Here is a 115343-nt window from a genome sequence, read left to right on the forward strand (position 1 = left end):
GGTCGGGAACCTCAAGCGGTTCCTGGATGCGTGCGAACGACACACGACGGGGACCAGCGGGTACGGCGGAGGCGTTGCGCGAGGCTGCCAACAGACGTCCTTCCGGGGAGCACGGATGGAATCGAACTGCGCGCACGCCAAAACGCCCCGGCGAAAATCCAGGGCGTCGGAGGGCAGCGCGAGGGAGCAGCATAACCCATATGGGAAACGAATGTCCACACCTACTAGGTATGTCAACCTCGGTGCCACCTTCAGGATGCCACAGCCGGAGCGAACGCGTCAACTCCCGTGGCCGCCCGGGCCGTACCGGGCGTCGTCCCGGGCGTCGTCCCCCGAAGAACGACGGGCGGCCCGGCGCGCGCGCCGGGCCGCCCGTGGCTTCTCTCCCTCGACGGCTACTTCCTCTTCGCCCCCGAGGACTGCCGCTTCTCACGGATCTTCATGGTGACCTCGATCGGGGACCCGGCGAAGCCGAACTCCTCGCGGATCCGCCGCTCGACGAAGCGACGGTAGGTCTCCTCCAGGAAGCCGGAGGTGAACAACACGAACTTCGGCGGCTCCGTCGACGCCTGCGTGGCGAAGAGGATCTTCGGCTGCTTGCCGCCCCGGACCGGCGGCGGCGTCGCCGCGACCAGCTCGGTGAGGAAGGCGTTGAGCCGCGCCGTGGGAACGCGGGTGGACCAGGAGTCCAGCGCCTTCTCCAGCGCCGGGACGAGCCGGTCGACATGCCAGCCCGTCAGGGCGGAGATGTTGACCCGCAGCGCCCACGGGACGCGGACGAGCTGGCGGTCGATCTCCTTCTCCAGGTAGTAGCGGCGGTCCTCGTCGACGATGTCCCACTTGTTGAACGCCACCACCATGGCCCGGCCGGACTCGATGACCAGGGAGATGATCCGCAGGTCCTGCTCGGTCAGCACCTCACCGGCGTCGATGAGCACGACCGCGACCTCCGACCGCTCCAGTGCGGCCCGGGTGCGCATGCTCGCGTAGAAGTCGGCGCCCTTCAGCTCGCGGTCGCGGCGGCGGATGCCCGCGGTGTCCACGAAGCGCCACGTCCGGCCGCCGAGCTGGATCAGCTCGTCCACCGGGTCGCGGGTGGTGCCGGCCATCGGGTCGACGAGGACGCGCTCCTCCCCCGCGAGCTTGTTCAGCAGCGAGGACTTGCCGACGTTGGGCTTGCCCACCAGGGCCACCCGGCGCGGCCCGCGCTCGGCCTCGAAGCTCTGCTTCGGCGTCTCCGGCAGCGCGTCGAGGATCACGTCGAGCAGGTCGCCGCTGGAGCGGCCGTGCAGGGCGGAGACCGGCTGCGGCTCGCCCAGGCCGAGGGACCACAGCGCGGCGGCCTCCAGCTCCATCTGCTGGTTGTCGACCTTGTTGGCGGCGAGGATGACCGGCTTGCCGGAACCGCGCAGCACGTGGCCGACGATCTCGTCGGCGTCGGTCACGCCCACGGTCGCGTCCACCACGAACAGGATCACGTCGGCCAGGTCGGCTGCGATCTGCGCCTGCTCGGCGATCCGCAACGCCATGCCGGTCGCGTCGGGGTCCCACCCGCCGGTGTCGACCACCGTGAACCTGCGTCCGCGCCAGGCGGCGTCGTAGGTGACCCGGTCGCGGGTCACACCCGGCACGTCCTCCACGACCGCCTCACGACGGCCGATGATCCTGTTGACCAGGGTGGACTTGCCCACGTTGGGACGGCCCACCACGGCCACGACCGGCTGCGGTCCCAGGTCGGGGCCCGCCTCCGGAGAGCTGTTCTCGGTGCCTGGATCGGTCAGCTCAGCGTCGATCCAGCCGCTGTCTTCACTCACGCTTTTTCCTTAATCAGACGCAGCACCCCGGCGATGACCTCTTCGAGGTTCAGCGCCGTGGTGTCGATTTCGACGGCGTCGGCCGCCTTCGCCAGCGGGTCGGTCTTCCGCGTCGAGTCCAGGGTGTCGCGCCGGGCCATCGCGGCCTTCTGCGCCTCCACCGTGGTGCCGGCGAGCTCCGCCGTACGGCGGAGCGCGCGGGCGTCCGCGCTCGCGGTCAGGTAGATCTTGACCGGGGCCTCGGGTGCCACGACCGTGCCGATGTCACGGCCCTCGACGACGATGTCGCCCGCCCCGATGATCTCACGCTGCTCGGTCACCAGCCGCCGTCGCACCTCGGGAACCGCGCTGACGGCGGAGACCGCCGCGGTGACCTCGGCCGTCCGGATGGGCCCGGCGGCGTCGGCGCCGTCGACGGCGACCGTGGGCGCGTCGGGGTCGGTGCCCATCGAGAGGACCGGCTCCGACGCCCTGGCCGCGATCGCCGCGGGGTCGGCGAGATCGACCTCCCGCTGCAGCATCCACCACGTGATCGCCCGGTACATCGCCCCGGTGTCGAGATAACGCAGCCCCAGCGCCCGCGCGACCCCGCGCGACGCACTCGACTTGCCCGACCCCGAAGGACCGTCCATGGCGACGACCAGTCCGGCCACGGCGCCTCTCCCTTACAGCCCGCTTCAGTTGTCCGTACGAGGCTACCGGCAGCGGGACCGCAACCTCGCATCGGAGACCGGGCCCACCGCCCCGTCACGGCCCCCGTCACGGTCTCCGCCGCGCCGGAGCGGGTGCCACGGCGGGCTTCCGGGCCACCGTCCCGCCCCGGTCAGGGCAGGTGCCAGCCGTGGGCGCGCAGCGCCTCCGTCAGCGCCGGCACCGCCTCCGGCTGCACGAGCAGATCCGCCGCGCCCAGCGGCAGACCGGGGGCGTGCTCCAGCCGGACGTCCTCGATGTTGACGCCCGCGTCCCTGGCCACCTGGAACAGCCGGGCCAGCTCGCCCGGCCGGTCGCCGATGATGACCTGGACGGTCGCGTAGTCGCGCGCCGGGCCGCCGTGCTTGCCGGGGATGAGGCCGGTGCCCGCGACACCGCGGCGCAGCAGTTCGGTGACCCTGCCCATGGCCTCCGGGTCTGCCGGGGCGTCCCCGGCGCCCGGAGCGCCCTGGGCGCCCTCGGCGTCCGGGCCGGCCGAGGCGCGCAGCGAGGCCGCGGCGGCGGCGAGATCGGCCGCCACCGCCTCCAGCACGTCGGCCACCGGCAGCGCGTTGCCCGACAGGATGCCCGTCCACAGGTTCGGGTCCCCGGCCGCGATGCGCGTGACGTCGCGGACGCCCTGCCCGGCGAGGCCGAGCGCGGTGGCCGGCGCCTCGGCGAGCCGGGCGGCCACCGCGGAGGCGGTCACGTGCGGGGCGTGCGAGACGACCGCGACGGCCCGGTCGTGCTCGGCCGCCTCGACCTGTACGGCCTCACCGCCGCAGAGCTTGATCAGCAGGCGCAGGGCCTCCACCGCGTCGGGCGAGGTCTTGTCCGTGGGGCACAGCGCCCAGGGGCGGCCCAGGAACAGGTCCGCGCGGGCCGCCGCGGGACCGGAGCGCTCCCGGCCCGCGAGCGGGTGCCCGGCGACGTAGGTGGCCAGGTCGCAGCCGACCTCGGCGGCCTGCCGGAGCGGGAGCGCCTTGACGCTGGCGACGTCGGTGTAGAAACGGGCCGCCCCGGCCCGCTGCAGCTCCGCGAGCTGGCCCGCCACCGCCTGCGGCGGGACCGCGATGACCGCCATGTCCACGGTCCCACCGGCCCACTCGACGCCGGCGCCCAGCTCGCGGGCCAGCCGTACGGAGGCCGGGTCGCGGTCGGCGAGGTGGACGGTGACGTCCTGCCCGCGCAGGGCGAGGGCCACCGACGTGCCGATCAGGCCGGTGCCGACGACGAGGACGTTTTCGAGGCCGCTCACGTCTGTCCTTAGGGTGCTGGGGCTCGTGGCGGGGCCGGAGCGATCCTCCGCGGTGACCGCGGCGGGACCGCCGCCCGGATCACCGCCGGAATCACCGGTCAGACCGCCGCCGGGCTCGCTGGGCTCACTGGGCGATGTCCACCCGCAGGGCGACCGCGCCGCGCAGGTAGACGTGCTGGATCTCCTGGCGCGGCCGGTCGGTCTCCACGTGGGCCATCAGCCGGACGACGCGGGGCAGCGCGCCCGGGACGTCGATCTCGGACGCGCAGATGAGCGGCACGTCGTGGAAGCCGAGCTTGCGGGCGGCCAGGGCGGGGAACTCCGCGGTCAGATCGGGGGTGGCGGTGAAGATGACGCTGATCACGTCGTCGGTGGTGAGCCTGTTGCGCTCCATCACCTCGGTGACCAGCTCGGTGACACCGGACAGGACGGACTCCCGGTCGTTTCCGTCGACCTGGATCGCCCCGCGGATCGCCCGCACCATCGCCGCTCCCCCTTCATGTGCACGCCGGACCCGCCCGAAGCGGGACGGGTCCGGTGTGCCCCGAACGCGTGTGTATCCGAGATTACAGGCCGACGGCGGCGTAGAGCTCGCCGACTTCCTTGAGGGTCAGCGCGCGGACCGTGCCCGGCTTGAGGCGGCCGAGCTTGACCGGGCCGAACTCGATGCGGGCGAGGTCGATGACCGGGTGGCCGACCTCCTCCAGCATGCGGCGCACGACGTGCTTGCGGCCCTCGTGCAGGACGATCTCCACCAGCGCCTGCTGGCCGTGCTCCTGGACCACGCCGAAGGAGTCGGCCTTGGCGATGCCGTCCTCCAGCTCGATGCCCTTCTGCAGGCGGCGGCCGAGGTCGCGCTCGATCTTGCCCGGTACCTTCGCCCAGTACTTCTTCTGCACGCCGTAGCTGGGGTGGGTGAGCCGGTTGGCCAGCTCGCCGTCGTTGGTGAGCAGGATCAGGCCCTCGGTCTCGGTGTCGAGACGGCCGACGTGGAAGAGCCGCTCGGTGCGGTCGGCGACGTAGTCGGCCAGCGAGGGACGGCCCTCGGGGTCGGCCATGGTGCTGACGACGCCGATGGGCTTGTTGATCGCGAGGTAGACCAGGTCGGGCATGGTCGGCAGGCGCTTGCCGTCCACGTGGATGACCTGCTTGGCCGGGTCGACGCGGGCGCCGAAGCGGCGGACGACCTGACCGTCGACCGTCACGCGGCCCTCGCCGATCATCTCCTCGCAGGCCCGGCGGCTGGCCACGCCCGCCTGGGCGAGGACCTTCTGCAGCCGAACTCCGCCGGGGACCTCGGTGGTGTCGCGCTCGTCGGTGTAGTCGGCGTCGTAGAAGTCGGGGTCGCGGCGCGGCTGGCGGGCGGTCTTGAACCGGTCGTTCGCGGTCCCGCCGGGCCTGCGCGCGGCAGGGGCCCCGGAGGCGCGGCCGGCCGGGCTCCGGCGCTCGCCGTACGAGCCGGACCGCGCGCCGCCGATCGTCTGGATCTCGTCCCGGCGGCCGGTCCTGCCGAATCGGCCGCGGGAGCCGCCCCGGGGGGCGTCGTCGCGGCGGGGGCCGCCGGAACGGTCGTCACGGCGGGGGGCGTCGAAGCGCTCCTCACGACCGGAACCGCCGAAGCGGTCGTCACGGCCGGAGCTGCCCCGGGGGGCGTCGTCACGGCGCGGACCGCCGAAACGGTCGCGCGAACCGCCGCGCTCGGCGCGGAAGCCCTCACGGTCGTCACGCCGGGGACCACCGAAACGGTCATCGCGGCGGGGACCGGCGGAACGGTCATCACGGCGGGGACCACCGAAGCGCTCGCCGCCGCCGGAACCGCCGAAGCGGTCGTCACGGCGGGGACCGGCGGAACGGTCGTCACGGCCGGAGCCGTACCCGCCACGCGAACCGCCGCGCTCGGCGCGGAAGCCCTCACGGTCGTCGCGCCGGGGACCACCGAAACGGTCATCGCGGCGCGGAGCGCCGGAACGGTCGTCACGGCGCGGACCACCGAAGCGGTCGTCACGGCGCGGCGCGTCGGACCGGAATCGGGGCGCGTCGGAACGGGATCCGCCACGGTCATCGCGGCGGAAGCCGCCGGAACGGTCGTCACGGCGCGGACCGCCCGAACGATCGTCACGGCGCGGACCGCCGAAACGCTCGCCACGGCCGGAGCCTCCCCGGGGGGCGTCGTCGCGGCGGGGACCGCCGAAGCGGTCGTCGCGGCCGGAGCCGTACCCGCCACGCGAACCACCGCGCTCGGCGCGGAAGCCCTCGCGGTCGTCACGCCGGGGCGCGTCGGACCGGTCGTCGCGGCGCGGGCCGCCGGAGCGGTCGTCGCGGCGCGGCGCGTCGGAGCGGAAGCCGCCCCGGGATCCGCCGCGGAACCCGCCGGCCCCGGATCCTCCCCGGGTGCCGCCGCCTCCGCGGGGGCCGCCGCCGCGCGGGGCTCCGCCGCGGCCTCGACCGCGTCCATCACCGGACGGGGTGCTACGCCTGTCGTTCACTGCTTCTGCTCCTCTAGGTTTTCCACGTCGTCGGGAAGGAACGGTGCCAGCTCGGGAAGCTCCTCGAGGTCCCGCAGGCCCATCCGTTCGAGAAAGTACGAGGTCGTTCGGTAAAGAAGTGCCTGGCTGTCGGAGTCGGTGCCGGCCTCCTCGACCAGCCCCCTCGCCACCAGCGTGCGCATCACGCCGTCGCTGTTGACGCCCCGGATCGCCGCCACCCTGGCCCGGCTGACCGGCTGGCGGTAGGCGACGACGGCCAGGGTCTCCAGCGCGGCCTGGGTGAGCCGCGCCTGCTGGCCGTCGCGGACGAACCGCTCCACGAGGGACGCGCACTCGGCCCGCGTGTAGAACCGCCAGCCGCCCGCGACCTCTCTCAGATCGAAACCCCGTCCGGCGGCGGTGTATTCCGCCGACAGCGCGCGCAAGGCGGCGGCGATCTCCGGGACGGGGCGTTCGAGCACCTGGGCCAGGGTGACCTCGGCGACCGGTTCGTCCACCACGAGCAGGATGGCCTCAAGCCCGGCTCGCAGGCCGGCCTCGGGCGCCACGTCGGTCATGAAGGCTCTTTCCCGCCGCTCTCGTCGTAGTCGTCCGCCACGGCGACATCGCCGTCGTCGCTGCCCGTCCAGGTCACGTGCAGCTCTCCCAGAGGCTCGACCTGCTCGAAGGAGACGGCCCCCTCCCGGTAGAGCTCCAGGACGGCCAGGAAACGCGCGACGACCTCGAAGGTGCCGGCGCAGTCGGAGGTGAGCGCCCGGAACGTCGCCCTGCGGATCCGCCTCAGCCGCTCGACAAGGATAACCGCCTGCTCGCGGACATTGGCGAGCGGCTGGTAGATGTGGGAGACCGACACCGAGGGCGGCGCCTTGGGGGTGAAGGCCCGCCGCGCGATCTCCGCGAGGCGCTCGGGACCGATGCCCAGCACCAGTTCGGGCAGCAGGCCCGCGAACCGCGCCTCCATGGGGACGACCCGGGGGAAGCGCAGCGCCTCCTCTGCCATCCGGCCGGAGAAGACCTTCGCGACCTCCTTGTAGGCCCGGTACTGCAGGAGGCGGGCGAACAGCAGGTCGCGAGCCTCCAGCAGGGCGAGGTCCTCCTCGTCGTCCACCTCGCCGGACGGCAGCAGCCGGGCCGCCTTCAGGTCGAGCAGGGTCGCCGCGACGAGCAGGAAGTGGCTCGTCTGGTCGAGGTCCCACTCCGGTCCCCTGGCGCGGATGTAGGAGATGAACTCGTCGGTGACCTGGCTGAGGGAGACCTCGGTGATGTCCAGCTTGTGCTTGGCGATCAGGCCGAGCAGCAGGTCGAAGGGACCCTCGAAGACCTCCAGGCGGACCCGGAAGGTGTCGGCGGCCGGCTCTGCCTGCCCGGCCGGCAGCGGCTGCTCGGTCATCCCGCCATTGTCCCGTACCCCGGCCGCGCCCATCGCCCCCGGCGCGCCACCGCGCCCGTCCACGCTCGTCACGCCGGGTCACCCCCGGCGCTCCACCGCGCCCGTCCCCCGGACGCCTCTCCCGCGGCGGGTCAGCGTTCCTGGGCGTGCTCCTCGGCGCTCCACCTGGCCAGGACCTCGCGGGCCAGCTCGCGGTAGGCGCTGGCGCCCAGTGAGGAGGAGTCGAAGCTGGTGATGGGCTCACCGGCCACCGTGGCGTCCGGGAAGCGGACCGTACGGTTGATCACGGTGTGGAATACCTTCTCGTCGAACGCCTCGACCACCCGGGCCAGCACCTCACGGCCGTGCAGGGTGCGCGCGTCGTACATGGTGGCGAGCAGGCCCTCGATGACCAGGTCCTCGTTGATGCGCTGCTGGACCTTCACGATGGTGTCCATGAGCAGCGCGACGCCTCGCAGCGCGAAGAACTCGCACTCCAGCGGGACCATGACGCCGTGCGCGCAGGCCAGCGCGTTGATCGTGAGCAGGCCCAGCGAGGGCTGGCAGTCGATCAGGCAGACGTCGTACTCGGGCAGCAGCGGCTTGATCACCCGGCCGAGCACCTGTTCGCGGGCGACCTCGGTGACGAGCTGGACCTCGGCCGCGGACAGGTCGATGTTGCTCGGCAGGAGGTCCATGCCCTCGACGCCGGTCTCCATCAGGACTTCCCTGGCGGTGATCTGCGGGTCCATCAGGAGGTTGTAGACCGTCAGGTCGAGCTGGTGGGGGTTGATGCCCAGGCCGACCGAGAGGGCGCCCTGCGGGTCGAAGTCGACCAGCAGCACCCTCAGCCCGGCCTCGGCCAGCGCCGCGCCCAGGTTGATGGTGGTGGTGGTCTTGCCGACCCCGCCCTTCTGGTTCACCATGGCCACGACGCGCGCCGGTCCGTGTACCGTGCGCGGGGGCGGATCGGGGAAGACCGGGCGGGGCCGCCCGGTGGGGCCGAGGACTCCCCCCGGGTGAGGGCTCCCCGCGGTCTTGGTGTCGCCCCAGGGATTCTCGGGGTTTCCCGGGGTCGTTCCCCGAGCAGAACCGTCGGTGGTCACAGTCACCAGTTGAACCTCCCTGACGGCCTCGAACCGGACCGTCCGGACGGACACTATGGCGTCAACACGTATGCGGCAAGGCGGCACGCCCGAACACAAGCAAGCTCAATGCCGCGCGCGGGGGCGCGCGGCGGCGTACGCCTCCCGGAGCTTGTCGACCGTGACCAGGGTATAGACCTGCGTGGTCGTCACCGAGGCGTGGCCGAGCAGCTCCTGAACCACCCTAACGTCCACACCCCCGTCCAGGAGGTGTGTTGCGAACGAATGTCGCAAGATATGGGGGGAGATTCCGGCCAGTCCCCCGCGCTCGGCGGCGGCCTGGAGCACCTCCCAGGCTCCCTGCCTGGTCAGCCTGCCGCCCCTGGCGTTGAGGAACAGCCCCTGGCCGCCCCTTCCCCGGGCGGCGATTCGAGGGCGCCCGCGGGTGAGATAGGCGCCGAGCGCCTCCCTGGCGAAGCGGCCCAGCGGCACCGCGCGGACCCGCCCGTCCTTGCCGCGCAGCCGTACCCGCTGGATCCCGGCGTCCAGGTCGACGTCGTCCACGGCGAGCCCGACGGCCTCGGAGATGCGGGCGCCGGTGCCGTACAGCAGCTCCAGCAGCGCCCGGTTGCGGATGGTGAGCGGCGCGTCCTCGGGCCCGGCGGCGGCGATGAGGCGCTCCACCTCCGCCACGCTGATCGCCTTGGGCAGCCGCCGCAGGCGGCGTGGCGGGCGCACCGCGTGCGCGGGGTCCCGCCCGGACAGGCCCTCGCGCAGCGCGAAGCGGTGCAGTCCGCGTACGGCGGAGGCGGCGCGCGCCACGGAGCTGGCGACGAGGGCCTGGTGGTCCTCGTCGCCGTCCCCGAGCGCGGTCAGGAAGGCCGTGACGTCGCCCTCGACGACCTCGCCGAGGGCGATGCGGCCGCGGTTCCTCAGATGCGCGGTGTACCGCAGGAGGTCACGGCGGTAGGAGGCCAGTGTGTTGGCGGCCAGCCCCCGCTCCACCGCGAGGTGGGCGAGGTAGCTCTCGAGGACGGCCTCCGTCTCGCTCAGGGTGTCCTCCCGTCATGCCTCCGGTGCGTCGGCGGGCCGCAGAGAGGCGAAAGCGTCCGCCGAAGCGGCGTATGCGGCGAGAATACCGGCCACGGCCTGGGAATTGTGGATCATTCCCGCCAGGGCACGCCGAACCGCTTCGGACAGGGGAATCCACACCACCGGCATGTCGGCCTCCTCGTGCCGCCGGACGAAGTCCAGCTCCCCGTCGGAGATGGGGCTGAGGTCCCTGGCGAGGAAGATCCGGGTCCGCTCGTCCGTCATCCCCGGCGAGGTGAAGGCGTCGACGAGGGTGTGCCAGGTCCGCGCGCGGTAGCCCGCCTCCTCGGCCAGCTCCCGCGCCGCCCCGGCGTGCAGCGGCTCGCCGTCGACGTCGCGCAGCCCGGCGGGCAGCTCCCACAGCAGCCGCCGGACCGGGTGGCGGTACTGGCGGATCATCAGGACCCGGTCCTCGTCGTCGAGCGCCACCACGGCCACCGACCCGGGGTGGCGGACGTAGTCACGCGCGACGACCTCGTCCTCGCCGTCCCCGTCCGGCATGACGACCCGTTCGGTCAGCGCGGTGATGACCCGCCCGGAGAAGTGCTCGGCCGAGGAGACGACCTTCCACTCCGCCGGGGCGTCGACGACCTCGGGGACCCCGGAACCGGCGGAGGCGTCCGCCCGGTCCGCCACCGGCCCGTCCGGCCCGTCCGGCTCAGAGGCGTTGGGGGCGCCGGATCCGCCGGCACGGCCCGCCCGCGGCTCGGGCGCGCTCACTTGCCCCGCCCGGTCTTCGCCGCGTCGCTCCGGGCCTCGGCGTAGGCCAGGGCGGCGGAGACGAGACCCGAGAACAGCGGGTGCGCGCGGGTCGGCCGGGAGCGGAACTCCGGGTGCGCCTGGGTGCCGATGAAGAACGGGTGGACGTCGGCGGGCAGCTCGGCGTACTCCACCAGGCGGCCGTCGGGCGACAGGCCGGAGAAGACCATGCCGATCTTCTCCAGGTCGGCGCGGTAGGAGTTGTTGACCTCGTAGCGGTGACGGTGGCGCTCTTCGGCCCTGGCCTTGCCGTACAGCCGGCGGGCGAGCGAGCCCTCGGTGAGCTTGGCGGGGTAGAGGCCCAGCCGCATGGTGCCGCCCATGTCGCGGTCGCCGGCGACGACGTCCTTCTGGTCGGCCATGGTGGAGATCACCGGGTGCGGCGTCTCGGGGTCGAACTCGGTGCTGCCGGCGTCCTCGATGCCCGCGAGGTTGCGGGCGGCCTCGATGACCATGCACTGCATGCCCAGGCAGATGCCGAGCAGCGGGACCTTGTTCTCCCGGGCGTGCCGGATCGCGCCGAGCTTGCCCTCGATGCCGCGCACGCCGAAGCCGCCGGGGATGAGCACGCCGTCCACGCCGTCGAGCTCGCGGGCGGCGCCCTCGGGGGTCTCGCAGTCGTCGCTCTTGACCCAGCGGATGTTGACGCGGGCGTCGTTGGCGAAGCCGCCGGCCCGCATCGCCTCGGTGACCGACAGGTAGGCGTCGGGCAGGTCGATGTACTTGCCGACGAGCGCGATCGTGACCTCCCTGGCCGGGTGGTGCACCCGGCGCAGGAGTTGCTCCCACTCCTTCCAGCCGACGTCGCGGAAGGGCAGGCCGAGGCGGCGGACGACGTAGGCGTCCAGGCCCTCCGTGTGCAGGACCTTGGGAATGTCGTAGATGCTCGCGGCGTCCACGGCCGAGACGACGGCGTCCTCGTCGACGTCGCACATCAGGCTGATCTTGCGCTTGATCGGGGCGGCGACCGGCCGGTCCGAGCGCAGGACGATGGCGTCGGGCTGGATGCCGATGCTGCGCAGCGCGGCCACGGAGTGCTGGGTCGGCTTGGTCTTCAGCTCGCCGCTCGGCCCGATGTACGGGAGAAGCGAGACGTGGAGGAAGAACACGTTGTCGCGGCCGACCTCGTGACGGACCTGGCGGACGGCCTCCAGGAAGGGCAGCGACTCGATGTCGCCGACGGTCCCGCCGACCTCGGTGATGACCACGTCGACGTCGGGGCCGGCCATGGACCGGATGCGGTCCTTGATCTCGTTGGTGATGTGCGGGATGACCTGGACGGTGTCTCCGAGGTACTCTCCGCGGCGCTCCTTGGCGATCACATTGGAGTACACCTGGCCGGTGGTCACGTTCGCTGAGCCGTGCAGCTCGGTGTCGAGGAAACGCTCGTAGTGGCCGACGTCGAGGTCGGTCTCGGCTCCGTCGTCGGTGACGAACACCTCACCGTGCTGGAACGGGTTCATCGTCCCGGGGTCGACGTTGAGGTAGGGGTCCAGCTTCTGCATGGTGACTCGCAGGCCACGCAGCTTGAGGAGGCGTCCGAGGCTCGACGCCGTCAGTCCCTTACCGAGACTGGAGGCGACGCCGCCGGTGACGAACAGATGCTTGGTTTGTGCGGCGCTGCGCAAGAAGTCTCCCGTGGTCGCGATAGAGCTGCAGGCACCCCCTGATAGGGGCCTACTGTCCACGGGCTCTCAGAATATCAAACGACCGTCGCGAACCGCCCCGTCACCTGCCCCTGCCCCGCATTCCCCAGGTAAACCCCTGACCGGTAACTTATGCCCTTATGTCAGTACATGGGGTGTTGAGGCGCACCCTCAGCGCTCTTGTCCACCGCGGCTGGTCCGCGCTCCGCGCCGCCGGCGAGATCACCCCGGCCGGCCCCGGCGGCTACCGGTTCCGTCGCCTGGGCGAGGGCGCCCGCCTGGCCTTCCCCCCCGGCGCGGTCTTCGGCGAGCAGTGGATCGAGATCGGCGAGGAGACCCTCGTCGGCGAGCGGGTCTCCCTCTCCGCCGGCATGGCCCCGGGAGCGGACCTCGGCCCCGACGGCATCGTGCGGATCGGCCGGCACTGCTCCATCGGCCGGGGCGGTCACATCGTCGGGCACCAGTCGATCGACATCGGCGACCACGTCTTCACCGGCCCCTACGTCTACATCACCGACCAGAACCACGTCTACGACGACCCCGAGACGCCGATCGGCCGCCAGTGGCCCCGCAACAACCCCGTGGTCATCGGCTCCGGCTCCTGGCTGGGCACCGGCGCGATCATCCTGCCGGGCACCCGGATCGGCCGGCAGTGCGTGGTCGCCGCCGGGGCCGTGGTCCGCGGCGAGTTCCCCGACCACAGCGTGATCGCCGGCGTCCCGGCCAGGGTGGTCCGCCGCCACGTCCCCGGCCACGGCTGGCTCCCGCCCCACCTCGCCGCCGACGGCTCCCCCGGAGCCGTCTCGGCTCCCGGGATCACCGTTCCGTCCGACGGCGCGGTGATCCCGGGTACGCCATGACCCCCGCACCTCCAGGGGCCTCCTCCACCGCCGCGGTGACCTCGGGTACACCGTGACCCCCGCACCTCCCGGGACTCCCTCCGCCGCCGTGGTCCGCCGGGGCGGGATCTTTGCCCCGTGATCGTTCGTTGAGGGAAGGGCGACACACGGAGGAGACACGATGCTCGCGGCATTAACCGGTCTGGGGCTTTCCACGGCGGCCGGGCTCAACGCCTACATCCCGCTGCTGGTCGTCGGCGTCCTCGCCAACCTCACCGACGAGGTACGGCTGCCGAGCGAGTTCGCCTGGCTGTCCAACGGCTGGGTGCTCGCGATCATCGGCGTGCTGCTGCTCGCCGAGATCGTGCTCGACAAGGTCCCTGCGGTCGACAGCGTCAACGACATGATCCAGACGGTCGTCCGCCCGGCCTCCGGCGGCGTGGTGTTCAGCGCCACCGAGGCGGCGGCCCGGCTCGACGGCTCGACCTGGATGAGCCACAACCCCTGGCTGAGCTGGGTGCTGGGCATCGCGATCGCGCTGGCCGTACACCTGATGAAGTCCACCGCCAGGCCGGTCGTCAACGTCTCGACCGCCGGGGTGGGCGCCCCCGTGGTCAGCACCCTGGAGGACGCCGGCTCGCTCGGCATGAGCCTGGTCGCCGTCTTCATGCCGGTCCTGGTGGTCGTCGGGGTGGTGGTCCTCGCCCTGTTCGGCTGGTGGGCGGTGCGCAAGGTACGGCGCCGCCGCGCCCTGCGCCGAAGTCCGGCCTGACACCGGCTCGCCGCTCCGCCCGGCACAAAGGGAGGAGCGGGGAGCCGGGCGGCCCGGATGACGGCCCCCGGCCGGGTCTTCCCCACGACCTCGCGGACGGTCCCGGCCTACCCGGAAGCATCGGCCCCGCCCGCCCACGGCTCCGCCCCGGCCGCACCGCCGGGGATATGCTCGAAGAATCCGTCTCGCCCCCGCCAGGAGGTGGCTCCCATCGGTACTTTCATCACCATCGTCCTGGTGATCCTGCTGTTCGTCCTTCTCGCCTCGGCGGCCGGGATCTATCTGCTGGTCAAGGTCGGCAAGAAGGCCACCAAGGAGGCCCGCAAGGTCGGCGACCGGGTCGCCACCCACGTGGCGTCGATGGGCACCGGCGAGGCCGCCGAGGCCGAGCGGATGCGCATCGACCTCCGCAGGGAGGTCTCCCTGACCCGCCAGGCCGTGGAGAGCGCCCTGCGGGACGGCTGGGGTCTGGGCGATCTCCCCCACCTGGTGGCCGAGATCGCCATGCAGGCCGACCAGCTCGACGCCCAGCTCGGCCTCTACGCCCAGCACAGACGGACGTCGGCCTACGTAGACCACGCCTCACTGAGCCTGCTGCGCGACCACCACGCCAAGCTGACCACCTCGTGCGCCCGCATCCGCGCCGACCTGCTCAACGACCAGATGACGCACTCGGCCGGATACATCGCCGACATCCAGAACCGCACCGACCTGGAGATCGAGGCCCGCCGCCAGGCCCCGATCCGCGACCCCCTGGACGAGATCGACGAGCTCCACCGGCGCGCGATGGCCGAGCGCCCCCATCCGAAGAGCCCCGCCGACGGCCACTGAGCGTGTCATCATGGACGCGTCACGCAGTCACCGGGAGCGGCGTCGGCGGACCCTGAGCGCGCCATCATGATCACCCACCGCCCGTAGACGGAATGCCCCGGGGAGGCGGCGGATGACCACGGCGCTTCCGGAGTGGCTCCACCCCGGCCCGCCCGGCGGGTGGACGGCCGACATGCTCGACCGCCTTCCCCCTGACGCGCCGAAGCACGTGGAGCTGATCGACGGGTCTCTCGTGATGCGGCCGCCGCAGACCTTGTTCCACATGCTCACGGTGACGCTGCTGGAACAGCGGCTCGTTCCGCCGGCCGATCTCGTGGTCGCCCGGGAGATGACGGTCACCCTGGGCATGCGGCAGCGCCCGGAGCCCGACGTCCTCGTCGTCAACCGGTCGGCCCTGCAGAACCTGAGCACGACCACCTTCAAGCCGGAGGACGTCCACCTCGTCGTCGAGGTGGTGTCCGCCGAGTCCATGGAGCGGGATCGCACCACCAAGCCGATCAAGTACTCCGACGCCGGGATCAGATACTTCTGGCGCGTCGAGCAGGAGGACGAGGGCGCCGTCGTCTACACCTTCGAGCTGGAGCCCTCCGTCAGAGCGTACGTGCCGACCGGCATCCACCGGGGGCGGCTGCGGACGTACGCCGGCTTCGACGTGGACATCGACCTCGACCTGAGCACGTACATGGGAGGCAAGGCTCCGTAGAAGCCGCTCCACGCCCGCCTCCGCCCGCGCGGCGTCCTGGTTCTCCCGCTCGAACGAGATGTCCGTTGGTCCACCGAAAAGGTGTCGTGCCGGATTTGGGATGATCGACCGGTGACCCCTCCCCCTACGGACGCCGGCCGGGTGCCGACACGAGAACGTGTGCGCCGCATCCTCGAAACCCCCCGCCTGCAGCGGGTCATCATTTTCGTCATCGTCCTCAACGCGGTCACCATCGGCTGCGAGACCTCCTCGGTCCTCGCCGACCGGGTCGGCGGCCTGCTGCACGTGATCGACCGGGTCACCCTGGCCGTCTTCGCCGCCGAACTCGCCGCCCGGCTGTACGCCTACCGTGAGAAGTTCTTCCGTGATCCGTGGAGCTGGTTCGACACGATCGTCGTGGCGGTCTCCTTCGCCCCCGCGTCGGCCTCCACCTCGGTGCTGCGCACACTGCGGATCGTGCGGACGCTGCGCCTGGTGTCGGCGGTGCCCAGCCTGCGAAGGATCATCGACGCCCTGATGGCGGCCGCTCCCGGCATGCTCTCGATCGTCGGCCTGATCGTCCTGCTGGTGTACGTCTCGGCGGTGCTGGCCACGCATCTGTTCCGCGACATCGCCCCGCAGTACTTCGCCGAGCTTCCCACCTCGCTGTTCACCCTGTTCCAGGTCATGACCGGCGAGGCGTGGCCCGACATCGCCTCCGAGGTGATGGAGCAGAAGCCCTGGGCGTGGGTGTTCTTCGTCGGCTACATCCCGCTGACCACGTTCGTGGTGCTGAACCTGTTCATCGCCGTCGTCGTCACCGCCATGGACGACCAGACCACCTCGGCCGAGGAGCAGCGCGTCGAGGACACGCTCGCCGTCATCGCCGGGGAGCTGGCCCGCCTGCACGCCAAGATCGATGAGCTGCAGGCGTCCGCCGGTGACCACCGTCCCAACGGGAGAGCCGCGGCGGAGCCCTCCGAGACGACCGGGCCCGGTTAGGTTCCGTTTCACGGATCACCCCGCCTGCCGCGGTCGGCCGGGCGGGGACCCGCGGAACAGACCTAGTCCAGGCGCCAGATCATGCCGTTGGTGAACGGCATCTCCTCGGACTCGGTGTGGTCCCGGCCGACCGCCCAGACCGAGGCCGATCCGGGGCGGCGGGCGAGCGCCGCCACCGAGCGCCCTCCGAGCGGGCCACGGTCGGCCTCGTACGTCCGCCATCTCCCGCCGGTGAGGCGGCCCAGGCCGTGGGGGACGGTCGTCCACAGGCCGCCCGCGCCGTCGGCGACGATGTCACGGCCGATGGAGAGCCGTTCGGGCACGACCCTGACCAGCCACCGGCCGCCGCTCCATCTCATGAGCACGGGCCGGACGCACGTCGTCTCCTCCTCTCCGCAGATCCGGTACATCGAGCCGAGCACCCACGCCTCTCCCCCGTCGCCCACCGCGAGGGCGACCACCACCGTCTCCCGCTGCCGCTCCCCGTACAGGCGAGGGATCGGCGGGCGCGGGACCGGAGTCCAGCGGCGACCGCTGCGGCGGGCGACGGCGATGTGCCCGCCCTCGTCTCCGGCGATCCACACCTGACCGGACGCGGTCGCCTGCAGGGCGCCCACGCGGAAGGGCGGCCTCTGCGAGAGCCGGCGGTCACCGTCCCAGTGGTGGATCCTGCCGGAGGTCGCCGCCCAGACCTCGTCACGGCCGGTCGCGGCGACCCCCGTGACCCCCGAGTCCAGCACGGACACCGTCCATGACGTGCCGTCCCAGCGGGCTGTGCAGACGTCGGAGCCGCCGCTCATCGTGGTGGCGCTGCAGCGGCCGAACACCCGCAGGGCGCCGTCACGGGAGGCCGCGATCCGGCCCACCTCCACCACCCGGTCGAGTTCGGGCAGCCCGTGCCAGCGCCGGCCGTCCCATCGCATCGCATAAGTCAGCGTGCGGCGCGGCCCGCAGGGGTCGCCCGTCGCGGGGAACTCGCGCTCCCCGACGGCGTACACCGTGCCGTCGGGCAGCGCCGTCACGGCGCGGTAGTCGTCGCCGTAGGGGTAGGCGTTGTAGTGCACGAGGCGCATCCCACCCCCGGAGGGGAGCGGCGGCGAGGTGGGGGGCAGCGTGGAGTCCGGGTGGAGGTGGCAGCGGTTCCCGGGGGAAGTCGCCACCGCGCCGGAAGGGGTCCACGCCGCGCCGGGAGAGGGCCCGGCCTGCGGCCCCGGGGAGGGAACCGTCGCGCCGGATCCGGGGGCGGCCGAGCATCCGGCGGACAGAGCGGATAGAGCGGACAGAGCGGCCATGGCCAGGCCCGCCAGAGCTGAGCGCACCGCTTTTCGGCCCATGCCGGGCATTCTGGCATCAAGGGTCGCGCCGCGGCCACGGGATCGTCGTCATCGGCATCGCACGCGCGGATGCCTGCCGTCATCGGCGTCGTACACGGAGGCGCCCGCCGGCCGCCCCAGGTCCCGGGGCGGCCGATCGCCGGTCTCCCGATCGTCGCCGGGCCGCCGGGTCTCCCCGGCGGCGGTCAGGAGACGCCGGCCTCGCGCATGTCGCGGACCTCGCGCTTGAGCTCCTTGATCTCGTCTCGGAGCCGGGCGGCGACCTCGAACTGCAGGTCGGCTGCGGCCTGGTGCATCTGCTCGGTGAGCGAGGCGACCAGCTCCTCCAGCTGGGCCCGGGGCATCTCCCCGGCGATGGCCTTGGCGTGCTGGCCGGCGGCCTTGGACGCGAAGCCGGGGACCGGCGCCTTGCCGCGCGACTGCTGGCGGCCGTTGCCGCCGAGGAGCTGCTCGGTGTCGGCGTCCTCGCGGTTGAGCGAGTCGAGGATGTCGGCGATCTTCTTGCGGAGCGGCTGCGGGTCGATGCCGCGGGCCTCGTTGTAGGCGACCTGCTTGGCCCGGCGGCGGTTGGTCTCCTCGATCGCCCGCTCCATGGAGGGGGTGATCCGGTCGGCGTACATGTGCACCTGGCCGGAGACGTTCCGGGCGGCACGGCCGATCGTCTGGATCAGGGAGGTCTCCGAGCGCAGGAACCCCTCCTTGTCGGCGTCGAGGATGGCCACCAGCGACACCTCGGGCAGGTCGAGGCCCTCGCGCAGGAGGTTGATGCCGACCAGCACGTCGAACTCGCCGGAGCGCAGCTCGCGGAGCAGCTCGATGCGGCGCAGGGTGTCGACCTCGCTGTGGAGGTAGCGGACCCGGATGCCGAGCTCCAGGAGATAGTCGGTGAGGTCCTCGGCCATCTTCTTGGTCAGCGTGGTGACGAGGGTCCGCTCGTCCTTCTCGGCGCGGATCCTGATCTCGTGGACGAGGTCGTCGATCTGCGACGTCGTGGGCTTGACGATCACCTCGGGGTCGACCAGGCCGGTCGGCCGGATGACCTGCTCGACCACGTCGCCGCCGGAGCGACCCAGCTCGTAGGAGCCGGGGGTGGCCGAGAGGTAGACGGTCTGGCCGATCCGCTCCAGGAACTCCTCCCACTTCAGCGGGCGGTTGTCCATCGCGGACGGCAGCCGGAAGCCGTGCTCGACGAGCGTGCGCTTGCGGGAGGCGTCGCCCTCGTACATCGCGCCGATCTGCGGGACGGTCTGGTGCGACTCGTCCAGCACGAGGAGGAAGTCCTCGGGGAAGTAGTCGAGCAGGGTGTTGGGGGCGCTGCCGGGGGCGCGGCCGTCCATGTGGCGCGAGTAGTTCTCCACGCCGGAGCAGGTGCCGATCTGGCGCAGCATCTCCAGGTCGTAGGTGGTGCGCATGCGCAGCCGCTGGGCCTCCAGGAGCTTGCCCTGGCGCTCCATCCTCTCCAGCGTCTCGGCCAGCTCGGCCTCGATGCCGTTGACGGCCTTCTCCATCCGCTCGGGGCCCGCGACGTAGTGGGAGGCGGGGAAGATGTAGACCTCGTCGTCGTCGGTGATCACCTCGCCGGTCAGCGGGTGCATCGTGGAGAGCTTCTCGATCTCGTCGCCGAACATCTCGATGCGCACGGCGAGCTCTTCGTACTTGGGGATGATCTCGATGGTGTCGCCGCGGACCCGGAAGGTGCCCCGGGTGAAGGCCAGGTCGTTGCGGGTGTACTGCATGTCGACCAGGCGGCGCAGCAGGCGGTCGCGCTCGATCTCCTGGCCCGTCTGGAGACGGACCATGCGGTCGACGTACTCCTGCGGGGTGCCCAGGCCGTAGATGCACGACACCGACGCCACCACGATCGTGTCGCGGCGGGTCAGCAGCGAGTTGGTCGCGGAGTGGCGCAGCCGCTCGACCTCGTCGTTGATCGAGGAGTCCTTCTCGATGTAGGTGTCGCTCTGCGGGACGTACGCCTCGGGCTGGTAGTAGTCGTAGTACGAGACGAAGTATTCGACCGCGTTGTTCGGCATCATCTCGCGCAGTTCGTTGGCGAACTGCGCGGCGAGCGTCTTGTTGGGCTGGATGACCAGGGTCGGCCGCTGCAGCCGCTCGATCAGCCAGGCGATCGTGGCGGTCTTGCCGGTGCCGGTGGCGCCCAGCAGGACGGTGTCCTTCTCCTCCGCCCGCACGCGCCGCTCCAGCTCGGCGATCGCTGCGGGCTGGTCGCCCGACGGGGTCATCTCGGTGACCACCTGGAAGGGCGCCACCTTGCGCTGCAAATCAGTTACCGGCCTCACTCCACCCACTGTAGGCGGGCCCACCGACATTTCCGTCCGGCCGTACGGCCGGCCTCGCTCCCCGGCGTTCTCCTCCACGGCACGGGGGGATCCCGGCGCGCGGGCGGAACGAGCGCAATCCGTCCGGCCGTACGGGCACCTTCGGCCCGCCGGGCACGTTGGGCGTAAAGAAGGTGTAAAGAAAACGTCCGGACGGGCGGGGGCGAGGGACGGGGGCGCGGGGTCGGCGGGTGGCCTCCGGGGTGGGCCGGGCGGCTTCGATCCGGTTTAATCCGGCGGCAAGCCGACGTCAAGCCCGGTGGACTTCACTTCCGGGTACGGCCTCGCCATCCGGCTTCCCCGGCTCAATGCGCCGGACAAAAGCTCGCGAAGACTGATATATCGGACTATCTAGTACGACTACCTCCCGGAGGTCAGATGTCTCGGTCACAACAGGTCATGCGGACCGCCACGGCGGCCGCCCAGGCGATAGGACAGGGAGGCGACCCACGCCAGATGGCCGGCCAGGCCGTGGGCCGGCTCGCGGGCCGGTTCACCGGCCAGGGGCCCGGCGAGCAGGGCTTCGCGCTCGACCCGTCCGACTTCGCCGCGGCCCGCGACCAGGACATCTCCACGGGGACGGTCATCGAGGCCCGCAGCGCCTCACTGACAGAGGCCGGTGAGATCCTCGGCCGGAGCTTCGCCTCGGCGGGGCCGGACGGCCGGCCGGCCCACGTGATCTCGCCGGTGGTGATCCCCAAGGGGACGACGGCGCGGGTGGTCATTCCGCTGGTGGTCCTGGCCGTCCTCGGCCTGGCCGGGCTGGTGGCCACCGGGCTGCCGGACGGCGCACGGGTGCTGTTCGGCCTGCACTACTGGCTGGTCCTGGTGCTGGCCGCCGCGTTCCTGTGGTGGCGGCGCAGCGTGGTCATGGTCCCCGAGGGCGCCAAGGCGCTGATCACCAAGTTCGGCAAGCTCGTGCAGATCGCCGAGCCGGGCCGGGTGACGCTGTTCAACCCGTGGAAGCGGGTCAGCTACATCGTCAACACCACCCGCGAGTACCCCTTCAACGCGCCCATCAGCGAGGCCCCGACGCAGCAGGGCGTCAAGGCGAGCGTCGACCTGTTCCTGCAGTTCCGCATCGAGGACCCGGCCGAGTTCATCTTCGTCCTCGGCTCGGTCAGCGGCTTCCAGGCCAAGCTGCAGAACGCCATCAGCGAGGTCACCCGCTCCCTCATCTACTCCCAGCGCGCCGAGGAGATCTACGACCTGGTCGGCGAGAGCACCCTGGGCATGCTGGACACCCTCAACCAGCAGTTCCTGCCCGCCGTACGGCTCACCGACGTGAACATCACGCACGCCGAGCCGACGAGCCAGGAATACCGGATGGACCTCGCCGCCCCCGAGATGATCAGGGTGGCCAAGGAGGCCTACACCTACGAGTACGAGCTGCAGCTGCGCAAGGAGCAGAACGAGGGCGACATCGTCAGGGAGCTCGCCGGGCTGCAGGAGCAGCTGTCGGCGATCCAGGCCGAGATCGCCGGCTACCAGGCCCGGATGGACACCGCGCTGGAGCGCGCCTCCTACCAGGCCAAGGCGCAGGCGGGCCAGCGGCTGGTGGAGGCGGAGTCCACCGCCAAGGCCAACGCGGCGCTGCTGGAGGCGCAGGCGCTGGACATCCGGGCGCTGAGCGCGGCCCAGGCGCCGGAGATCCTGGACTACCGGTTCCAGCAGGACCTGCTCGACAAGCTGGAGGCCGTGGCGGCGCACCTGCCCCGGATGGTGCAGGTGGGCGAGCGGCCCGACATCGACCTGCTGGCCCTGGCCAGGCAGCTCGTCGGCAGCCGCGAGACGCAGCTGTTCTCCGAGGAGGACATGGCGGCCATCAGGGCGCGCGTCACCGAGATCGGCAGGAGGGTCGAGGAGCGCGGCTCGGAGATCGCCGCGCTGCTGAACCCGGCCCCGGAGACCGGCGCCGGTGCGGGCGGAACGACCGGCGGAATCGGTACGGCGGGACCGACCGGCGGGACACCACAGACACCGCAGCCGGTACAGACGGCGCGGCCTGAGCAGGCGGAACCGCCGGGGCGGGCGCTCCGGGCGGCCGGGGCGCAGGACGGGCCGGCGGCCCGGGAAGGTGAGGACGTGCGATGAGCGCCGAGTTCTCCAAGATCAAGGAATCCCTGGCCTCCTGGTCGGAGATCCGCCAGCTGCTGCGCGGCGGCGAGTCCGGCCGGCTGGTCCCGGTGGTCATCCCCAAGGACCGCCGCGGTTTCGCCTGGCTGACGCTGCTGTTCGCCGCCCTCTACCTCGCCGGCACGGCGGTGCTCGCCGACGGGGTGATCTCCTTCCTGGCCGCGGTGGGCGCGGTGGTCCTGCTGCTGGTCACGCTGGTGTGGGTGTGGCGGCGGGCGATCATCGAGATCGAGGAGGGCACCACCGGCGTGCGCAGCCGCTGGGGCGCGGTCACCGGCACCCTGCCCCCGGGCCGCCACTACCTGTGGCTGCCGTGGGACCGGGTGGACGCGGTGGTGGACACCTCCACCGAGATCCCCTACTCGGCGCCGATCGTGGCCTGCCCGACCGCGGAGAACGTGCCGCTGAAGTCGATCGAGTTCTTCCTGAAGTTCCGCATCGTCGACCCGGTGGCCTTCGTCCGGACGATCGGGGCGAGCAACTTCGACCTGGTGCTGAGCAGCGCCGTACAGGACGCCATCCGTCAGCGCAGCCGCAGGGTGCACACCGAGCGCGCCTACGACCTGCGCGGGTCCGACGTCGGTGACATGCAGGAGCTGCTGACCCGTCAGCTCGGCCGGTACGGCGTGCGGATCACCGGCGCCAACATCCCCGACGTGCAGCTGCCCGACGCCTACCAGCAGCACTTGGCCACCCGCGAGAAGGTCGCCAAGGAGCTGTCGGCGTTCGAGCGGGAGTGGGAGCTCACCCGCAAGCGGCGGATCGACACGCTGCTGATGGAGATCGAGCGCGCCAAGAAGACGCGGGACGCGCGGATCGTGGAGGTGCGGGCCGCCGCCAACACCGCCCGCAAGGACGTCGCCCGCATGCTGGAGGAGCACGAGACCGAGGCGCAGCGGGTGCGCTGGGAGATCGAGGCCAAGGGGCGGGCCGAGCTCACCTCCGCCGAGAACGAGGCCCGAGGGCTGCGCAGGCTGGCCGACTCCTACCGCGACAACCGGGCCGTGCTCCAGTACGAGCTGGCCCGCCGCCGCCTCGACGTGGGGGCCAGGCTCGCCGAGAGCGCCCCGCGTCCCCTGGTGGTCCGAACCGACGGCACGTCCGGCGAGTCGTCGGCGCTGTCCACGATGCTCCTGGCCCAGCTCCTGCCGCGGCTCGGTGGCATCGGCGACGGCGGCGGCGCGAACGGAAACGGGAACGGGAACGGCGCGGACGGCCAGGCCTGGCCGTCCGGCCGGCCCGGCTGAGCCCGTCCCGGCAGGCCCGGCCCGGCCGGACCCCGCCCCGGCCCGGCCGGGATCAGCCGGGGCGTCCGGCCCCTCGCCCGTCCCGGCCATACGCCTCCCGGCCAGGCGTGTTCCCCCCGCACCCATCCCGACCACGCGCCCGAACGGGCGCTTCCCATCTCAGATCAGACACCAACCGGGGAGTCCCCATGGTTTTCCGCAAGCTGATGGCCGCGTTCGGCGCGGGCGTCGAAGTCGACACGATCCTGCAGAACTCCCACGTCCGTCCCGGTGAGGTCCTGCGCGGGCGGGTCGACTTCCGCGGCGGCGGCTCCGACCACCAGGTCGAGGGCATCTTCATCGACTTCACCGCGGTCGTCGAGGTCGAGAGCGGCGACAATGAGCACCACGCGACCTACAGCTTCCTGCGCGAGCAGGTGGCCGGGCCGTTCCAGCTCGCGGCGGGCGCGTCCCACTCGGCGCCGTTCGAGATCGCCGTCCCGTGGGAGACCCCGATCAGCGCCGTCGGCGGCCACCCGCTGCGCGGCATGCGGCTCGGCGTGGCCACCGAGCTGGCCCTGGCCGGAGCGCTCGACAAGGGCGACCTCGACCCGCTGTTCGTCAACCCGCTGCCCGCCCAGGACAACGTGCTCGGCGCGCTGAGCCGGATGGGCTTCCACTTCAAGAAGGCCGACCTGGAGCGCGGCACGCTGCGCGGCTCGCGGATGCCGTTCTTCCAGGAGATCGAGTACCACGCGGGCCACGAGTACGGCCGGCACTTCAGCGAGCTGGAGCTGACGTTCATCACCGGGCCGCACTCGATGGACGTCATCCTGGAGGCCGACAGGCGCGGCGGGTTCCTGTCGTCCGGCGGCGACACCTACGACCGGTTCACGGTCCGCCACGGCGACCATCCGGGCCAGGTGGAGCAGTCGCTGCGCGCGGGGCTGGAGGCGATGGCCCGCAGGCGCGGCTGGTTCTGACCGCCCACACCGGCTACGGCCCGAGGCTCCGGGAGGGGCGCGAGGCAGGCCGTTCCGATCGCGCGGCCCGCGTGTCCGGGATTCCGCGCCTCACCAGGTCATCGGCTCCGGTGGGGCTTTTCGATGGCGGGGCCCGTGGCGCGAACCGCTCACAGTGATCTGCCACATTCCAAAAGGTGCCGGACATTCACCAGGTGTCCGGCACCTTTCGGCAAGGAGATCCTGTGACACACCGAGATCGCTTCGAGGCGGTCTATGACGCGTACCACCCGGCGATACATCAGTACGCCGCCCGTCGTATCCGCTCCCCCGACGACACGGCCGACGTCATCTCCGAGACGTTCCTCACCGCCTGGCGGCGTATCGATGACGTTCCCGAAGGTGAGGAGGCGCCCGCGGTGGCAGGCCGGTGCCCTCGGGCTCGCGGCGGCCGCGGCCGCCGCGGTGGTCCTCCTCGGCCAGGCCGTCCCCGCCTCCTCGCCCTCTCCTGCGGTCACCGGTGTCACCGCCCTGCAGGGAACGTCGATTCTGCTGGCCGCCGCCGCCAAGGCCCAAGCCGCCCCGGAAGGGGCCTACTGGCGCCTTCGGGAGCTATACGTGGGGTCGGCGGGGCCGTACGGCGAAAGCGGCGACGCCTACCGGCTCAAAACCACCTACCTCTCGGAGGATTGGGTGGCCAAGGACGGCCGCAGATGGATGGGCCGCAGGCAGCTGGCCGCCACCCCTCTCGACACGGAGGCGTGGCGCAGGGACGGCTCGCCGGCCGAATGGGAGATGGGACCGGATGGCGGCGTCTACTCCACCTCGCCCGGCGAGGGCACGCTCACCCCGCTCAAGGGACGGCGGAAGCTCTACTGGAGTGCCCTGCCCCTGACGCTGAAGGAGATCGAGGCGCTTCCCGCGGATCCCGAGGCGCTGAAGAAGCGAGCCGCCGACGCGATCCGCAGTGATCAGGACTTCGCCGGTTCGGTGGAGGACGGCCTGCCCTCCGTCCTGGCCGAACTCCTGTATCACCTGCCCGTCTCCCCGCAGGTGCGCGGTGCCGCCTACCAGGCGCTGGCGACACTGCCCGCGGTGCGGATCGAAGGCCGGGCCACCGACCCGCAGGGGCGGCCGGGGGTCGCCGTGACCTTCCCGATCCGGGAGGGCCTGCCCTCCCGGAATAAATTGATCATCGATCCCGGCACCTCCAAGGTGCTGACCGCCGAAGACACCGGAGTGCCGCGGAAGGGTGACCGGGCCACCGTGGTGCTGGAGTCCGGCTGGACCGACGCCGAACCGTCCCCGCCCTCGACCGGCTGAGGTCCGGCCCGGTGAGGGGCGTGGGACCGGCCGGGCACCGGTCTCACGCCGACCGTCCCGGATGCGTCCGCTCTCGGCGAGGGTCGTAGGCGGTTGGGCGCCGGTCAGGCCGGAGCGGGGGCCGATGTCCGGCCGGAGCCGGGGGTTCCGCACCGTTCCGTGCCCGGAGGGCGGCGGGATACGGTCCTGCTATGACGACAGAGGCATCGGCCGCGCGGAGCGGTGAACCGGGCGAGACCGCGGAGCGGGGCGAGGACCGCGCCGTCGCGCCGCCGGATCTGGAGCACGCCCGCCGGGTCGCCGTCGACGCCGCGGGGGCGGCCGGCCGGCTGATCACCGAGGGCACCCAGGCGGCCCTCGTGGTCAATCCCAAGGGAGACGACGGCGATGTGGTCACCGACCTGGACCTGGTGTCGGAGAGGCTGCTGATCGGCCGGGTCCTTTCGGCGTTCCCCGGGCACGCGGTGATCTCAGAGGAGGCAGGCGCGCTGGGTGAGGCCGGGTCGGAGTGGACGTGGGTCATCGACCCGCTCGACGGCACCAACAACGTGGCGATCGGCCTGCCGCTGTACGCGGTGGGCCTGGCTCTGTGCCGCGGCGGGCGTCCCGAGCTGGGGGTCGTGCACGAGCCGGTGACCGGCCGTACCTGGTCGGCCGTGCGGGGCCGGGGCGCGGTCGGCCCGGCGGGCCCGCTGGCGGCTCCGCCTTACCGGCCCGGTCGTTCCGGTCCAGTGCTGGCCTGGATCCAGGGGTACGGCGTGCGCCGCGGCGACCCCGTGGCCACGGCGCTGAAGGCGGCGCTCGATCTGCGCGCCCGCCGGGTACTGCGGCTGTGGGCCCCGCTGCTCGCCTGGGCGATGCTGGCCCGGGGGGACATCGACGGCATCGTCGGCCACCGGACCGGGGTCGTCGACCTGCCGGGCGGCCTGCTGATCGCTCAGGAGGCCGGGGCGGTGGTCAGCGGCTTCGACGGCGCACCGTTCGACCGCGTTCCACTGGACGGGAGCGTATGTGACTTCGTCGCCGGGCGGGCCGGACTGCAGGAGGAACTGCTGGAGGAGGTCGGGGCCGTCCCCGGGGTCACGTCCTGACCGTCCGGAGGAAACCGGGAACGAGCCTGAACGCCGTGAGTGCCGCGGCGGCCGCGGTCCCGATCGTGGTCCGTCACCGGGGGCGGTTCGCGGGAGGCAGGCGGTTCGCGGGCGTCAGGCGGTGAGCAGGAGCGCGGCCACGGCGGCGGCCACCCCGGTCACCGCCAGTCCGGCCCCGGCCAGCACGAACGTCAGCGGTGGCACCCGCACCGCGCGGCGGCGGCACCACTCGAACCACAGCAGGGTGGCCAGCGACGCCCAGGGGGTGATCAGCGGCCCGACGTCGGCGCCGATGAGCAGGGCGAGGAGCCGGTCGCGGTCGCCCGCCGGGATGACCTTCTCCACCGCGGTGTAGGCGGGCAGGTTGTTGATCAGGTTGGCCAGCCCGCCGCCGGTGGCCGCCGCCCGGTAGGCGCCGGCGGCGTCGCCCGCCGTACCGGTCAGCGCGCCCATCAGGCCGGCCAGGCCGTACCGGCTCAGGGTGGGCACCACCAGGAACAGACCGGTGACGAAGACCAGGAGCTGCCAGGGGAACAGGGCGAAGGTGAGCTTGGAGCGGTCGCGCCAGGCGAAGGCGGCGACCATCAGCACCGCCGCGGAGAGGGAGACGAGCTGGATCGGCAGTTCCAGCAGAAGCGCGGCGATGAACAGCGCGCACACCGTGGCCGCGATGCGGAACAGCAGCGGGTCGGCGACCGGGACGGGGCCGGGCGGGACGTAGCGGTCGGCGCCGCGGCGGCCGCGCCGCCAGAAGAACACCCACAGGAAGACCATGGTGACCGCGATCGAGACGGCCTGCGGCAGCCAGAGCCGCCCGGCGAACTCCTTGGTGGACATGCCCAGGCGATCCATGGCGAGAAGGTTCGTGAGGTTCGACACCGGCAGCAGCAGGCTCGCGGTGTTGGCCAGCCAGACGGTGGTCATGGCCAGTGGCAGCGCGGCGATGCCGCTCCTGGCCGCCAGGGCGAGCATGACGGGTGTGAGCAGCACGGCGGTCGTGTCGAGGTTGAGGAACATGGTGACCAGGGCGGCGAAGGCGGTGCACAGCAGGAACAGCGCCGCGTGGTTCCCGCGCCCGGCCGCCGCCAGTCTCGCCGCGATCACGTCGAAGACCTGGGCCTCCTTGACGAGCTCGGCCATCACGATCACCGCGCCGAGGAACAGCAGGACGGGTGCGATCCGCGTCAGCTCGGCCCGGGCGTCCCCGGCGGGCAGCAGGCCGGTCAGGACGGACAGGAGGCCCAGCGCCAGCAGGCCGATCCGAATCCGGTCCAGAACACTCAGTCTCCGCAGCACGGCGGCCACGATCCACGAAGTGGGCCGAGATCACACTTCGCCCCTGGCCCGGGGGCCGGGTGAAGGCGGAATGACACCGGCTGATCACACACGGACCTGTTCTTCCCGGCCACCGGTCCCCGGCGATCGGCTCCGCTCATCTCGGACGCACGCCCCGGCCGGAGCGGGCCGACAGCTCGGCCCACACCTCTTCGGCTCTGGCCTGCAGCTCTTCCAGCGTCCCGTCGTTCGGCACGACGATGTCGGCGATCTTCAGCCGGTCCTCGCGGGTCGCCTGGGCGGCGATGCGGGCCCGCGCGTCCCGCTCGGTCATGCCACGGAGCTCCAGCAGGCGGGCGAGACGCACATCGTCGGCGGCGTCCACCACGATGACCACGTCGTACATGGGGGCGAGGCCGTTCTCCGCCAGCAGCGGGACGTCGTAGACCACGATCGCCTCCTCCGCCGCCCGGTCCTGCAGCTCGGCGACGCGCGCGCCGACCAGCGGGTGCACGATGCCGTTGAGGGCGGCCAGCCTCCCTGAGTCGGAGAAGACGATGGAGCCGAGCCTCTCCCGATCGAGGGCGCCGTCCCGGCGGAGGATCTCCGTTCCGAAGACCTCGACGATCCGGGCGAGTCCCTCCGTGCCGGGCTCGACCACCTCCCGGGCGATCCGGTCGGCGTCGATCACCACGGCGCCCAGGGCCGCCAGCCGCCGCGCCACCTCGCTCTTGCCGGATCCGATCCCACCGGTGAGTCCCACCTTCAGCATGATCCGCAGCATACGCGGTACGGCCCGCCCGCCAGGACTCCGGTCCGGCGCCTCAGAGCTCGCGGCGCATGTGGACCAGGGTCAGGTGGTCGCTCATCCGCTCCCTGCCGGTCTCGCGGTAGCCGTGGCGGCGGTAGAGCCGCAGGTTGCCCTCGGACAGGTGCCCGGTGAACAGGTCGAACGCCAGGGCGGAAGAGGCGTCGCCGTGGAGCGCGGCGAGCAGGGACCCTCCGACGCCGCGCCTCTGGACGTCGGGGGCGACCACGAGGCGGCCGACCAGGCAGGTGGTGCCGGACATCCTCCCGCGGACCGCGCCGACGATCCTGCGCTCCCGGCGGGCGACGAGGACGACACCGGTCTCGACGGCCACGCGGACCTGCTCGGCCGACTCCACCAGCGGCGGGATGAACGGATCGCCGTAGAGCTGGGCCTCGCTGACGTAGGCGGCGCGCTGCACGGTCAGGATCTCTCCGGCGTCCCCGGGCCCGGCCCGTTCGATCACGGTCACGGCCGCCACCCTACGGCACCGCGTACCGTACGGCGGGCACGGGCCTCCCCCGGTCCGGAACGGGATCAGGCGGCCGGAACGTGAAAAAGGACCCCGCCGAAGCGGGGTCCTTCCTCACATCACTCGCTCAGGGCGTGCGCCCCGCGGGACCGGTGTCAGCTCTGACCGCCGGCGAGCTTCTCGCGCAGAGCGGCGAGAGCCTCGTCGGAGGCGAGAGCGCCGGCCGCCGGAGCGGAGGAGCTGCTGCTGCTGCCGCCGCCCGAACCGGCGGACTGGGTCTCACCGGTGTAGGTCGTCGGAGCGGCCTCGGCCTCGGCGTCGGCCTTGCGAGCCTCTTCGATCTGGCGCTTGTGCGCCTCGAAGCGGTTCTGGGCCTCGGCGTACTGCCGCTCCCACTCCTCGCGCTGCTTGTCGTAGCCCTCGAGCCACTCGCCGGTCTCGGAGTCGAAGCCCTCGGGGTAGATGTAGTTGCCCTGGTCGTCGTAGGTCGCCGCCATGCCGTACAGCGTGGGGTCGAACTCGACGTCGGCGCCCATCGCGGACTCGTTCGCCTGCTTGAGCGACAGGGAGATCCGGCGACGGTCGAGGTCGATGTCGATGATCTTGACGAAGATCTCCTCGCCGACCGTGACGACCTGCTCGGGGATCTCGACGTGACGCTCGGCCAGCTCGGAGATGTGGACGAGGCCCTCGATGCCCTCCTCCACCCGGACGAACGCACCGAACGGCACCAGCTTGGTGACCCGGCCGGGAACGACCTGGCCGATCTGGTGGGTCCGGGCGAACTGCTGCCAGGGGTCCTCCTGCGTCGCCTTGAGCGACAGGGAGACCCGCTCGCGCTCCATGTCGACGTCGAGGACCTCGACGGTGACCTCCTGGCCGACCTCGACGACCTCGGAGGGGTGGTCGATGTGCTTCCAGGACAGCTCCGAGACGTGCACCAGACCGTCGACGCCGCCGAGGTCGACGAACGCACCGAAGTTGACGATCGAGGAGACGACGCCCTTGCGGACCTGACCCTTCTGCAGGGTGTTGAGGAACGTCTGGCGAACCTCGGACTGGGTCTGCTCCAGCCAGGCGCGGCGGGACAGGACCACGTTGTTGCGGTTCTTGTCGAGCTCGATGATCTTCGCCTCGAGCTCGCGACCGACATACGGCTGCAGGTCGCGGACACGGCGCATCTCGACCAGGGACGCCGGCAGGAAGCCACGGAGGCCGATGTCGAGGATGAGACCACCCTTGACGACCTCGATGACGGTGCCGGTGACGATGCCGTCCTCGTCCTTGATCTTCTCGATCGTGCCCCAGGCCCGCTCGTACTGAGCGCGCTTCTTGGACAGGATCAGACGGCCTTCCTTGTCCTCCTTCTGGAGGACGAGCGCCTCGACGTGCTCGCCAACCTCGACGACATCCGCCGGATCGACATCATGCTTGATCGAGAGCTCACGCGAGGGGATGACGCCCTCGGTCTTGTAGCCGATGTCGAGCAAAACTTCGTCTCGATCGACCTTGACGACGGTGCCCTCGACGATGTCGCCGTCGTTGAAGTACTTGATGGTCAGGTCGATCGCTGCGAGGAACTCTTCCTCGGACCCGATGTCGTTGACCGCTACCTGCGGGGTGCTCGAGGTGGCCTCAGTGCTGCTCGTCATGTGTGGAAGTGCTCCGAACGCGGACAGATGTCGATGTGGCGAACACGCAGCAGGCCTCTTATCGATCGGCCGAACTGGCGTCGGTCTGATCGAGCGCGAGCCCACTCGGTCCGAGACACGCACGAGCCCACAGCGCAGCGATCAGCATATGAGACCAGACGAGCCCGGTCAATCCGGGGGCACGACACGCCGGGGGTCAGGACCGGAAATCAGCTGATCCGGACCGTGATCGGGCTCGCTCAGTAGACGATCACCCGCCCCCTGTTCGGAGAACTGATCTTACCGCGAAGTCCCTTGGGAACGGAGATGCGGGCCGGATCGCCGTCGGCGGTGTAGCGCCGCCCGGGGTGGTCGTGCAACCACTCCAGCCAGTACTGCGAGCACCATCGACGACATTCGCCTTTTTTGCCGTTGCTTTGGATCCGCTGGATGGCCCGCCGGTCGTAGCCCTTGGTGAACGGCGACTCCGACGGCTGCGCCCCGGCCAGGAAGACGCCCTTGAACCGGTATTCGACGCCGTCCCACTTGCCGGACTGCACGAGGGACCTCTTGCGCGGCATCGCGCCGTAGGGCAGCGCCATCGTCTCCGACGGCCCCGCGCCGAGCCGGCCGAGCAGCCGCTCGGTCCGCGCGAGCTGCTCGGCGATCTTCTTCTTCGGCATGGCGGGCAGGTAGGGGTGGCGCCAGGTGTGGTTGGCGACCTCGAACCCGTGGGAGGTCAGCCAGCCCACCGCGCGCTTCTGGTCCTTCTCCGCGCGCAGCCCGAACGGCTCGCGGTTGACCCAGAAGGTCGCCACCGGGCGGAAGCCGGGGTGCCTCCTGGCGACGTCGTAGATGACCCCGACCGCGGTGTCCTTGGCCGGCATGCCGGAGCCGTCCAGCGCGAAGTGGCTGGCGTGGCCGTCGTCGAAGGTCAGCACGACCGGGTGCTTGCCGGCCGGGATGTCCATCCGTCCGGCGACGAACTCGCGCGCGGTGACCGGCACGTAGTCGTCGGCGGCGAGCCTCTCCAGCTCCTTGCGCAGCTGGGCGGGCGTGCGGTCGATGGAGGCGGCGCGCTTGGCGACGATCCGGTGGTACATCAGCACCGGGACCATCCCGGCCTCGTTCGCCCCGACCTGCCGGGCGAACTCCGGGGTGGCCGGGACGGGCGGCGGCAGCTCCACCGACGGCAGGGCGGACTCCGCGGAGCTCGCGGAGCCCGGGGGCCCCGAGGGGCCGGGCGTGGCGGACGGCGAATCCGCGGCCCGGCCCCTCGTCCAGTCGGCGACCGGGGTGGGCGCCGGGGGCAGCACCAGGAGCACCACCACCGCGACGGCCACCACCAGCACGTTCACCAACATGATGATCTGTGCGAACGGCGTCAGACTCCGCACGAAACCCCCGTGACGTCGAAGATGTCGGCTCGACGACCCACCCTAGAGCAGATCCGGACGGGCCGGGCGGGCCGGACGATCCTCGCAGCCGGGGCCCGGCGCGCTGAACGGCGATCGGCTCCGCTTCACGGCCCGGGCCGTCCTCGCGGCCGGGGCTCAGTGGCCGGGGCTCAGTGGCCGGGGCTCAGTGGCCGGGGCTCAGTGGCCGGCGTCCTCCCAGGTGCGCCCGACGCCCACCGAGACCTCCAGCGGCACCCGCAGGGAGTAGGCGGCGTTCATCCGGCCGACGACCAGCTCGCGCAGCGTGTCGAGCTCTCCGGGGGCCACCTCGAACACGAGCTCGTCGTGGACCTGGAGCAGCATCCGCGACCGCAGCCCGGCCTCCTCGACCGCGCGGTGCACGCCCAGCATGGCGACCTTGATGATGTCGGCCGCCGACCCCTGGATCGGGGCGTTGAGCGCCATCCGCTCGGCCATCTCGCGACGCTGGCGGTTGTCACTGTTGAGGTCGGGGAGGTAGCGGCGGCGGCCCAGGATGGTCTCGGTGTAGCCGTCGTGCCGGGCCTGCGCGACGATCGCGTTGAGGAAGTCGCGGACGCCGCCGAACTCCTGGAAGTACTCCTCCTTCAGGCCCCTGGCCTCGGCCACCGGGATGTTCAGCTGCGCCGACAGCCCGTAGTCGGACAGGCCGTAGGCCAGGCCGTAGTTCATCGCCTTGATCTTGGCGCGCATCTCCCCGTTGACCTCGCCGGGGGCGATGTCGAACACCCGCGCGGCGGTGGCCTGGTGGAAGTCGTGGCCCGACTCGAAGGCCGCGATCAGCGACTCGTCGCCGGACAGGTGCGCCATGATCCGCAGCTCGATCTGGCTGTAGTCGGCCGTCAGCAGCGTCTCGTAGCCGGAGCCGACCACGAAGCCCTGCCGGATCCGGCGGCCCTCCACGGTGCGGATCGGGATGTTCTGCAGGTTGGGCTTCTCGGAGCTGAGCCGCCCGGTGGCCGCGACGATCTGGTTGAAGGTGGTGTGGATCCGCCCGTCATCGGCCACCTCCTTGATCAGCCCCTCGACGGTGACCTTGAGCTTGGCCTGGTCGCGGTGGCGGAGCATGATCGTCGGCAGCTCGTGCTCGGTCTGGGTGGCCAGCCAGGCCAGCGCGTCGGCGTCGGTGGTGTAGCCCGTCTTGGTCTTCTTCGTCTTGGGCAGCCCGAGCCTGACGAACAGGATCTCCTGCAGCTGCTTGGGCGAGCCGAGGTTGAACTGCTCGCCGACGCAGGCGTGCGCCGCCTCCACGGCCTGCTTGACCGCGGCGCCGAACTCGGCCTCCAACCGGCCGAGGTGGGCGCCGTCCGCGGCGATCCCGGCCCGCTCCATCTCGGCCAGCACGCCCACCAGCGGCAGCTCCACGTCGCGCAGCAGGCCGGCGCCGCCGCGCGTCTCCAGGAACGCCTCCAGCGCGTCGGCCAGCTCGGCGACGGCCAGCGCCCGCAGGCCCAGGTCGCGGGCGGCCTCCTCCTCCTGGTCGTCGAACAGGCTCGCCTGGCCGCCGTCGTCGGCCTGGCCGCGCAGCTCCCGGTGGAGGTAGGAGCGCGCCAGGTCCTCCAGCGGGAAGGCCCGCTGGCCCGGCATGGCGAGGTAGGCCGCCAGCGCCGTGTCGCACGTCAGGCCGCGCAGCTCCATCCCCTGCGCCCACAGCGCCAGCATGGGCCCCTTGGCGTCGTGGACGGCCTTGGCCGCCGACTCGTCGGCCAGCCACGCCCGCAGCGCCGCCTCGTCGGCCTCGGTGAGCGCCGCCGGATCGACGAAGGCCGCGCGGCCCGGCGCGCCGTCGCCCGGAACGGCGATCGCGACGCCGTCCAGGCGGCCGGTGCCCTTGGCGTAGGAGCCGGTGAAGGCCAGGCCCGCGCGGTGACCCGGGCCGGCGGGCAGCCCCGCGAGCCAGGCGGCGACCTCGTCGGGGCCGAGCCGTACGACGTCGGCCTCGAACGCCTCGCCGCCCGCGGTCTCGGCCTCGGCCGCGCCGAGCGTCTTGAACAGCCGGTCGCGGATCTCGCCGCGGAACTCCAGCGTGTCGAGGATCTTGTCGATCTCCTCGCGGTCCCACCGGCCGATCGTCAGCGCCCCGACCTCGTGCTCCAGCGGCACGTCGCGCAGCAGCTGGGTGAGACGGCGGTTGAGCAGCACCTGGTCGAGGTGGGCCCGCAGCTTCTCGCCGACCTTGCCGCCGACCTCGTCGACCCGGTTCACCAGCTCCTCCAGCGACCCGAACTCGCGGATCCACTTGGCGGCGGTCTTCTCCCCCACGCCCGGGATGTTGGGGAGGTTGTCGCTGTTGTCGCCGCGGATCGCGGCGAAGTCGGGGTACTGGACCGGGGTGAGGCCGTACTTCTCCTCGACGACCTCGGGCGTGAACCTCGTCATGTTGCTGATCCCGACCCGGGTCATCAGCACCGTGATCCGGTCGTCGACGAGCTGCAGCGCGTCACGGTCGCCGGTGACGACCAGCACGCTCATCCCCTGGTCGGCGGCGCGGACGGCGAGCGTGGCGATCAGGTCGTCGGCCTCGTATCCCGGCAGCGACAGGTGCGGGATCCGCAGCGCGTCGAGCATCTCGTGGATCAGGCTCATCTGACTGCGGAAACTGTCGGGGCTCGCGCTGCGGTTGGCCTTGTAGGGGGTGTACTCCTCGTGCCGGAACGTCGGCTCCGACCGGTCGAAGCAGACCGCCACGTGCGTGGGCTGCTCGTCACGGAGCACGTTGACCAGCATCGACGTGAAACCGTAGACCGCGTTGGTCGTCTGCCCGGTCGTCGTGGAGAAGTTCTCCTCCGGCAGGGCGTAGAACGCCCGGTAGGCCAGGGAGTGACCGTCCAGCAGCAGCAGACACGGACGAGAGGGGGTCGCTTCGTTCTTCGGCACACCAGAAGCCTAGTCTCCTGGTGCGACAGAAAACCGGAGCCGGCACGACAGGAGACATCCCCTTGACCCTGACAGACCCCGAGGAGATCGCCCGCCGCCTGCGGGAGCAGCTCGGCGCGAACCACGCAGGCACCCTGGTCGACCGGATGGGCATCGAGATCACCGAGGCCGGCCCGGACCGGGTGATCGGGCGGATGCCGGTCGAGGGCAACGTCCAGCCGTACGGCCTGCTGCACGGCGGCGCCTCCTGCGTGCTGGCCGAGACCCTCGGCTCGACCGGGGCGGCGCTGTTCGCCGGGCCCGGCCGGTACGCGGTGGGCGTGGAGATCAACGCCTCCCACCACCGCTCGGCCACCTCCGGCCACGTCACCGGTGTCGCCACCCGGATCCACGGCGGCCGCACGCTGGCCACCTACGACATCCGGATCACCGACGAGCAGGACCGCCTGGTGTGCACCTCACGCCTGACCTGCGTGCTGCGCGACCGCTGACGACCGCTGATCCCATACGGCCTCCGCGCCGCCCCCCCATACGGCCTCCGCGCCGTCCCCGGTACGGCCTCCGCCTCGTTCCAGGCCGGGAGACCGCCGATCCTTTACGTTGCGAGGCCGGATCCGGGCCGCACGTCTTTGCACTATCGGCACATGGGTCGCTACGGTGGGTGACAGCGGTGCCCGCGGGGAGGCCGAGTAGAAAACGCGCAGGGTCGGGGAAGCTCTGCACGGCGCCAAAGGCCTCCCCCGGGCCCCGGGAACGGCCCGCGGCCCGCACCCCGGGGTGCGGGCCGCGAGAGATCCCTCAGACGTCGGTGTGGGTCGGGTCCAGCACCCGCCGCAGGAACGACTTGGTGCGCTCCTGCTGCGGATCGCCGATCACCTGGGCGGCCGGGCCGTCCTCGACGATCACGCCGCCGTCCATGAAGACCACCCGGTCGGCGACGTCGCGGGCGAACGCCATCTCGTGGGTGACCACGAGCATCGTCATCCCCTCCTCGGCCAGCTTGCGCATGACCGTCAGCACGTCCCCCACCAGCTCGGGGTCCAGCGCCGAGGTGGGCTCGTCGAAGAGCATCAGCGCCGGGTCCATGGCCAGCGCCCGGGCGATGGCCACCCGCTGCTGCTGGCCGCCGGACAACTGCGCCGGGTAGGCGTCGCACTTCTCGGCGATGCCGACCTTCTCCAGGTTCTCCCGGGCGACCCGCTCGGCCTCGGCCCTGCCGCGCTTGAGCACCCGCCGCTGGGCGATCATCACGTTCTGCAGCGCCGTCATGTGCGGGAACAGGTTGAACTGCTGGAAGACCATGCCGACCCGGCGCCGGGCCGCGTCGAGGTCGACGTCGGGGTCGGTCATCTCGATGCCCTCCAGGACCACCCGGCCGGAGGTGGGCTGCTCCAGGAGGTTCACGCACCGCAGCAGCGTCGACTTGCCCGACCCGGAGGGGCCGATGACGCAGACGACCTGGCCGGGCTCGACGGAGAAGTCGATGCCCTTGAGGACCTCAAGGCTGCCGAACGACTTGTGCAGGTCGCGGATCTCGACCGCGTGCTCCATCCCGCTCACCGTCCCTTCATCTGACGATGCTCCAGCCGCGAGGCGAGGTAGCCCAGCGGGATGGTGACCAGGAGGTACGTGATGCCGACCACCAGGATGGGGGTGGCGTTGGCGTAGGTGGAGGCCGTGTCGTTCCCGAACTTCGTCAGCTCGACGTACTCGCCGGACACGCCGAGGAACAGCACCAGCGAGGAGTCCTTGAGCAGGGACACGAACTGGTTGGTCGTCGGCGGGATCACGATCCGCACGGCCTGCGGGATGACGATGCTGACCATGGCCCTGGCGTGCGACATGCCCAGCGAGCGGGCCGCCTCCATCTGCCCCCTGGGTACGGCCTGCAGGCCCGCCCGGAGCGTCTCGGCCATGTACGCCGAGCCGACGATCGTCAGGCCCAGGATGCCCTGGCCGTAGGTGCCGCCCGGGACCTCGAAGCCCGGCAGCGCCAGCGGCAGGAACAGGATGAGCAGGAAGATCAGCAGTGCGGGCAGCCCACGGAAGATCTCGATGTAGGCGACGGCGATCCACCGGTAGGGGCGCACCGACGACATCCGCATCAGGGCGAACACCAGGCCCAGCAGGAAGGCGAAGACGAAGCCGCCCACCGAGTAGATGATCGTGTTCTTCAGCGCGACCGTGAACAGGTCCGGGAACATCTCCCGGGCGACCTCGCCCTTGGCGAAGTTCTGGCCGAGCGGACCCCACTCGATGCGCAGCGCGAGGAAGACCACCAGGGCCACCAGCACGACGTACTGGACGGCCCGGCTGATCCGTTGCTTCTTACGGGGGCTGAGGCCCGTCCGGCCGGAGGGGGTTCCGGCCGGAGGGGGCGGCTCAGCCGTGGTGAGATGGTCGGTCATGGATCAGCCGAGCTCTCCGGGCTTCTTGCCGAACCACTTCATGAAGATCTGGTCGTAGGTGCCGTCCGACTTGGCGGTGGCGATCGCCTCGTTGATGGTCTTCAGCAGGGTCGGGTCGGCGCCCTTCTTCAGGCCGATGCCGTACTGCTCGCCGGTGTCCAGGCTGGCGACCAGCTCGAACTTGTCGGCGATCTCCGGCTTCTTCAGCCAGGTCAGCACGACCGGCAGGTCCTGGACGATCACATCGACCTGGCCCGACTGCAGGCCCAGCAGCTCCTTGGGCGAGTCGGCGAACTCCTTGGGGTCGAGGCCCTGCTTCTTGACGTAGTCGAGGCCCGTGGTGGACGCCTGCGCGCCGAGCCGCAGGTTCTTGGCCTTGACCTCCTCCAGCGTCTTGGCGCCGGCGCCCTTCTTGGCGAGCAGCGCCTGGGTGGCGTCGAAGTAGGGCTCGGAGAAGTCGATGTTGGCCTTGCGCTCCGGCGTGATCGTCATGCCGGCCGCTGCCGCGTCGCACTTGCCGGTCGCCATCGCCGCGCCGCTCTTGATGACGGCGAAGTCGATGTCCACGATGTCCTGGGTCAGGCCGAGCTTCTTGGCCGCCAGGTCCATGATGTCGACGTCGAACCCGACGGTCTTGTCGCCCTGCTTGAACTGGAAGGGCTCATAGGGAAGGTTGGTGCAGACGGTCAGCTTGCCGGGCTTGACCACCTTGACGCCGCCGCCCGCGGCGGACGCGTTCGACGAGGCGCCCCCGCTCGACGCGGTGGTGTCGCCACCGTCACTCCCACAGGCCGACAGGCCGAGCGCGCCGGCGACGACCATGGCGCCCACCGCCAGCGTCCGACGGCGGAGAACAGAACTCAGGCCCACAACGGCCTCCTCACGGATCGATGTCGCATCCGAACAACAGATACCTCAGTGCTGGGAATGCTTTCCCACCTGCATGACCATGCAGATCACCGATACGACACAATTCGGACAACAGTCACGCTCGGAGCCGCCTGATCGCCGCCCTGTCCGGACATCGACCCCGGCGCCTCCTTAATCCGACGGCCAACGCCCGGTTTCACGCCGGCCTACGAGGACGGCGACCGGTCAGGCCGCGCCCCAGAACAATGTAAACGAACTATATTCGCACTTCAGAGCGGTGTGTCCCTCTTCACACACCTCCACCGGGCGGACCGATCGGCGGACGCGGGCCGGGACCCACGACCCCGCCGCCGCTCTCCGCGCCCGCGCCGGACGCATTGATCTCCGCGACCGCCTCGGTTACGTTGCCCGATGTGCGCAACCCCCCAACCGCGTTCACCGGTGCCGCGCTGGCCGTGCTCCTGCTCTCCGGCTGCTCCACGACCGACACGGCCGCCCCGGCGGCGACCGCCGCCCGAAGCGCCTCCCCCGCGCCCGCCTACGACCTGCCGCCCCGCCACGTACGGCCGGGCGAACGGGCCGTGCACGCCGCCCCGGTCACCGACGGCGACACCCGCTTCCAGGTCATCGGCCTGCAGACCGGCCTCGCCGGCTTCGTCGGCAGCCACGGCGAGTGGCAGGCCAAGGGCCAATACGTGGTCGTGCGGATCGTCGCCGAGAACCCCGGCCGCACCAACTCCCGGTTCGACGCCAAACGCCAGCGGCTCCTCACCGCGGACGGCGCCGCCCACACCGTCGACGCCTTCGCCCAGGCCATCAAACGCCAGCCCGACACCCTGCCCCTCGGCGCCGAGGTCAGGATCGAGATGGACCTCTGGTTCGACATCCCCAAGGACGACCGGGTCACCGGCATCCGCCTGTACGGCGACCCGCCGCTCGGCGTGGGCGGCACCACCGAGGGCGCCGAGGTGCCGCTCCGCTGAACCCCGGAAGACCTCCGGGGTTCAGCGAGCCACGGCCGGGCCCGCACCGCGGGCCCGGCGGGACGTCACGCCTCCGGCGCGTCGCGCCGCTCCCCGGGCACGACCGGCTCCCCGGACGTCCGCTCGGGCACGGCCCGCTCCTCCGCCGCCGGCTCCCCGGACACGACCGGCTCCTCCGCCGCGTCGTGCCCCAGACCGCCACCGAGGTAGGCGGCCTGCACCGCCGGGTCGTTCAGCAGATCGGCCGCGGGCGCGCTCTTGACCACCTTTCCGGTCTCCAGCACATACGCCCGGTGCGCCAGCTTCAGCGCCTGCTGGGCGTTCTGCTCCACCAGCAGCACCGTGGTGCCCCGGCGGTTGATCTCCTCGATGATGGAGAAGATCTGCTGGACCATCAGCGGCGCCAGGCCCATCGACGGCTCGTCCAGCAGCAGCACCTTCGGCTTGGCCATCAGCGCGCGGCCGATCGCGAGCATCTGCTGCTCACCGCCGGACATCGTGCCCGCCATCTGGTTGCGGCGCTCCGCCAGCCGGGTGAACAGCTCGTAGACCTCCTTCAGGTCCGCGGAGAAGTCACCCGAGCGGGTGTAGGCGCCCATCAGCAGGTTGTCGTGCACCGTCATGCCGGGGAAGACGCCGCGGCCCTCGGGGGCCTGCCCCAGGCCCGCCGCGACCCGCTTGTGGCCCGGCATCCTGGAGATGTCCTTGCCGTCGAAGACGACGCTGCCCGACGTCAGGCCCCGCAGGCCCGAGATCGTCTTCAGGGTCGTGGTCTTGCCCGCCCCGTTCGCCCCGATGAGCGTGACGATCTCGCCCTCGTTCACCTCGACCGAGATGCCCTTGAGGGCCTCGATCTTGCCGTAGTGGACGTGGATGTCCTTGACCTCAAGAAGCATCTGCGGGAGCCCCCAAATACGCCTCGACGACCCGGGGGTCGTTCCGCACCTCATCCGGCAGCCCGTCGGCGATCTTCTGGCCGAAGTCCAGCACCGCGATGCGGTCGCTGATGCCCATGATGAGGCTCATGTCGTGCTCGATGATCAGAATCGTCCGGCCGGCGTCCCGGATGTCCCGGATCAGCTGCTGCAACGCGATCTTCTCCGCCGGGTTCATGCCCGCGGCCGGCTCGTCCAGCAGCAGCAGCTTCGGGTCCGTCGCCAGCGCGCGGGCGATCTCCAGCCGCCGCTGGTCACCGTAGGGCAGGTTCTTGGCGTAGTCGTGCGCCCGATGGGAGACCCCGACGAAGTCGAGCAGCTCCATCGCCAGCGCCCGGCCCTCCCGCTCGGCCTGCCGGTGCCACGGCAGGCCCAGCGCCACACTGACCATGCCCGCGCGGTGGTGGACGTCGGAGCCCACCATCACGTTCTCCAGCGCCGTCATGTTGTGGAACAGGCGGATGTTCTGGAACGTCCGGGCGACCCCACGCTTCGTGATCTTGAAGCGCTTGAGGCCGCTGATCCTCTCACCCCCGAACAGCACCTGACCCTCCGTGGGCCGGTACACCCCGGTCACCACGTTGAAGACCGTCGTCTTGCCCGCGCCGTTCGGGCCGATCAGGGCGAAGATCTCCCCCTCACCGACCGTCAGGTTCACGTCCTTCAGCGCCGTGACGCCGCCGAACCGCATCGTCAGGCCCCGCAGCTCCAGCAGCGCGCGACGGCCCTCCCGGCCCGCCTCCGCGTTCGCCCCAGTGCTCACCTCGGTGCTCACCTGGAGGCCACCTCCTCACCATGCGACTCCGGCCCGGGCACCTCGGCGCCGAGCGTCCCCATCCCGCCGGAGCCCTCCTTCAGCTCCGCCTTACGCTGCCGGGACGGCAGCAGCCCCTCCGGACGGAAGATCATCAACGCCACGAGCACCGCACCGAAGATCAGCATGCGGTAGTCCTTCAGCTCCCGGAAACGCTCCGGCAGCCACGCCACCACGAACGCCCCCAGCATCACGCCCGGCAGGTTGCCCGCGCCGCCCATGACCACCGCCGCCAGAATCGTCGCCGACAGCAGGAACAGGAAGTCGTTCGGGTTCAGCGACACCGACTTCGCCGCCCACAGCACACCCATCGCACCGCCGATCGACGCGCCGATCGCGAACGCCAGCATCTTGAACCGGAACGTCGGCACGCCCATCACCTCGGCCGCGTCCTCGTCCTCACGGATCGCCGCCCACGCACGCCCGACCCGGCTCTTCTCCCACCGCTTCACCAGGATGATCACGACGACCGCCAGCGCCACCAGCAGGTAGTAGTACGGCCTCGGGTCCAGCACGCCGTACTTGAAGACCTTGACGCCGAACAGCTCGAAGGTGTCGCTGAGGTTCGGCGGATGCGGGATGCCGCTGATGCCCGTCGGGCCACCGATCGAATCGGTGTTACGGGCCGTGATCCGGATGATCTCACCGAAGCCCAGCGTGACGATCGCCAGATAGTCACCCCGCAGCCGCAGCGTCGGAGCGCCCAGCGTGACGCCCGACAGGGCACAGATCCCGATGCCCACCACCAGGATCACCCAGAAGTCCCAGCCCATCCTGGTGCCCAGCAACGCCATCGCGTAGCCGCCCACCGCGTAGAACGCGACGAAACCCAGGTCCAGCAGGCCCGCCTGGCCCACCACCACGTTCAGGCCGATCGCCAGCACCACGTACGTGCCGATCGGGAAGAACAGGATCGTCGCCCAGTCCGTGCCGGGCGACATGAACGCGCCGATGCTCTCCGACGGCAGCAGCACCGCGGCGACGATCAGCAGCAGATACACGATCCACCGCTGCCAGCCCGGCGCCCGCAGCCAGCGGTCGTGCACGACGTCACCGAAATGGCTCAACTGATGGCGGAAACCCGCCGAGGAAGTCTGCTTGTTCATGCGCGCGCCTGCTGGAGTGATTCACCGAGGATTCCGGTGGGACGGAACATCAGGACCAGGATCAGGATCGTGAAGGAGATCACGTGCTTCCAGTCGGAACCGACGAGGATCGCACCGTAGTTCTCCACCAGACCCAGCACGATCCCGCCGACCAGCGCACCACGCAGGTTGCCGATACCTCCCAGCACCGCCGCGGTGAACGCCTTGATACCGAAAAGGAACCCGATGTAGTAATTCGTGTTCTCATACGAGATCAAATACAGCGCGCCGGCCACACCCGCCATCGCGCCGCCGATCAGGAACGTCATCCGGACGACGTTGTTGATGTCCACCCCCATCAGGGTGGCCGCCTCCGGATTCTGCGCGGTCGCACGGATACCACGGCCGATCTTCGTCCGGTTCACCAGCGAGTCCAGCGCGACCATCATGGCGACCGCCGCGACGATCACCACCACCTGGTCCACCCGCACCGTGTGACCCGCGATCGAGAAAAGCTCCGACCGCTCCATCAACCGGGGCAGACCCATCTGGATACGGCCCCGCTCCGGGCGGTCGAACACCCCTGGAATCACCACCAGGGCGAACAGCTCCTGGAGAAAGATCGAAGCACCGATCGCCGAAATGAGCGCCGCCAGCCGCGACGCACCACGCTTACGCAGCGGCTTGTAGGCCACCTGCTCCAGCGCGATCGCCGTACCCGCCGACGCCAGCATGCCCGCCACGATCATCGCCAGGATCACACCCACCAGCGCCACACCCGTGAGCGCCGAGTCGATGCCCAACGTGAACGGGACGAACATCGCACCGAACGTACCGATCATGAACACTTCGGAGTGCGCGAAATTGATCAACCGCAGCACGCCGTACACCATCGTGTAGCCCAGCGCGATCAAAGCATAAATCGAACCGAAGGCCAGACCGTCGATCGACGCCGGCCAGAACTGATTGATGAAGTCACTGAACACTTGGGGGTTACCACTTCCAGCGGGGGTCGCCTGCACTGCCGGTAGCCCACGTCACCGGCCCGGGCCTCGTGAACCCGGCCGGACGCACAAGAGGAGCGGGACCGCACTTCGGCGCTCCCGCTCCCCGCACGTCGACTACCTACTCTTCTCGTCCGCCGGCGCTAGCCCAGCTTCGCCTCGGTCGCCTTGCCCAGCAGCGTGATCGCGCCGTCCTTCACCTGGTACATGTAGATGTCCTTGGCCACGACCTCACCGTTGTCCCCGAACTTCACCTGCTTGGAGACACCCGCCAGATCAACGGTCTTGAGGAACTCGTTGATCTTGTCCGGGGTGGTGTTGCCCGCCTTCACCGCCTCCACGAAGACCGACGCCGCGTCGTAACCCTCCGCCGCGTAGATCGCCGGGTCCGCGCTGTAAGCCGCCTTGTAGGCGTCCGCGAACTTCTTCACCTTCTCGTCCGTCACATCCGCCGTGGCGATGTAGCACGGGCAGCCCACCAGCGCGCCCTCGGCGTTCGGCGCACCGGCGCCGTCGATCAGGCCCTTGTCCAGCGAACCGTCGCCGGAGAAGAACTTCGCGTCCTTCACACCCTTGTCACGCAGCTGCTTCAGCAGGTTGCCGCCCGCCGCGTAGTAACCACCGAAGAAGATCGCATCCGGCTTGGTCGCCGCGACCTTGTTCACCACCGAGGAGAAGTCACTCTCCTGCGGGTCCAGCGAGTCGGTGGTGACCTTCACACCCTTGGTCTCCAGCTGCGCCTTCACCGCGTCGGCCAGCGGCTTGCCGTAGTCCGACTTGTCGTCGATCACGAACGCGTTCTTCGACGCCGCCGCACCAGCCATGAAGTCCGCGATGCCCGGACCCTGAACGCTGTCGTTCGGAAGGATGCGGTGCCAGTACTTCCAGCCGTTCGCCGCCAGCTTCGTGTTCGTCGCCGACGCCGTGACGCTGGGCAGCTGAGCCTCCTCCAGCACCGGGCCCACCTGCGCCGACTCACCCGAGAAGGCCGGGCCGATCATGCCCACGACCTTGTCGTTCTTGATCGCCTGCTGGGCCAGACCGACGGCCTTGGAGCCGTCACCCTGGCTGTCGTACTCCACCAGCTCGATCTTCGTCGCCGGGTTCGTCTTGTTGTACTCATCGAACACGAGCTTCGCGCCGTTCTTCGGCGGAATGACGATGCCGGAGTTCGGTCCGGTCAGGTCGCCCATGAAACCGATCTTGACCGAGCCGGAGGCCGCGCCGGAGCCGCCCTCCGAAGGCTCCGCGGTCGAGCCACCGTCACCACAGGCAGCGAGACCGAGAGAGAGCGCCAGACCGGCAGCGAGCACTCCACCGAGGCGAGCAGTCCTAGGCCGCAAAGTTGCCTTCCTTTCGCCCGGACCCCCGTGTCGGGACCGGGTTCACAGATGCCCTCCCTGACGGAGTGGCCAGGGGGTTGTTGACGGTTAGTACAGCCAGCCCATGTCACGGGTCGATACAGGAAGCGCCCCCGTAACCGTTTCGTTATTACACCGATCCTTTACGGCTACCAGGCAAAAGCAGAGGTCACCCCGGCTCGCCACCCCACCAGAAGATCACCCCGAGCACGCGAAAGGCCCGCCCACCCCCCGAAACCGGAAGACACACGGACCCCACACCCCACGAACACACCCCGAAACCGACACCCGGCACCCGGCACCCACACCAGGACACGGACCCGGCACCCGGACTCGGGCCTGGATTCGGGCCTGGAGCCGGACCCGGACCCGGACCCGAGCTCAGACCCGCACCCGGCACCCGGCACCCGCGACGACGACCACCCCACCCGCGAACCCACCACAGGCGGATCAACCCTCCGACGCCCCCGACTCCTCCCCCGCCCCCTGAGACACACCATCGACCACGACCTGCGCCACCTGACGCATGCTCAACCGCCGATCCATCGACGCCTTCTGAATCCACCGGAACGCCTGCGGCTCGGACCAGCCATGCTGCGCCATCAGCAACCCCTTCGCCCGCTCCACCAACTTCCGCGTCTCCAGCCGATCCGACAGCGTCCCGACCTCACGCTCCAGCGCCGCGATCTCCTCATGCCGGCTGACCGCCATCTCGATCGCCGGCACCAGATCCGACTTCGTGAACGGCTTCACCAGATACGCCATCGCCCCCGCGTCCCGCGCACGCTCCACCAGATCCCGCTGCGAGAACGCCGTCAGAATCAAACACGGCGCGATCCGCCGCGCCACGATCTGCTCCGCCGCCGAGATACCGTCCAGCACCGGCATCTTCACATCCAAGATCACCAGATCCGGCCGATGCTCAGCCGCCAGCTGCACCGCGGCCTCACCGTCCGCCGCCTCGGCGACCACGGCGTAACCGTCCTCTTCCAGCATCTCCTTGAGATCGAGGCGGATCAGGGCCTCGTCTTCCGCGATCACCACTCGCCGCTGCGTACTCACGAGCAAGAGGGTACCGACGTCCGCTAGATTGGGACCACGCCGGTACTCACGGTTTGTTCGTTTCCGAGTAAGCTGACGAGCCGCACAAACAATCCGGACATAGCGGGACGCCCCGGTACTCCAACGGCAGAGAGAGCGCTCTCAAACAGCGTGTAGTGTGGGTTCGAATCCCACTCGGGGCACAGAAAACCCTCCGACTCAGGCAGTCGGAGGGTTTTGTCGTACCCAGATGGAACACTGTGGGTATGTACAGCATCACGGTACGTGAAAGAGTGCGCCAACTCCTGGAGACAGGAGAGACGATCAGCGCGATCAGTCGCCAGACCGGCATCTCACGTTCCACCGTCAAAGGCTGGCGAGACGATCCAGACCGCCCCACTATGAAAGTGGCCTCCTGCCCCCGATGCGAGGCGGTCCCTACGCTTCCTGAACCACGCGAAGCGTACGCCTATCTTCTGGGCCTTTACCTTGGGGACGGCTATATCAGCCCAATCGGCGATAAGACTAAAGGCGTCTGGTCGTTACGCATCATATGCGCAGATTCCTGGCCCGGGCTCCAAGAGGAATGCGCCGAGGCGCTTCTCGCCGTCAGGCCCGACAACAAGGTACGCAGGCTCTCCCGTCAGGGCTGCACGGAGATCAACTCTTTCTCCAAGCACTGGCCTCACCTCTTCCCGCAGCATGGCCCGGGGAAGAAGCAGGATCGGCTGATCAAGCTGGAAGAGTGGCAGCAGCAGATCGTCGACGCGAATCCCGGCAGCCTCGTCCGGGGCCTCATGCATTCCGATGGCTGCCGTCTGGTCAACAGGGTGAAGGGGAAGTCTGGCAACGAGACGCGTTACTACGAATACCCCCGCTACCTCTTCGTCAACGAGTCGCGGGACATCCTCCGGCTGTGCGAGGAGGCGCTCGATCTCCTCGATGTGAAGTGGCGCTATTCGAAGCCAAACACCATCTCCGTCGCCAGGCGGGAGGCCGTCGCGCGACTGGACGAGTTCGTGGGGCCGAAGTACTGAGGCTGAAGCACTGAGGCGGTGTCCGGGCGGCCGGGGTTCCGGTGGTTCGAGATGCCGGAGCCCCAGAACTCTGGAAGACCGAAGCTCCGGAGCGCACGTGGCCGGTGCCGCGCGGCCGGCCCTCCGCCCCGGGAGCGGGCGGCCCACCCTTCGTGGTCGATGGGCCACGAAACGCGCGTCGAGGTGCGACCGCCCGCCTCTGCTCCCCTCTCCGCCCGCTTACCGACGCGACCCGGCGGGCGTCCTTCCGATGTCGGCTCCGGGCTCGCCGAGCCCCACGGCGGTCCCTGCCGGTCCCTGCCGGTCCCTGCCGTAGACCGTGCCGGAGATCGCCGTGGGGCGTGCCAGAGATCTGCCAAGAAAGTGCGTCATGCTCCCCGCCGTACGCGAGCGGTTCATCCCGCTCCGGACCGAAGATCCGGCACCGGGTTCCGGCATCAGGCCTCCGGCTTTCCCGTGCCGTCGAACACACCTATCGCCAAACAGGGGGACATCTCACATGACCAGCACGAAATCCGGCCCTCGGGGCTCTCTTCGTTTTCGAGGGCTGTTCGCAGCACTGGGGGTCGGCGCACTCGTCGCCTCTCCGCTCCCGCAGGCCGCCGCCGCGACCGCCGCACCGCCGGTGACACCGGACTGTTCCTGGAAGCTCCGGGTGAGCGCGGACACCGTCAACGTCTTCTTTCCCGACACCGCGGCGTCGTACTGGGTCCTGCCGTTCACGGTTCAGGACCGCCTGCGGATCAGGCTCTCGGGTGAGTACGCGGACAGCCGGTACACCTCGTTCAACGTCTACAAGGACGGCGGAGGGTCGTTCACGTTCAACGGTGTCGGCTCGTCGCTGCCCGACCATCTCATCGATCCGGACCCCGGCGGTATCAATCCGTGGCGGCAGCAGGCGGAGCCCGGCGGGCGTTACACGGTGACCGTGAGCTCCGACGCGGCTCCTGGCCAGGTCAACACGCTTCCCCTCGCTCCCGAGGGCACCGCGGAGGGCGCGGACGGCTACGTTCTCCTGAGGGCCTACCTGCCGGCCGGCGGTGACTTCTCGCGGGTGCCGTTGCCTTCGGTCACCTTCGAGCGCGATGGTGTCTCCAAGCCGGTGCCCCGGTGTGAGAGCACCGACACCGCCACGGACGAGCAGATGGCGTTGCTCGAAGGGCTCCGTATGGATCCGCCGCTCACCGAGCCGGAGCCGATGAGGTTCGCCCGCGTGAAGCTCGACACGCGGCGCGTCGGCGGCTTCCCGAACGCGGACTCCGCCTACCTCAGCGCAACCGTCCCCCCGCCGGCCGACCGCGAGGTCGTCGTCGTCCGGGGCAGGGCGCCGCGCGCCTCCGCCGGTTCCCATCCCTCGCCGTGGCCGGGAACGGACAAGGACGTGCGCTACTGGTCCATGTGCACGAACCTGACCTTCCCGCTGCTCCCGGTGGTGGTGAACAAGCTGCCGAACGGGACGGTCAGTTACGGGTGCCGCAGCGATGACGAGACCGCGCTGGACTCCAGCGGCCACTACACGTACGTGATCGGCAGGGAGTCGCAGCGCGCGGTGATCGAGAGGATTCCGGGGGTGACCTTCCTGCCGTTCTCCACGACGCAGCCGAGGGCCGCGCACACCGTCCTGCTCCGCAACATGGTGGTGGACGAGGACTTCGCCGAGGCCGTCCAGAACGTTCCCGAGGACGGTGACCCGGCCTCCGCCGCCGCCGTGATGGGCCCGTACCACCCGAAGGTCTCGGTCTGCTCGCTCGCCGACCTGGCCTCGGGTGGCCCGCAGAGCTGTCCGCCGGTCTAGGCGTCCGCCGGCCGCCGGTCCAGGCGTCCGCCGGGGCGAGTCCCGTCAAGGGGGCGGGGACTCGCCCCGGCGGACGGTGTGTCGTATGCGGCGAGCACGGGACGGGTCTTCCTCGCCTTCGCTCGCCGCTGCTCTACGCCTGCCCGGCTCCCGGCTGCCCGTCGGCCGGCGATCCGGGGTTCGGCGGGGTCGGCGGGCCGGGAGGGACCTCAGGGGCATAAGACCGAAATATGGCGAAATATGGCTATGTCCGAAATATGGGTTTCGGTCACTTGCTCTTCGTAGCCCACTACTGCGCTCGGTGTCCGACAGGTGAGACGTGGAGTGATGCCACGGGGCCGACCGGCCCGGCTCTCCACGTTACTCCGCTGTGACCTGCGCTTATGTCAAGCCGTTCGCGAGCGCCGGGGTCTTCGCGCGGGGCCGAAACCGGCATTCGAGCACGCTTGAAGATTCATCTCTTGACGCGGATTACCCCGGAAACGTAGGAATAACGTGCCTTACCGCTATTAATACTTTACGGGGCAAAACCCCTGTTTAGGACTATGGGGGGTGGATGCTCGAAGCGATGCGGGAGGACCCCTCGTCCGCCTCGTTGCCAGGTACGCGGCACGTCTCGTCTCCGGCGGAGACGCCCGCGGGAACGCCCGCGGGGGCACCGTCGGCGACCCCGGTTCCCGTCGAGTGGACGTCGGGACCACCCCATGTCCCCCCTCGGACCACCCTGTGCGATCTCGTCGCCGCGCAGGCCGCCCGCTCCCCCGGCGCCACGGCCGTCCGCCAGTGGGACGCCCTTCTCCCCTACCGTGACCTGCTTTCCTCGGCCGCCGCGCTGGCGGCCCGGTTGCGGGCCCTCGGGGTCGGTCCCGAGGTCCGGGTGGGGTTGTGCCTGCGGCGCACCCCGCTCATGCCGGTGGCGGCGCTCGGCGTGATGCTGGCGGGCGGCGCCTACGTCCCGCTGGATCCGGGGCATCCGCGTCGCAGGCTCCAGGAGGTGATCGAGGACGCGGCGATCGGCGTGGTCGTGGCCGACGACGACGGCCGTGCCCTGTTGCGGGAGTGCGGGCGAACGCTGGTCGTTCCGGAGATCGTGTCCTCCCCCATCGAGCCGTCCCCCGCCGGCTTTCCTCCCGCCGAACCGTTCCCCGCCGGGTCGCTCCCCGCCGAACCGCTTCCCTCCGGTCCGCTTCCCTCCGGATCGAGCCTCGCCGGCCGGCCTCCCGCCGGAGCGTCCTCCGGGGTTCCCGATTCCGGGGTTTCGGTCTCCGACGGGGTTCCGGTCTTCGATCGGGTTCCGGTCTTCGATCGGGTTCCGGTCTCCGGGGACGCCCGGCCCGGCGACGCCGCGTACGTGCTGTACACCTCGGGTTCGACGGGCCGTCCCAAGGGCGTGGTAGTGGACCATGCCTCGGCGGTGGCGTTCGTGACGGCGGCGGTGGCGCGTTTCGGGCTGGACGCCTCGTGCCGGTCGATCGCGTTCTCGGCGCTGGGGTTCGACGTGTCGGTGCTCGACATGTTCGCGCCGCTGACGGCGGGCGGGTGCGTGCAGCTCGTGCCGGACGAGGACAGGGTGGATCCGGGCCGGTTGCAGCGGTTCCTGGAGGAGCACGAGGTCACGTGGGGGTTCGTGCCGCCCGCCCTGCTTCCGCTGGTGGATCCGGCGCGGCTGCCGTGTCTCCGGGATCTGGTGACGGCCGGGGAGCCTCCGGGGCCGGAGCAGGTGGCGCGGTGGTCGGCGTACGCGCGGTTCCACAACTGGTACGGGCCGACGGAGACGACGGTGTGCGTGGTGGGGGCGGAACTGTCGGGGGTGTGGGACAGGCCGCTGCCGATCGGCCGTCCGCTGGCCGGTTGCCGGGCGCACGTGCTGGACGAGGAGATGCGGGAGTGCCCGGTGGGGGTGCCGGGTGAGCTGCACATCGGCGGCCCACAGGTGAGCCGGGGGTACCTCGGCCGGCCGGGGCTGACGGCCGAGCGGTTCGTGCCGGATCCGTTCTCGGCGGAGCCGGGGGCGCGGCTGTACCGGACGGGTGACCGGGTGGCCTGGCAGGAGGACGGCCGGATCGCGTTCATGGGGCGGCTGGACCGGCAGGTGAAGGTCCAGGGGCAGCGGGTGGAGATCGGCGAGGTCGAGTCGGTGGTGCGGGCCCACCCGGGAGTGCTTCAGGCTGTGGTGGACGCGCCCGGGGAGCTGGTGGCGTACGTGGCGCCGCTGGACGGGCCGGATCTGGTGGCGTTGCGGGAGCACTGCGCGTCGAGGCTGCCGCCGTACATGGTGCCGACGAGGGTGGTGCGGGTGGCGGCGTTGCCGCTGAACGCGTCGGGGAAGGTGGATCTGGGCGCGCTGCGGGCCGCGCACGGCCCGGTGTCCGCCGGGGCCGGTGCGGCGGCGGGGCTTCCGGACGGTACGGCTGGCTCCCCCGGCGCTCCGGGACCCGCCGGACATGCGGACTCCGGCGGACGCACGGGTTCCGACGGGCGCACGGGTTCCGACGGGTACGCGGATGCCGACGGACACGCGGGTTCTGACGAGCGCCCGGATGCCGACGAGCGCGCGGGGGCGGCGGGGGACGGCGGGCTGGCGGCGATCTGGTCGCGGGTGCTGCAGGCTCCGCCGCCGGAGGCCGACGACGACTTCCTCGCCGCCGGCGGGCATTCGCTGCGTGCGATGCGGCTGGTGGCGGCGGTCAGGGCGGAGCTGGGACGGGAGATCTCGGTCGAGGACGTCCATTCGGCCCGGGTGTACGGCGCGCTGGCGGCGAGGGTGGCGGGGGCGCCGCGCGTGCCGTCCGCCGGTGCGGCCGTGGGGCCGGTGCTGTCGGCGGCGCAGCGGCGCATGTGGTTCGTGGAGCGGCTGGCGCCGGACACTCCCGCGCACAACATCGCGATGGCGGAGCGGGTGCGGGGGCCGCTGGACGCGGACGCCCTGGAGCGGGCGCTGGGCGCGGTGACGGCCCGGCACGAGGCGTTGCGGTGGCGGGTCCCGGCGGAGGACGGTGTGCCGCGGGTGTCGGTGGCTCCGGCGGGGCCGGTGCCGCTGCCCGTGGATGATCTGTCCGGTCTCGCGGCGGACGCGCGGGAGGCGGCGCTGGCGCGGGTGCTGGACCGTGAGGCGCGGGAGCGGTTCGACCTGGCGGCCGGGCCGCTGTTGCGGGCCAGGCTGGTGCGGCTGGCGGCGGACGAGCACGTGGTGGCGGTGACGGTGCATCACATCGTGTTCGACGGCTGGTCGCAGGATGTGTTCTTCCGGGATCTGGGCGTGGCCTACCGGGGTGGGGCGCTGGAGCCGGTGGGGGTCTCGTTCGGCGACTACGTGCGGTGGGCGCGGGCGCGGGACGGCGGAACCTCCGGCGCCGGGCTCCTCGCGGGCGGCGCTTCCGGGAGCGGCGACTCCGAGCGCGACGCCTCCGGGAGCGGCGACTCCGAGCGCGACGCCTCCGGGAGCGGGGCTTCCGGGAGCGACGCCTCCGGGAGCGGGGCTTCCACGGGTGGAGCCGCCGGGGGCGGGCTGGAGTGGTGGCGTGCCCACCTGGAGGGCGCGCCGACGGTGCTGGACCTGCCGAGGGACGCGCCGCGTCCGCCGGTTCAGACGTTCCGCGGCGCCGTACGGCGGGCGGGGCTGGACGGCGGGCTGGGCGGGCGGGTCAGGCGGCTGGCGGCGGAGCTGGGGGTGACGCCGTACCCGGTGCTGCTGGCGGCGTTCGGTGAGCTGGTGGCCCGGTTGACCGGTGAGCGGGACCTGCTGGTCGGCACGCCGTACGCCGATCGGGGGCACGCGGCGTTCGCGGAGCTGGTGGGGATGTGCGTGCGGATGCTGCCGCTGCGGCTGCGCCAGAACGGCGACGCCTCCTTCGCCGAGTCCGTGCTGCGGTGCCGGGACGAGCTGGCGGAGGTGGTGGCGCGGGGGGACGTGCCGCTGGAGCGCGTGGTGGAGGCGTTGCGGGTGCCCCGGGATCTGGGGCGGAACCCGGTGACGCAGGTGTTGTTCAACATGTACGACTTCGCGGAGGCGAAGCTGGACCTGCCGGGATGTACGGCGGAGCCGCTGGCGGCGGGCCTGCCGGGTTCGCTGTTCGACCTGACGCTGTACGTCGCGGAGGAGCCGGGGCCGGGGCCGGGGTCGAGGCCCAAACCGGGGCCGGAGCCGGAGTCAGGGCCGGGGCCGGGGTGTGCCGGGGGTTACGCCCTGCAGCTGGTCTACAACCCGGATCTGTTCTCGGCGGCGCGGATGGAGGCCCTGCTGGAGGGCTACGCGTCGCTGCTCGCGGATCTGCTGGTGCGTCCGGACGAGCCGGTGCGGCTGGCGCGGATGACGGAGGGCCCGGGGCGCGCGGCGCGTTCGAAGCGGACGGGGCGGACGGAGTCCGCGCACGCGGAGGACGGGAAGCACGCGGAGGGCGGGGGGCCCCTGAAGCCCCCGGAGAGCCTGGAGAGCGCGGAGGATCCGGCGGGCGGGGAGCCTGGAGAGCCGGGATCGCCGCCGGTGTGGGACGGGCCCGGTCTGCCGGAGTCGTTGCGCGCGGACGCGGTCGTGGAGGGTTCGGGACGGGTGCTGGACGGCGCGGCGCTGGCGTCGTTGCGGGACCGGGTGGCCGGGGCGGTGCGCGAGGCGGGTGTGGAGCCGGGGCGGGCGGTGGCGGTGCTGGCGTCGCGGGTTCCGGAGTTGCCGGGTGTGTTGCTGGGCGTGCTGGTGAGCGGGGCGAGGTGGGTCGTCCTCGATCCGGCGTATCCGGTGGCGGTGCTGGCGCGTCAGGCGGAGGCCGCGGGTGCGGTGGCGGTGCTGCGCTGCCCGGGGGTGCCGGACGGCGCGGATCTGCCGATGCCCGCGGGTCTGCGGGAGATCGTGCCGCCTGCCGGGTGGGCGGCGGTGTCGCCTGAGGGGGACGTACCGGAGACGGACGTGCCGGGTCCGGGTCCGGGTCCGGGTCCGGCACGAGGGTATCTGTCGTTGACGTCGGGCACGACGGGTGAGCCCAAGCCGGTGGTGACGGGTGAGCGGCCGCTGGCGCACTTCGCGCACTGGTACGTGGGGACGTTCGCGGTGTCGCCGGCCGACCGTTTCGCGTTGCTGTCGGGGCTCGCGCACGATCCGGCGTTGCGGGACCTGTTCGTGCCGCTGGTGGCGGGTGCGCGGTTGTGCGTTCCCGAGACGGCGACGGTGCGTGATCCGTTGCGGCTGGCGGGGTGGCTGCGTGAGCGCCGGGTGACCGTGCTGCATCTGACGCCGCAGCTGGCGCGGATGCTGTGCGGGACGGGCGCGGTGCTGCCGGATGTGCGGCTGGTCGCGACGGGAGGTGATCGTCTCACCTTCGCCGACGCGGTGCGGTTGCGCCGTCTGGCGCCCTCCGCGCGGGTGGTGGCGTTCTACGGCACGACGGAGACGCCGCAGGCGCACGCGTGGTACGAGGTTCCGCCCGATGCGGTGGAGAGCGCGGAGCCGGTTCCGGCCGGGCGGGGGGTCGAGGGCAGCGAGCTGCTGGTGCTGGCCGGGCACGGTGGCCGGGCGGGGGTGGGTGAGCTGGGCGAGGTGGTGGTGCGCAGCGCCAACCTCGCGGACGGTTACCTCGATCCCGAGCTGACCCGGGCGCGGTTCACGGCGGAGGGTTTCCGGACCGGTGACCTGGGGCGGTTGAACCCGGACGGGACGGTGACGCTCGCCGGGCGGCGGGACGACCAGGTGAAGGTGCGTGGGTTCCGGGTGGAGCCGGGCGAGGTGGAGGCGGCTCTGGCGGCTCATCCGGCGGTGCGGTCGGCGGCGGTCGTGGCGGTGGGCGGCGGCGGTGGCGGCTCCGGTTCCGGTGGTGGGCGGGAGGCGGTGCTGTACGGCTACGCCGTTCCGGTCAGGCCGGGGGTGTCGTCCGCCCGGCTGCTGGAGCATCTGCGGGGGGTGCTGCCGGAGCACGCGGTGCCGGTCGGGGTGGAGGTGCTGGCGGCGTTGCCGTTGACGCCGAACGGCAAGGTGGACCGTGCCGCGTTGCGGTTGCGGGTGCCCGGTCCGGCGGCGGTGTCCGCGGGACGGGGCCACCAGCGGGGTCACGGCGCGGCCGGCGGTCCTGCCGGTGGTCCCGGTGGCGGCCCGGCCGATGGTCCCGGCGGCCCCGGCGGCTCCCAGGGACCCGTCGGTGGCTCCGGCGGTGGTCCGGCCGGTGTCGTGGGGCGCGGTGCGGGTGGCGGTCCGGGCGCCGAGCCTTCGGGGCCGACGGAGCGGGCGGTGGCCGAGGTGTGGCGGGCCGTGCTCGGCGTCCCCCGGGTGCGGGCGACGGACAACTTCTTCGAGATCGGCGGCCATTCACTGGCGATCGCGGCGGTGCAGGTGCGGCTGGCGGGGGTGCTCGGCCGGGAGGTTCCGGTGGTGGACCTGTTCCGTCATCCGACCGTGCGGGCGCTGGCGGCGCATCTGGACGGCGGGGGCGACAGTCCGGGCCTGGACCGGGCCGCGCGGCGGCTGGCCGTACGGCGGGACCGGATGAGGGGGCGGGCCCGCAGACCTGACTGAGCCGGGCGGCCCGCCGTACGCCGATGCCGTACGGCGGGGCCGCCCGCCTCCGGCTCCCCGTGTCCGGCCGCGGGGGCGGGAGAGGAAAGGCACAGCAGCAGGCCGGAGGAGAGACCACATCCCCGAACAGGGCCCCGGAAGAGATCCCGAAGGGGCCCCCGAGAGGACCGCCGGGCCGGCGGGCCCCGGAGAACGTGAGGCCCGCCGGGCCGCAGGAGAGCTCGTGAGTGAGATGGAAGGGACCCAACGCATGGCCGAGGAACCCACGGTGGAGCCGATCGCGATCATCGGTCTTTCGTGCCGGGTGCCGGGAGCAGGGGACGCCGGGCGGTTCTGGCGCAACCTCTCGGACGGGGTGGAGTCACTGACGCGGTTCACCCTGGAGGAGCAGCGGGCGCTGGGCGTGTCGGAGCGGGTGCTGGAGGATCCGAACTTCGTCCCGGCCGCGATGATGCTGGACGACCACCAGGATTTCGACGCGGCGTTCTTCGGCATGTCGATCCGGGAGGCGGAGATCCGGGATCCGCAGCACCGGCTGTTCCTGGAGCTGGCGCACACGGCGCTGGAGGACGCGGGTTACGACCCGTTCCGGTATCCGGGTGAGATCGGTGTCTACGCGGGGTCGGGTTCGGACTTCTACCAGTGGATCAACATCCGCAGCAACGCCCAGGCGCACGCGAACGCGGGCTGGCTGGCGGTGATGGTGGGCAACCACGTGGACTACTGCGCGACGCTGGCGTCGTACAAGCTGGACCTGCGGGGGCCGAGTTACACGTTGCACACGGCGTGTTCGACGTCGCTGGTGGCGGTGCACGTCGCGGCGGAGGCGCTGCGCAACGGCGAGTGCGACATGGCGCTGGCGGGCAGCGCGATGCTGGATCTGCCGCAGGGGCAGGGGTACGTCTACGACGAGGACGGCATCGTCTCCCCCGACGGTCACTGCCGGGCGTTCGACGCGAAGGCGGCGGGCACGATCTGGGGCAGCGGCGGCGGGGTGGTGGTGCTGAAGCGGCTGTCGGAGGCGCTGGCCGACGGTGACAACGTCCGGGCCGTGGTGCTGGGCAACGCGATCAACAACGACGGGGCGGGCAAGGTCGGGTTCTCCGCGCCGAGCATGGACGGTCAGGCGGCCGTGGTCGCGCAGGCGCTGGGGGTGGGCGGGGTGGACCCGCGCACGGTGACGTACGTGGAGGCGCACGGCACGGGTACGGCGCTGGGCGACCCGATCGAGGTGGCGGCGCTGAGCAGCGTGTTCCAGCAGGACACGGCCGACCGGCAGTGGTGCGGCATCGGCTCGGTGAAGAGCAACATCGGGCATCTGGGGCAGTCGGCGGGCATCGCGAGCCTGATCAAGGCGGTGCTGGCGCTGGAGAACGGGCTGATCCCGCCGACGCTGCACTACGAGAGCCCGAACCCGAAGATCGATTTCGCGGCGAGCCCGTTCTATGTGGCGGCGGCGCCGACGAAGTGGGAGCGCAACGGTTTCCCGCGGCGGGCGGGGGTGAGCTCGTTCGGGATCGGCGGCACGAACGCGCACATCGTGCTGGAGGAGGCTCCGGCCGTCGCCGGGCGTGAGGACTCCGGCGGCCCGGAGGGGGCGCGGGCGGCGCATCTGCTGCGTCTGTCGGCGCGGACCGACACGGCGCTGGCGGCGGCGGCCGAGCGGCTGGCCGGGCATCTGGCGGAGCATCCGGACCTGCGGATGGGCGATGTGGCCCACACGTTGCGGGTGGGGCGCAGGGAGCTGCCGCGCAGGCTGGCGGTGGTGGCGTCCGACGTGGCGGACGCGGTGGCGGCGCTGGCCGATCCGCGGCGGGTGATCTCCGGTACGGCGTCGCGGCGCACCCCGGGGGTGGCGTTCCTGTTCTCCGGGCAGGGCTCGCAGTACGCGGGGATGGGCGCGGAGCTGTACCGCACGGAGCGGGTGTTCGCCGAGGCGGTGGACGAGTGCGCGGAGATCCTGCTGCCGGTGCTGGGTGAGGACCTGCGGGATCTGGTCTTCGACGGGAGCGAGGAGGCCGGGGAGCGGCTGCGGCGGACCGAGCTGACCCAGCCCGCGTTGTTCACGGTGGAGTACGCGCTGGCGGTGCTGTGGCGGTCGCTGGGCGTGGAGCCGGCGGCGATGATCGGCCACAGCGTCGGGGAGTACGTCGCGGCGACGCTGGCGGGGGTGTTCAGCCTGCCGGACGCGTTGCGGCTGGTGGCGGCCAGGGGGCGTCTGGTGCAGGGGCTGCCGGGCGGGTCGATGCTGGCGGTCCGGCTGATGCCGGAGGAGATCGGTCCGCTGCTGCCGGACGACGTGTCGGTCGCGGGGGTCAACGGGCCGGGGACGTGCGTGGTGGCGGGGCCGTCGGCGTCGATCGAGGAGCTGGCGGCCGAGCTGGAGGAGGAGGGGGTGGGCGGGGTGGTGCTGCGCACCTCCCACGCCTTCCACTCGGCGATGATGGAGCCGGTTCTGGGGGAGTTCCGGGAGCTGGTGGCCTCGGTGGAGCGGTCGGCGCCTGGCCTGCCGTTCCTGTCGAACGTGACCGGCACGTGGATAACGGCGGAGGAGGCGACCGACCCGTCGTACTGGGCGCGGCACCTGCGGGAGCCGGTGCGGTTCGGCGACTGCGTGGCGAACCTGCTCGCCGACGGCGAGTGGATCATGATCGAGTGCGGTCCCGGCGGGCAGCTCGCCGGGCTGGCGGAGGCGCAGGTCCCGGAGGGCGGGGTGGCGCCGCTGGCGTCGCTGCCGGGTCCGAAGGACGTGGGCGACGACGTGCGGGTGCTGTCGGCCGCCGTCGGGGCGCTGTGGGTGAACGGCGTGGACACGGGCGAGTTCGGCGATGCGGGCCGGCGGGTGTCGCTGCCGGGTTATCCGTGGGAGCGGCGCAGGGCGTGGATCGACCCGGATCCGCAGGGGGCGTTCGTCGGCGGGGTGGCCAACCACGCGGCGCCGGCCGGTGGGGAGCTGCCGCTGCCGGAGTGGTTCAGCGTGCCGGTGTGGCGGCAGGCGGCGCCGGTGCCGGTGCCGTCCGCGCCGGTGGGCCGGGCGCTGGTGTTCGCCGACGAGGGTTCGGCGGCGCTGGTGGAGGCGCTGCGCGCGGCGGGGGCCGAGGTGACCGAGGTGCGGCCGGGTGCGGCGTTCTCGGCGTCGGAGGCGGGTTTCACCGTACGGCCGGCGGAGCGGGCCGACTACGACGCGTTGCTGGCGGAGCTGGGCGCGGTGCCGGGCAGGGTGGTGCACGCCTGGGCGGCCGGCGGCGGCCCGGCGGACGGCGCGGGCGAGGTGTGGCGGGCGCAGGACCGGGGTTTCTTCAGCGTGCTGGCGCTGGTGCAGGCGCTGACGGCGGCGCAGCCCGCCGGTGAGATGGAGCTGGATCTGGTGACCTCGGGGACCGAGGACGTCGTCGGCGGTGACCTGCTGCGGCCGGAGCACGCGACGCTGGCCGGTTTCCCCCGGGTGGTGCCGCTGGAGACGCCGTGGCTGCGGGTGCGGCACGTCGACGTGGACGCCGGCGGGCGGGGCGACTGGGCGCGGCACGCCGCGGCGGAGCTGGGCAGGCGGCCGGAGCCGGACGAGGCGGGGTTGCTGCCGTCGGTGGCGCTGCGGGGCGGGCGGCGCTGGCTGCGGCACTACGAGCAGGTCGAGGTGCCCGCCGTGCCGGACGCGTCCGGGACCGCGGGCACCGGAGCCGGATCGGCGGGCGCTGTGGCCGCGGACGCCTCGAGTGCGGCGGAGGTCGTGGCCGGGGCGGCGGGCGCCGGGGCGGGGCCGCAGGACGGGCAGGTCTACGTGATCACCGGCGGTCTGGGCGGCATCGGGATCTCGCTGGCCGCCGACCTGGCGTCCCGGGCGCGGGTGCGGCTGGCGCTGCTGTCGCGGTCCGGGCTGCCGGACCGGTCGGAGTGGGACGCGCACCCGGCGGGCCGGGAGGGCCGGGCGATCGCGGCGATCCGCCGGATGGAGGCCGCCGGGGCGGAGGTGACGGTGCTCGCGGCCGACGTGACCCGCGCGGACGACATGCGGCGCGTCAGGGACGAGGTGCTCGCCCGGTTCGGCCGGGTGGACGTGGTCGTGCACGCGGCGGGACTGCCCGGCGGCGGCATGGCCGAGGTCAAGGAGCGGGCGGCGGCCGAGGAGGTGCTGGCGCCCAAGGTGGCGGGGACGCTCGCGCTGCGCGACGCGTTCGGCGACCTCGACCTGGAGGCCGTCGTGCTGTGCTCGTCGATCACCGCGGTGGCGGGCGGGTTCGGGCAGGTCGACTACTGCGCGGCCAACAACTTCCTGGACGCGCACGCCAGGGGTGAGCACGGCTGGCGGGCGACGTCGGTCGTGTCGGTCAACTGGGGCAGGTGGCTGGAGGTCGGCATGGCGGCCGAGGTCGCCGCTCCGGCCGGGTTCGTGGCGTTGCAGCGCGGCGACCGGATCAGGGCGGTCGACCATCCGATCCTGACGGCGCGCCACGAGCCGGACGGTGACGGCCTGGGCTGGGTCGGCGGGCACCTCGCCCCCGAGACGCACTGGGTGCTGGAGGAGCACCGCATCTCCGGTGTGCCGGTGCTGCCGGGCACGGGGCACGTGGAGATGGCCCGGTGCGCGAGCGACGCGGTGCTGCCGCCGTCCGACGGTGTGGTGGAGCTGCGTGACGTGGTGTTCGTCGAGCCGCTGTCGGTGGCCGACGGCGCGTCGGCGGAGATCCGGGTGGTGTTCGCCCCGGAGGCGGAGGGCGCGGAGTTCCAGGTGCGCAGCGTCATCGGCGGCCGGGAGCGGGTCCACGCGCGGGGCACGGCGGCCCGGGTCGATCCGGGGCCGGCGCCGTACGTGGACGTGGCGGCGATCGCCGCGCGGTGCGCTCCGGCGGGGGCGGACCAGGGCGGGGTGCCGCTGTCGGGGCTGCTGGACCTCGGCCCGCACTGGGGACGCAACATGCGGGAGTGCCGCGTCGGGCGGAACGAGGCGCTCGGGTTGTTCGAGGCCGACGACCTGGTGGCGCTGGACCTGGACCGGTGGGGGTTGCACCCGGCGATGATGGACAGCGCGACGTCCTTCACCTGGGTGGACATCCAGGGGCACTACCTGCCGCTCGGGTACGGGCGGATCACCGTCCGGGACCGGCTGCCGAGGTCGTTCTGGAGCCACATGCGGTTCCGGGACAGCGACACCGACGAGGTGCTCGCGGTGGACGTGACGTTCATCGGGATGGACGGCACGGTCCTGGCGGAGATGTCCGACTACGTGCTGCGGCGGATCGACACCGACGCCGTGGTGGCCGGGGTGACGGCCCACGCGGGCGCGCAGCGCGCGGCGGCCGGTGAGGGCGTCCCGGACGGGCCGCCGACGCCGGAGGCGCCGGTCGGGCGGGGCGGGCAGGACGCGTCGGCCGAGACGGACGCGGCGGGCGAGGTGGGCATCCGTCCCGCGGACGGCGCCGAGGCGTTCCGCCGTCTGCTGGCCGTACCGCTGGGGCCGCAGGTGGTGGTCGCGGCGACGCCGCTGGCCGGTTATCTGGCGAACGTCGGCTCGGTCACCCAGGAGACGGTCGAGACGGAGCTGGACCCGGCGGCGGTGGCGGAGCGGCCCGCGCGGGCGGCGGACGACGACTACGTCGCACCGCGCGGTGAGGTCGAGTCCGCCGTCGCCAGGCTGTGGGGCGAGGTGCTCGGCGGTGAACGCATCGGCGTCGACGACGACTTCTTCGAACTCGGCGGCAACTCGCTGATCGCGGTGCAGCTCATCGCGTTGATCCGCAAGGAGCTCGGCGTGCGGCTGCCGATGCGCAGCCTGTTCGAGGAGCCCACGGTCGCGGGGGTCACCGCGCTGATCGAGCAGACCCGCGCCGCCACGGCGGCGGACGCCCCGTCCGCGCCCGCCGGCCAGACCGTCATCCCCCGGCTTCCCCGCAGGAGCGAGCAGCAGTGAGCGAGTCAGTCATGGACACGAACGCCGCCGGCGCCGAGACCGCCGACACGATGGCCGCCGACACGAAGGTCGTCGTCAACGACGAGGAGCAGTACTCCGTCTGGCCGGCCGGCCGGGGCAACCCCGACGGCTGGCACGACGAGGGTTTCACCGGGTCGAGGGAGGAGTGCCTGGCCCACATCGAGCGGGTGTGGACCGACATGCGGCCGCGGAGCCTGCGCGAGGCCATGGCCGCCCGCGCGGGAACGGACGCGGGCACGGGAACGGACACGGGTACCGGCGCGGGCACGGGCGCGGGCGCGGGTGCCGACGCGGGCGCGGGTGTGGAGGGCGCGAGGTGAGCGGGCAGGCGGTGGACGTCTTCCCGGCGTCCTCCGGCCAGGAGCGGATGTGGTTCCTCGCCCGCTTCGAGCCCGACCTGGCCGTCTACAACATCGGCATGCTCATCCCGATGAGCGCCCGCCAGCCGGTCGATCCGCGCCGGCTGGAGAGGGCCATCGCCCGGGTGGTGCGCCGCCACGAGGTGCTGCGGACCGTCTTCGAGTTCCGCGACGGCCAGGTGGTGCAGGTCGTCACGGGCGAGTCTCCCGAGGTGCGGCTGACCGAGACCGACCTGACCCACCTGCCGGCCGAGGAGCGGGAGGCCGAGCTGGCGAGGCTCGCCAAGGCCGACGCGGCCGAGCCGTTCGCGCTGGACCGGGCGCCGCTGTGGCGGCTGCGACAGGTGCGGATGGCCGGCGACGACCTGCGGCTGGTCTGCGTGTTCGACCACACGGTCTTCGACGGCGTGTCGAGCCTGATCTTCGTCAACGAGATGGAGGAGTGCTACGACGCGCTGGGCGAGGGCCGGGAGCCGAGGCTTCCCGAGCTGCCCATCCAGTTCGCCGACTTCGCGGCGTGGCAGCGCGGCCGACTGACCGGGGAGTTCGTCGAGGGAGAGCTGGCCCACTGGCGGGAGCGGCTCGCCGGGATACCGGCCGACCTGGCGCTGCCCGCGGACCGGCCGCGTCCGCGCCGCCGTACCTACCACGGGGACATGCGGCTCGGCGTGTTCTCCGCGGAGCTGTCGGCGGGGGTGGAGCGGCTGGCCAAGGAACTGAACGCGACGTTGTTCGTCGTGTTGCTCGCCGCGTTCGCGACCGTGCTGTCGCGGTGGTCCGGGCAGCGGGACATCGTGGTGGGCACGCCCATCGCGGGGCGGCTGCTGCCGGAGACCGAGCCGGTCATCGGGATGTTCGTCAACGCCGTGGCGCTCCGTACCGACCTGGGCGGCGACCCGACGTTCGCCGAGGCGGTGGCGAGGGTGCGCGACACGGTGGCCGACGCCCTCGACCACCAGGAACTGCCGTTCGAGCGGCTGGTCGAGGCGTTGCAGCCGACGCGTGACCTGAGCGTGCCGCCGATCTACCAGGTGATGTTCAACCTGGCGGTGGACACCAACGAGGGTCAGATCGCCAACGGCACCGCCAAGGTGGACCTGCAGCTCGACCTGAACATGCGCGGGGGGCTGCTGCACTCCCGGCTGGAGTACAGCACGGACCTGTTCGACCGGGCGACGATGGACCGGTTCGCGGCGAACCTGGAGACGCTGCTGGAGGGGGCCGTCGCCGGCCCGCGCACGCCGATCTCCCGGCTGCCGCTGCTCACCGCGGAGGAGCGGGAGCGGATCCTGGCGCTCGGCACGGGGACGGACGCCGGCTCCCCGGAGCACACGGCGGGTACGGCGGGTACGGCGGGCGCCGGAGGTACGGCGGGCGCGGTGGGCGCGGGCGAGGGCCTCGCGGAGACGGGCCCGGCGGAGGCGGGTCCCGCGGAAGCCCTGGCGGGCGGCGGCGCGACGCTGGGCGCGCTCGTCGAGGCCCAGGCGGCCAGGACGCCCGGCGCCCCGGCCGTGGTGGCGGGCGGCGTCACGCTGACCTACGCCGAGCTGGACGAGCGCGCCAACCGGCTGGCCCACTGGCTGCGCCGGATCGGCGTGGGCCCGGCCGCCCCGGTGGCGGTCTGCGCCGAACGGTCGGCGGACCTGGTCGTCGCCCTGCTGGCCGTGGTGAAGGCCGGCGGGGCCTACGTGCCGCTGGACCCGGAGTATCCCCGGGCGCGGCTGGCGTTCATGCTGACCGACAGCGGAGCCCGGGTGCTGCTGACCCAGAGCCACCTGCGTGACCTGCTTCCCCGTGGGGCGGTCAAGCCGGTGCTGCTGGACGATCCCGGCGACTGGGGGGACGGGCCGTCGCACGCCCCCGCGCCGGTGACCGGGCCCGATCACCCCGCCTACGTGATCTACACCTCGGGGTCGACGGGCCGCCCCAAGGGGGTGGTCAACACCCACCGGGGCGTGGTGAACCGGCTCGCCTGGATGCAGCGCAGGTTCGGCCTCGCCCCGGGCGAGGCGGTCATGCAGAAGACCCCGGCGAGCTTCGACGTGTCGGTCTGGGAGTTCTTCTGGCCCCTGGTCACCGGGGGCGTCCTGGTCGCGGCCCGTCCCGGCGGGCACCGCGACCCGGGTCACCAGCGTGACCTCGTCAAGGAGCACGCGGTGACGACGATGCACTTCGTGCCGTCGATGCTGGCGCTGTTCCTGGAGGAGACGGGCATCGAGTCGTGCCGGTCGCTGCGGCGGGTGATCTGCAGCGGCGAGGAGCTGACGCCGCGCCTGGCGGACAGGTTCGCCGGGCGGCTGCCCGGTGTGGAGCTGCACAACCTCTACGGGCCGACGGAGGCGGCGGTGGACGTGTCGGCCTGGCGGGTGGAGCCGGGCGGGTCCCGGCACACGCTGCCGATCGGCCGGCCCATGCCCGGCAACCGGCTGTACGTCCTGGACGACCGCCTCCAGCCGGTCCCGGCGGGCGTGCCGGGGCACCTGCACATCGGCGGGACGCAGGTCGCGCTGGGTTACGCGGGACGGCCCGGCCTGACGGCCGACCGGTTCGTCCCCGACCCGTACGGCCCGCCGGGGTCGCGGATGTACGCCACCGGCGACGCGGCCCGATGGAACGGCGACGGCGACCTGGAGTTCCTGGGACGCCTGGACGACCAGGTGAAGGTGCACGGCTGGCGGGTCGAGCCGGGTGAGATCGAGGCGCTGCTCGCCGAGCACCCGAAGGTGCGGCGGGCGGTGGTGGCGCTGCGCGACGACGCCCCGGGCGGGCGCGGCCTGGTCGCCTACGTCGACTGGGCCGGCGATCCCGGCGCGCTCACCGCCGACCTGCGCAGGCACCTGACCGGGAAGCTGCCCGCCGCGCTCGTCCCCCAGGCGTTCGTGGGGATCGACGACGTCCCGCTGACGCCCGGCGGCAAGCTCGACCGTGACGCGCTGCCGTCGCCGGGCGGTTCGGGACGGGCCGACCTCGGCACGCCGTACGCGGCGGCGCGCACCCCGCTGGAGGAGGAGCTGTGCGCGCTCTGGGGTGAGCTGCTGGGCCGTGACCGGATCGGCGTCGACGACGACTTCTTCCAGCTCGGCGGGCACTCGCTGCTGGCGGTGTCGCTGGTCACCCGCTACCGGGAGGGCTACGGCGTGGAGATGCCGCTGCGGCGCTGCTTCGAGGCCACCACGGTGGCCGAGCACGCGCTGGCCCTGCTGGAGCTGCGGATGAGCGGAGACGACGAGCTGGAGGAACTGCTGGCCGCGTTGGAGGACCCGGCGGATGGGTGACGGTGACCTGAGGGCGAGGCTCGCGCGGCTGAGTCCCGAGCAGCGGGCGGCGCTGGAGGAGAAGCTGCGGGGGAAGGCGGCGCCGCGGCGGGAGGAGATCCCGCCGCGGCCGGACGCCGGCGGTCCGGCGCCGCTGTCCTTCGGGCAGGAGCGGCTGTGGTTCCTGCAGCGGCTCGACCCGGCGGACGCCTCCTACAACATGTTCATGGTGCAGCGGCTGCGCGGGCCGGTCTCGGTGGACGCGCTGCGCCACGCCTTCGGCCGGCTGGTGGAGCGGCACGAGACGCTGCGCGCCCGCTTCACCGTCCGCGAGGGGCGCCCCGTGCAGGAGGCGGGTCCGCCGGAGCCGGTCGAGCCGGAGGTCTTCGACCTCGGCGGCGCCCCGGCGGCCGAGCGGGAGGGCCTCGCGACGAGGCTGGTCGCCGACCTCACGAACCGGCCGTTCGACCTCGCGGCCGGGCCGCTGCTGCGGGTCCACCTGATCACGATGTCCCCGTCCGACCACGTGCTGTGCGTGGTGCTGCACCACATCGTGGCCGACGGCTGGTCGCTGAAGATCCTGCTGCGCGAGTTCGCCGACTGCTACGCCGCCCGGCTGGAGGGGCGCGAGGCCGGGCTGCCGCCCGTCCCGCTGCGCTACTCCGACTACGCGGCCTGGCAGCGGGAGCGGGTGGACGAGGCCGCCGTGCGGAGGCAGCTCGACTACTGGAGCGGACGGCTCGCCGGGGTGCCGGTCCTCGACGTCCCCACAGACCGGCCCCGGCCGGCGGTGCGCTCGTCGAGCGGCGGCTACGCGGTGCGGCGGCTCGGCGGCGGGCTGACCGCCCGGCTGGAACGGCTGGCCGCCGAGGAGCGGTGCACGCCGTTCATGGTGCTGCTGGCGGCGTTCCAGGCGCTGCTCGGGGCGCACTCCGGGCAGGACGACGTGTGCGTCGGCTCGGTGATCGCCGGGCGGGACCGTCCCGAGCTGGAGCGGGTCGTCGGGTTCTTCCCGAACACGCTCGCGCTGCGCGGCGACCTGTCCGGCGACCCCGGCTTCCGGGAACTGCTCGGCCGCGTCCGGACGGTCGTGCTGGAGGCGTTCGCCCACCAGGACATCCCGTTCGAGCGGCTGCTGAACGAACTGCGGGTCGAGCGTGACCTGAGCACCACGCCGCTGTTCCAGGCCATGTTCGTGATGCAGGACCGGGAGGCGTCGGAGCTGGAGATCGCCGGGGTCGAGACGGAGGTGTTCGACCCGGGGGCGCGTCAGGCGAAGTTCGACCTGATGCTGGACGTGACGCCGCGCTCCGGCTCGCTGTACGCGATGCTGTCCTACAACGCCGACCTGTTCGAGGACGGCACGGTCTCCAGGATGCTGCGCCGGTACGAGCGGATGCTGGAGGCCGTGGTCGACGACCGCGACATCCCGCTGTCGCGGCTGCGCGCCGCGATGCTGCTGCCCGAGGACCGCGTCCCGGCCGTCACCGCGTCCCTGCCGTCCTCCCGGTGGACCGGCGCGTCCGCCGCGCACGACACGGACACGGACGGCGCGGACGGCGCGGGCGGCGCGGGCGGCGCGGGCGGCGCGGGCGGCGTGAAGGACGCGGTGGACCTGGGGGACGCGGAGGACACGCGCGGCGGGCCCGGCGCGGGCCTTGCGAGGGACGCGGACCGCACGGGCGGCGCGGCGGCGGTCCTGGGCCTGTTCGACGAGCGGGCGCGACTCGCCCCGGACGCGGTCGCGGTCAGCCACGGCGACCGGCGGCTCGGTTACGGCGAGCTGCGCGACCGCGCGGAGCGGCTGGCGGCGCGGCTGGTCTCCGCGGGGGTGACGGCCGAGACGGTGGTCGGGGTCTGCGCCCGTCGGAGCCCCGAGCTGATCGTCGCACTGCTGGCCGTACTGAAGGCCGGCGGCGCCTACCTCCCCCTGGACCCGGCCCATCCCGCCGGGCGGCTGCGCTGGATGCTGCGCGACGCGCGGGCGTCGCTGCTGCTCGCCCAGGACGGCCTGCTCGAGTGCGACGCCCTGCCGGTGATCACTCTGGACGGCGTCGCGGACGGCCCGCCGGGGACCATCCTGAACGGCGCGGCGGACGACCTTCCGGGGAGGACTCCGGGCGGTGCGGCGGACGGCCCGCCGCCCGCGGCCCCCTCCCCCGCCCCGATGTCCGCCGTCCCGCCGGTGACCGGATCGGCGGCCGGCTCGGCGGCCCTGGCATACGTGATCTACACCTCCGGGTCGACCGGCCGGCCCAAGGGCGTGGAGGTCGAACGGCGCGCGCTGGACGCGCGCGTCGCGTGGATGCGCCGCGAGTACGGCATCCGGCCCGGTGACCGGGTGCTGCAGTTCGCCTCCGCCGGGTTCGACACCCACGCCGAGGAGGTCTACCCCGCGCTCACCTCGGGGGCGGAGCTGGTGCTGGCCCCCGACGAGCCGCTGCCCGACTTCCTGCGGACCCCGCGCGGGCGGTCGCTGACCGTCATCGACCTGCCCACCTCCTACTGGCAGGAGCTGACCGCCGCCCGCGTCGCGTGGCCCGAGACGCTGCGGCTGCTCATCCTGGGCGCCGATCCGCTGCCCGCCCCGGCGCTCGCCGCCTGGTACGCCGAGCACGGCGAGCGGGTCACCCTGGTCAACAGCTACGGCCCCACCGAGACGACGATCATCGCCACCGCCGCGGAGCTGGATCCCCCCGAGGCGTCCCGGCGGCCCACCGTGGGCCACGCGCTCACCGGCGGCCGCGTCCACGTGCTGGACGAGCACGGCTCGCCGGTCCCGGTCGGGGTGGCCGGCGAGCTGTGCGTCGGCGGAGCCGGGGTGGGACGCGGCTATCGGGGGGCGCCGGCGCTGACCGCCTCCCGGTTCGTCCCGGACCCGTACGGCCCTGCGGGGTCGCGTCTCTACCGCACCGGTGACCGGGCGCGGCTGCGCCCGGACGGGCGGGTGGAGATCCTCGGCCGCGTCGACCGGCAGGTCAAGGTCCGCGGCTACCGGATCGAGCCCGGTGAGGTCGAGGATCGCCTCCTAGCCCTCCCCGGGGTCGCCCAGGCGGTGGTGACGGTCCGGGAGGACATCCCCGGCGACCGCCGCCTGGTCGCCTACGTCGTGCCCCGCGAGGCGTCCGTGCCCCGGGAGGCGTCCGTGCCCCGGGAGGCGTCCGTGCCCCGGGAGGCGTCCGTACCCCGGGAGGCGTCCGTACCCCGGGAGGCGTCGCGTCTCGCGGAGGCGGAGGACGGGCTGCTCGCGCGTCTGGCGGCGGAGCTGCCGTCGTACATGGTGCCCGGCGCGGTCGTGACCGTGGACCGGATCCCGCTGACCCCGTCGGGCAAGGTCGACCAGGCGGCGCTGCCCGCTCCCGGGCCGCGCGCGGGGCACGACCACCTGCCCCCGGCCACCGCCACCGAGGAACTGGTGTGCTCGGTGTGGGCCGAGGTGCTCGGGGCCGGGAAGGTCGGCGCGCTCGACGACTTCTTCCGGCTCGGCGGCCACTCGCTGCTGGCCACCCGGGCGGTCGCCCGGCTCTCGGCCGCGACGGGACTGGACGTGCCGCTCAAGCTCGTCTTCACCCACCCGTCGGCCCGGCGGCTCGCCCGCGAGCTGGACCTGCTCGCCGGGAACGGTCAGGACGGCGAGCCGGACCCGCCCGCCGGGGACCGCCGGGCGGCCCCCGCCCTGCCCAGACGGCCGGAGGGCACGGCGCCGCCGCTGTCGTTCGCGCAGGAACGCATCTGGTTCATGGAGGAGCTCACCCCCGGCACCCCGACGTACGTGCTGCCCGCCGCGGTACGGCTGCGCGGGCCGGTGGACGCCGCGGCCGTGCAGGACCGGCTGGACGACGCCGTGACCCGGCACGAGAGCCTTCGCATGCGTTTCCCCGCCGCCCCGGACGGGCGGCCGGAGGTTCGGATCGTCCCCGCCGGGCATCCGGACGCGCGGGTCCTGCTGCGGGTCGCCGAGGCCGCCTCCGCCGAGGAGGCGCGCGGGATCGCCGACGCCGAGGCGGAGCGCCCCTTCGACCTGGCCGCGGGTCCGCTGCTGCGGGTGACGCTGCTGCGGCTCGGGCCCGCCGACCACGTCCTGGTGGTCGCAGTGCACCACATCGTCGCCGACGGCTGGTCGGCGGAGATCCTGCTCGGCGAACTGCTCGGCGAGGCGCGGCGGCCGGGTGAGCCGGACGGGCCGGACGGGCGGGGCCGGCGGGACGAACCGCGCGCCGGGTACGGCGACTACGCGCTCCGGCAGCGCGAGCGGCTGGCCGGGCCGTACCTGGAGCGGCACCTGGACTTCTGGCGCGGGGAACTGGCCGGGCTGCCCGCGCTGGACCTGCCGGCGGACGCGCCCAGGGCCGTACGGCCGGCGCACCGGGGCGCGTGGCACGACCTGCGGCTGGACGCCGGCCTCGTCGCCGGGCTGGCGGAGCGGGCCCGCGCCCGCGGCGCGACCCTCTACATGGCGCTGCTGGCGGCGTTCCAGGCGACGCTCGCCCGCTGGTCAGGGCAGCGTGACTTCGCGGTGGCCTCCCCGCTGTCCGGGCGGGACCTGGCCGAGCTGGAGGACATGGTCGGGTTGTTCGTCAACCTGCTGCCGATGCGGGCCCGCCTGTCCGGCGACCCCGGCTTCGGGGAGCTGCTCGACCGCACCCGGGACGCCGTGCTGGAGGTCTACGCCCACCAGGAGCTGCCGTTCGAGAAGCTCGTCGCCGAACTGGACGTGGCCAGGGACACCAGCCGCCCGCCGCTGGCGCAGGCGCTGTTCGCCCTGCAGAGCTACCTGGACGCGGTGCCCGGGACGGGCTCCCCGGGTTCTCCGGGTTCTCCGGGTTCTCCGGAATCCACGGCCCCCGTGGAGTCTCCGGGAGCCGCGGGTGCCGTGAACCCGGCGGGCTCGGCGGGGGCGCGCGGCGGGCGGCGGGCGGAGCCGTTCGCGTTGCGCACCACCACGGCCCGGTTCGACCTGGAGCTGTACGCCGCGGAGACCGGTGACGGCGTGGCGGCCAGGTTCGTCTACGACCGCGACCTGTTCCGGCCGGACACCGTCGAGCGTCTCGCCGGCGGTTTCCTGGCGCTGCTCCGCGCCGTCGCCGACGCCCCGGACACCCCGCTGTCGGAGCTGGAGGTGCTCCCGCCCGAGGAGCGGGAGCTGGTGCTGAACCGGTGGAACGCCACCCGCCGCGACCATCCGGGCGGCACGCTGCACGGTCTGTTCGAAGAGCAGGCGGCGCGCACCCCCGACGCCCCGGCGGTGGTGTCCGAGGACGGAACGCTGACCTACGCCGAACTGGACGCCCGGTCGGCGCTGCTGGCCGCCCGCCTGGCCGCCGGCGGGACGGGGCCGGACTCCGTGGTCGCCGTCCACGCCGAACGCTCGCTCGACCTGCCCGTGCGGCTGCTCGCCGTGCTCAGGGCGGGCGGGGGCTACCTGCCCCTGGACCCGGGCCTGCCGGAGCGGCGCGTCCGGCTCATGCTGGACGAGGCCGGCGCGACGGAGCTCAACGCGGTCCTGGAGCGGGCCCCCGGACCGATGCCGTCCGCCGGGCACGCCCCGGAGGGCACCTCGAACGGCACCTCGCAGGACGGCCCGGAGGACGCCGCCGAGGACACCGGGACGGGTACCGCGGAGGGCACGACGGCGCCGGGGTCCGGTTCCGGCTTCGCGGCGTTCCCCGGGAGGGACGTCCCGGAGGACTCCCTCGCGTATGTGATCTTCACGTCCGGATCGACCGGTCGCCCCAAGGGCGTCGGCGTCTCCCACCGCGCCATCGTCAACCGCCTGCGCTGGATGCAGGACACCTACCGCCTCACCCCCGACGACCGCATCCTGCACAAGACCCCGGCCGGGTTCGACGTCTCGGTGTGGGAGCTGTTCTGGCCGCTGATCACCGGCGCGGCGCTGGTGGTCGCCCGGCCCGGCGGCCATCGCGACCCGGCCTACCTGCGCGACCTCGTGCGGAGCCGGGGCGTCACCACGGCGCACTTCGTGCCGTCCATGCTGGCCGCCTTCACCGCCGAGGAGGGGATCGAGGACTGCCGGTCGCTGCGGCGGGTGATCTGCAGCGGCGAGGAGCTGACGGCCGCCGCCGCGCGGCGGCTGACCGACCGGCTGCCCGGGGTGGAGCTGCACAACCTGTACGGTCCCACCGAGGCCGCGGTGGACGTCTCCTGGCACCGTTACGCGCCGGGTGAGGAGACCGTGCCGATCGGGCGCCCGGTGGACAACACCCGGCTGTACGTGCTGGACGAGGCGCTGCGGCCGGTGCCGGTGGGCACGCCGGGGCAGCTGTTCATCGGCGGCGTACAACTCGCCCGCGGCTACCTCGCCAGACCCGCCCTCACCGCCGAACGCTTCCTGCCCGACCCCTACGGACCCCCCGGATCCCGCCTCTACGCCACCGGAGACCGCGCCCGATGGCGACCCGACGGCGAACTCGACTACCTCGGCCGCCTCGACGACCAACTCAAGATCCGCGGCATGCGCGTCGAACCCGGCGAGATCGAAGCCGTACTCGCCCGGCATCCCGGTCTGGAGGCGTCCGCGGTCGGCGTGTGGCGTGACGCCGCCGGGCCGCGCCTGGTCGGCTACATGGTCTGGCGCGACGGAACCGGCGGCTCCCCCGATCCCCGCGAGTGGCTCCGCCAGGAGCTGCCCGAGCACATGGTCCCGTCGGCGTGGGTGACGCTGGACGCCCTGCCGCTCACCGCCAACGGCAAGCTCGACCGGGCCGCGCTGCCCCCGCCGGACGGCCGCGGCGGGCTTCCCGCGGAGCCGCCCCGCACCGGCGCGGAACGCGACGTGGCCGAGGTGTGGCGGGAGGTGCTGGGCGTGGAGGAGATCGGCCGCGACGACGGGTTCTTCGCCGTGGGCGGCGACTCCATCCGCAGCCTGTCGGTGGTGGCCGGGCTGCGGCGCAGGGGCTACGAACTCGACCTGCAGCGGCTGTTCACCCACCAGACCGTCGCGGAACTGGCCTCCGCCCTCACCCGCGCGGACGGCCCCGCACCGGCCGGCACGCCCGCGACGGAGGCGTTCGGCCTGCTCAGTCCGGAGGACCTGGCCAAACTCGGGAAAGGCGACCGATGATCGAGGACGCGTATCCGCTGGCCGCGCTGCAGGCCGGCATGCTGTACCACAGCGAGCTCGACACCGGCGGCTCCACCTACCACGACCTGATGACGATCACTGTGCGCGGCGGTCTCGACGCGGCCGCGCTGGAGCGGGCGCTGGCCGAGGTCGCCGCCCGGCACCCGGTGCTGCGCACCTCCTTCGACCTGACCGGGTTCAGCGAGCCGCTGCAGCTCGTCCATGACACGGCCGTCATCCCGCTGGAGGTCGCCGACCTGCGCGGCGACGGGGCGCGGGAGCGGCTGGCCGAGTGGCGGGAGGCGGAGAAGCGCACCGGGTTCGACTGGGCGTCTCCGCCACTGATGCGTGCCTGCGCGCACGTGCTGGACGACGGTGAGTTCGCGTTCAGCCTCAGCTTCCACCACGCGATCCTCGACGGCTGGAGCGTCGCCGCCCTGGTCACCGAGATCCTGCGCCGCTACGCCGCCGGTTCCCGGGAACGGCCCGGCGACCGGGAGGGGCGGTCCGACGATCCGGAGGAGCGAACCGGTGGCCGCCTGGAGCGGACCGGCGGCACGGGGAGACGAACCGGCGACCCGGAGGAGCGAGCCGGTGACCCGAAGAGGCGGGCCGATGGCCTCGCGCCGCCGCGGGCGGCGTTCCGGGACCTGGTGGCGGCCGAACGGGCCGCCGTGGCCTCGGAGGAGGCGCGGGAGTTCTGGCGGGAGCGGGTGACGGACGCCCCGGACAGCCGCCTGCCGCGGCTGCCCGGGTTCCCCTCGGACGGGCCGCGCGCCGCCGAGGTGCTGGCCGTACCGGTGCCGGCGTCCGCGGTGGCCGCGCTGGAACGCGACGCCCGTGAGCTGCGGGTCCCGCCGCGCACAATCCTGCTGACGGCCTACCTGCTGGCGCTCGGCCTGGTGACCGGCGAGCGGGAGGTGATGACCGGCGTGCTGGGGCACGGCAGGCCGGAGAGCGAGGGTGGCGGCGAGGTTCTCGGCCTGTTCCTCAACACGCTGCCGCTGCGGGTGCGGCTGGACGCCGCCGACCGGGCCGAGCTGGTGCGGCGGGTGTTCGACGCCGAGGTGGCGGCCGTGCCGTACCGGCACTATCCGCTGTTCGAGATCCAGCGGCTCGCCGGCCGCTCCCCCCTGCTGGACACGTTGTTCGACTTCAGGGACTTCCACGTGTACGGCGGGCTGCCCGAGGACGGCCCGGCCGTCACCGGGCAGGAGTTCTTCGAGCAGACCGACGTGCCGTGCACGGTGGCCTTCGTCCGGGTCCCGGGCGGCGGGCTGACGCTCACCGTCTCCTACGACGGCGCGCAGTTCCCGCGCGGGCAGATGGAGTCCCTGGCCGCGCACGTGCTGGAGGCGGTCACCGGTGCGCCGGAGATCGGCGAGGCCGACGTCGCGGCGATCACCCGCTGGAACGCCACCGGCCGCGACCACGCCGGAGGCACCCTGCACGGCCTGGTGCTCGCCCGCGCGGCCGCGGTCCCGGACGCCCCGGCGGTGGGCTTCGCGGGAGAGTGGATCACCTACGGCGAGCTGGCGCGGCGGGCGGAGCAGGTGGCGGCGGCGCTGCGCGACGCCGGGGTGCGGGCCGACGAGCCGGTCGGCGTCCACCTGGAGCGGAGCCTGGACCTGCCGGCCGCCCTGCTGGGCGTGCTGGCGGCCGGCGGCGCCTACCTGCCGCTGGAGCCGGGGCACCCGGCCGGGCGGCTGCGGGACATGCTGGCCGACGCCGGCGCCTCGGTGGTGCTCACCTCCGCCGCCCTGGCCGGGCAGGCCCCGCCGGCCACCCGTACGGTGACGCTGCCGGACGGCTGGGACGGCGAGCCGCTCCCGGAGGGCCACCGGTACGGCGAGCCGCTCCCGGAGGACTCCCTCGCGTATGTGATCTTCACATCCGGATCGACCGGCCGGCCCAAGGGCGTCGGCGTCTCCCACCGCGCCATCGTCAACCGGCTCCGCTGGATGCAGGAGACCTACCGCCTCACCCCGGCCGACCGGGTCCTGCACAAGACGCCGATGTCGTTCGACGTGTCGGTGTGGGAGCTGTTCTGGCCGCTGGTCACCGGCGCGGGGCTGGTGGTCGCCGAGCCGGGCGTCCACTACGACCCCGGCCGCATCGCCGGGCTGATCGCCGGCGAGGGGGTCACCACGGCGCATTTCGTGCCGTCGATGCTGGAGGCGTTCCTCGACCTGCCGGAGGACCTGCTGAGGGGGCTTCCGGCGGACCGTGACCTGCCGACAGACCGTGACCTGCCGACAGACCGTGACCTGCCGGCGGACCACGGCCTTCCGGCGGACCCGGTGAGGGATCTTCCGGAGGCCTCGCCGGAGGGCCTGCCGGAGCGGCCCGCGGGCGGGCTGCGCAGGGTCGTGTGCTCGGGTGAGGCGCTCCCGGCCGACCTGGTACGCCGTTTCACCGGCCGGCTGCCCGGGGCGGAGCTGCACAACCTGTACGGCCCCACCGAGGCCGCGGTGGACGTCTCCTGGCACCGGTGCGACCCGGCAGAACAGGTGGTCCCGATCGGCCGGCCGGTGGACAACACCCGGCTGGAGGTGCTCGACGAGCGGATGGCGCGCGTGCCGGTGGGCACGCCGGGGCAGCTGTTCATCGGCGGCGTACAACTCGCCCGCGGCTACCTCGCCAGACCCGCCCTCACCGCCGAACGCTTCCTGCCCGACCCCTACGGACCCCCCGGATCCCGCCTCTACGCCACCGGAGACCGCGCCCGATGGCGACCCGACGGCGAACTCGACTACCTCGGCCGCCTCGACGACCAACTCAAGATCCGCGGCATGCGCGTCGAACCCGGCGAGATCGAAGCCGCCCTCCTCGACCAGCCCGAGGTGCGCGCCGCCGCGGTCGTCGCCGCAGGTAACCGCCTGGTCGGCTACGTCGTGACCGGCGGCGCCGAGGTGGAGTGGCGGTCACGGCTGCGGAACCGGCTGCCCGAGCACATGATCCCGGCGGCGTGGGTCACGCTGGACGCCCTGCCGCTCACCGCCAACGGCAAGCTCGACCGGGCCGCGCTGCCCGAGCCGGAACGGCCGGAGCCGGACCGGTACCGGGTGCCGCCCAGGGATCCGGTGGAGGGCCGGCTGGCCGCCGTCTGGGAGGACGTGCTCGGCGTCACCGCGGTCGGCGTGTTCGACGACTTCTTCGACCTGGGCGGGCACTCGTTGCTGGCGTTGCGGCTGGCCACGCGGATCCGGCGGGAGTTCGGCAGGGAGCTGCCGGTGGCCGCCGTGCTGGCCTCGCCGACCGTCGCGGGCCTCGCCGATCTGCTGCGCGGCCCGGAGGACCTGTCGGCCGGGCAGCGGATCGTCACGCTCAACGCCGGCGGCGACCGGCCACCGATCTTCCTGGTGCACGCGCTCGGCGGGCAGGTCTTCCGTTATCTGCCGCTGGCCCGCAGGCTCGGCCCCGACCAGCCGGTGTACGCGATCGCCGCGAGCGGCCTGGCCTCCGGCGAGGACCCTCACCCGACCATGGCCGAGATGGTCGACGACTACGTGGCGCGGCTGCGTGAGCTGCGGCCGGCCGGGCCGTACGTGCTGGGCGGCTTCTGCATCGGCGGCAACATCGCGCTGGAGATCGCCAGGCGGCTGCGCGCGCTCGGGGAGGAGGTGCCGCTGGTGGTGCTGTTCTACTCCGACGCCGACGAGCCGGTGATCACCAGTTCGCTGGAGGACGACGCCTCGCTCATGACGCACGCGCTGGCCGGCGGGCCGCTGGAGACGAATGCCGCCGAGTTCGCGGGACTCGGCCCGGAGGAGATGCTGCTGGCGGTCATCGAGGCCGCCGGCCGGGAGCGGCGGCTGGCCCCGGACACCGCCGACGTCGAGCAGGCGCGGCGCTACCTGCGGGTGTTCCGGGCCAACGCGCACGCCGTCGGCCGCTACCGCCACGAGCCCTACGACGGGGACGTGGCGCTGTTCGCGCCCGTCGGCGATCGGCCCGACCTGGGCTGGAGGTCCGTGGTCAAGGGGGCGCTCGCGATCGAGCCCATCCCCGGCGAGCGCGTGGTCGTCCTTTTCGAACCCCTGGTCGCCGAGGCGGCCGCCAAAGTGAGGAGCTGGATCGACGATGGTGTCACCGGAGGCTGAGCGCACGCGGGAGGACTCGTCCCCCCAGGAGGCCGGGAACGTGCGGGAGGCCGACACCCCCGAGACCCCCGAGAACCCCGCGACCCCCGGGGCCGCAGGGGACGGGCACGGCGGAGACGAGCGGGCCGGGGACGGGACCGCCCACGCCGGATCCGGACCCGGGGGCGGGGGCACGCTCTGGGGCAACCCCGACTTCCTGCGGCTCTGGGCCGGGCAGGCCCTGTCCCAGGCCGGATCGCAGATCTCCTACGTGGCGATCCCGCTCATCGCCGTCGTCACCCTGGGCGCGAGCGCGACCGAGATGGGGGTGCTCGGCGCGCTGGTCCGGCTGCCGATGCTGGGGTTCCTGCTGTTCGGCGTCTACGTCGACCGGATGCGCAAGCGCCCGGTGCTGATCTGGACCGACCTCGGCCGGGCCGTGGTGCTGGCGCTGGTGCCGCTGCTGTACGTGATGGACTCCCTGACGCTGGGCGCGCTGTACGCGGTGGTGTTCGCGCTCAGCCTGCTGTCGGTGTTCTTCCAGGTCGCCTACCGCTCCTACTTCCCCTCGCTGGTGCCGCTGTCGCATCTGGCGGAGGGCAACGGCAAGCTTCAGCTCAGTGAGTCGCTGGCGCAGACCGCCGGTCCGGGCGCGGCGTCGGCGCTGCTGAAGGTCATGGCCGCGCCGATGCTGATCCTGATCGACGTGTTCTCCTACCTGTTCTCCGCGGTGGCGGTGCTGCTGATCCGCCGTCCCGAGGCGCGGCCCGAGCCGGACGACGAGACGGCCGGCAGCGTGCACCGGGCCATCTGGGCGGGGTTCCGCTGGGTGATGACGCAGCCGATGATCCGCCCGCTGGCGATCGCCAGTGGCCTGTACTCGTTCTTCGTCATGGGCGCGATGCAGTCGATCTACATCCTGTTCCTGCTCAGGGGCGGCCCCGACCTGCCGCCGGAGTGGGTGGGAGCCGTCATGGCGACCGGCGGGGTGGGCGCGATCCTCGGCGCGACGCTGTCGGTGCGGACGATGCGCCGCCTGGGCATCGGCCCGACCCTGCTGTGGAGCACGGTGATCGGCAACTGCTCGCTGCTGCTGGTGCCGTTCGCCTCCGGCTCCGTCTGGACGGCCGCGGTGATGCTCGGCGCGTCCCAGTTCGTCGTCTGGGCCTGCAACCAGGTCTTCTTCGTCAGCAACATGACGCTGGTGCAGTCGATCACCCCGCCGCGCCTGCAGGCCAGGGTGATCGGCACGATCTACTCCCTCGGCCTGATCCCCGCGCCGCTCGGGGCGCTGGGCGCCGGCCTGCTGGGTGACGCCGTCGGCCTGCGCTTCGCCATCCTCGTCGCGGTCGTCGCCGGTGCCATCCTGCCGATCCTGCTGCTGGTCTTCTCCCCCATCCCCCGGACGAAGGAGATCCCCGCCGGGCCCCGGGAGTAGAGGCCTGCACGGATCCGGGGATCCGCCCGCGCCCGGATCCCCGGTTCCGGGGAGACACGCCTAGCCGGCGTTCACCCGGACGTCCCCGGACGTGCTCCTGGCGATGATGGTCCTGTCGCTCCGGGTGTCCTTGATCTGGGACCGTTCGCTGCCGTGTGTGCTCTTGGCGGTCACGCCGTAGGCGCCGTCGGGCACGGTCGCCGTCACCCGGCCGTCGACGGACGACACGTCCACCTTGGACGGCGGGGCGGCGAACGACAGGGTGATGTTCCCGGCCGTGGTGCGTGCCCTGACGTCCGCCGACCTGAGCCGCTCCCCTGTTATCACCTCATCGTTCCCCCGGAGCCGCAGCCGGCCTTCCGTCTCGTAAACCCTGATGGGACCCGAGGTGGACACGTCCACGTCCTGAGCCAGCCGGTTGAGGATCACTCCGTCGTCCCCGCCGTCGACCACGAGCCTGACCCCCGGCGGCACCTTGACGTGGTACCGGGCACCGCAGTCACCGAAAACGTTGACGCAGTTCCCACTGAGGCGCAGCGTGCCGTCCCTGAGCGACCACGACGCGTTCCCCTCCTCGGCCGCCTTGCCCCGGACCCACCGCTCCACCTGCACACTCCCCGCGGTTCCCGGCAGGACCCTCAGCCCGCCGAGCGAGGACTCGATGGTGAGCACGTCACCGGAGAACGCGAAGCCCTGAGCGGAATGCACCTCCTTCGCGTCCAGTTTCACACCGCAACCCCCCACACTCGCGGCGGCCAGAACCGCCACCGCCACCGCCATGATCCGTCTCATGCCATGATCCTGGCCCGGCGCCGGTCCACCGCCATCGGCCGTCCGCCCGATGCGCCATCCCCCATTCGGCCAGATCTTCCCGACGTCCTGCGGAGGCGAGGCGTCGGCCGGATCGGCGTGGGAGGTGGACTCGCCGGTGAGGCGTTCCGGCGCGGCGCGGTGGCTTGTGACCGTGGTGGCCTCGGAGGGTCCCCGGGCGGATGGACGTCACGGGGTCTTCCCTGAGACCGGCTCCCTGAGGATCTCCGGGCCGGGGGACGGCATGCCGATGGCGGCGACGCTCCGGCGCCCGCTGCGGACGGCCAGGGAAGGGAACCTGTCGATCAGGCGGAAGAACAGCGGCAGGCCCGCCGATCGCGACTCCAGGCGTGCCCGGGCGCCGCGTTCGATCCTGACCTGCATGCGCTGCTCCCGGTCGACCGGCGGCCGGCGCACCTCCTCGACCCGGCGGCAGGCGGCGTCCAGCGCTTCGGGGGACGAGGAGGGGTCGAGAAGGACGGGCAGGAGACGGTTGGCGGCCTCCGCGGCGTCGGCGATCGCGAAGTTGATGCCGTTGCCGCCGACCGGGGAGATCACGTGCGCGGCGTCGCCGATGAGCAGGATCCCCGGCCGGTACCAGCTGTCGACGTCGGTGATGCGGACCGGGAGCAGGGACAGCTGGTTGACGTCGGTCAGCGCGGCGAGCCGTTCACGCAGCCAGGGAAGCCGCCCGGTGAAGGCCTCGACGATCGGTGCGGTGCCCCGTTCCCGCATCGCGCCGAAGCTTCCCGCCGGGATGTTGTAGCCGAGCTGCCACTGGGTGTCCTGATCGAGCACGGCCAGCGTCGCGCCCGGAACACTGAACAGCTGGAGACCCGACAGAGCCGGGTCGCCAGGAAGCCGCGGCACGGCGAACCAGAGGATGTCGAGGCTCGCGCCCAGTTCGCGGGCGGTGAATCCGCCGAGCGTCCGGAGCTTGGAGTTGCGGCCGTCCGCGGCGACGACCAGGCGGGCCCGCACCTCGCGGGGGCCGCCGGGCCCGGTGTGCCGTACTCCGGTGACCCGGCCCGCCTCGTCACGCAGCAGTTCGGAGACGCGGGCTCGCATGAGCAGCCGGAACCCCGGATAGGCGGCGGCCCGGCCGGCGAGGTACGGCAGGAACCTCGCCTGGGGGATGAGCGCGTAGTAGGGGTGGCGGTCGCTGGCACGCCGGTAGTCGACGAGGGTGTAGACGCGGTCGCCGACGTGCCAGCGGAAGGTGTCGGCGGTGGCGTGCGGCAGCTCCGCCAGCATCTCCTCCGCCAGCCCCAGCGTGTGGAGGTAGTCGAGCACCCCGGGCGCCAGGGTGTCGCCCCGGAAGCGGCGGTTGAAGTCGCCGTGGGACTCCAGCAGGGTGACCCGCGCGCCGCCCCGCGCCAGCAGGTAGGCCAGCATCATCCCGCCGGGACCGCCGCCGGCCACCACGCAGTCGGCCTCGGCGTCCGGGGCGTCGCCGAGACCGGTCCCGGAGGCGATACCGATCTCGGAGGCGGTACCGGTCTCGGAGGCGTAGCCGGTCCCGAAAGCAGCGCCGGTTCCGGAGACGGTGTCGGGGGCCGGGCCGGTGTCGGGGGCCGGGCCGGTGTCGGGGGCCGGGCCGGTGTCGGGGGCCGGGCCGGTGTCGGACGGGCGGGCGGGTTCGCTCATGACGGTCCTCCGGGGATCGCGGCCTCTTCTCCACTCCTTCCCTTCTTCGCGGGGAGAGGTCCCGCCGGATTCCCGTGCGGCGAACCCGCCACGAGGCGGGCCGTCAGCCGGTCAGCCCCGCCACCAGCTCCAGCTGCTCCAGGCGGAGCCGCAGGGTGGGGGTGACCAGGCCGACGACCAGGCCGGTCGCCCCCGCCTCGCGGTAGGCGGCCACCCGCTCGCGCAGCTTGCCGGGCGGCCCGCACATCGTCATCGCGTCGACCAGCGCGTCGGGCAGCGACGACATCGCCTCGCCCTGCCGCCCGGACAGGAACGCCTCCTGCACCGCCTCGGCCTCCTTGCCGAACCCCAGGGTGCGGGCCAGGCGGCTGTAGAAGTTGGTGCGGCGCGAGCCCATGCCCCCCAGGTAGAGGGCGAGCATGGGACGCATCATGTCGTAGGCCAGCTCCTCGTCCTCGTCGACCATGGCCAGGACCATCGGGACCACGTCGAAGCCGTCCAGGCTCCGGCCCGCCCGCTCGGCGCCCCGGCGCAGCTCGGCCATGCGCTCGGCGAGGTGGCCGGGAGGGAAGTGGATGGCCAGCCAGCCGTCGGCCAGCTCACCGGCGAGGGCCGTCACCTTGGGGCCCATGGCGGCGAGGTAGACGGGCAGCCGCTCCTGCACGGGCGACACCGCGAGCGAGAGCTCCTTGCCCTGGCCGCCGGGCAGCGGCAGCGTCATCGTCGGCCCCGAGTGGCTCACCGGCCGCCCGGACAGGGCGAGCCGCAGCACCGACAGGTAGTCGCGTGCCCGCTCCACCGGCCGGTCGAAGGGCTCGCCGTGCCAGCCCTCCACGACCTGGGGGCCGGAGACGCCCACGCCCAGCCGGGCCCGGCCGCCGGACACCTGGTCGATCGTGGCGGCCGTCATCGCCGCGACCACCGGTTTGCGTCCCGACATCTGCAACACACCGGTGCCCAGACCGATCCGCTCGGTACGGCCCGCGATCCAGGCCATCAGGCTCGCCGGGTCGGTGCCGTAGGTCTCGGCGGCCCACACCGAGTCGTATCCCAGCCGCTCGGCCTCGCGGACGAGGGCGAGGTGGTCGGCGGGACCGAGTCCGGCCCCGCCCCAGTAGCTCATGCTGTATCCCAGACGCATCCGATCTCCTCGGTGATGACGGCGGCCAGCCGGTCGGGGGCCTCCTCGGCCAGCCAGTGGGAGGCGTCGAGCTCGCGCAGCGACGGCCGGTGGACGCTCTGCCTGCGCCAGCCGAGCAGCCCGCCCCGGGAGACCGAGCGGTCGCGCGCGCCGTACAGGACGGTCACGGGGACGGGCAGCGGCGGCGCGGGGACGTGCCGGTAGCCGGCGAGCATGCCGAAGTCGGCGCGGAGCGCGGGTTCGAGGATGGGCCTGAGCACCTCGCGTTCGGCGACCTCGGCCGGGACCCCGCCGAGTTCGATCAGCTGCTCCCAGAACAGCCACGACGGCAGGGACGGCAGCCTGCGCAGCAGGAGCGCGACGTCCGGCGCCGCGAAGGAGCCCACCAGCAGCCGTTCGGGCAGGGGCGGGCGCTCCGCGGCCTGTCCCGGGACGAGCGCCGCCTGCGAGCCGGAGCCCGGCGGTCCGGGGTCCGGCGGTCCGGGGTCCGACGGTCCGGGGTCCGACGGTCCGGGGTCCGGTGGGGATCCGGGGGCCGCCCGTCCGGGGGCCGCCCGTCCGGGATCCGGCGGCGGTCCGGCGGACGCGGACAGCTCGGTCAGGCGGCGGCAGACCAGGTACGCCAGCAGCGCGCCGCTGCAGTAGCCGAACAGCGCGTACGGCGGGCGCGCGGTCGCCAGCAGGTCGCGGGCCAGATCATCGACGAGACCGCCGAGGTCGTCGCGGGGCGGCTCGGCCAGCCTGGCCTGCCTGCCCGGCAGGTTCACCGCCCACACCTCGACCTCGGGCGGGAAGGCGGCGGCGAGCCCGGTGAGCGACGCCGGGCCTCCCCCGGCGTTGGGGAAGGCGTACAGCCGGACGCGGCCCTCGGGCCGATCCCCGGCCGGTACGAACCATGGCGCGGTCAACGGCCCGCTCCTTCCTCTTCCCCGGTCCCCCGGACGGGCGTCCCGGCCTGCCAGGCGGATGTCCCGGTCCCTCCGGGGGGCGGCTCGCTCCGCCCGGTGGGCGTCCCGGCCTGTTCGGTATGTGTCCCGGCCCGCCCGGTGAGCGTCCCGGCGAACGCGGCCAGCCCGGCCGGGGTGGGATGGTCGAAGATCGCGCGCACCCCGATCGGGTGCCCCACGAGCTCCTCCAGCGGGGCGATCAGCCGTACGGCGAGCACCGAGTGCCCCCCGCTGAGGAAGAAGTTGTCGTGCTCACCGAGTCCGGGCCGCCCGAGCGCCTCCCTCCAGAGCCGCAGGACCCCCTCCACCAGCGGCGAGCCCGCAGCGGCGGCGGGCGCCGCCGGGTGCTCCTCCTCGGGCACGGTGAGGCTCCGGTAGTCGATCTTGCCGTTGCCGGTCTCCGGGAAACGGTCGACGAGCACGAACCCCGAGGGGACCGCGTAGTCCGGCAGGCGGGTCCTGGCGTGGCGCCACAGCTCCTCGCGCCAGGCCGCCCGGTCGGCCGGCTCGCGCGCGGGCCGCACGAACGCCGTCATCGTGTCCCCGCGGACGACCACGGCGGCGGCCCCGACCGTCTCGTGGTCGTGCAGGACCGCCTCGACCTCACCCAGCTCGATCCGGTGCCCGCGCAGCTTGACCTGCCGGTCGTCGCGGCCGAGCAGGTCGAGGGTTCCGTCGTGCCGGAGCCTGGCCAGGTCGCCGGTGCGGTAGAAGCGGCCGTGCCGGGGATGCGCGCCGAACCGCTCCGCGGTCAGCTCGGGCCGGTCGACGTATCCCGCGGCGACCCCGTCGCCCGCCACGCACAGCTCCCCGGGGACCCCGGGAGGGGCCTCGCGCCCGTCGGCGTCCCGGACGAAGATCCGGGTGTTGGCGAGCGGCGCGCCGATCGGCACCGGATCGCGCGGAGCCCCGGCGATCTCCGCCGCGGTGGACCAGATGGTCGTCTCGGTGGGTCCGTAGACGTTGAACAGGCGGCAGCCCAGCGCCAGCAGGTCCCTGGCGAGCGCCGCCGGCAGGGGCTCCCCGCCGCACAGCACGGTCCGCCCGGCCAGCTCGCCGCCCGCCTCCGGTACGGCGAGCCGCCACGCCGTCGGCGTGGCCTGCACGACGCGCACGTCCCGCGCCGCGACGAGGTCCAGGAGCCCGCGCGGCCGGAGCCGGTCGGCGTCGGAGGCGATGACCAGGGTGCCGCCGCCGACCAGCGGCAGCAGCAGTTCCAGGGCCGAGATGTCGAAGGAAGGGGTGGTGGACCACAGCACCCGGGCCGCGGCGTCCGGTCCCAGCCGTCCGGCGAAGTCCAGGACGAGGTTGGCCAGGTTGCCGTGGGTCACGGCCACGCCCTTGGGACGCCCGGTGGACCCGGAGGTGTAGATCACGTACGCGAGCGCGTCCCCGGCCGTCGGCGCGGACACGGGCGCGGCGTCCGGCGCGGACACGCGATCGGCGGCTTCGGCGCCGGGGCCTGTCCCGGAACCCGGCGCCGAGCCGGGACCGGGTTCGGAGCCGGGCGGGGGCATCGGACCGGACACGGCCTCCGGACCGGACACGGGGCCGCACGGGACGGCCAGGACGGGGACCTCCCCCGCCCAGGGGACCGCGGCGGGGGCGACGACCAGGCGGGCCCCCGCGTCCCGGACCTGGTAGGCCAGGCGCAGCTCCGGATGGCCCGGATCCAGGGGCAGGTAGGCGGCCCCGGCCGCCCACACGCCGAGCACGGCCGCCACCAGCTCCACCGAGCGTCCGAGGCCGAGCGCCACGATGTCACCGGGCCCGATCCCGCGTGAGAGGAGCGCGTCCCTGACGGCTCCGGCCGCGTCCAGCAGCTCCCCGTAGCGGACCTCCCGGTCGCCGTCGACGACGGCGACGGCGTCCCCCCGGTGGGCGGCGATCCGCTCCGGCAGCGTGGGCGGGCCGCTCCACCGGCGGCCGGTGTCGTTGAGGCGGTCCAGCAGCGCCCTGTCCACGGGGGAGAACGCCTCCAGGGCGCGCTGCGGCAGCTCGGGGTCCTCGGCGGCCTGCCGCAGCAGCGAGGTCATCCGCGCGACGAAGGCGGTGATCTCGGTCTCGTCGTGGACCTCCGTGCTGTGCCACACCCGGACGGTGAGCCGGTCCGGCTCGTGTACGGCGATGCACTGCAGGTCCAGGCGGCTGCGGTCGAAGAGGTCCTCGACGTACTCGGGCACGGAGCCCTGGATGCTCACCCGCTCGTCGGTCCACGGCCGGTAGTTGAACATGTGCCGGAAGAGCGGCACCCGCCAGTCGCCGGTGCCGTGCCCGCGCTCGACGAGAACGGTCTCGACGGAGGCGTCCGCGTGCTCCACCCCCTCGAAGAAGGCGTCCTCCACCCTCCTGACCAGGGCCGCGAAACCCTCCTGCGGGTCGGTGCGCACCCGCAGGGGCATCGTGCTGACGCCGTAGCCGACGTGGTCGCGGGTCGCGGCGGTCCTGGTGCTGACCGGCACGCCGACCACCATGTCGGGGCCGGCCCCGTGGCAGCGCAGGGCGAGCAGGAAGGCGCTCGTCAGCACCATGTTGTCGGTGGTGCGCAGCCGGGTCCGCAGTGTGTCCAGTGCCCGCCGGGTCGCCGCGTCCACCTCCCAGGAGCAGGTGTGCCCGGCGAACGTGGGCCGCTCGGGAGAGGGGCGGCTGCCGGGCAGCGGCATGGCGGCCGGGTCCGCGCCCTCCAGCCGGTCGAGCCAGTAGCCGATCGACTCCCGCGACGCCCGGCCCGGCTCCAGCATCGGGGCGGGGCCGGCGAGCCTGGCGGGCAGCGGCGCCTGGCCCGTCTGGGCGTCGTAGAAGGCGCCCAGCTCCTCGACGAGGAACTGCATCGACGTCGCGTCGACCACGATGTGGTGGGCGACCAGGCAGACCACGCTTCCGCCGCCCTCCGGCAGCGTGAAGTGGCCCGCCCGGAACAGCAGGTCCCCGGCGAGGTCGAAGGGCTCGTCCAGGAACGCCTGCAGGTCGGCGACCATCGTCTCCTCCGTCGTCGCCGCGCTCGCCAGCGTGATCCGCGCGTCCTGCGGCGCGGTGAGGTGCCGGACCGGGGCCCCGTCCACCTCGGGGAACCGCAGGCGCAGGGCCGGGTGCCGCCGGAGGAGACGGTTGACGGCGTTCTGCAGCGGGAAGCGGCGCAGCGGCTCGCGGGTCCGGAACGCCACCGCCAGGTTGGAGACGCCGCTCCCGCCCGCCAGTTGCTCCAGCACCCAGAACGAGTACGGCACGGGCCCCGGCGGGCGCGGCGGCTCGGCGGGCTCGGGCAGCCCCGCGAGCCCGCCCGGCTTCCTCACCGGTTCTCCGGGTCCGCCCGCCCGTCCCGCCGGACCTTCGGGCGGGCCGGTCCGCCTGAGCGGTTCTCCGGCGGCCGGCTCCGCCGGGGCGGGGTCGAACCCGCCTGGGACGGACATCCGCTGAAGGGGATGGTCGGGGTCGAGCGCCTCCCAGTCGACCCGGCAGCCGAGCGTCCACAGCCGGGCGAGCGCCGTCATCAGGCCGTGCCGGTCGTCTCCGCAGTCGATCGCCGGCCCGCCCGGTGAGGACGCGGCCGGGCCGAGGACCAGGGTGAACGTCTCCCCCGCCCCGGCGGACCGGGGCGCACCGGTCCCGCCGGTCCCGGACGTTCCGGCCGTCCTCACGGAGCCGGCGACGGCGGCCCCACCGCCGCCCGCCTCGCCGGTCTCCGGCGTTCCGGCCGCCCTCGCGGGTTCGGGGGCGACGGTACCCCCACAGGCCACCAGGGCGACCGCCTCGCCGAATCCCCGTGTCCCGGCGACGGCGGCCGCCGCGATCTCCCCCGCGCCCTCCCCGGCGCCGTCTCCCGAGCAGGCGGCGGGCGTGACGCCCCAGCCGGTCAGGGTGGCCGCCAGTGAGCAGGTCACCGCGAAGGTGACGGGGGCGTCGTCCCGCTTCCCGGCGAGCCATTCGTCGCAGAGGTCGATCCCGTGCCGTTCGAACTCCTCCAGGCAGACGTCCATGGACTCGGTGAACAGCCGTTCCGCCCCGTACAGGGCCGCGCCCAGCCGTCCGGTCCCCCCCGGCGGGAAGACGAACCGCACTCCGGCGCCGTCCCGGGCGGGATCGGAGGCCGTGGCGGCGGTGGCGAGGGCGTGCGCGGCCTCGGCCGCGGTCGAGCAGACGACCGCTCCCCGGAACGGATGCGGCGTGCGGCCCCGCTGGAGCGTGGCGACGGCGTCGGCGAACCGCTCCCCGGGGAGCGACGCGAAGAAGCCGGCCAGGCTTCGCCGTACGGCGTCGGCCTCTTCCACGGTGCGCCCGGACCAGACGACCACGCGGGGTCCGGCGCCGGACGGAGGGTGAACCGGCGGAAGGCCCTCCCCCGCGGTCGGCCGGCCGGTCGCGGGGTCCGTGTCGAGTACGGCGTGCACGGGGTCGCCGTCGAGAAGCGCCTCCCCCAGCCTCCGCAGCGCGACCGCGCGGTCCGCCGGCCCCTGCCCGGCCAGGACGGCGCCCGCCCGGGTGACCGCGATGTCGCACACGCCGGACAGCAGGGCCCGGCACGCGTCCTCCATGCTCTCGTGCAGGGCGAGGACGCCGGGGGGCTGTGACGGGTCGTGCCCGGCGTCGCCCAGCGCGGCCTCGGCGGACGCCGCGGAGAGCGGACCGCACGGCCCCGTGCCGATCACCGCGACCGATCGGCTTCCCGTCACCGGGACGCTCCCGGCCCCCGGCGGATGCGGGCCCGGACGTCCCTTCGGCCGCCGCCGGACGGGCGGGGCCGTGAGGAGTCATCCCCGGCCTGCGCCGGAGCCCCGCCCACCGGAGCCCCGCCCGCCGGGGAGCCGGACGTCGGAGAACCAGGAGCGGAAGAGCCGGGAGCCGGGGAGCCGGACGCGGGGACGCCACCGGCCGGGGTGCCCGAAGCCGGGCTGCCCGGAGCCGGGGCGTCGGCGCGGGCGCTTTCGACGAGGCGGCCGAGCGCCTTCGCGTTGGGCCGGGTGAACATCGCGGTGACCGGAATGTCGATGTCGAACGTGCCGGTGATGTCCGCGTGCAACTCGACCAGGGCCATCGAGTTGAGCCCGGCCTCGAAGAAGTTCTCGTCGGGGTCGAGCGGCCTGCCGAGCCGGCTCTCGATCATCTCGGTGACCCGATCGGCGATCGGAACGGGACGTCCCGGGCGTCCCCGGACGTCCGCGACGCTCCTCGCGCCGCCGTCATGCTGGTCTCCCGGGCCCACCGGCAGACTGCCCTGGATCATCCGCAACCCTTCGTTCGGCGTCGGGCGCACCGCCGCGCGGGCGCTCTGTGCCGATCTTCTTGAAGGATTCAGGACACTACAAGACCGTATTTTTCGGCATTTGTCATCCGGGGACGCGACCGGGACACCGGACCGACGTCATCCGGGGCCATGTCCGGTTCCCGGATCAGCGGTTCCCCGCGGAGAGACCGATGCGGATCTCCTCGGCGGTGAGCCTGGCGAAGGCGTGGCCGAGCTCCTCCAGGCGGTTCCGGGGAAGCGCCGCGGCCAGGGCGGGGAGGATCCCCTCCTCCTCGGCGGCGAAGTGACGCGTGACCACGCCGGCGAGGTCGTCGAGCCGCGACTCGAACTCCGCGGCGCCGGGGGCGATGTCCAGCAGGGAGAGAAGCATCTGCTCGGCACGCTGGTGCTCGGCGGTGGCGTGGAGGGCGTGTTCGGCCTCCCGGGGATCCACCCGGGTGATCTCGGGGTAGACGATCTCCTCCTCGCCCCGGTCGTGGGCGACGAGCCTGGCGGCGAGCTCGACGAGCAGGGCGGGGCGGGCCGCCGGTTCCCGGCGGAGCCGGCCGAGGACCGTTCTGATGTCGCGGTGATCCGCGATGATCATGCTGATGACGTCTCGTGCCATGATCCCCTCCTTCGGAGGGGGCTGACTACCCGGGAGAAGGGGGCCTACACCCGCCGCGCGGAGGATTCTTCGCACGGCGGGTCTTCGGGCCGGTCAGGGGAGGTTCGAGACCGCGGATCCGATGGTGTGGACGCGCAGGGCGTTGGTGGAGCCGGGCGATCCGGGAGGCGATCCGGCGACGATGACGACCTTGTCGCCCTTCTCCAGCCGGGCGTGGGCCAGCAGGGCGGCCTCGACCTGGCGGACCATGTCGTCGGTGTGGTGGACGAACGGCACCTCGAACGTCTCGACGCCCCAGGTCAGCGCGAGCTGGTTGCGGACGTGCGGGGAGGAGGTGAAGGCCAGCAGCGGGATCGGCGAGCGGTAGCGGGCCAGGCGGCGGGCGGTCTCGCCGGACATGGTGAAGGCGACCAGGGCCTTGGCGCCGACGATGGCGCCGACCTCGGCGGCGGCGCGGGCGATGGCGCCACCGGTGGTCTCGGGAAGGCGTTCGAGGCTGTGGGTGGCCTTGAGGGCGCGCTTCTCGGCCGCGCAGGCGATGCGGCTCATGGTCTCGACGGCCTGGACCGGGAACTGGCCGACCGAGGTCTCACCGGAGAGCATGACCGCGTCGGTGCCGTCCATGACGGCGTAGGCGACGTCGGACGCCTCGGCGCGGGTGGGCCGCGGAGAGCTGATCATGGAGTCGAGCATCTGGGTGGCGACGATGACCGGGCGGGCCTTCTCGCGGCACAGCTCGATGGCGCGCTGCTGGACGATCGGCACCTCTTCGAGGGGCAGCTCGACGCCGAGGTCGCCGCGGGCGACCATGATGCCGTCGAACGCCTCGACGATCTCGGGGAGCCGCTGGACGGCCTGCGGCTTCTCGATCTTGGCGAGCAGCGGCAGGCGGACGGCCTCCTGCTCCATGATGTTGCGCACCACGTCGGCGTCGGAGGGACGCCGGACGAAGGACAGCGCGATCATGTCGAAGCCGGTGCGCAGCGCCCAGCGCAGGTCGGTCTCGTCCTTGTCGGTGAGCGCGGGGGCGCTGACGTTGACGCCGGGGAGGTTGAGGCCCTTGTTGTCGGAGATCATGCCGCCGGTGACCACGCGGGTGGTGACGCGGGGGCCGTCGACGCGGGTGACCTCGAGGTGGACCCGGCCGTCGTCGACGAGGATGCTGTCGCCGGGACGGACGTCGTTGGGCAGGCCGAGGTAGGTGGTGGAGACCTGGTCCCGATCGCCGGGGACCTCTTCGGTGGTGATGGTGAAGACGTCTCCGAAGCCGAGGCGGATCGGGCCCTCCTCGAACTTGCCGACCCGGATCTTGGGGCCCTGAAGGTCGGCCAGCACGCCTACGCCGCGGCCGAGCTCGGCGGCGGCCTCCCTCACCCTGTCGTAGACCTCTTTGTGCAGCTCGTGGCTGCCGTGGCTGAGGTTGAAACGGGCCACGTCCATGCCGGCGGCGATGAGCTCGCGCAGGCGTTCGGGTGAGGATGTGGCGGGGCCGAGGGTGCAGACGATTTTCGCGCGACGAGTCACGGTTCCCAGCCTAATTGGTACAGACCACTTGGTCGTTACATTGCCCGGAGCAGGCATGAAAAACTCGGTGACCTCAACGCTACCGGCCGGGGGCGGCGATGGCGAACCGGCCTCCCCGTCCCCGCAGGTCACCCGCGGGTCATCCAGGGGTCACCCGTGGGTGAGCCGCCGTCGCGCCGCCGAGGGATCCCCGCGACGCCGCGGCGGCGGAAACTCCGCGCCCCGCCGTACGGACGGCCGTACCGCCGCCCGGCCGTACGCGGGGCGCGCCGTGCGGACGGCGTCAGGGCCTGACGGTGGCGGCCCTGGCGGCGTCGACGATTCCCCTGCCGTAGAAGCCGTTGCGGTCCTTGCCGCCCTCGCACGTCTGGGCGTCGCCGGAGCCCCCGGTCCGGTAGACGAAGCGGCGCGGCGAGGGGCAGGGCCGCTTGGAGGCGGTGGCGTACAGCAGGCGCTGGACGTCGGCGGGCGGCATGGTGAGGCCGCCCTTCCCCGGCTTGCCGAAGCGGCTGATCAGGATGGCGGCGACGCCCGTGGCGTGCGGAGCGGCCATGGAGGTGCCGGCGAGGTACTGGTAGTAGGCGCAGGTGCCGCCGTGGCAGTCGCGGACGACGGAGGACGAGGCGGGCTTGCCGTCGCGGGAGATCAGGCCCTGGGCGCGGAGGGCGTGCTCGGGGGCGGCGGCCAGAATGGTCCTGGTCTGGTCGATGCCGCGGCCGTCGAGCTCGTCGCCGCCGGGCGCGGAGAGGTCGGTCTGCTCGACGCCGTAGTCGGAGTAGTAGGCCTTGCGCTTGCTGGGGCCGAGTGCCGCGACGGAGATGACGCCCTTGGACTCGGCCGGGACGTTCAGGCAGGAGTTGTCGATCCGGCGGGTCCGCTCGGCCTCGGCCGGATAGTCGGGGCTCTCGGTGTCGGTCCTGGGCCTGCCGAGGTCGGTGGACTCGTTGCCGAGGGCGCTGATGAGGGTGACGCCGCGCTTGCGGGCGTAGTCGAGGGCGCGCTGCATGCCGGTGATGACGCCGCGCTGTTCGAGCTGCTCGGCCCTGGAGTCGGCGGGGTTGGCCCGGCAGTTGAACAGCCAGGGGTCGATGTAGTAGCTCATGTTGACCACGTCGATCCCGGCGTCGGCGGCGTAGGTGAGGGCGTCGAGGCTGGGCTTGAGGAAGAACAGGCCGGAGTCCTGGCCGGCGCGCAGGTTGACGACGGTGACCCCCGGGGCGACGCCGGCGACGCCGAGGCCGTTGACGGGCGAGGCGATCGTGCTGGCGACGTGGGTGCCGTGGCCGTCGTCGTCCCAGTCGACGGGGTCCTTGCAGCCGCTGAACTCGCAGGGGCCGTCGAGGGTCTCGCCCTTGGAGTCCTTGGGCCGGTCGGTGACGAAGTTGCGGCTGAGCGCGCGGTCGAAGTTGGGGGCGATGTCGGGGTGCTTGCCGTCGATGCCGGTGTCGATGACGCCGACGAGCACCTTCCTGTCGCCCGGGGCGGTGGCGTACGAGCCGGTGGCGGTGGCGCCGATCATCTTCATGTCCCACTGCCGGGAGGCCAGCGGCTCGGCGGCCGGGGCGGCCCGGCCGGCGCGTGAGGCGGCCTGCCCCGTACGGGAGGCGGCCCGGCCCGCGCGGGGGGCGGCCGGGGCGGCGAGGGAGGGCGGCGGGGCCGCGGCGTGACCGGCGCCCGGGAGCCGGGGGGCGCGGGGGCCGGCGGCCGCGGGGGCGGAGTGGCCGGCCGGGAGGGCCGGGGCGGACGACGCGAAGCCGATGGCGCGGTCGGAGGAGACGCCCGTGACGGCGCCGCCGGCGGCCAGGCGCTCGACGAAGCGGTCGCCGGGGCCCCGGGCGACGACGTAGCCGAGCCTGGGCTCGGTGGCGGTCGCGGTGCCGCCGGCCGCGCCGATCGCGGCGACCGCCCGGTCGTGCCCGCCGCCGGGGTAGAAGACGAGGTAGTCGCGGAGCGGGCCGGTCCCGGCCGACGCGCCGCCGGCCTGTGCCCCCACCGTGAGGGTGCCCGTCAGAGCGGCCACCGCCGTCATGACCACCAGGTGTCTGCTCCAGCGACTCATCCGATCCCCTCCACGGCTGTCCGGACCAAGGGGCCATCCTTCCCGGTATTCGACCACTCAGGCAACGCGGGCGTCGTTCCGGTGGCTCTTTTCGGTATGGCGACGGCTCTCTCCGGTACGGCGGGTCTCTCCGGCACGACCTGGTACGGACCCGGTACGGCGGGGCGCCGGGACGCGGGGCGGCGCCCTACGGCACGGCGGGCCGGAGGGCCCGGATCCGGGCGGGTCCGTCCGGAGGCGCGGAGGTAGGGTCCCGGAAGAACCTGACCCAGGAGGCGACATGGACATCGTGAACCCCGCCGTCAACGACTACGTGCTGGCCCACTCCAGCCCGGCCGACGACGTGCTGCGGGATCTGGCGGACGAGACGCGGAAGGCGTTCTCCGACGTCACGAGCATGCAGATCACGCAGGACGAGGGCGCGTTCCTGACCATGCTGGTCCGGCTGACCGGAGCGCGGCGGGCCGTGGAGGTCGGGGTGTTCACCGGGTACTCGTCGATCTGCATCGCCCGCGGGCTGCCCGCGGACGGGCGGCTGCTGGCCTGCGACGTCAGCGAGGAGTGGACCTCGGTGGCCCGGCGCTACTGGGAGCGGGCGGGCGTGGCGGACCGGATCGACCTGCGGATCGCCCCGGCTCTGGAGACGCTCAGGGCGCTGCCGGCCGACCCGGAGATCGATTTCGCGTTCATCGACGCCGACAAGGTGAGCTACCCCTCCTACTACGAGGAGCTGGTGACCCGGCTGCGTCCGGGTGGCCTGATCGTGCTGGACAACGTGCTGCGCTCCGGCCGGGTGCTGGACGACTCCTTCCAGGAGGAGGCGGACGTCGTGATGCGCCGGATGAACGACATCGTGGTGGCCGACGACCGCGTCGAGTCGGTGATGCTGCCGATGCGCGACGGCGTGACGCTCGCCCGGCGACGCTGAGCGCGACCCGGGCCGGACACGGCTCGCGCTGGACCCGGCTCGGGCCCGACACGGCTCGGACCGACCCCGGCGACGCTGAGCGCGGCCCGGGCCGAGGGCGACCCGGGCCGGGCACGGCTCCGCGCGGCGCCGGGGTCCCCGGCGCCGCGCGGGACGTCAGACCAGCGGGCGGGCGGTCGGCGGGATCGCCCTGGGCAGCGCCGTGTCGCCGACGAGGTAGCGGTCGACGGCGGAGGCGGCCGAGCGGCCCTCCGCGATCGCCCACACGATCAGCGACTGGCCGCGGCCCATGTCACCGGCGACGAACACGCCGTCCACCCCGGACATGTAGGAGGCGTCGCGGGCGACGTTGCCGCGGGCGTCGAAGAAGCCCTCGCCGCCGTCCTCGGCCAGGTCGGACAGCAGGGACCCCTTCTCCGGGCCGAGGAAGCCCATGGCCAGCGTGACGAGCTGGGCCGGGATCTCCCGCTCGGTGCCGGGGATCGGCGCGAAGCCGTTCGCCGGGCCCTCGACGTCGACCAGGCGCAGCGCCCTGATGTTGCCGTCCGCGTCGCCGACGAACTCGGTGGTGGAGGCGGCGTAGACGCGGTCGCCGCCGCCCTCGGCGAGTTCCTCGTGGGCGCTCTCCATCTTGAACAGGATGGGGAAGGTCGGCCACGGCTGGCTGCCGGGGCGCTCCGCCGGGGGCCTGGGCATGATCTCCAGCTGGGTGACCGACGCGGCGCCCTGGCGGATCGCGGTGCCGATGCAGTCGGCGCCGGTGTCGCCGCCGCCGATCACGACGACGTGCTTGCCGGCGGCGTCGATCGCCGGGGCCGGGTGGTCGCCCTCCTGGACCCGGTTGGCCCCGGGGAGATACTCCATCGCCTGGTGGACGCCGCCCAGGTCGCGGCCGGCGACCGGCAGGTCGCGCCACTGGGTGGCGCCGCCGGCCAGGACGACGGCGTCGAACTCCTCGCGCAGCTGCGCCGCGGTGACGTCGACGCCGACGTTCACGCCGGTGCGGAACTCGGTGCCCTCGGCCCGCATCTGCTCCAGGCGGCGTTCGATGTGGCGCTTCTCCATCTTGAACTCGGGGATGCCGTAGCGCAGCAGGCCGCCGATCCGGTCGGCGCGCTCGAAGACCACGACGTCGTGCCCTGCCCGGGTGAGCTGCTGGGCGGCGGCCAGGCCGGCGGGGCCGGAGCCGACGACCGCGACCTTCTTACCGGTCCGGACGGCCGGCGGCGCGGGGGCGACCCAGCCCTCGGCGAAGGCGCGGTCGATGATCTCGACCTCGACCCGCTTGATGGCGACGGGGTCGGAGTTGATGCCGAGCACGCACGCGGCCTCGCACGGGGCGGGGCACAGGCGGCCGGTGAACTCGGGGAAGTTGTTGGTCGCGTGCAGCCGTTCGGCGGCCTCCCGCCAGTCGTCGCGGTAGACCAGGTCGTTCCACTCGGGGATGAGGTTGCCCAGCGGGCAGCCGTTGTGGCAGAACGGGATGCCGCAGTCCATGCAGCGTGAGGCCTGCCTGGTCAGCGCGGGCCGCGGGAAGTCCTGGTAGACCTCCTTCCAGTCGCGGATGCGCACGTCCACCGGGCGGCGGGCCGGCAGCTCGCGCCCGTGCGTGAGGAAACCCTTCGGGTCGGCCATCGGTTACGCCCCCTATCCCTGTACGGCGGCCGCCATGACGGCCTCGTCGATGTCCCGTCCTTCGAGCCGCGCGTTCTCGGCGGCCGTCAGGACCCGCTTGTAGTCCGTCGGCATGATCTTGCTGAACCGGCCGGGATCCCAGTCGGCGAGCAGGGCCCTGGCGACCGTGGAGCCGGTCTCGGCCAGGTGCCGCTCCAGGAGCCCGCGCAGCTCCTCGGCGTCGGCGTCGCCGAGGGTCTCGATCTCCACCATCTCCCGGTTGACGCGGGCGGCGTCGAGGTCGAGCAGGTAGGCGACGCCGCCGGACATGCCGGCCGCGAAGTTGCGGCCGGTGGGCCCGAGGACGACGACCCGGCCGCCGGTCATGTACTCGCAGCCGTGGTCGCCGACGCCCTCGACGACCGCGGTGGCGCCGGAGTTGCGGACGCAGAACCGTTCGCCGGCCACGCCGCGGACGAACATCTCGCCGGAGGTCGCGCCGTACAGGGCGACGTTGCCGGCGATGATGTGGCCCTCCAGCGGGGCCTCCTCGTGCGGCCGCAGCGTGACGCGGCCGCCGGACAGGCCCTTGCCGGCGTAGTCGTTGGTGTCGCCGGTGAGGCGCAGCGTGACGCCGCGGGGCAGGAAGGCCCCGAAGGAGTTGCCCGCCGAGCCGGTGAAGCGGATGTCGATGGTGTCGTCGGGCAGGCCGGCGCCGCCGTACCGCTTCGTCACCTCGTGGCCGAGCATGGTGCCGACCGTACGGTTGACGTTGCGGATGGGCAGTTCCAGCGTGACGGGGCGGCCGTCGTTCAGGGCGCCCTCGGCGAGCTGGATCAGGGTGTTGTCCAGGGCCGCGGCGAGCCCGTGGTCCTGCTCTCGGACGCGGCGCACCGCGGTTCCGGCGGGCAGCTCCGGCAGGTGCAGGATCGGCGACAGGTCCAGGCCCGCGGCCTTCCAGTGGTTCTCCGCCGAGGCGGTGTCCAGCAGCTCGGCGTGGCCGATGGCCTCCTCCAGGCTGCGGAAGCCCAGGGCGGCGAGGTACTCGCGGATCTCCTCGGCGATGAACTCGAAGAAGTTGACCACGAACTCGGGCCGGCCCGAGAAGCGCTTGCGCAGCTCGGGGTTCTGGGTGGCGACGCCGACCGGGCAGGTGTCGAGGTGGCAGACGCGCATCATCACGCAGCCGGAGACGACCAGCGGGGCGGTGGCGAAGCCGTACTCCTCGGCGCCGAGCAGCGCGGCGATGACCACGTCGCGGCCGGTCTTGAGCTGGCCGTCGACCTGGACGACGATGCGGTCGCGCAGGCCGTTGAGCAGCAGCGTCTGCTGGGTCTCGGCCAGGCCGAGCTCCCAGGGGGCGCCGGCGTGCTTGAGCGAGGTCAGCGGGGAGGCGCCGGTGCCGCCGTCGTGGCCGGAGATCAGCACGACGTCGGCGTGGGCCTTGGACACGCCCGCCGCGACCGTGCCGACGCCGACCTCGGCGACGAGCTTGACGTGCACGCGCGCCGCGGGGTTGGCGTTCTTCAGGTCGTGGATGAGCTGGGCGAGGTCCTCGATGGAGTAGATGTCGTGGTGCGGCGGCGGCGAGATGAGGCCGACGCCGGGGGTGGAGTGCCGGGTCTTGGCGATCCACGGGTAGACCTTGTGGCCGGGGAGCTGGCCGCCCTCGCCGGGCTTGGCGCCCTGGGCCATCTTGATCTGGATGTCGTCGGCGTTGACGAGGTACTCCGACGTCACGCCGAACCGGCCGGAGGCGACCTGCTTGATCGCCGAGCGGCGCTCGGGGTCGCGCAGCCGCTCGGGGTCCTCGCCGCCCTCTCCGGTGTTGGACTTGCCGCCCAGGCGGTTCATCGCGATGGCGAGGGTCTCGTGGGCCTCCATCGAGATGGAGCCGTAGGACATGGCGCCGGTGGAGAACCTCTTGACGATCTCGGAGGCCGGCTCGACCTCGTCGATCGGGATCGGCTCGCGGACGCCCTCGCGGAGCCGGAACAGGCCGCGCAGCGTCATGAGCCTCTCGGCCTGGGAGTCCACCAGGGAGGTGTACTCCTTGAAGATCTCGTAGCGGCGCGAGCGGGTGGCGTGCTGCAGCTTGAAGACGGTCTCGGGGTTGAACAGGTGCGGCTCGCCCTCGCGGCGCCACTGGTACTCACCGCCGACCTCCAGGCGGCGGTGGGCGTTGTCCACGCGCGGGTGGGCGCGGCGGTGGCGGCGCGCGACCTCCTCGGCGAGGACGTCGAAGCCGACGCCGCCCAGGCGGGAGGTGGTCCCGGCGAAGCAGGTGTCGATGACCTCGGCGCCGAGGCCGAGGGCCTCGAAGATCTGCGCGCCGGTGTAGGAGGCGACGGTGGACACGCCCATCTTGGACATGACCTTCAGGACGCCCTTGCCGTACGCCTTGATGAGGTTGCGCACGGCCTTGGCGGGGTCGCCGGCGAGTGCGCCGGTGGCGACCATGTCCTCGACGGTCTCGATGGCGAGGTACGGGTTGACCGCGCCGGCGCCGTAGCCGATGAGCAGCGCCATGTGGTGGGCCTCGCGGGCCTCGCCGGTCTCGATGACCAGCCCGACCCGGGTGCGGGTCTTCTCGGCGATGAGGTGGTGGTGGACCGCGCCGGTGAGCAGCAGCGACGGGATCGGCGCGAGGGTCTCGGTGGAGCCGCGGTCGGACAGCACGATGACGCGGGCGCCGCCCTCGATCGCCGCGGAGACCTCGGCGCGGATCTCGTCCAGGCGGCGCAGCAGCGCCTCTCCCCCGCCGGCGACCTCGTACAGGCCGGAGACGACGTGCGGGTGGAAGCCGGGCAGCGCGCCCTCGTCGTTGATGTGGATGATCTTCGCGAGCTCGTCGTTGTCGATCACCGGGTACGGCAGGACGAGCTGGCGGCAGGAGGCCGGTCCCGGCTCCAGCAGGTTGCCCTCGGGGCCGAGGGTGCTGGACAGGGAGGTGACGAGCTCCTCGCGGATGGCGTCCAGCGGCGGGTTGGTGACCTGCGCGAACAGCTGGCTGAAGTAGTCGAACAGCAGCCGGGGCCTCTCGCTGAGCACCGCGACCGGGGTGTCGGTGCCCATCGAGCCGATCGGCTCGATGCCGGCCCTGGCCATCGGGGCCAGGATGATCCGCAGCTCCTCCTCGGTGTAGCCGAAGGTCTGCTGGCGCCTGACCAGCGCGCCGTGGCTGGGGATCTCGCGGGAGCGGGCGGGCAGCTCCTCGAAGCGGACCAGCCCGGCGTGCAGCCACTCGGCGTAGGGCAGCTCGGCGGCCAGCTCGGCCTTGATCTCGCCGTCCTCGATGATCTTGCCGCGGGCGGTGTCGACGAGGAACATCCGGCCGGGCTGCAGACGGCCCTTGCGGACGACGTCCTGCGGCGGGATGTCGAGCACGCCGGCCTCGGAGGCGAGTACGACGAGGCCGTCGGTGGTGACCCAGAACCGGCCGGGGCGCAGCCCGTTGCGGTCGAGGACCGCGCCGACCAGCGTGCCGTCGGAGAAGGTGATCGAGGCGGGGCCGTCCCACGCCTCCATGAGGGTGGAGTGGAACTCGTAGAAGGCCCGCCGCGCGGGGTCCATCTCGGTGTGGTTCTCCCACGCCTCGGGGATCATCATCAGCACCGCGTGCGGCAGCGGGCGCCCGGCGAGGTGGAGCAGCTCCAGCGTCTCGTCGAAGGAGGCGGTGTCGGAGCCGGCGGGGTCGCAGATCGGGAAGAGCCGCGACAGGTCGCCGGGGAGCGCGGAGGTCTCCAGCATGGCCTCGCGGGCCCGCATCCAGTTGCGGTTGCCCCGGACCGTGTTGATCTCGCCGTTGTGGGCGACGTAGCGGTAGGGGTGGGCCAGCGGCCACGAGGGGAAGGTGTTGGTCGAGAAGCGCGAGTGGACCAGCGAGATCGCGGTCTCGTAGCGCTCGTCGGTCAGGTCGGGGAAGAACAGCTCGACCTGGCCGGGGGTGAGCATGCCCTTGTAGACGATCGTCCGGGAGCTCAGCGAGGGGAAGTAGACGTTCGCCTCGTGCTCGGCCCGCTTGCGCAGGCAGAAGGCGAGCCGGTCCAGCTCCAGGCCCCGCTCCCCGTTCGGGGAGGCGACGAAGAGCTGCCGGAAGCACGGCATCACCGCGCGGGCGCTGGGGCCGGGCAGCGACGGGTCGGTCGGCACGTCGCGCCAGCCGAGGACGGTCAGTCCCTCCTCCGCGGCGATCTCCTCGATCAGCCGCACGGCGGCGTCGCGGGCCTCGGAACCGGCGGGCAGGAAGGCGGTGCCGGCGGCGTAGGAGCCCGCCTCGGGGAGCGGGAAACCGGTCACGGCGCGCAGGAACGCGTCAGGGATCTGGGTGAGGATCCCGGCTCCGTCGCCGGTGTCCGGCTCACTCCCCTGGGCCCCGCGGTGGTCGAGGTTGCACAGGGCGGTCAGGGCCTTGACGACGATGTCGTGGCTGCGGCGCCCGGCCACGTCGGCGACCATGGCGACCCCGCAGGCGTCGTGCTCGTGCTCGGGGTGATACAGGCCCTGGGGCTCGGGGAAGCCGAAGTGGGCAGCAGGCATTGAATCCCTCCCGTCGTCTCACTGCTCTGGATCAAGCAAGGGACGACGTTGGCCCTGCTGCGTAGTGTTTCGACATTACAGTACCCCGTCCAAAACACGACCATCCTGTCCACATAGTGACCATTTGACAGATGTTTTACGATTTACCCCCCTTTCTGGTGACTCTGCGCACCGGTGGGCGGTGACGGACGGGTGGCGCGCGGGTTACGGCCCGGCACCCGAAACGACGCCGGTCGTCCGTTTCCCCGCCCGTGCGGCGGCGCGGGACGCCGCGCCGCACGGCCCTAGGGTTGAGCCATGGAAGGGATCGAAGACCTCATAGCGCGGGCCGGTGTGGACGGCAGGCGGCCCCGGGCGGTCCTCGCGGCGCTGTCCGGCGGCCGCTGGTGGACGCTGGCCGACCTGGTCCGCGAGACGGCGACGTCCCGGCGGACCGTCGAGGCGCTGCTGCGCGAGGTCGAACTGGAGCGCTCCGGCGACCGGTTCCGGCTGACGCGCCCGCCGGCCGGGATCGCCGGGATCACGAGGGAGAACGCGCCGGCCGACCCGGTGGCCCACCTGCTGCCCCGCCACGCCGGCCTGGTCGCGACGATGGAGGAGCTGATCGCGCGGGCTCCGCGCGGCCGCCAGGCGCTCGACCACGTCGCCGCGACCGCCGACACCGTGGTCCGGCGGGCGCTGCTGATGGACGCCCGGTTCTGGCTGGACGGGGCACGGCTGCTGTGCGTGGGCGACCACGACCTGACCTCGCTGGCCACCGCGCTGCTGCATCCCGGCGTCGAGATCACCGTCGTGGACGTCGACGAGCGCATCCTGGACCACATCGCCGGCCACGCCGAACGGCTCGGCCTGGCCGTCCGGACCCGCTGGGCCGACCTGCGTCTGGGCCTGCCCGCCTCGGCGCACGCCTGGGCCGACCTGGCGATCACCGACCCGCCGTACACCCCCGAGGGGATCGGCCTGTTCACCGCGCGCGCCGTGCAGGGGCTGCGCGACCGCGAGCAGGGCCGCGTCCTGCTCGCGTACGGCGCGAGCGAGCGCACCCCGGCCCTCGCCCTGAAGGTCCAGCACGCCCTGTCCCAGCTCAACCTCGTCAGTGAGGCGATCTACCCGGACTTCAACCGCTACTTCGGCGCCGAGGCCATCGGCTCGGCCGCCGACCTGTACGTCCTGCGGCCCACCACCAAGACCTGGCCCGCCGTGGCGGCCCGCGTCGACGGCCTCAGCGCCGCGATCTACACCCACGGTCCCCAGTCGGTCGAGTCGGCGGGGGCGGCCGGTCCGGCCGCGCGGGCCGCCGCGCCGGACCCCGGGGAGTCGCCCGAGGTGCTGGTCGGCGAGTGGCCGAAGGATCTCCTCCCCCGCGTCCAGCGCACGCGGCTGTCCACCTGGCTGGCCAAGCCGCACGCGGGCGATCCGCGTCGCGTGGCGATCGCCGTGCCCGCCGGGATGGAGGCGGCGCTCCCCCGGCTGCTGCTGGCCACCCGCGCCCGCGAGGTGCGGGTCACGCTCGCCGGGCCGCCCGCCGGCCTGCCCGGCGCGCCGCTGACGTCCCTGTACGAGCTGACCGCCGAGGGCCCCGTCGTGCGCGCCGTACGGCTCGCGCCCCCGGAGACGGACGAGGGTCGCGTCCTGCGGCACATCCTGGACAACGCCCATGGCAAGCTGGCCAACACCTGGCGCGAGGGCCTCATCCGGGTCCGGGACGACCTGACCAAGAGGCAGGCCAGGGCCCTGGTGGAGGCCGCCGCGCCGTGGGCGGGCGAGGTGACCGTGCTGGAGCTGCCCGCCGGCCGCCTCGCGGAGCTGCCGGCCGCGGTACGGGCGTCGGTGGTGGCGACGGACGGATCCGCGGCGCACCCGGCACCCGGAACCGGGCACGCCGCGGGGTCCGGGGCCGCGTCCGGCACGGGGTCCGGCGGGGGGCTCGGGGCCGAGGCGGGGCCCCCGGACGCGGGGGCCGTCAGCGCGTCAGGCGACGCTGGACGGCCAGGCTGAGGCCGTCCAGCGCCACCTGCGGATAGGTCAGGTCCACCCCGACCGCGGCGCCCACCGGGCCGACCCAGCTCACGGTGACGTAGTGGCCCAGGGCCCGCACCTGCGCCCAGCTCCGCGCGGCGCCGAAGCCGGGCGGGGCGCCGGGGGCGAGGCGCACGAAACCGCCGCCGCCGTCCCGGGGACCCGCGAACGCCCGCACCAGCCGGTCGGCGGCGGACGCGTCGGCCAGGTTGAAGATGACGAACTGCCCGAAGACCCGTCCGTCGGCGGTGGCGTAGCGGGCGCGCAGCACCTGGCCGCACCCGGCGACCGCCTCCTCGGCGGCGCCCCACACCGCCGCGGCGCAGTCGGTGAGCGTCTCGGAGCCCTGGCGGGCGAGGGTGGTCCCGCCCGCGGCCACCGACCCGGCGGGGAAGACCTCGCCCGCGGTCAGCGGGTCGGGGTCGGCGGCGCGGGTGGCGATCGGCGCGTAGATGGCGCTGGTCGTCTCGCTGCGCAGCGTCGCCGGCCGCGGGAGGTCACCGCCGCGCAGCCACAGGAAGGCCGCCGCCCCCGCGGCGACGACCGGCACGGCGACGGCTGCGGCGATCCACTTGCGCATGACGCACCAGCCTAGTGGGACGCGGGAGACGCCCGGGGCGCTTCCCGCGGGTCAGGAGGCCGGGCCGGCCGCGACGACCCGGCGGAACACGGCCTTCTCCGCGCCGCGGACCGCGAGGGTCAGGGCGACGAAGTCGTCCCGGGGACCGGGCTCGGCACCGTCGGTACGGCCGACCCAGGCCAGGCCGGCGTAGTGGCCCATGGCGTAACCGCTGCCCTCGGTGTATCCACCGGACGGGAAGACGGCCTTGCCGGACTGCGGCGCCTGGATCCAGCCGCCCCGGTACGCCGTGGTCAGCCCCTGGACGAGCGCGTCGGCGGAGGCGGCGTCCCTGAGGTTGAACAGGGTGTACATCGCGACGTATCGGCCGTCGGCGCTGGTGTAGAGGCCCCGGGCGGCCTGTGTGCACCCGCCCTGGGCGAGCCGGTCGGCGAGCTGCCCCCAGGCCGTCGCCGGGCAGTCGGCGCTCAGGTCGGTGGCGGCCAGCCGCAGGGTGACCTTGCCCTCCTTGAGGGTCTTGACCGCGAAGACGTCTTTGACCGTCAGCGGCTCGGGGTCGGCCTTGCTCTGCGCGATCGGCGTGAACAGCTTCGGTGACGCCCAGCCCTTGTAGGCGTCGGGCCTGGGCCGGGTGGTCAGCGCGGCGGTGGTGACCCGCTCGGGCACGACGTCCTGGCCCAGCGACCCGACGATGAGGATCATGGCGACGATGGTGCCCGCCACCCCGGCCAGCACCGCGCCCGCGATGACGGCCCGCCGCTGGAACGGGGTCAGGCCCCACTCCTCCAGCCGGGAGCCGCTGTCGAAGCGGTTCTCGGGGCGGGTCTTCTCCGGGCGCGACTTCCCGGAGCGGGACCGCTCCGAGCGGGACCTCTCGGAGCGCGACTTCTCCGGACGGCTCCTCTCCGGGCGCGGCTTCTCGGAGCGGGACCTGCCGCGGCCCCTTCCCGTCCGGCCGGCGGGGACCTCCGCGCCCTCGGTCTCCCACGCCTCCCCCGGGTCCGCCACGGCGAACTCGGGCGGGACGGGGAACTCGGGCGGGACGGCGGAGGCGGCCCGGGCGGGCCGCCCGGGGAACGCGGGGGCGGCGTGCGCAGAGGTCCCCGGAAAGGAGGGGGCGCCCTGGGCGTACGCCTCCCGGAAGAAGGGGTCGTCCACGGCGGGGCCCGCCGGGAAGGGACCGTCCAGGAAGGGGGTGTCCGGGGCCGCGGCGCCGGGCGGGAAGGGGACGCCCGGAGAAGGCTCGGGGGCGGCCGGCCTGGCGGCCCGGGAGGAGCCGCGGCGGCGCTTGCGCCCGGGAGGACCGGGAGGAGTCGTCACAGGGAGGTCCCTCCCAGCAGGCTGCCCAGTCCGAACGTCAGCCCCGCCGCGACCACGCCGACCACGAGCTGGCGCAGGCCGCTGTACCACCAGCTGCGCGCGGTGACCCGGGAGACCAGGGCGCCCGCGCCGAACAGCGCCAGGCAGGACACCACCGCCGGCCAGAGCAGGCTGGTGACGCCCAGCAGGTACGGAAGGAGCGGCAGCAACGCGCCCAGGCTGAAGGACAGGAACGAGGAGATCGCGGCGGTCTTCGGCGAGGGGAGGTCGTCCAGGGTGACGCCCAGCTCGGCGCTGGCGTGCACCTCCAGCGCCTTCTCCGGATTGAGGGAGATCTGCCGGGCCACCTCGGCGGCCAGCGCGGGCTCGACGCCGCGCGACTCGTAGAGCTTGGCCAGCTCGTCCTGCTCGGCCTGCGGGTTGCGCTCCAGCTCGCGCCGCTCGATGTCGATCTCGGCGATGGCGAGCTCGCGCTGGCTGGCGACCGAGACGTACTCGCCGCCGGCCATCGAGAACGCGCCCGCCGCCAGCCCGGCCACACCGGCCAGCACGACGACCTTGATCGTGGAGGTGCCGCCGGCCACACCGGCGATCAGGGCGAAGTTGGAGACGAGACCGTCCATCGCGCCGAACACCGAGGGCCGCAGCCATCCGCCGTTGACGTCACGGTGCTCGTGATGGATCTCGGCACGCGTGCCGGACCCTCCGCTCATCATGTCTCTTTCCGACCGTCGGACGCAGCCTCCGCGACCCCCTTCCGGGAGTCGGCGGGCTCTTCCGGCCCGTCGGCCTGATCCGCCGGGTGCGCCGGATCGGCGCTCCCTCCGGTCTCCAAGGCTAGCCCGGCCGACACTGTGCCCGGTTCGCCGCTCTCATTCGCTTCGCCGCTCCTGACCGGTCCACCGTTCTCACCCGGTTCGTCCGCCGGATCGGCCTCGCTCGCCGTACCGGCCCCGTCCTCGGCGCCCGGCTCATCCGCCGGGGCCGCCGCGGCGGCCTCGTGCTCGTCGGCCTGGCCGGCCGGGTGGGCGGGATCGGCGGGGTCGGCGGGGTCGGCGGGCGGCTCGCCGCCGGGACCCGCGGCGAGGACCCGCTCCTCGCCGGTCTTGCCGCGGGCGTACCAGAAGTAGGCCATCGCCGCCAGGAACAGCACGACCGAGGTCCACTGGTTGAGACGCAGGCCCAGGATGTGGTGGGCCTCATCGATGCGCATCCCCTCGATCCAGAACCGGCCCGCGGTGTAGCCCGCGACGTACAGGGCGAACACCCTGGCGTGACGCAGCGCGAACCTGCTGCCCGCCCAGACCAGGAGGAGGGCCAGCGCCAGGTCCCACAGCGACTCGTACAGGAACGTGGGGTGGTAGGTGGAGACCCCGGCGATCGTGCCCGGCCGGTCGGGGTCGATCTCCAGACCCCACGGCAGGTCGGTCGGCCCGCCGAACAGCTCCTGGTTGAAGTAGTTGCCCCAGCGGCCGATGGCCTGGGCCACCGCGATGCCGGGGGCGACGGTGTCGGCCACCGCGGACAGGGAGATGCCCCGCCTGCGGCAGCCGAACCACACGCCGAGCGCGCCCAGCGCGACGGCCCCCCAGATGCCCAGCCCGCCGTTCCAGATGAACAGCGCGTCGATGGGCCTGTTGGGCGCGTCCGGCGCGAAGTAGAGCTGCCAGTCGGTGATGACGTGGTAGAGACGTCCGCCCACCAGGCCGAACGGCACGGCCCAGACGGCGAGGTCGACGATCGTGCCCGGGGCCCCGCCCCGGGCCCTCCAGCGGCGTTCGCCGATGACGACGGCGACGATGACACCGAGCACGATGCACAGCGCGTAGGCCCTGACGGGGACGACGCCGAAGAGATGCCAGACCCCTTGAGAGGGGCTGGGAATCGAGGCGAGGGGCATGTCAGGTGACGTTACCGTGTCGCGGGCTACTTGGCCGCATCAACGACGGCCTGGCGCAGCTCCGCCGGGCGGAACGCCACCTCGTTGTCGACCTCCTTGCCGTCGAGCTTGAGCGTCGGGGTGCCCTTCAGCTTCGCCTGGTCGAGGATCCTCGTGCTGGCGGCGAGGTGGGCCTGCGCCTTCTCCTGGCCGGTCACGCACCGCTCGAAGCCGGGGTCGGTGACGCCGGCGTCCCTGCCCCAGGCGACCAGGTCCTCCAGCGAGAAGCCCGGGGTGTTCTCGGCCGGCTGCTTCTTGAACAGCTGGTCATGGAACCTGGCCCACGGGGCGCCGCCGGGGATGCAGCGCGCGGCGGCGCCGGCGCGCAGCGAGTTGCCCCGGGTGACGCCCTTGTTCATGTCCTCAGGGAAGATCGTGATCGGGTGGTAGACCACCTTCGCCCTGCCCTCGGCCGCGAGGTTTTTGATCGTCGAGCCGCTGGTCTCCTCCAGCGCCCTGCACGCCGGGCACTGGAAGTCCTCGTAGACCTCCAGCACCGGCCTGTTCACCCCCGGCCTGGCCATCACCACCGAGCCGTCGGCGGCGACGCTGATCGGGGCGAGCGCCCCGCCGGCCTCCTCGGGCTTGCTGCCCTGGGCGGCGAACCACCAGCCGGCGCCGATGGCGCCGAAGGTGACGACGGCGGCGGCGGCGATGGTCACGATGCGGCGGAGCCGCTCCCTGCGCCGCTCCTCCTCGCGCTGCGCCTTGATCCGGTCGCGGACCGACTGGTCACGCGCGGCCTTGCCCATCAGCGGTTCTCCTTCACGTGGGGCTCCTCCTCGTCGCCCTCGGCGTCGTACACCTCCCGCCCGGGGATCAGTCCCAGCGCGGAGTCCAGCGCGAGCCGGCCCGGCGGGAACCAGGCGACGACCACGCCGAGCGCGAAGAGACCGGCGTCGCGCAGGATCGTGAGGAGGTAGTCGGGCTCGGCCCCGGCCTTGAGCTGACCACCGCCGCCGAAGCAGCCGCAGTCGATGCGCAGCCCGCGCGCCCACGCCGAGGCGATCCCGATGACGAACGCGAGCATGAGCAGCATGGAGATCATGCCCGCGACGCGCGTGAGCAGCCCGACGACCAGCAACACCCCTACGACGATCTCCAGGATGGGAAGGCCGTAGCCGACCACCTTGGCCAACGATTCAGGAAGCAGTTCGTATGCCTCGACCGCCTGGACGGAGAGCGCAGGAGTACCGATCTTCTGCCAGCCTGCGGCGATCAGCACACCCGCGAGCACCAACCGCGAAACGGTCGTCACCCAGGGTAGCGCCGAAATCGCGCCCCGTGTTCCCACGCTGGTGGGCTTCTCGGAAGTCACGAGCATCATCGTCTCCTATTCCAGGCCCCCGCCTGCGCTCGTCGCGGAATCCCCCGCCATCTCGCGGAGATCCCATCACGGGCCCGGTAAGCGTCGGATAAGCCTGCGGCGGACCTCAGCGGGCCGTTCGCGGGCCGCCCCGCCCCGGACGCGGCCGAGCGTGGCGAACCTGGGAATTTTATCCGAGATATGGCTCTGAACTGCGGATATACCGGTCGGAGATGATTCTTCGCGGCTCCGGGCGCCGCCCGCTCTCGTGCCGGGACCGCCCCGCCCGTCCGGGAGCCCGCCGCGGCACGGCGTGTCACCGTCCCAGGCCACGGGCCGTGACGGCGCGCATCCGGCGACCGGCGACGCACCGCCGAAGCCGTACGGCCTGCGGCGGCATCGACCGGCGCGGGAAACGCCACGAGGCCGGTGCCGTACCCCCGCGGGGGTACGGCACCGGCCTCGTGCAGCCGGCGGCGCGTGGCCGACGGCGGGTGGTCAGCCGCGCGTGATCAGCGGCGGCGGACGCCGTCGGCCAGTTCGGCGGCGAGCCCGCGGACGGCCGCCAGCCCGGCGGCCTCGTCGGAGGCGTCCAGCAGGCGGCGGATGAAGGCCGAGCCGACGATGACGCCGTCGGCGTACCCGGCCACCTCGGCCGCCTGGTCGCCGGTGCCGACGCCCAGGCCGACGCAGACCGGCACGTCGGCGTGCGGGCGGGTCCGCTCGACCAGGTCGCGGGCGGCGGAGCTCACCGTGTCGCGGGCGCCGGTGACGCCCATCAGGGAGGCCGCGTAGACGAAGCCGGTGCAGCAGTCGGCGACGGCCCTGATGCGCTCCTCGGTGGAGCTGGGCGCGACGAGGAAGACGGTGTCGATCCCGGCGGCGGCGCTGGCCTCACGCCAGGCACCGGACTCCTCGGGCGTCAGGTCGGGGGTGATGGTGCCCGTCCCGCCGGCGTTCGCCAGGTCACGGGCGAACCGCTCGGCGCCGTAGCGGTCGATCGGGTTCCAGTAGGTCATGACCAGGGTGGCGGCCCCGGTCGCGGCGACGCCCTCGACGGTGCGCAGCACGTCGGCGATGCGGGTGCCGTTGGTCAGCGCCCGGTGGACGGCCGCCTGGATCGTCGGGCCGTCCATGAGCGGATCGGAGTACGGCAGGCCGATCTCGATCACGTCGCAGCCGGCCTCCACCATGGCGGAGGCCGCCGCGACGGCGCCCTCCACGGTGGGGAAGCCGGCCGGGAGATATCCGATCAGTGCGGCGCGGTCGTCCGCCTTCGCCTTGGCGAACACCGTCTGAAGAGTCGTCATCGTTGGTTCCAGTCACGCGGTTCAGGTCTTCCTCCCCGCGCCCGGGCGCGGGGAGGCGGGCCGGTCGTCAGAGGTCGAAGTACTTCATGGCGGTGCCCATGTCCTTGTCACCGCGGCCGGAGAGGTTGACCAGGATGATCGCCTCGGGGCCGAGCTCACGGCCGAGCTTGAGGGCCCCGGCCAGCGCGTGGGAGGACTCGATCGCCGGGATGATGCCCTCGGTGCGGGCGAGCAGCGCGAACGCCTCCATCGCCTCGGCGTCGGTGACGCCGTGGTAGGAGGCGCGGCCCGAGTCCTTGAGCCAGGCGTGCTCGGGGCCGACGCCGGGGTAGTCGAGACCGGCGGAGATCGAGTGGGACTCGATCGTCTGGCCCTCGTCGTCCTGCAGCACGTAGGTGCGCGCGCCGTGCAGGACGCCGACGGAACCCTGGGTGAGGGTGAGGGCGTGCTCGCCGTTCCCGGCGCCCCGGCCGCCTGCCTCGTAGCCGTGCAGCCGGACGTCCTCGTCGCCGATGAAGGCGTGGAAGATGCCGATCGCGTTGGATCCGCCGCCGACCGCGGCGGCCACGGCGTCCGGGAGCCGGCCGGTGAGCTCCAGCATCTGGCGGCGGGCCTCGACGCCGATGACGCGGGCGAAGTCGCGGACGATCTCGGGGAACGGGTGGGGGCCGGCGATCGTGCCGAACAGGTAGTGGGTGTGGTCGACGTTGGCCACCCAGTCACGGAACGCCTCGTTGATGGCGTCCTTGAGGGTCTGGCTGCCGTTGGCGACCGGCACGACGGTGGCGCCGAGCAGCTTCATGCGGGCGACGTTGAGCGCCTGGCGCTCGCAGTCGACGGCCCCCATGTAGATCACGCACTCCAGGCCGAGCAGGGCCGCGGCGGTCGCGGTGGCGACGCCGTGCTGGCCCGCGCCGGTCTCGGCGATCACCCGGGTCTTGCCGAGGCGCCGGGTGAGCAGCGCCTGGCCGAGCACGTTGTTGATCTTGTGTGCGCCGGTGTGGGTCAGGTCCTCGCGCTTGAGGATGATCCGGGCCCCGCCGGCGTGCTCGGCGAACCGCGGCACCTCGGTGAGCGTGGTCGGCCGCCCGGCGTAGGTGCGCAGCAGGTGGTCGAACTCGCGGATGAAGTCGGGGTCGTTCTTGGCCTTCTCGTACTCGGCGGCGACCTCGTCGAGCGCCGGGATCAGGGCCTCCGGCACGTAACGGCCGCCGAAGACGCCGAACTTGCCCCGGATGTCGGGGTCATCGCCGTACACGCCGTTACCGGCGAGGTCGGCGGGGGTCAGGATGGTCTCCTCTGTCGCTGCCACTGCTCTACTGCCCCTCGGGTCGGGATGCGGGATGGGCTCCGGCGGTGACGAGGTCGACCACCGCGGCCCGCGGGTCCTTGCCGGTGACCAGGCTCTCGCCCACCAGGACGGCGTCGGCGCCGGCCCTGGCGTAGGCGAGCAGGTCGTGGGGACCGCGCACCCCGGACTCGGCGACCTTGATGACGCCCTCGGGGATCTTGGCGGCCAGCTTGGCGAAGACGTCGCGGTCCACTTCGAGGGTCTTGAGGTTGCGCGCGTTGACGCCGATGAGCTTCGCTCCGGCGTCGACCGCCCGGTCGAGTTCCTCCTCGGTGTGCACCTCGACCAGCGGGGCCAGCCCGATCGACTCGGCCCGCTCGATGAGCGAGACCAGCGCGTTCTGCTCCAGGGCGGCCACGATCAGCAGCGCCAGGTCGGCGCCGTAGGCCCGGGCCTCCCACAGCTGGTAGGAGGTGACGACGAAGTCCTTGCGCAGCACGGGGATGTCGACGACGGCGCGGACGGCGGCCAGGTCGTCGAGGCTGCCGCCGAAGCGGCGCCGCTCGGTCAGGACGCTGATCACGTGGGCGCCGCCCGCCTCGTAGTCCCCGGCGAGCGCGGCGGGGTCGGCGATCGCGGCCAGCGCGCCCTTGGACGGGCTCGACCGCTTGACCTCGGCGATGACGGCCACCTGGTCCCCGCCGAGCGCCGCGTAGGCGTCACGGGGCGGGGCCGCCCGGCCGGCGCGCTCCTTGAGCTCCTCCAGCGACACCGATCGCTGCCTCTCGGCGAGGTCGGCGCGCACCCCGTCGAGGATTTCGTCCAGCACGCTCACCGGACCTCCCCGCGAAACTCGGAGGTCAGGTCAGCGAACCCTGCCGTGACCGCGGTCCGCTCGCTCCACTCGCTCACGAGTAAGGCCCCTCCCCAATCGATTGCCCTTGTCCAGCCGATGGTATCGGGCTTGCCGGGTCCACCTGCCACGGGGGACACCGTAGCGGACTATGGGGCTAAGAATTCCCCAAAAGGTACATTACGCAATATCCAGAAAAGGATCATTAAAGCCAGAAATACCCATACATAGTTAGCTTGTACGGATTTCATGGCAAACGGTCGGCCTCGCCAGGAAAGCAGGGCCCACCGGCCCCACACCAGCGCCGCCACCGGCACCAGCGCCACGACGAACGGGTTGAACCCCAGCGCCGCCGCCGGGTCGCCGTGGACGAGCGCGTGCACCGCCCGCAGCCCCCCGCAACCCGGGCAGTACAGGCCGGTGAGGAGCAGGAACGGGCACGGCGGGTAGTGACCGGGCTCGCCGGGGTCGACGGCGCCGACGTAGGCGGCCGCCAGGACCACCGCCGCGGCGGCGCCCAGCGGGACCGTCAGGGACCTCACCCGCGTCCTCCGCGGGACCGCGTCCCCGTCCGTCGCCATCGCCTCGCCCGCACCTCCGCCCCGCCCGCGCGCCCCTCACCACCGGGACGACCTTTACCGGCCACGATACTCATCCCCGGACCGGCGCCCCGCCGCCGGCCCGGCCGCGCTCCGCCGCTCCCGGGCAGGACTCCGGGCGGGAACCGTCCGTGCGCGGGGCGCGCGGGAGATGTACGAGACCCCGTACGGGGATTCCGCCGGAGGTCGCCGCGCACCGGCCGGAGCGCCGGTCAGAGCCCCGTGTACGCCGCGCCCGCGAAGAGCCCGAAGAAGGCGAGCCACACCAGCACCACGCCCACCCAGCAGGCGATGCCGAAGTAGGACAGGACCAGCCCGGCGATCGCCATGCCCCGGCCCTCCTCTCCGGTGCGCTTGATCTGGCCCAGCGAGACGTGGCCGAGCACCACGCCCACGATCGAGGTGATCCCGCACAGGAACAGGCCCGCGATGCCCAGGATCAGCGCGGCGATGGCCATGCCGTTGTTGCCGCGGGGCGGCGGCGGGCCGTACCCGTAGGGGTCGTAGCCGCCGGACGGCCCGTACGCGCCCGGCGCGCCGTACCCGCCTCCCACGCCGTGACCGTTCCCCGCTCCGTAACCGTCCGCCGGGCCGTAACCGCCGGGGACGTGGTCCCCGTAGGGACCGTGGCCGCCGGACGGAGGTCCATAACCGCCGGGCTGGTTCCCGTAACTCATGAATGACCCCCTTTGTCGGCCTGCGGAGCGAGATCCTAGTGAAGAACGAGCGGCCCCACCGATCCACGCCCTTTTCCGTGCGGAGTTCGTGACCTCCCGGTGAGCCCGGTGCGCCCGGGGTGTCCAGCCGCTCGGAGCGGGCCCGGCGCGCCCGAAGTGCCCGGCCGCTCAGAACGGGCGCGGCGTGCCCGGATCGTCCGGTCTCCCGGGGCCGTCCGGTCCGCCGGAGATGTTCGGTCCGCCGTGGCCGCCGGGTTCACCGTGACCGCCGGGTCCACCGGGGACGTCCGGCGTCTCGGTGTCGGCCGTCGGGTCGGCGCCGCGGTCGATCGCGTCCCACAGCGCCCGCTCACCGGTGCCCCGGGCCTCGGCGCGGCCCGCCCCGCCGGAACGTTCGTAGCGGTCGGACATGCCGGGCCAGCGGCGCCCCCGGACGGCGGCCACCGCTCCCCCGGCCAGCAGGACCAGGCCCCCCACCGCGGCCACCACCGGCCAGGCCGGGGCCGCGGCGACCAGCCCGCCGGCCGGGCCGGCCGCTCCGGTGGCGTGCTCGGCGGCGGCCGAGGCCGCCGCCGCCGGGCGGGATCCGGCCCAGGCGGCCGCCACCGCCCCGGCACCGCACGCCGCCATCACGCCGCCGACGATCCCGCGCCACACCCCCCTGGTCGCGAGCACCGCGACGATCGCGGCGAGCGCCGCCCAGGCGGCCGGGCCCAGCGCGGGGGCCACGTCGGCCGCGGAGACCGGCACCGCGCGGGCGCCGTACGTCACGGTGAACCAGTCGCGGCCGGAGGAAAGCAGCACCAGCCCGGCTCCCGCCGCGCACGCCGCCACCCAGGTCCACAGCGCCCGCGCGGCCGTCACCCGGACGTCACCTCGAGCAGGCCGGCGTCGAAGCAGGTGCGGTCGCCGGTGTGGCAGGCGGCGCCCACCTGGTCGACCTTGAGCAGGATGGTGTCGCCGTCGCAGTCGAGGGCGGCGGACCTGACGTGCTGGACGTGGCCGGAGGTGTCGCCCTTCACCCAGTAGGAGCCGCGGCTGCGCGACCAGTAGGTGGCGCGGCCGGTGGTGAGGGTGCGGTGCAGCGCCTCGTCGTCCATCCAGGCGAGCATCAGCACCTCGCCGGTGTCGTACTGCTGGACGACGGCGGGCACCAGCCCGTCGCCGGTGCGCTTCAGCCGGGCCGCGATGGCGGGGTCAAGGGACATGCCGCAATTCTGCCGCAGCCGGGGGCCGGGCCGCCGCCCGGTCCCCGCACCCGGTCACCGCCCGGTCCCGCACCCGGTCACCACGCCGCCCGCCACCGTCTCCGCGCATCGGGCGGCCCGCCGCGGGACGTCCCGCCGGCGGCCGTACGGTCCCGCGCCGGGTGCCGTCGCGCCGCAGGCCGCCCGCCGCGTCTCAGCGGGAGCGGTCGTCGTCGAGCAGGTCGGCCGCCTGGACGACGATCCTGGGGTCGGGCGTGCCCACGACCTCGTGGTCCTTGTCGGCGTAGTCGAACAGGCTGAGCACGTGGCGCATCGCCTCTATGCGGGCGCGCTTCTTGTCGTTGCTCTTGATCACCGTCCACGGCGCCGCCTCCGTGTCGGTGTGCAGGAACATGTCCTCCTTGGCCTGGGTGTACTCCTCCCACTTGTCGAGGGAGGCCACGTCCATCGGCGACAGCTTCCACTGCCGGACCGGGTCGACCTGGCGGATCACGAATCGGGTGCGCTGCTCGGAGCGGGACACCGAGAACCAGAACTTCACCAGGTGGACGCCGTCGCGGACGAGCATGCGCTCGAACTCGGGGGTCTGCTCCAGGAACTCCAGGTACTCGTCGGGCGAGACGAAGCCCATCACCCGTTCCACCCCGGCGCGGTTGTACCAGGAGCGGTCGAAGAAGACCATCTCGCCGGCGGCCGGCAGGTGGGAGATGTAGCGCTGGAAGTACCACTGGGTGCTCTCGCGCTCGTTGGGCTTCTCCAGGGCGACGACGGTGGCGCCGCGCGGGTTGAGGTGCTCCATGAACCGCTTGATGGTGCCGCCCTTGCCTGCCGCGTCGCGCCCCTCGAACAGGATCACCAGCCGCCCGCCGGTGTCCTTGATCCAGTACTGCAGCTTCAGCAGCTCGATCTGGAGCAGCCGCTTGAGCCGGTCGTACTCCGCCCGGCCCATCCGCTCGCCGTAGGGGTACTTCTCCCGCCAGGTGTCGACCGGGCTGCCGTCCTCCCTGACCAGCACGGGATCGTCGTCGTCATCGTCCAGGACCCTCAGGTCGGGTATCTCGTCGAGCAGGTCACTGCGGGCCGCCGCGGAGCGCACGTCGAGCACCGGGGGCAGCTGCCCCTCCGTCTCCTCGCCGGTCAGGTCCGTCATCGATGTTCTCCCCGTGACGCGGGTGTCGGGTTCACACCACAGGCACTACCTCACCGCCCGCGCGCTAATCCTCCCCGGCGCCACCGGAGAACCCCGCCGCCACCTGGACGGCGACGGCGCCGTCCAGGTGGCGGGGCCGCGGACCGGAAGGCCGTGACCCCGCGGGACGGCCCTCAGGAGCGGGCCGCCGCGACCCAGGAGGCGTGCAGGTCCGCGTAGACGCCGCCCTGGCGGACCAGTTCGGCGTGCGGGCCGCGCTGCACGATCCGGCCCCGGTCGAAGACCAGCACCTCGTCGGCCGCCTCGGCGGTGGACAGCCGGTGGGCGATGGAGACGGCCGTACGGCCCCGCGTGACGCCCTCCAGCGCGCGGGCCAGCCGTACCTCGGTGGCGGGGTCCACGGCGGAGGTGGCCTCGTCGAGCAGGAGCAGGTCGGGGTCGGCGAGGTAGGCGCGGGCGAGGGCGACGAGCTGGCGCTCGCCCGACGACAGCGACTCGCCCCGCTGGCCGACGGGGGTGTCCGGCCCGGCGGGCAGCCCCTCCAGCCAGTCGGCGAGCCCCAGCTCGGTCAGGGCCAGCGTGATCTCCTCGTCGGTCGCCTCCGGGCGGCCGAAACGGATGTTGTCGGCGAGGGTGCCGTCGAACAGGAAGCCGTCCTGCGGCACCATGACGATCCGCTCGCGCAGCGAGGAGAAGCGGATCCGGCGCAGGTCCTCGCCGTCCACGGTGACCCGGCCGGAGACCGGGTCCATCAGACGGGTCAGCAGCTTGGCGAAGGTGGTCTTGCCCGAGCCGGTCTCCCCCACCACCGCGATCCGCGAACGCGGCGGGATCTCGACGGACACGCCGTCCAGCACCGGGGGACCGCCGGGGTAGGCGAAGGAGACGTCCTCGAAGGCGACGGAGATGGGACCGCGCGGCAGCTCGACGCCGCCGGCGCCCGGGTCGGCCACGTCGGGCGGGGTGTCCAGCACGCCCAGGACGCGCCGCCAGCCGGCCACGGCGTTCTGGGCGTCGTTGAGCACCTCGGTGGCGGTCTGCAGGGGCGACACGAACAGGGTGATCAGGAACAGGAAGGCCACCAGGCTGCCGGCGGTCATCTCGCCGGAGACGCCCAGCCGTACCCCGAGCAGCACCACGCCGGCGACGGCCACCGCCGCGACGATCTCGGTCACCGGGAACACCGTGGCGACGATCCGCTGCGTGCGGGTCTGCGCGGCCTTGCTGGCCTCGATCGCGGCGTCCAGCCGCTCGGCGGTGCGCGCCTCGGAGGCGTGGGCGCGGATCACCGCGGCGCCCACGACCGACTCGCTGATCGCGGCCAGCATGTCGCCGGCCCTCTCGCGGACCAGCGTGTAGGCGCCCGACAGCCACCGCTGGAAGCGCGGCAGCACGATCATCAGGGGCAGGAAGCAGGCCCACACCAGCAGGGTGAGCTGCCAGGAGTAGACGGTCATCAGGACGGTCGCGACCAGGAGCTGCCCCACGGAGATGACGATCATCAGACCGCCCCACTGCATGAACGTGCTGATCTGGTCCACGTCGCCGGTGACGCGGGAGACCAGGGCGCCGCGGCGCTCGGTGTTCTGGGTCAGCACCGACAGGTCGTGCACGTGGCGGAAGCCGCGCACCCGCAGCGTGGCCAGGGACGCCTCGGTCGCCCGGTAGAGGCGGACGTTCATCAGGTACGCGCACAGCGCGGTGAGCGCCACGGCCGCCGCGCACAGCAGCACGGCGGCACGGATGTAGGACACGTCCGGGACCGACCCCTTGAGCCCCCGGTCGATGGTCTGCTGGACGGCGATCGGCACGATCACCTTGCCCACGGTCGCGACGACGGCCAGGGCGAGCGTCCCGGCCAGGCCCCTGCGGAACTCGGGCGTGAGCGACAGCCCGTGGCGTACGGTGGCCAGCGCCGAGCGCTCGGTGCCCTGAAGCGAACTCACGCTCTGACCTCTTCCTCTTCTTCCGTGTCCTTCATGACGGCCCCGGGCGCGGCGATGCGGGTCCCGGCGGCCCCGGCGGCTCCGGTTGCGCCGGGGACCCCGTCCCCGGTTCCGGTCCCGTCCTCGTCGAGCGCCTCGCGCTCGGCCTCCTCGCGTTCGTAGGCGGTGACGAGGTTGCGGTAACCCTCGCAGCGGCCGATCAGCTCCTCGTGCGGGCCGTGGTCGACGACGCGGCCGTGCTCCAGGTAGACCACCTCGTCGGCCAGGGCGATGGTGGCCATCCGGTAGGCGACGACGACCACGGTCGAGGAGCGGGCCGCGTCGCGCAGGCCGTACAGGATCTTCCCCTCCACCTGCGGGTCGACGCTGGAGGTGGCGTCGTCCAGGACGAGCAGCCGGGGGCGGCGGACCAGCGCGCGGGCCAGGGCCAGGCGCTGGCGCTGCCCGCCGGACAGGGACGCGCCGCGCTCGCCGAGCCTGGTGTCGAGCCCGGCGGGCAGCGCGCCGACGAAGCCGTCGGCCTGAGCCAGGCGCAGCGCCTCCCCGACCTCCTCGTCGGAGACCGGCAGACCGAGGGTGACGTTGCCGCGCACGGTGTCGTCGAACAGGAACGTCTGCTGCGGCACCAGCGCCACCGCGGCGCTGACCTCGCCGCGGGCGGCCTCGCGCAGGTCCGTCCCGTCGATCAGGACGGCGCCCGCCACCGGGTCCACCAGGCGGACGAAGGTCTGCACGAGCGTGGACTTGCCCGAGCCGGTGGGCCCGACCAGCGCCACGGTGCTTCCGGGCTCGACCGTGAGGTCCACCCCGTGCAGCACCTCGGCGTCGCCGTAGGCGTAGTGGAGGCCGCGGACCTCCAGCCTGGCGGGGGCCTCGCCGCGCAGCC

General features: G+C 72.9%; 77 protein-coding genes, 1 tRNA gene and 2 pseudogenes (1 of these 80 running past the window's edge). 25 read left to right on the forward strand and 55 right to left on the reverse strand.

The genetic code is table 11. From position 1 onward, the window contains the following. Positions 1–395 precede the first annotated feature (395 nt). From der to ACFYSC_RS00055, 11 genes are all read right to left on the reverse strand, one after another. On the reverse strand, positions 396–1781 hold the full coding sequence (der, locus tag ACFYSC_RS00005) for a ribosome biogenesis GTPase Der (protein ID WP_389956250.1): 1386 nt from the start codon (positions 1779–1781) through the stop codon (positions 396–398). 29 nt (positions 1782–1810) lie between these two features. Then, positions 1811–2467, reverse strand: a complete 657-nt coding sequence (gene cmk / locus ACFYSC_RS00010) for a (d)CMP kinase (RefSeq protein WP_389954422.1) — start codon at positions 2465–2467, stop codon at positions 1811–1813. Between the two features lie 170 nt (positions 2468–2637). After that, positions 2638–3762 carry a prephenate dehydrogenase gene (locus ACFYSC_RS00015; protein ID WP_389954424.1) on the reverse strand — a complete coding sequence of 375 codons (1125 nt, stop codon included), beginning with the start codon at positions 3760–3762 and terminating at the stop codon, positions 2638–2640. A 124-nt stretch (positions 3763–3886) separates the two neighbouring features. Continuing rightward, positions 3887–4246 carry a chorismate mutase gene (gene aroH / locus ACFYSC_RS00020; protein WP_389954426.1) on the reverse strand — a complete coding sequence of 120 codons (360 nt, stop codon included), beginning with the start codon at positions 4244–4246 and terminating at the stop codon, positions 3887–3889. 82 nt (positions 4247–4328) lie between these two features. Next, on the reverse strand, positions 4329–6248 hold the full coding sequence (locus tag ACFYSC_RS00025; protein WP_389954429.1) for a pseudouridine synthase: 1920 nt from the start codon (positions 6246–6248) through the stop codon (positions 4329–4331). After that, on the reverse strand, positions 6245–6805 hold the full coding sequence (scpB, locus tag ACFYSC_RS00030; RefSeq protein ID WP_362945313.1) for an SMC-Scp complex subunit ScpB: 561 nt from the start codon (positions 6803–6805) through the stop codon (positions 6245–6247). Before scpB ends, ACFYSC_RS00025 begins: the two co-directional genes overlap by 4 nt. After that, the gene (locus ACFYSC_RS00035; protein WP_389954434.1) at positions 6802–7638 is read right to left on the reverse strand and encodes a segregation and condensation protein A; all 837 of its coding nucleotides are present in this window, start codon (positions 7636–7638) and stop codon (positions 6802–6804) included. The genes scpB and ACFYSC_RS00035 overlap by 4 nt, the downstream gene beginning before the upstream one ends. 131 nt (positions 7639–7769) lie before the next feature. Continuing rightward, on the reverse strand, positions 7770–8729 hold the full coding sequence (locus tag ACFYSC_RS00040; RefSeq protein WP_362945317.1) for a ParA family protein: 960 nt from the start codon (positions 8727–8729) through the stop codon (positions 7770–7772). A gap of 99 nt (positions 8730–8828) precedes the next feature. Then, complete coding sequence (locus ACFYSC_RS00045; protein WP_389956253.1) at positions 8829–9755, reverse strand: tyrosine recombinase; 927 nt, start codon at positions 9753–9755, stop codon at positions 8829–8831. A 12-nt stretch (positions 9756–9767) separates the two neighbouring features. Continuing rightward, positions 9768–10430, reverse strand: a complete 663-nt coding sequence (locus ACFYSC_RS00050; protein WP_389954437.1) for an NUDIX domain-containing protein — start codon at positions 10428–10430, stop codon at positions 9768–9770. Positions 10431–10510: 80 nt separating this feature from the next. Further along, the gene (locus ACFYSC_RS00055; RefSeq protein ID WP_389954440.1) at positions 10511–12181 is read right to left on the reverse strand and encodes a CTP synthase; all 1671 of its coding nucleotides are present in this window, start codon (positions 12179–12181) and stop codon (positions 10511–10513) included. A gap of 158 nt (positions 12182–12339) precedes the next feature. Here ACFYSC_RS00055 and ACFYSC_RS00060 point away from each other — a divergent pair, with 158 nt between their 5' ends. From ACFYSC_RS00060 to ACFYSC_RS00080, 5 genes are all read left to right on the forward strand, one after another. Continuing rightward, entirely contained in the window at positions 12340–13059 is a 720-nt protein-coding gene (locus tag ACFYSC_RS00060; RefSeq protein ID WP_389954443.1) for an acyltransferase, read from the forward strand. 160 nt (positions 13060–13219) lie between these two features. Next, entirely contained in the window at positions 13220–13810 is a 591-nt protein-coding gene (locus ACFYSC_RS00065) for a DUF4126 domain-containing protein (RefSeq protein ID WP_389954445.1), read from the forward strand. Positions 13811–14011: 201 nt separating this feature from the next. Further along, positions 14012–14641, forward strand: coding sequence for a hypothetical protein (locus ACFYSC_RS00070; protein WP_389954448.1), 630 nt, complete (start codon positions 14012–14014; stop codon positions 14639–14641). Between the two features lie 112 nt (positions 14642–14753). Beyond that, on the forward strand, positions 14754–15344 hold the full coding sequence (locus ACFYSC_RS00075) for a Uma2 family endonuclease (protein ID WP_389954450.1): 591 nt from the start codon (positions 14754–14756) through the stop codon (positions 15342–15344). Between the two features lie 111 nt (positions 15345–15455). Then, positions 15456–16325: an ion transporter gene (locus tag ACFYSC_RS00080; protein ID WP_389954453.1), complete on the forward strand. Its 870-nt coding sequence runs from the start codon at positions 15456–15458 to the stop codon at positions 16323–16325. Positions 16326–16387: 62 nt separating this feature from the next. On the opposite strand, the gene ACFYSC_RS00085 is transcribed toward ACFYSC_RS00080, so the two are convergent. Beyond that, positions 16388–17659 (reverse strand): hypothetical protein, encoded by a 1272-nt coding sequence (locus tag ACFYSC_RS00085; protein WP_389954455.1) that lies wholly within the window; start codon positions 17657–17659, stop codon positions 16388–16390. 185 nt (positions 17660–17844) lie between these two features. Continuing rightward, positions 17845–19956: an excinuclease ABC subunit UvrB gene (gene uvrB / locus ACFYSC_RS00090; RefSeq protein WP_389954458.1), complete on the reverse strand. Its 2112-nt coding sequence runs from the start codon at positions 19954–19956 to the stop codon at positions 17845–17847. 438 nt (positions 19957–20394) lie between these two features. Here uvrB and ACFYSC_RS00095 point away from each other — a divergent pair, with 438 nt between their 5' ends. The 6 genes and pseudogenes from ACFYSC_RS00095 to ACFYSC_RS00120 all read left to right on the forward strand — a co-directional run bounded on the left by ACFYSC_RS00095 (position 20395) and on the right by ACFYSC_RS00120 (position 26733). Then, the gene (locus tag ACFYSC_RS00095) at positions 20395–22089 is read left to right on the forward strand and encodes an SPFH domain-containing protein (RefSeq protein ID WP_389954461.1); all 1695 of its coding nucleotides are present in this window, start codon (positions 20395–20397) and stop codon (positions 22087–22089) included. Continuing rightward, a complete protein-coding gene (locus tag ACFYSC_RS00100) occupies positions 22086–23378 on the forward strand; it encodes an SPFH domain-containing protein (RefSeq protein ID WP_389954463.1) in 1293 nt (430 codons plus the stop codon). The genes ACFYSC_RS00095 and ACFYSC_RS00100 overlap by 4 nt, the downstream gene beginning before the upstream one ends. Positions 23379–23566: 188 nt before the next feature. Further along, complete coding sequence (locus ACFYSC_RS00105; protein ID WP_389954466.1) at positions 23567–24340, forward strand: sporulation protein; 774 nt, start codon at positions 23567–23569, stop codon at positions 24338–24340. Positions 24341–24564: 224 nt separating this feature from the next. Next, a pseudogene (locus ACFYSC_RS00110) lies at positions 24565–24699 on the forward strand (RNA polymerase sigma factor); the annotation flags it as partial. A gap of 22 nt (positions 24700–24721) precedes the next feature. Then, complete coding sequence (locus ACFYSC_RS00115) at positions 24722–25642, forward strand: CU044_5270 family protein (RefSeq protein ID WP_389954469.1); 921 nt, start codon at positions 24722–24724, stop codon at positions 25640–25642. Between the two features lie 191 nt (positions 25643–25833). Next, complete coding sequence (locus ACFYSC_RS00120) at positions 25834–26733, forward strand: inositol monophosphatase family protein (protein ID WP_389954472.1); 900 nt, start codon at positions 25834–25836, stop codon at positions 26731–26733. A 114-nt stretch (positions 26734–26847) separates the two neighbouring features. Here ACFYSC_RS00120 and ACFYSC_RS00125 read toward each other — a convergent pair whose 3' ends face one another. The 6 genes from ACFYSC_RS00125 to polA form a co-directional block, all read right to left on the reverse strand. Next, entirely contained in the window at positions 26848–28029 is a 1182-nt protein-coding gene (locus tag ACFYSC_RS00125) for an SLC13 family permease (protein WP_389954475.1), read from the reverse strand. A 136-nt stretch (positions 28030–28165) separates the two neighbouring features. Beyond that, positions 28166–28780 (reverse strand): dephospho-CoA kinase, encoded by a 615-nt coding sequence (gene coaE / locus ACFYSC_RS00130; protein ID WP_389954478.1) that lies wholly within the window; start codon positions 28778–28780, stop codon positions 28166–28168. A 52-nt stretch (positions 28781–28832) separates the two neighbouring features. Then, the gene (locus tag ACFYSC_RS00135; RefSeq protein ID WP_389954481.1) at positions 28833–29288 is read right to left on the reverse strand and encodes a GNAT family N-acetyltransferase; all 456 of its coding nucleotides are present in this window, start codon (positions 29286–29288) and stop codon (positions 28833–28835) included. A 155-nt stretch (positions 29289–29443) separates the two neighbouring features. Continuing rightward, positions 29444–30940 carry a 30S ribosomal protein S1 gene (gene rpsA / locus ACFYSC_RS00140; protein ID WP_389954483.1) on the reverse strand — a complete coding sequence of 499 codons (1497 nt, stop codon included), beginning with the start codon at positions 30938–30940 and terminating at the stop codon, positions 29444–29446. 239 nt (positions 30941–31179) lie between these two features. Further along, positions 31180–32283, reverse strand: a complete 1104-nt coding sequence (locus ACFYSC_RS00145; RefSeq protein WP_389956255.1) for a polysaccharide deacetylase family protein — start codon at positions 32281–32283, stop codon at positions 31180–31182. Between the two features lie 231 nt (positions 32284–32514). Continuing rightward, positions 32515–35232 carry a DNA polymerase I gene (gene polA, locus ACFYSC_RS00150; RefSeq protein ID WP_389954485.1) on the reverse strand — a complete coding sequence of 906 codons (2718 nt, stop codon included), beginning with the start codon at positions 35230–35232 and terminating at the stop codon, positions 32515–32517. A gap of 146 nt (positions 35233–35378) precedes the next feature. Here polA and ACFYSC_RS00155 point away from each other — a divergent pair, with 146 nt between their 5' ends. Then, entirely contained in the window at positions 35379–35723 is a 345-nt protein-coding gene (locus ACFYSC_RS00155; protein ID WP_389956258.1) for a PaaI family thioesterase, read from the forward strand. Between the two features lie 307 nt (positions 35724–36030). On the opposite strand, the gene ACFYSC_RS00160 is transcribed toward ACFYSC_RS00155, so the two are convergent. The 3 genes from ACFYSC_RS00160 to ACFYSC_RS00170 are packed head-to-tail and all read right to left on the reverse strand — an operon-like array spanning position 36031 to position 38510. Further along, positions 36031–36783, reverse strand: a complete 753-nt coding sequence (locus ACFYSC_RS00160) for an amino acid ABC transporter ATP-binding protein (RefSeq protein ID WP_362945374.1) — start codon at positions 36781–36783, stop codon at positions 36031–36033. Between the two features lie 5 nt (positions 36784–36788). Next, positions 36789–37640: an amino acid ABC transporter permease gene (locus ACFYSC_RS00165; protein ID WP_389954488.1), complete on the reverse strand. Its 852-nt coding sequence runs from the start codon at positions 37638–37640 to the stop codon at positions 36789–36791. A gap of 3 nt (positions 37641–37643) precedes the next feature. Then, the gene (locus ACFYSC_RS00170) at positions 37644–38510 is read right to left on the reverse strand and encodes an ABC transporter substrate-binding protein (RefSeq protein WP_389954491.1); all 867 of its coding nucleotides are present in this window, start codon (positions 38508–38510) and stop codon (positions 37644–37646) included. Between the two features lie 413 nt (positions 38511–38923). Here ACFYSC_RS00170 and ACFYSC_RS00175 point away from each other — a divergent pair, with 413 nt between their 5' ends. Then, positions 38924–39493 carry a DUF4352 domain-containing protein gene (locus ACFYSC_RS00175; RefSeq protein ID WP_389954494.1) on the forward strand — a complete coding sequence of 190 codons (570 nt, stop codon included), beginning with the start codon at positions 38924–38926 and terminating at the stop codon, positions 39491–39493. A 65-nt stretch (positions 39494–39558) separates the two neighbouring features. On the opposite strand, the gene ACFYSC_RS00180 is transcribed toward ACFYSC_RS00175, so the two are convergent. From ACFYSC_RS00180 to ACFYSC_RS00205, 6 genes are all read right to left on the reverse strand, one after another. Further along, complete coding sequence (locus tag ACFYSC_RS00180; RefSeq protein WP_389954497.1) at positions 39559–40389, reverse strand: ABC transporter ATP-binding protein; 831 nt, start codon at positions 40387–40389, stop codon at positions 39559–39561. Next, the gene (locus ACFYSC_RS00185; protein ID WP_362943538.1) at positions 40379–41119 is read right to left on the reverse strand and encodes an ABC transporter ATP-binding protein; all 741 of its coding nucleotides are present in this window, start codon (positions 41117–41119) and stop codon (positions 40379–40381) included. The genes ACFYSC_RS00180 and ACFYSC_RS00185 overlap by 11 nt, the downstream gene beginning before the upstream one ends. A gap of 80 nt (positions 41120–41199) precedes the next feature. Beyond that, entirely contained in the window at positions 41200–42348 is a 1149-nt protein-coding gene (locus tag ACFYSC_RS00190; protein ID WP_362943442.1) for a branched-chain amino acid ABC transporter permease, read from the reverse strand. Continuing rightward, a complete protein-coding gene (locus ACFYSC_RS00195; RefSeq protein ID WP_389954501.1) occupies positions 42345–43313 on the reverse strand; it encodes a branched-chain amino acid ABC transporter permease in 969 nt (322 codons plus the stop codon). Before ACFYSC_RS00195 ends, ACFYSC_RS00190 begins: the two co-directional genes overlap by 4 nt. 161 nt (positions 43314–43474) lie before the next feature. Beyond that, complete coding sequence (locus ACFYSC_RS00200) at positions 43475–44644, reverse strand: branched-chain amino acid ABC transporter substrate-binding protein (protein ID WP_389954504.1); 1170 nt, start codon at positions 44642–44644, stop codon at positions 43475–43477. Between the two features lie 498 nt (positions 44645–45142). Next, the gene (locus ACFYSC_RS00205) at positions 45143–45754 is read right to left on the reverse strand and encodes an ANTAR domain-containing response regulator (protein ID WP_389954506.1); all 612 of its coding nucleotides are present in this window, start codon (positions 45752–45754) and stop codon (positions 45143–45145) included. 109 nt (positions 45755–45863) lie between these two features. Between ACFYSC_RS00205 and ACFYSC_RS00210 the strand changes: the two genes are divergently transcribed. The 10 genes and pseudogenes from ACFYSC_RS00210 to ACFYSC_RS00255 all read left to right on the forward strand — a co-directional run bounded on the left by ACFYSC_RS00210 (position 45864) and on the right by ACFYSC_RS00255 (position 77201). Next, positions 45864–45936 (forward strand) — tRNA-Leu (locus ACFYSC_RS00210). Between the two features lie 63 nt (positions 45937–45999). Continuing rightward, positions 46000–46770 (forward strand): helix-turn-helix domain-containing protein, encoded by a 771-nt coding sequence (locus tag ACFYSC_RS00215; protein ID WP_362943451.1) that lies wholly within the window; start codon positions 46000–46002, stop codon positions 46768–46770. A 655-nt stretch (positions 46771–47425) separates the two neighbouring features. Further along, positions 47426–48565: a hypothetical protein gene (locus ACFYSC_RS00220; RefSeq protein ID WP_389954509.1), complete on the forward strand. Its 1140-nt coding sequence runs from the start codon at positions 47426–47428 to the stop codon at positions 48563–48565. Positions 48566–49121: 556 nt separating this feature from the next. Next, complete coding sequence (locus ACFYSC_RS00225) at positions 49122–55061, forward strand: amino acid adenylation domain-containing protein (RefSeq protein WP_389954512.1); 5940 nt, start codon at positions 49122–49124, stop codon at positions 55059–55061. A 232-nt stretch (positions 55062–55293) separates the two neighbouring features. Then, positions 55294–60966 (forward strand): SDR family NAD(P)-dependent oxidoreductase, encoded by a 5673-nt coding sequence (locus ACFYSC_RS00230; RefSeq protein ID WP_389956263.1) that lies wholly within the window; start codon positions 55294–55296, stop codon positions 60964–60966. 50 nt (positions 60967–61016) lie between these two features. Then, positions 61017–61196 (forward strand): annotated as a pseudogene (locus ACFYSC_RS00235) (MbtH family protein); the annotation flags it as partial. Positions 61197–61303: 107 nt separating this feature from the next. Continuing rightward, a complete protein-coding gene (locus ACFYSC_RS00240; protein WP_389954514.1) occupies positions 61304–64621 on the forward strand; it encodes an amino acid adenylation domain-containing protein in 3318 nt (1105 codons plus the stop codon). Next, positions 64614–71681 (forward strand): amino acid adenylation domain-containing protein, encoded by a 7068-nt coding sequence (locus ACFYSC_RS00245; protein ID WP_389954516.1) that lies wholly within the window; start codon positions 64614–64616, stop codon positions 71679–71681. Before ACFYSC_RS00240 ends, ACFYSC_RS00245 begins: the two co-directional genes overlap by 8 nt. Further along, positions 71678–75784, forward strand: coding sequence for an AMP-binding protein (locus ACFYSC_RS00250; protein WP_389954519.1), 4107 nt, complete (start codon positions 71678–71680; stop codon positions 75782–75784). Before ACFYSC_RS00245 ends, ACFYSC_RS00250 begins: the two co-directional genes overlap by 4 nt. Continuing rightward, positions 75765–77201, forward strand: a complete 1437-nt coding sequence (locus tag ACFYSC_RS00255; RefSeq protein ID WP_389954522.1) for an MFS transporter — start codon at positions 75765–75767, stop codon at positions 77199–77201. The genes ACFYSC_RS00250 and ACFYSC_RS00255 overlap by 20 nt, the downstream gene beginning before the upstream one ends. 60 nt (positions 77202–77261) lie before the next feature. Here ACFYSC_RS00255 and ACFYSC_RS00260 read toward each other — a convergent pair whose 3' ends face one another. The 9 genes from ACFYSC_RS00260 to ACFYSC_RS00300 all read right to left on the reverse strand — a co-directional run bounded on the left by ACFYSC_RS00260 (position 77262) and on the right by ACFYSC_RS00300 (position 91178). After that, a complete protein-coding gene (locus ACFYSC_RS00260; protein WP_389954525.1) occupies positions 77262–77993 on the reverse strand; it encodes a DUF4097 family beta strand repeat-containing protein in 732 nt (243 codons plus the stop codon). 207 nt (positions 77994–78200) lie between these two features. Beyond that, positions 78201–79658: an FAD-dependent oxidoreductase gene (locus tag ACFYSC_RS00265; RefSeq protein ID WP_389954527.1), complete on the reverse strand. Its 1458-nt coding sequence runs from the start codon at positions 79656–79658 to the stop codon at positions 78201–78203. 103 nt (positions 79659–79761) lie between these two features. Beyond that, positions 79762–80799 (reverse strand): LLM class F420-dependent oxidoreductase, encoded by a 1038-nt coding sequence (locus ACFYSC_RS00270; protein ID WP_389954529.1) that lies wholly within the window; start codon positions 80797–80799, stop codon positions 79762–79764. Further along, positions 80778–81707: a thioesterase II family protein gene (locus ACFYSC_RS00275; RefSeq protein ID WP_389954532.1), complete on the reverse strand. Its 930-nt coding sequence runs from the start codon at positions 81705–81707 to the stop codon at positions 80778–80780. Before ACFYSC_RS00275 ends, ACFYSC_RS00270 begins: the two co-directional genes overlap by 22 nt. Next, positions 81704–86416 (reverse strand): amino acid adenylation domain-containing protein, encoded by a 4713-nt coding sequence (locus ACFYSC_RS00280; RefSeq protein ID WP_389954534.1) that lies wholly within the window; start codon positions 86414–86416, stop codon positions 81704–81706. The genes ACFYSC_RS00275 and ACFYSC_RS00280 overlap by 4 nt, the downstream gene beginning before the upstream one ends. Continuing rightward, entirely contained in the window at positions 86413–86967 is a 555-nt protein-coding gene (locus ACFYSC_RS00285; protein ID WP_389954537.1) for a phosphopantetheine-binding protein, read from the reverse strand. The genes ACFYSC_RS00280 and ACFYSC_RS00285 overlap by 4 nt, the downstream gene beginning before the upstream one ends. A gap of 166 nt (positions 86968–87133) precedes the next feature. After that, complete coding sequence (locus ACFYSC_RS00290; RefSeq protein WP_389954540.1) at positions 87134–87595, reverse strand: hemerythrin domain-containing protein; 462 nt, start codon at positions 87593–87595, stop codon at positions 87134–87136. A gap of 93 nt (positions 87596–87688) precedes the next feature. Beyond that, positions 87689–89119 (reverse strand): pyruvate kinase, encoded by a 1431-nt coding sequence (pyk, locus tag ACFYSC_RS00295; protein WP_362943494.1) that lies wholly within the window; start codon positions 89117–89119, stop codon positions 87689–87691. Positions 89120–89402: 283 nt separating this feature from the next. Further along, the gene (locus tag ACFYSC_RS00300) at positions 89403–91178 is read right to left on the reverse strand and encodes a S8 family serine peptidase (RefSeq protein ID WP_389954543.1); all 1776 of its coding nucleotides are present in this window, start codon (positions 91176–91178) and stop codon (positions 89403–89405) included. Positions 91179–91458: 280 nt separating this feature from the next. Between ACFYSC_RS00300 and ACFYSC_RS00305 the strand changes: the two genes are divergently transcribed. Beyond that, positions 91459–92106: an O-methyltransferase gene (locus ACFYSC_RS00305; RefSeq protein ID WP_389954546.1), complete on the forward strand. Its 648-nt coding sequence runs from the start codon at positions 91459–91461 to the stop codon at positions 92104–92106. 156 nt (positions 92107–92262) lie between these two features. Here the strand turns inward: ACFYSC_RS00305 and ACFYSC_RS00310 are convergent, their stop codons facing one another. After that, a complete protein-coding gene (locus ACFYSC_RS00310; protein WP_389954548.1) occupies positions 92263–93741 on the reverse strand; it encodes a glutamate synthase subunit beta in 1479 nt (492 codons plus the stop codon). Positions 93742–93753: 12 nt separating this feature from the next. Beyond that, positions 93754–98259, reverse strand: coding sequence for a glutamate synthase large subunit (gene gltB, locus ACFYSC_RS00315; protein ID WP_389954551.1), 4506 nt, complete (start codon positions 98257–98259; stop codon positions 93754–93756). 297 nt (positions 98260–98556) lie between these two features. On the opposite strand from gltB, the gene ACFYSC_RS00320 reads away from it, so the two are divergent. After that, positions 98557–100257 carry a bis-aminopropyl spermidine synthase family protein gene (locus ACFYSC_RS00320; RefSeq protein WP_389954553.1) on the forward strand — a complete coding sequence of 567 codons (1701 nt, stop codon included), beginning with the start codon at positions 98557–98559 and terminating at the stop codon, positions 100255–100257. On the opposite strand, the gene ACFYSC_RS00325 is transcribed toward ACFYSC_RS00320, so the two are convergent. The 16 genes from ACFYSC_RS00325 to ACFYSC_RS00400 all read right to left on the reverse strand — a co-directional run. Further along, the gene (locus ACFYSC_RS00325; RefSeq protein WP_389954555.1) at positions 100223–100858 is read right to left on the reverse strand and encodes a hypothetical protein; all 636 of its coding nucleotides are present in this window, start codon (positions 100856–100858) and stop codon (positions 100223–100225) included. The two genes, ACFYSC_RS00320 and ACFYSC_RS00325, sit on opposite strands and share 35 nt — an antisense overlap. Before the next feature lie 51 nt (positions 100859–100909). Continuing rightward, positions 100910–102178 (reverse strand): hypothetical protein, encoded by a 1269-nt coding sequence (locus tag ACFYSC_RS00330; protein ID WP_389954558.1) that lies wholly within the window; start codon positions 102176–102178, stop codon positions 100910–100912. Beyond that, positions 102175–102891 carry a VIT1/CCC1 transporter family protein gene (locus ACFYSC_RS00335; protein ID WP_389954561.1) on the reverse strand — a complete coding sequence of 239 codons (717 nt, stop codon included), beginning with the start codon at positions 102889–102891 and terminating at the stop codon, positions 102175–102177. The genes ACFYSC_RS00330 and ACFYSC_RS00335 overlap by 4 nt, the downstream gene beginning before the upstream one ends. Continuing rightward, on the reverse strand, positions 102891–104078 hold the full coding sequence (gene lgt / locus ACFYSC_RS00340; protein ID WP_389954564.1) for a prolipoprotein diacylglyceryl transferase: 1188 nt from the start codon (positions 104076–104078) through the stop codon (positions 102891–102893). Before lgt ends, ACFYSC_RS00335 begins: the two co-directional genes overlap by 1 nt. Before the next feature lie 26 nt (positions 104079–104104). After that, positions 104105–104869, reverse strand: coding sequence for a thioredoxin domain-containing protein (locus tag ACFYSC_RS00345; RefSeq protein ID WP_362943531.1), 765 nt, complete (start codon positions 104867–104869; stop codon positions 104105–104107). Then, complete coding sequence (locus tag ACFYSC_RS00350; protein WP_389954567.1) at positions 104869–105444, reverse strand: MauE/DoxX family redox-associated membrane protein; 576 nt, start codon at positions 105442–105444, stop codon at positions 104869–104871. Before ACFYSC_RS00350 ends, ACFYSC_RS00345 begins: the two co-directional genes overlap by 1 nt. 491 nt (positions 105445–105935) lie before the next feature. Continuing rightward, positions 105936–106733 carry a tryptophan synthase subunit alpha gene (trpA, locus tag ACFYSC_RS00355; RefSeq protein WP_389954570.1) on the reverse strand — a complete coding sequence of 266 codons (798 nt, stop codon included), beginning with the start codon at positions 106731–106733 and terminating at the stop codon, positions 105936–105938. Between the two features lie 67 nt (positions 106734–106800). Then, positions 106801–107991, reverse strand: coding sequence for a tryptophan synthase subunit beta (gene trpB, locus ACFYSC_RS00360; RefSeq protein ID WP_389956266.1), 1191 nt, complete (start codon positions 107989–107991; stop codon positions 106801–106803). Positions 107992–108049: 58 nt separating this feature from the next. Continuing rightward, positions 108050–108859 (reverse strand): indole-3-glycerol phosphate synthase TrpC, encoded by an 810-nt coding sequence (gene trpC, locus ACFYSC_RS00365; RefSeq protein WP_362945522.1) that lies wholly within the window; start codon positions 108857–108859, stop codon positions 108050–108052. 167 nt (positions 108860–109026) lie between these two features. Next, positions 109027–109419, reverse strand: coding sequence for a DUF2752 domain-containing protein (locus tag ACFYSC_RS00370; RefSeq protein WP_389954573.1), 393 nt, complete (start codon positions 109417–109419; stop codon positions 109027–109029). A 269-nt stretch (positions 109420–109688) separates the two neighbouring features. After that, positions 109689–110030 carry a DUF4190 domain-containing protein gene (locus ACFYSC_RS00375; RefSeq protein ID WP_389954575.1) on the reverse strand — a complete coding sequence of 114 codons (342 nt, stop codon included), beginning with the start codon at positions 110028–110030 and terminating at the stop codon, positions 109689–109691. 291 nt (positions 110031–110321) lie between these two features. Continuing rightward, positions 110322–111017 carry a Trp biosynthesis-associated membrane protein gene (locus ACFYSC_RS00380; protein ID WP_389954578.1) on the reverse strand — a complete coding sequence of 232 codons (696 nt, stop codon included), beginning with the start codon at positions 111015–111017 and terminating at the stop codon, positions 110322–110324. After that, entirely contained in the window at positions 111014–111361 is a 348-nt protein-coding gene (hisI, locus tag ACFYSC_RS00385) for a phosphoribosyl-AMP cyclohydrolase (protein WP_389954581.1), read from the reverse strand. The genes ACFYSC_RS00380 and hisI overlap by 4 nt, the downstream gene beginning before the upstream one ends. A 193-nt stretch (positions 111362–111554) precedes the next feature. Further along, complete coding sequence (gene ppk2, locus ACFYSC_RS00390; protein ID WP_389954585.1) at positions 111555–112511, reverse strand: polyphosphate kinase 2; 957 nt, start codon at positions 112509–112511, stop codon at positions 111555–111557. Between the two features lie 173 nt (positions 112512–112684). Then, the gene (locus ACFYSC_RS00395; RefSeq protein WP_362945534.1) at positions 112685–114457 is read right to left on the reverse strand and encodes an ABC transporter ATP-binding protein; all 1773 of its coding nucleotides are present in this window, start codon (positions 114455–114457) and stop codon (positions 112685–112687) included. Next, a protein-coding gene (locus tag ACFYSC_RS00400) for an ABC transporter ATP-binding protein (RefSeq protein ID WP_389954589.1) crosses the window boundary here: on the reverse strand, positions 114454–115343 show its 3' end. The gene runs 991 nt beyond the window's last position; the window shows 890 of its 1881 coding nt (coding positions 992–1881); the start codon falls outside the window, past its right edge — the gene reads right to left on this strand; the stop codon is at positions 114454–114456. The genes ACFYSC_RS00395 and ACFYSC_RS00400 overlap by 4 nt, the downstream gene beginning before the upstream one ends.

The organism is Streptosporangium sp. NPDC004379, assembly GCF_042873875.1.
Classification (GTDB): Bacteria; Actinomycetota; Actinomycetes; order Streptosporangiales; family Streptosporangiaceae; genus Streptosporangium.

Excerpts from the sequence above, each read along its gene's own strand:
- ACFYSC_RS00335 (WP_389954561.1), bottom strand. The coding sequence starts at position 102,891 with ATGAGCGGAGGGTCCGGCACGCGTGCCGAGATCCATCACGAGCACCGT.
- ACFYSC_RS00285 (WP_389954537.1), bottom strand. The coding sequence starts at position 86,967 with ATGATCCAGGGCAGTCTGCCGGTGGGCCCGGGAGACCAGCATGACGGC.
- ACFYSC_RS00345 (WP_362943531.1), bottom strand. The coding sequence starts at position 104,869 with ATGGGCAAGGCCGCGCGTGACCAGTCGGTCCGCGACCGGATCAAGGCG.
- ACFYSC_RS00215 (WP_362943451.1), top strand. The coding sequence starts at position 46,000 with ATGTACAGCATCACGGTACGTGAAAGAGTGCGCCAACTCCTGGAGACA.
- ACFYSC_RS00265 (WP_389954527.1), bottom strand. The coding sequence starts at position 79,658 with ATGAGCGAACCCGCCCGCCCGTCCGACACCGGCCCGGCCCCCGACACC.
- ACFYSC_RS00160 (WP_362945374.1), bottom strand. The coding sequence starts at position 36,783 with ATGGAGCACGCGGTCGAGATCCGCGACCTGCACAAGTCGTTCGGCAGC.
- ACFYSC_RS00350 (WP_389954567.1), bottom strand. The coding sequence starts at position 105,444 with ATGATGCTCGTGACTTCCGAGAAGCCCACCAGCGTGGGAACACGGGGC.
- ACFYSC_RS00155 (WP_389956258.1), top strand. The coding sequence starts at position 35,379 with ATGGGCATCGAGATCACCGAGGCCGGCCCGGACCGGGTGATCGGGCGG.
- gltB (WP_389954551.1), bottom strand. The coding sequence starts at position 98,259 with ATGCCTGCTGCCCACTTCGGCTTCCCCGAGCCCCAGGGCCTGTATCAC.
- ACFYSC_RS00270 (WP_389954529.1), bottom strand. The coding sequence starts at position 80,799 with ATGCGTCTGGGATACAGCATGAGCTACTGGGGCGGGGCCGGACTCGGT.
- rpsA (WP_389954483.1), bottom strand. The coding sequence starts at position 30,940 with ATGACGAGCAGCACTGAGGCCACCTCGAGCACCCCGCAGGTAGCGGTC.
- ACFYSC_RS00300 (WP_389954543.1), bottom strand. The coding sequence starts at position 91,178 with ATGAGTCGCTGGAGCAGACACCTGGTGGTCATGACGGCGGTGGCCGCT.
- coaE (WP_389954478.1), bottom strand. The coding sequence starts at position 28,780 with ATGCTGAAGGTGGGACTCACCGGTGGGATCGGATCCGGCAAGAGCGAG.
- scpB (WP_362945313.1), bottom strand. The coding sequence starts at position 6,805 with ATGACCGACGTGGCGCCCGAGGCCGGCCTGCGAGCCGGGCTTGAGGCC.
- ACFYSC_RS00180 (WP_389954497.1), bottom strand. The coding sequence starts at position 40,389 with ATGCTTCTTGAGGTCAAGGACATCCACGTCCACTACGGCAAGATCGAG.
- ACFYSC_RS00260 (WP_389954525.1), bottom strand. The coding sequence starts at position 77,993 with ATGAGACGGATCATGGCGGTGGCGGTGGCGGTTCTGGCCGCCGCGAGT.
- ACFYSC_RS00085 (WP_389954455.1), bottom strand. The coding sequence starts at position 17,659 with ATGGGCCGAAAAGCGGTGCGCTCAGCTCTGGCGGGCCTGGCCATGGCC.
- ACFYSC_RS00065 (WP_389954445.1), top strand. The coding sequence starts at position 13,220 with ATGCTCGCGGCATTAACCGGTCTGGGGCTTTCCACGGCGGCCGGGCTC.
- aroH (WP_389954426.1), bottom strand. The coding sequence starts at position 4,246 with ATGGTGCGGGCGATCCGCGGGGCGATCCAGGTCGACGGAAACGACCGG.
- ACFYSC_RS00185 (WP_362943538.1), bottom strand. The coding sequence starts at position 41,119 with ATGCGGTTCGGCGGCGTCACGGCGCTGAAGGACGTGAACCTGACGGTC.
- ACFYSC_RS00190 (WP_362943442.1), bottom strand. The coding sequence starts at position 42,348 with ATGAACAAGCAGACTTCCTCGGCGGGTTTCCGCCATCAGTTGAGCCAT.
- ACFYSC_RS00250 (WP_389954519.1), top strand. The coding sequence starts at position 71,678 with ATGATCGAGGACGCGTATCCGCTGGCCGCGCTGCAGGCCGGCATGCTG.
- ACFYSC_RS00075 (WP_389954450.1), top strand. The coding sequence starts at position 14,754 with ATGACCACGGCGCTTCCGGAGTGGCTCCACCCCGGCCCGCCCGGCGGG.
- ACFYSC_RS00245 (WP_389954516.1), top strand. The coding sequence starts at position 64,614 with ATGGGTGACGGTGACCTGAGGGCGAGGCTCGCGCGGCTGAGTCCCGAG.
- ppk2 (WP_389954585.1), bottom strand. The coding sequence starts at position 112,511 with ATGACGGACCTGACCGGCGAGGAGACGGAGGGGCAGCTGCCCCCGGTG.
- ACFYSC_RS00145 (WP_389956255.1), bottom strand. The coding sequence starts at position 32,283 with ATGTTGGTGAACGTGCTGGTGGTGGCCGTCGCGGTGGTGGTGCTCCTG.
- ACFYSC_RS00290 (WP_389954540.1), bottom strand. The coding sequence starts at position 87,595 with ATGGCACGAGACGTCATCAGCATGATCATCGCGGATCACCGCGACATC.
- ACFYSC_RS00225 (WP_389954512.1), top strand. The coding sequence starts at position 49,122 with ATGCTCGAAGCGATGCGGGAGGACCCCTCGTCCGCCTCGTTGCCAGGT.
- ACFYSC_RS00255 (WP_389954522.1), top strand. The coding sequence starts at position 75,765 with ATGGTGTCACCGGAGGCTGAGCGCACGCGGGAGGACTCGTCCCCCCAG.
- lgt (WP_389954564.1), bottom strand. The coding sequence starts at position 104,078 with ATGCCCCTCGCCTCGATTCCCAGCCCCTCTCAAGGGGTCTGGCATCTC.
- ACFYSC_RS00320 (WP_389954553.1), top strand. The coding sequence starts at position 98,557 with ATGGAAGGGATCGAAGACCTCATAGCGCGGGCCGGTGTGGACGGCAGG.
- ACFYSC_RS00105 (WP_389954466.1), top strand. The coding sequence starts at position 23,567 with ATGGTTTTCCGCAAGCTGATGGCCGCGTTCGGCGCGGGCGTCGAAGTC.
- ACFYSC_RS00230 (WP_389956263.1), top strand. The coding sequence starts at position 55,294 with ATGGAAGGGACCCAACGCATGGCCGAGGAACCCACGGTGGAGCCGATC.
- ACFYSC_RS00305 (WP_389954546.1), top strand. The coding sequence starts at position 91,459 with ATGGACATCGTGAACCCCGCCGTCAACGACTACGTGCTGGCCCACTCC.
- ACFYSC_RS00035 (WP_389954434.1), bottom strand. The coding sequence starts at position 7,638 with ATGACCGAGCAGCCGCTGCCGGCCGGGCAGGCAGAGCCGGCCGCCGAC.
- ACFYSC_RS00120 (WP_389954472.1), top strand. The coding sequence starts at position 25,834 with ATGACGACAGAGGCATCGGCCGCGCGGAGCGGTGAACCGGGCGAGACC.
- ACFYSC_RS00060 (WP_389954443.1), top strand. The coding sequence starts at position 12,340 with ATGTCAGTACATGGGGTGTTGAGGCGCACCCTCAGCGCTCTTGTCCAC.
- trpA (WP_389954570.1), bottom strand. The coding sequence starts at position 106,733 with ATGACGACTCTTCAGACGGTGTTCGCCAAGGCGAAGGCGGACGACCGC.
- ACFYSC_RS00165 (WP_389954488.1), bottom strand. The coding sequence starts at position 37,640 with ATGACCGACCATCTCACCACGGCTGAGCCGCCCCCTCCGGCCGGAACC.
- hisI (WP_389954581.1), bottom strand. The coding sequence starts at position 111,361 with ATGTCCCTTGACCCCGCCATCGCGGCCCGGCTGAAGCGCACCGGCGAC.
- ACFYSC_RS00310 (WP_389954548.1), bottom strand. The coding sequence starts at position 93,741 with ATGGCCGACCCGAAGGGTTTCCTCACGCACGGGCGCGAGCTGCCGGCC.
- ACFYSC_RS00100 (WP_389954463.1), top strand. The coding sequence starts at position 22,086 with ATGAGCGCCGAGTTCTCCAAGATCAAGGAATCCCTGGCCTCCTGGTCG.
- ACFYSC_RS00325 (WP_389954555.1), bottom strand. The coding sequence starts at position 100,858 with ATGCGCAAGTGGATCGCCGCAGCCGTCGCCGTGCCGGTCGTCGCCGCG.
- ACFYSC_RS00095 (WP_389954461.1), top strand. The coding sequence starts at position 20,395 with ATGCGGACCGCCACGGCGGCCGCCCAGGCGATAGGACAGGGAGGCGAC.